Here is an 89,818-nt window from a genome sequence, read left to right on the forward strand (position 1 = left end):
TGAGCGCCGAGAGCCGGACGTCGGCGTCGTGCCAGGAGTCGAACCAGGCGGTGTCGTCGGCGGCCTGGACTCGCGGCACCACGTCGAGCACGCGGGCGACCCTGCCCGGGTCGGTGGCCACGCCGTCGCGGCCTCGCACGGCCAGCACCTCGAGGGCTGGGTCGCTGATGAGGCTCGTGACCGGTCGGGAGAGGGTCGGATGGCCGATGACGACGACGCGCTCGATCCTGCCCCGGAGGTCGGTCGTGAGGAGCAGCCGGCCGGTGCGCAGCGCCTGCCGCCCGATGCGTGCTCCCGACGTCGGCTCGGCGAACATCGGCCAGCCGGCCGCCTCGGCGAGCATCCGGGCTGCGGGCCCTGCGTCGTCACCCGCCACGACGACGGTGCGCGGCCCCAGGGGCAGCACCTCGCCGTCCGTCGAGATCGACACCGACGGCTCGACGTCGACCCCCGACGCCGAAGCAGGGTCCGCCCCCGTTGACGTGCTGCGCGGATCTGACTCCGCTTCGGCCCGCAACTCCGCCCCGGCGGAGTCGTTGCGGTGCTCGAGGTCGTCAGGGCGGTGCCACCAGGTGGTCGGGTCGGGGTCCGGGGGCAGGAGGTCGCCGTCGAGCTGGACGTTCAGCTGCGTCGGACCGCGGCGCGAGCAGGCCCGTGCGACAGCGGCATCCAGCTCGGCGTCCGACACCTCGGGGGTCAGGTCGTCGCACTCGGCGAAGACCCCGAAGAGGCCCGCCTGCTGGGTGGTCTGGTTGGCCCCCGTCCCGCGCAGGCGGTCGGGACGGTCTGCGCTGACGACCACGAGCCGCCGGCCGGTGTGGTGCGCCTCCATGACGGCCGGCAGCAGGTTGCCGACGGCCGTGCCCGACGTCGTGACGACGGCGACGGGTCGGCGCGAACCGGTGGTCAGGCCGAGGGCGAGGAAGGCAGCCGAACGCTCGTCCACGCGTACGTGCAGGCGCACGTCACCGGCGCGGTCGGCCGCGTCGAGCGTCAGGGCCAGGGGAGCGGACCGCGAGCCCGGCGCGAGCACGACGTCACGGACCCCGCAGAGCCACAGGGACTGGACGAGTCGGAGGGCGAGCTCGGAGGCCGTGCGGGCGGCGGACACGGCGGCCGTTCAGTCGCTCGCGAGCGCGTCGCGCATGGGGATGAGCTTGGCGTTGGACTCGGCCACCTCGGACTCGGGGTCGGACCCCGCGACGATGCCGCAGCCGGCATACAGGGTGATCTGCGACGGGTCGCCCGGGGCGAAGGCGCCGCTGCGCAGGGCGATTCCCCAGGCTCCGTCGCCGTGGGCGTCCATCCAGCCGACCGGACCGGCGTAGCGGCCGCGGTCCATGTGCTCGAGCTCTGCGATGAGCTCGACCGCCCGCACGGTCGGGGTGCCGCCGACGGCGGCCGACGGGTGCAGCGACGCGGCGAGCGTGAGCGACGAGGCGTCGTCGGCGCTGACCGCGGCGACGTCGGTCGCGAGGTGCATGACGTTGGGAAGGTGCAGCACGAAGGGGGCCTCGGGCACGTTCATCGACGAGCAGTGCGGGGCCAGGGCCTCGGCGACGGAGCGGACGGCGTACTCGTGCTCCTCGAGGTCCTTGGACGAGCGGGCGAGCGAGCCGGCGAGGGCGGTGTCCTTGTCGTCGTCGCCGGTGCGGCGGATCGTCCCGGCCAGCACGCGTGAGGTGATGAGCCCCTGGTCGCGGCGGACGAGCAGCTCCGGCGTCGCGCCGACGAGCCCGGCCACGGCGAAGACCCAGGTGTTCTCGTAGCGCTCGGCGAGGCGGCGCAGCAGCCATCGCGGGTCGATAGGTCCCGACGCAGTGGCGACGAGGTCACGGGCGAGGACCACCTTGTCGACCTCGCCCGCCCCGATGCGCTCCACGGCCTCGGCCACGGCGTGCGCGTAGTCGGCGGGGGACACCGAGCCGTCGGCGAAGGCGACCCCACGGGGCGGCTCGGGATCGTCTGCGAGAGAGGGTTTCTCGAGGAGGGTCAGCTGCGGGTCGAGGGAGACGGTGGTGAGCCAGGTCTGCCCGTCACGGCGCCCGACGATGGTCGAGGGAACGACGAGCCGGGCCGCTTCGGCCGAGTCGTCGGCGAAGGGGAACGACCCGAAGCAGACGAGGCCCGTGCCCGGGCGCCCGACCTCGTCGCGCACCACGGCGTGGTGGCTGACGTCGCGCCACCACGCCTCGGCCTCGCGGAAGCGGCCCTCGCCGTGGGCCTCGAACGTCAGCGCGGTGCCCCAGCCGACGAGCCCGTCGCCACGGCGCACCCACGAGACGAGGTCGTCGTGGGCGTGGTCGGCCGGCAGGTAGGCGAGCAGGGGGTCCGCGGCCTCGATCGGGACGGTGCGGACGACGACCGTCGGCCCCGCGGTGGGGGACGGCGCTTCGGGAGCGGGAAGCGTGGACATCGGTTGCAACTCTACGGCCGAACGACCCCTGCCCCCGCCGCGTGGCAGCCCCGTGCGACCGAACGCACACGCGCCGGTGCGAGGATGAGCGCATGAGTCGTGCGCAGCTGGACAAGAAGCCGGTCGACGTCGCGTCGATGTTCGACACCGTCGCCGAGAAGTACGACGTGACCAACGACGTGCTCTCCCTCGGGCAGGACCGGCTGTGGCGCCGCGCCGTCGTCAAGGCCGTCGCCGCGCGCCGGGGCGAGCGGATCCTCGACATCGCCGCCGGCACGGGCACCTCGAGCGAGCCGTGGGCCGACGAGGAGATCGAGGTCGTGCCGGCGGACTTCTCGCTCGGCATGCTGCGGGTGGGCCGCCGCCGTCGTCCCGACATGGCGTTCACCGCCGCCGACGCGATGAGCCTGCCGTTCGCCGACGAGAGCTTCGACGTCGTCACGATGAGCTTCGGGCTGCGCAACGTCGCCGACCCCGAGGTGGCCCTGCGCGAGTTCCTCCGGGTGACCAAGCCTGGTGGGCGCCTGCTCGTCTGCGAGTTCAGCCAGCCGGTCAACAAGGTCTTCCGCACCGTCTACACGAACTACCTGATGCGCGCGCTGCCGCCGGTCGCCCGCCGCATGTCGAGCAACCCCGACTCGTACGTCTACCTCGCCGAGTCGATCCGCGCGTGGCCCCCGCAGGGCGAGCTCGCCGGCATCATCGAGGGCGCCGGCTGGCAGCAGGTCGGCTGGACCAACCTCACGGGCGGCATCGTCGCGCTGCACCACGGCACGAAGCGCTGACGGCGTCTCCCGACCGGGCCGAGGGGCGTATGCCGTCCTCTCCGTCCGCTGCCGGAGGTGGCCTCCCGAGGGGGAGCGGAGGGGCTTGTTAGGCATGCCTTATCTGACAAGGGCGAAATTGCGGGAATAGACTCCCTCGAGAGTTCGTGAAGATCTTCACAAGCGGTTCGGAAGCGTGCAGGAGACATGACCAGTTCGAGCGAGGCGCCCAGCCCCGGTGAGGGCGGCGGTGCACCCGTCGAGCGGGCCGACGTCGTCGTCGTCGGTGCCGGCCCGGGTGGCAGCGCCACCGCCGCGTACCTCGCCGACCACGGTCTCGACGTCGTCCTCCTCGAGAAGTCCGCGTTCCCCCGCGACAAGATCTGCGGCGACGGCCTGACCCCGCGCGCCACCAAGGAGCTCATCTCCCTCGGTGTCGACACCACCGGCTGGCAGCGCACCAAGGGCCTGCGCATCAAGGGCGGTGGCCACACGCTGCAGCTCGACTGGCCCGAGTCCGACGCCTTCCCCGGCTACGGCATGGTGCGCACCCGCGCCCAGCTCGACGAGGCCCTGGCGCGGCACGCCGAGAAGCGCGGTGCCCGCCTGCACGAGCGCACGAGCGTCACCGCCCCGGTGCGCGACGCCGCCGGCCGCGTCACCGGTGTCATCGCCAAGCGCCTCGACGACTCCGGGCGAGCCACCGGTGAGACCGTCACCTACCGGGCGCCCGTCGTCGTCGCCAGCGACGGCGTCTCCAGCCGCCTCGCCACCGCCGTCGGCCGACCCAAGCGCGAGGACCGCGTCATGGGCGTTGCCGTGCGCGCCTACTACACGACGCCGAAGCGCGACGACTACCTCGAGAGCCACCTCGAGCTGTGGACCCGCGACGACAACGGCAACCGCATCCTCATGCCCGGCTACGGCTGGCTCTTCCCGCTCGAGGACGGCCGCACCAACGTCGGCCTCGGCACGCTCGACACCACGGCCGCCTTCCAGAAGACGGACTACAAGGACGTCATGCGCCGCTGGGTCGAGGACATCAACCCCGAGTGGCAGCTCGAGCACGACGAGTCCGCCGGCCCGATCCGCGGTGCGGCCCTGCCGATGGGCTTCAACCGCACGCCGCTCTACGCCGACGGCCTGCTGCTCGTCGGCGACTCCGGCGGCATGGTCAACCCCTTCAACGGCGAGGGCATCGACTACGCCCTCGAGGCGGCCCGCGTCGGTGCCGAGCTCGTCGCCCAGGCCATGGCGCGGCCCAGCGACGCCGAGCGCGAGCGGGTGCTCGCGGCATACCCGAAGGTCATGAAGGACGAGCTCGGCGGCTACTTCACCCTCGGCCGCTGGTTCGCACACGCGATCGGCAACCCCGAGGTCATGCGCCTCGCGACGAAGTACGGCCTGCCGCGCACCAGGCTCATGCCGTTCCTGCTCAAGATCATGGCCAACCTGGCCGACCCGGCAGGCAAGGGTGCGAGCGACCGCATCATCCACGCCCTCTCGAGGCTGGCGCCGAGCGCATGAACCACCTCGCCACCGACACCACCGGCACCCCCGTGGCCACCCCCATTGTGACGCCGAGCACAATCGTCACAGACGCCCCTAGGATGGGTGCGCCGCGCATGTTCGCCCCTGCTCTGCACGTCTCGCACGACCGAAAGGCACGTGACCTCGGATGAACTCCTACGTCCCGATCCTGTTCATGCTGGGGCTCGGCTTCGCGTTCGCCGCGCTGTCGGTCTTCACCTCGCTCGTCGTCGGCCCGAAGCGCTACAACCGCGCCAAGCTCGAGGCCTACGAGTGCGGCATCCAGCCGACGCCCCACGCGGCGGGCGGTGGGCGCGTGCCGATCAAGTACTACCTGACGGCGATGCTCTTCATCATCTTCGACATCGAGTCGATCTTCCTCTATCCGTTCGCGGTGGCCTTCAACAAGCTGGGCCTCTTCGCGCTGGTGGAGATGGTCCTGTTCATCCTCACGGTCTTCATCGCGTACGCCTACGTCTGGCGCCGCGGCGGCCTCGAGTGGGACTGACGCCCGTTGCCGCACGTGAGCGCCCGCACCAGCGGGCACGCGTCCACCGGGTCCGTCAGGAAAGGTAAGGAGTAAGCAATGGGTCTCGAAGAGAAGCTCCCAGCCGGGTTCCTGCTCTCGACCGTCGAGGGCCTCGCCGGCTACATGCGCAAGGCCTCGATCTGGCCGGCCACCTTCGGCCTCGCGTGCTGCGCCATCGAGATGATGGCCGTCGGCACCCCCGACTACGACATCGCCCGCTTCGGCATGGAGCGCTTCTCGGCGACGCCGCGCCAGGCCGACCTGATGATCGTCGCCGGCCGCGTCAGCCAGAAGATGGCCCCCGTCGTGCGCCAGGTCTACGACCAGATGCCCAACCCCAAGTGGGTCATCTCGATGGGTGTCTGCGCCAGCTCGGGCGGCATGTTCAACAACTACGCGATCGTCCAGGGCGTCGACCACATCATCCCGGTCGACATCTACCTGCCCGGCTGTCCGCCGCGGCCGCAGATGCTGCTCAACGCGATCATCGAGCTGCACCACCAGATCGAGACCTCGCCGCTCGGTGTCAACCGCGAGGAGGCGGCCCGCGCCGCCGAGACCGCGGCGCTCTCCGCGACCCCGACCCACCAGATGAAGGGCCTGCTCGCATGAGCGACGGGGAGAAGAAGGACACGACGCCGGCGGTCAACGCCGACACCACGAAGGACCAGACGTCCGGCATCACGCCCGGTGAGGTCGAGCTGGCCCAGTCCGGCACCGGCAGCCAGGCGCGCGTCGTCGGCATGCGTCGCGGCATGTTCGGGGCCACCCGCGGCGCCGACACCACCGGCTACTCCGGGCTGCTGCGGCCGATCATCGTCGCCGGCGCCGCCGAGCGGCCCTACGGCGGCTACTTCGACGAGATCGCCGACAACCTCGAGCGCGGCCTCGTCGGTGGCACCGCCTCGTACGCCGAAGCCATCGCGAGCGTCGTCGTCGACCGCGGCGAGATGACGCTTCACGTGCGCCGCGAGCACCTGCCGGCCGTCGCCCGCGTGCTGCGCGACGACGCGTCGCTCCGCTTCGAGATCTGCACCGGGGTCTCCGGCGTGCACTACCCCGACCGCGCCGGCGAGGAGCTCCACGCGGTCTACCACTTCCTGTCGATCACCCACGGCGGGCGGCGGGTCCGCGTCGAGGTCAGCTGCCCCGACGACGACCGCCACATCCCCTCGATCGTCTCGATCTACCCGGCCAACGACTGGCACGAGCGCGAGACGTGGGACATGTTCGGCATCGAGTTCGACGGCCACCCGGCCCTGACCCGCATCCTCATGCCCGACGACTGGCCGGGCCACCCGCAGCGCAAGGACTACCCCCTCGGCGGCGTCCCCGTCGAGTACAAGGGCGCCACCGTCCCGCCGCCCGACCAGCGGAGGTCGTACAACTGATGAGCACGCACACCGAGTTCACCCAGACCGAGGTGCCCGAGCCGGGCGCCAACGACGTCTACGCCACGTCGGCGGCCGACGAGTCCGCCAGCGAGGGCGCGCACGTCTTCAACGCCGCCGGCGGCGACTGGAACGACCTCGTCGACGAGGCCACCTCGCTCAACGAGGAGCGCATCGTCGTCAACATGGGGCCGCAGCACCCGTCGACGCACGGCGTGCTCCGCCTCATCCTCGAGATCGACGGCGAGACGGTGACCGAGGCCCGCGCGGGCATCGGCTACCTCCACACCGGCATCGAGAAGAACATGGAGTACCGCAGCTGGGTGCAGGGCGTCACGTTCTGCACGCGCATGGACTACCTGACCCCGATGTTCCAGGAGGCGGCCTACTGCCTCGCCATCGAGAAGCTGCTCGGCATCACCGACCAGATCCCGCAGCGCGCCAACGACATCCGCGTCCTCATGATGGAGATGACGCGCATCAGCAGCCACCTCATCTGCCTCGGCACGGGTGGCATGGAGATGGGCGCGACGACCGTCATGACCGTCGCGTTCCGCGAGCGCGAGCGACTGCTGCGGGTCATCGAGATGGTGACCGGCCTGCGCATGAACAACGCCTACATCCGCCCCGGTGGCGTGGCCGTCGACCTGCCCCCGGGCTCGATCGACGCGCTGCGCGAGATGGTGCCCGAGGTCCGTCGCGGCCTGGGCGAGCTCGAGGCGCTGCTCAACGAGAACCCGATCCTCAAGGGCCGCACCGTCGATGTCGGCGTCCTCAGCCTCGCCGGCTGCATGGCGCTCGGCATCACCGGTCCGGTGCTCCGCTCGACCGGCCTGCCGCACGACCTGCGCAAGCTCGACCCGTACTGCGGCTACGAGACGTACGACTTCGACGTCGTCACCCGCACGAGCCAGGACGCCTACGGCCGTCTGCGCATCCGCATCGACGAGATGTACCAGTCGCTGCGCATCATCGAGCAGGCCACCGACCGTCTCCAGGCGAACGAGGGCGGCAACAACGCGGTCATGGTCGAGGACAAGAAGATCGCCTGGCCGGCGCAGCTCGCGCTCGGCAGCGACGGCCTCGGCAACAGCCTCGACCACATCCGCGAGATCATGGGCACCTCGATGGAGTCGCTGATCCACCACTTCAAGCTCGTCACCGAGGGTTTCCGGGTCCCGCCGGGCCAGGCGTACGTCGCGGTGGAGTCGCCCAAGGGCGAGCTCGGCTGCCACCTCGTCTCCGACGGCGGCACGCGCCCCTACCGCGCGCACTTCCGCGACCCCAGCTTCAACAACCTGCAGGCCGTGGCCGCCATGTGCGAGGGCAGCCAGATCGCCGACGTCATCGTCGCCGTGGCCTCGATCGACCCCGTCATGGGAGGTGTGGACCGATGAGCGCGGTAGTGCGCGAGGATCGCAGCGAGCGCCAGCGAGCGAGGACCGGAACGCACGTCGGCGCGCGAAAGGACAAGCACGTATGAGCGGTCACGACGCTTCAGGCCACCTGCACGTCAGCCCCGAGTCCAAGGCGCCGTATGCCGCCGACGTCCTCGAGAAGCTCTACGCCGACGCCGCCGAGGTGGTCGCGCGCTACCCGCAGAAGCGCTCGGCGCTGCTGCCGCTGCTGCACCTCGTGCAGTCGGTCGACGGCTACGTCACCGGCCGCGGCGTGAGCTTCTGCGCCGAGGTGCTCGACCTCACCGAGGCCGAGGTCAGCGGCGTCGCGACGTTCTACACCCAGTACAAGCGCCACCCCAACGGTGAGTACACCGTCGGGGTCTGCACCAACACGCTCTGCGCGATCATGGGCGGCGACCTGATCTTCGACCGGGTCTCCGAGCACCTCGGCATCGGTCACGACGAGACGACCGAGGACGGCAAGATCACCCTCGAGCGCGTCGAGTGCAACGCCGCGTGCGACTACGCGCCGGTCGTCATGGCCAACTGGGAGTTCTTCGACAACCAGACGCCCGAGAGCACGATCGGCCTCGTCGAGGACCTGCGTGCCGGCAAGGACGTCGCCCCGACGCGCGGCGCCGCGAAGGTCTGCACGTTCAAGGAGGTCTCGCGGGTGCTCGCAGGCTTCCACGACGGACGCGGCGACGAGGGCGTGGGCGCCGGGCCGGCCTCGCTGCTCGGCCTCAAGATCGCCAACGAGAACGGCTGGGTCGCCCCGAGCTCCAACGGTTCCGGCCGTTCCGACGGCTCCGGCGCCACCTCAGACGGGAAGGGCTCGAAGTGACCGACACGCTGACCCCGATCCTCACCAAGTTCTGGGACGACCCCCAGTCCTGGACCCTCGCGACCTACGAGCGCCACGACGGCTACAAGGCCCTCGAGAAGGCGCTGGACATGGAGCCGCAGGCGATCATCGACGCCGTCAAGGACTCGAGCATCCGCGGCCGCGGCGGTGCGGGCTTCCCGACCGGCATGAAGTGGTCGTTCATGAGCCCCCCCGACGGCGGCCCGCGCTACCTCGTCGTCAACGCCGACGAGTCCGAGCCGGGCACGTGCAAGGACGTGCCGCTCATGATGGCCAACCCGCACTCGCTCATCGAGGGGGTGGCCATCTCCTCGTACGCCATCGGCTGCGAGCACGCCTTCATCTACCTCCGCGGTGAGGTCGTCCACGTCTACCGCCGCCTGCTGCGCGCCGTCGAGGAGGCCCGTGCCGCGGGCTACCTCGGCGACAACGTCGGCGGCAAGGGCGTCAAGGTCGACATCACGGTGCACGCCGGCGCCGGCGCGTACATCTGCGGCGAGGAGACCGCGCTGCTCGACTCGCTCGAGGGCCGTCGCGGCCAGCCGCGCCTCAAGCCCCCGTTCCCCGGCGCGGCCGGTCTCTACGCCCGGCCCACGTCGGTCAACAACGTCGAGTCCATCGCCTCGGTGCCCGGGATCATCCTCGAGGGCGCCGACTGGTTCAAGGGCATGGGCACCGAGAAGTCCACGGGCTTCGGCATCTTCAGCCTCTCGGGCCACGTCACCAACCCCGGCCAGTTCGAGGCGCCGCTCGGTATCACGATGCGCGAGCTCATCGAGCTCGCGGGCGGCATGCGCGGCGGCAAGAAGCTGAAGTTCTGGACGCCGGGTGGCTCCTCGACGCCGATCTTCACCGACGAGCACCTCGACGTGCCGCTCGACTTCGACTCGGTCGCCGCGGCCGGCTCGATGCTCGGCACGCGTGCCCTGCAGGTCTTCGACGAGACCGTCTCGGTCGTGCGCGCCGTCGCCCGCTGGACCGACTTCTACGCCCACGAGTCCTGCGGCAAGTGCACCCCGTGCCGTGAGGGCACGTGGTGGCTGCGCCAGATCATGGACCGCATCGAGAACGGCCAGGGCACGCAGGACGACATCGACAAGCTCGTCGACATCTGCGACAACATCCTCGGCCGCAGCTTCTGCGCCCTCGGCGACGCGGCCACGAGCCCGATCACGTCGGCCGTCAAGTACTTCCGCGAGGAGTTCGAGGCCGGCATGCACACGCCGGCCCACGAGCTGTTCCCGCCGGAAAACTCGGTCCTCTTCCCCGTCCAGACCAAGGAGTCCAGCGGGATGGTGTCCGCATGACGACGACCGCCTCCACCCCCACGGAGACCAAGCCCGACCAGGTGAGCCTGACGATCGACGGCGTGCCCGTCAGCGTCCCCAAGGGCACGCTGGTCATCCGGGCCGCCGAGCAGGTCGGCATCGAGATCCCGCGCTTCTGCGACCACCCGCTGCTCGACCCCGTCGGGGCGTGCCGCCAGTGCCTCGTCGACGTCGCGATGCCCGACCGCGAGGGCAACGTCCGCCCGATGCCCAAGCCGCAGGCTTCGTGCACGATGACGGTGTCCGAGGGCATGGTCGTCAACACGCAGAACACCTCACCGGTGGCCGACAAGGCGCAGCAGGGTGTCATGGAGCTGCTGCTCATCAACCACCCGCTCGACTGCCCGGTCTGCGACAAGGGCGGCGAGTGCCCCCTGCAGAACCAGGCGATGAGCGCCGGTCGTCCGGTGTCGCGCTTCGAGGACGTCAAGCGCACCTACCCGAAGCCGGTCAACATCTCCTCGCAGGTCCTGCTCGACCGCGAGCGCTGCGTGCTCTGCGCGCGGTGCACCCGCTTCTCCGACCAGGTCGCCGGTGACCCGTTCATCGCCCTCGTCGAGCGCGGCGCGCTCCAGCAGATCGGCATCTACGAGGAGAAGCCCTTCGAGAGCTACTTCTCCGGCAACACCGTGCAGATCTGCCCGGTCGGTGCCCTCACCGGTGCGGCCTACCGCTTCCGCAGCCGCCCCTTCGACCTCGTGTCGACGCCGTCGGTCTGCGAGCACTGCGCGAGCGGCTGCGCCATGCGCACCGACCACCGCCGCGGTGTGGTGCTGCGCCGCATGGCCGCCGAGGACCAGCTGGTCAACGAGGAGTGGAACTGCGACAAGGGCCGCTGGGCGTTCACGTACGCCACGCTGCCCGACCGCATCGAGCTGCCGATGGTGCGCGACACCGACGGCCGGCTCAAGGTCGTCGGCTGGCCCGAGGCCCTCGCCGCCGCCGCGGCGGGTCTCGCCGGCAAGAAGGCGGGCGTGCTCGTCGGCGGTCGTGTGACCACGGAGGACGCGTACGCGTACGGCAAGTTCGCCCGTGTCGTGCTGGGCACGAACGACGTCGACTTCCGCTCACGGCCGCACTCGGCCGAGGAGGTCGCCTTCCTCGCCGAGCACGTCGCCGCGACGGGCCCCGAGGGTGGCGCCGTCACGTACGCCGACCTCGAGGCGGCGGGCGCCGTCCTGCTCGTCGGCTTCGAGCCCGAGGACGAGAGCCCGATCGTCTTCCTGCGGCTGCGCAAGGCGTTCCGTCGTCGCAAGACGCAGGTGTATGCCGTCTCGTCGCACCCGACGCGCGGACTGACCAAGCTGGGCGGCACGCTCATCCCGACGGTGCCTGGCAACGAGGCGGCCGTGCTCGGCGACCTCGGCTCGACCGAGGTCGGCGCCAAGGCACGTGAAGCGCTCGGCACCGGCGGCATCGTGCTCGTCGGTGAGCGTCTCGCGACGTCGCCCGGCGCGCTCCGTGCCGCAGCCGACCTCGCCGCCGCCACCGGGGCCCGCCTCGCGTGGGTGCCGCGACGGGCGGGGGAGCGCGGCGCGCTCGAGGCCGGTGCGCTCGGTGCCCTGCTGCCCGGCGGGCGCCCGGTCTCCGACGCCACTGCCGTGGCCGACGTCGCCCGCGTGTGGGACGTCGACCACCTGCCGCAGGCCGCGGCCCGCGACACGGCCGGCATCCTCGCCGCGGCCGCAACGGGTGACCTCGACGCGCTCGTCGTCGGTGGCGTCGACCCCGCCGACATCGGCGAGCCGGCTGCCGCTGCCGCCCTCGAGAAGGCGTTCGTCGTCTCGCTCGAGCTGCGCGAGTCGGCCGTCACCGCCGTCGCCGACGTCGTGTTCCCGGTCGCCGCCCAGGCGGAGAAGGCCGGCAGCTACGTCGACTGGGAGGGCCGCGTCCGCGCCTTCGAGGAGGCGCTCGAGAGTGGCGCCGTGAGTGACCACCGCGCCCTCGACATGCTCGCGAGCGAGATGGGCTTCTTCCTCGAGACCCGCACCCAGCGCGAGATCCGCGACCAGTTCGTGGCCCTCGGGCCGTGGACCGGTGCGCGAGCCACGACGGCACCCGCCGGCCAGCGCGCCGCCGGGGCGCCCTACGGCGAGGGCGATTTCGTCCTGTCGACGTGGGCGACGCTCCTCGACGCCGGCCGCATGCAGGACGGCGAGCCGTTCCTCGCCGGCACCGCGCCGCTGGCCGTCGCCCGACTGTCCGAGGCCTCCGCGGCCGGGCTCGGCGTCGCCGACGGCGACCTCGTCACGGTCACCGGTCCGGCCGGTAGCGTCACGCTGCCCGCCGCCGTCACCGTCGGCATGGTCGACGGCGTCGTGTGGCTGCCGACCAACTCCCGTGGGGCCGACCAGATCTGTTCCGTGCGCGCGGGCCTCGGCAGCGATGCCGGTGGACGCGTCACCGTCACGAAGGGTGGTGCCGCATGAGCTTCGTGACGGCATACGGGGTGGCCGCCGCGCTGCCCATGGAGAACCCCACGGCCGACTTCAGCGACACCCCCTGGTGGGTGGCCCTGATCAAGGCCGTCGGCGTCTTCGTCTACCTGCTGCTCTCGACGCTGCTCGTCATCTGGTTCGAGCGTCGCGTCATCGGCCGCATGCAGCAGCGCCCCGGCCCCAACCGCAACGGGCCCTTCGGCCTGCTGCAGACCCTCGCCGACGGCATGAAGTCGATGCTCAAGGAAGACATCACCCCGGCCAACGCCGAGAAGTTCATCTACACGCTGGCGCCGCTCATCGCCGCGACGATGGCCTTCGTGTCGTTCGCGATCATCCCGCTCGGCGGCACCGTGTCGATGTTCGGCCACGAGACGCCGCTGCAGGTCACCGACGTGCCGATCGCCGTGCTGCTCGTGCTCGCGGTCGCCTCCGTCGGCGTCTACGGCATCATCCTCGCCGGCTGGAGCTCCGGCTCCACCTACCCGCTGCTCGGTGGCCTGCGCTCGACCGCCCAGGTCATCAGCTACGAGATCGCCATGGGCCTCTCGCTCGTCGCGATCTTCCTCTACAGCGGCTCGATGTCGACCTCGGCGATCGTCTCCGCGCAGAGCTCGCTCTGGTACATCCTTCCGGCGTTCTTCTCCTTCGCCGTCTACGTCATCACGATGGTCGGCGAGACCAACCGTCTCCCGTTCGACCTCGCCGAGGGTGAGGGCGAGCTCACCGGTGGCTTCCACACCGAGTACTCCTCGATGCGCTTCGCCATGTTCTTCCTCGGCGAGTACGTCAACATGTTCACCGTCTCGGCCCTGGCCACCACGCTGTTCCTCGGTGGCCCGCAGGCCCCGCCGCTCATCTCGGCGATCAACGACAACATGTTCGGCGGCGGCTGGTGGGGCCTGCTGTGGTTCACCCTCAAGCTCTGGGTCTTCATGTTCATCTTCGTCTGGCTGCGCGGCTCGCTGCCGCGCGTGCGCTACGACCAGTTCATGCGCTTCGGCTGGAAGTTCCTCATCCCGATCACGCTCGCGTGGGTCGTCGCCGTCGCCTTCATCCGCGGCGCGCAGCTCGGCTTCCTCGGTGACAGCAAGCTGACGTTCGCCGGGCGGGAGCTGTCCGTGGCCACCGTCGTCATCGTGAGCATCGTGGCCGTCATCGCGCTCGCCGCGGCCTGGATCTGGGACGACAAGCGCGCCGCCAAGGCCGCCGCCGAGGACGAGGCCCCGCCGGAGGAGATCGACCCCTTCGAGGGTGGCTACCCGGTGCCGCCGCTGCCCGGCCAGCGCCTTGCCGAGCCCGGGCCGCGCATCAGCGCGACGCGCGAGCCGGTCCTCTCGACCGCCAGCACGACTTCCGCCACCTCGACTTTCGCCAAGGAGGAGGACCATGGCTGACGACACCGTCGGCAAGGACGTCACCCCAGCGGGGCCCAAGGGCTCCGAGGTCGGTGCGCCGCGCGCGCAGCGATCCGGCTCCGACGACCGTGAGAAGGGCTTCCTGTCCGAGCTCTTCGCCCCCGTCGCCGGCTTCGGCGTGTCCTTCGGCACGATGTTCCGCAAGGTCGCGACCGAGGAGTACCCCGAGAAGCCGCGCCCGACCGCGCCGCGCTTCCACGGCCGCCACCAGCTGAACCGTCACCCGGACGGCCTCGAGAAGTGCGTCGGCTGCGAGCTGTGCGCATGGGCCTGCCCGGCCGACGCGATCCTCGTCGAGGGCGCCGACAACGACGACACCCCCGGTGGCGCCGGTCGGTTCAGCCCCGGTGAGCGCTACGGCCGCGTCTACCAGATCAACTACCTGCGCTGCATCTTCTGCGGCCTGTGCATCGAGGCGTGCCCCACCCGTGCGCTGACGATGACGAACTTCTACGAGCTCGCCGACAACGACCGCGGCAAGCTGATCTTCACCAAGGACCAGCTGCTCGCCCCGCTGCAGACCGGCATGCTCACGCCGCCGTTCCCGATGGCCGACGGCCTCGAGGAGCGCGACTACTACCAGGGCAAGGTCAGTGGTCCCACGGACGCGCAGAAGGCGTACGTCCACGACCGCGACGCCGCCGCCTCCGACGGTGACGGCCTCGACGACGACGGCAGCACCGCGCCGTCGATCACGGGCGCCGCCGGCCGTCCGGGCAACGCCGCTGCCGCGGTGCCCGGCGCCCACGACCTCGTGCACTCGTCGAACCCGACCGCGCCGCAGACCCGGGAAGGGGCCAACCCGTGACCTCCACCGCCGAAGCCGTCGGCTTCTGGGTGCTCGCGCCGATCGCGGTCATCGCCGCGCTGGGCTTGCTCTTCGCCAAGAAGGCGGTCCACGCCGCCCTCGGCATGGCGCTCGTCATGTGCATCCTCGGCATCTTCTACATCATGCAGAAGGCCGACTTCCTCGGCGTCATCCAGGTGTTCGTCTACACCGGCGCCGTGATGATGCTCTTCCTCTTCGTGCTGATGCTCGTCGGCGTCGACTCGTCCGACTCGGTCGTCGAGACGATCAAGGGACAGCGCTGGGCCTCGTTCCTGCTCGTGATCGGCCTCGCCGGCGTGCTGTTCTTCGCCATCGGTGCCGCGGTCATCGACGAGACGACCGTGCAGTCCGGCATGGACAAGCTCGTGGCCACCAACAAGGAGACCGGCAACGTCACCGGCCTCGCCGAGCTGATCTTCGGCCAGTACGTCTGGATCTTCGAGGTCACCTCCGCGCTGCTCATCACCGCAGCCCTCGGCGCGATGGTGCTCGCCCACCGCGAGCGGCTCAGCCCGCGCATCACGCAGGCCGAGTGGGCCGCCAAGCGCGTGCGCGACAACAAGAACGTCGCCGGCCTGCCCGCCCCGGGCGTCTACGCCCGCCACAACGCGGTCGACACCCCGGCGCTGCTGCCCGACGGCACGCCGAGCGACCTGTCCGTCTCGCGCGTCCTCGTCGCGCGCGACCAGGTCGCGACCACCGACGCCCTGCGGGACGTCGAGCGCCACATGGCGCGCGAGATCGAGGAGGGTGGGTCCAAGTGAGCCCCATGCACTACGTCTACCTGGCGGTGCTGCTCTTCGCGATCGGCGCGGCCGCGGTGCTGACGCGTCGCAACGCGATCATCGTCTTCATGGGCGTCGAGCTCATGCTCAACGCGACGAACCTCGCCCTCGTCACCTTCTCCCGGATGCACGGCGCCCTCGACGGGCAGGTCATGGCCCTGTTCGTCATGGTCGTCGCCGCCGCGGAGGTCGTCGTGGGCCTCGCCATCATCATGGCGATCTTCCGCGCCCGCCGGTCGGCCTCGGTCGACGACGCCAACCTGCTGAAGCTGTAAGGAGCGCCGGCCAGAATGGGAACTCTCGTCCAGACGCTTGCGAGCTCACCGAGCGCGCTGAGCACGTATGCCGCGGGCTTCGCCACGCACGAAGGTGAGGCGCACGCCGCGACCGGGGTGACGGCATACGCGTGGCTGCTCGTCGCGCTGCCGCTGCTCGGTGCCGCCGTGCTCCTCGTCGGCGGCCGCCGCACCGACAAGTTCGGGCCCGTGCTCGCGACCGCCCTCTCCTGGGGTGCGTTCGTCGTCGGCGCGCTCGTCTTCCTCGCGATGCTGGGGCGTGGCCCCGAGGACCGCGCCGTCGGCATCGACATGTTCGACTGGGTCGCCGCCGGCGCCTTCAAGGTGAGCGCGGGCCTGCTCGTCGACCAGCTGTCGATGACCTTCGTGCTGCTCATCACCTTCGTCGGCTCGCTCATCCACGTGTACTCCCTCGGGTACATGGAGCACGACCCCGACAAGCGGCGCTTCTTCGCCTACCTCAACCTCTTCGTCGCGGCGATGCTGCTGCTCGTCCTCGCCAACTCCTACCTGCTCCTCTACGTCGGCTGGGAGGGCGTCGGTCTCGCGTCGTACCTGCTCATCGGCTTCTGGAACTGGAACCCGGCGTACGCGACGGCCGCCAACAAGGCCTTCGTCGCCAACCGTGTCGGTGACTTCGGCCTGTCCATCGCCATCATGGTGATGTTCTTCCACTTCGGCGCCGTCGACTTCGCGACGGTGCTGGGGGAGGCGGGCACGAACGCCAACCAGGGCTTCATGACCGCCATCGGCCTCATGCTCCTGCTCGGTGCCTGCGGCAAGTCGGCGCAGTTCCCGCTGCAGAGCTGGCTCGGCGACGCCATGGCCGGCCCGACCCCGGTCTCGGCGCTCATCCACGCGGCGACCATGGTCACCGCCGGTGTCTACCTCGTCGTGCGCTCGGCGCCCATCTTCGAGGCCGCCCCCACCGCGCAGCTCGTCGTCGTCATCGTCGGCGCCATCACGCTGCTCTTCGGGGCGATCGTCGGCTGCGCCAAGGACGACATCAAGAAGGCCCTCGCCGCCTCGACGATGAGCCAGATCGGCTACATGATGCTGGCCGCGGGCCTCGGCCCCGTCGGCTACGCCTTCGCGATCTTCCACCTGCTGACGCACGGCTTCTTCAAGGCCGGCATGTTCCTCGGCGCCGGCTCGGTCATGCACGGCATGAACGACCAGGTCGACATGCGCCGCTTCGGTGGCCTCTCGGGCGCCATGAAGATCACGTGGGCCACCTTCGCCCTCGGCTGGCTCGCCATCCTCGGCGTGCCCCCGTTCTCGGGCTTCTGGTCCAAGGACAAGATCATCGAGGCCGCGTTCATCGGCGAGGGCTGGCGTCCGTGGGTCTTCGGCCTCGCCACCCTCATCGGCGCCGGCATCACGGCCTTCTACATGTCGCGCCTCTTCTTCATGACCTTCCACGGCAAGAAGCGCTGGACCGACGACGTCCACCCGCACGAGTCGGGCAAGCTCATGACCGTCCCGATGATGGTGCTCGCCCTCGGCTCCGCCTTCCTCGGCCTCATCATCGGCCCGACCGGCCTGTTCACCTCGTGGCTCGAGCCGGTCACCGGCGCCGAGCCCGAGGGCGCGCACCCGGTCATCCCGGTGCCGGTGCTCATGGCGCTGACGCTGGTCCTCGTCGCCGGCGGTGCCGCGTTCGCGTGGCTGCGCTACTGGCGCGACGACGTCGCGGTCACGGCCCCCGCCGGCAACCTGCTCACGCAGGCCGCCCGCAAGGACCTCTACCAGGACCAGGTCAACGAGGCCCTCCTCATGCGACCCGGCATCCACCTCACGCGCTCGCTCGTCTTCGCCGACGGCAAGGGCGTCGACGGTGCGGCCGGCGGGCTCGCTGCCCTCGTGGGCGGCACGAGCTCACGCCTGCGCAAGCTGCAGAACGGCTTCGCGCGTTCCTATGCCCTGACGATGCTCGCCGGTGTCGTCGCCATCCTCGGTGCACTGTGGGTGATCTCCTGATGACGACCATGTCCAGCGTCCCGTGGCTGACGATCGTGGGCCTGGTCCCGCTCGTCGGCGCGCTCCTCGTCGCCTTCGTGCCGGGCAGCGCCGAGAACGCCAAGCGGATGGCGCTCGGGTTCTCCCTCGTCACGCTCGTCGTGGGCATCGTGGCCGCGACGCAGTTCGACCGCGGTGCGAGCACCCAGTTCCAGCTCGGTGAGCAGCACTCGTGGATCCCGCAGTTCGGCGTCAGCTACTCGCTCGGCGTCGACGGCATCGCCCTCGTGCTCATCCTCATGGCGCTCGTCCTCACGCCGATCTGCCTGCTGGCGGCCTGGCGCGACGTGCCCGAGGAGGCCGGCCCCGGTGGTGCCCGGCGCACCAAGACGTACTTCGCGCTGCTCCTCGTGCTGGAGACGTTCATGGTGGGGGTCTTCGCGGCCACCGACGTGTTCCTCTTCTACGTCTTCTTCGAGGCCATGCTCATCCCGGTCTACTTCCTCATCGGCCGCTTCGGCGGTGCGCGCAGGCAGTACGCCGCGATGAAGTTCCTGCTCTTCTCGCTGGCCGGCGGCCTCATCATGCTCGTCGCCGTCATCGCCCTCTACCTGCAGGGCCCCGGCGGCAGCGACGGCTTCCTCATCGAGCGCCTCACCGGTCTCTCGCTCGACCCGACCACCGAGCGTCTGCTCTTCGTCGGCTTCTTCTTCGCCTTCGCGGTGAAGGCGCCGATGGTGCCGTTCCACACGTGGCTGCCCGACGCCGCCACCGAGTCCTCGCCGGCGACGGCGACCCTGCTCGTCGGCGTGCTCGACAAGGTCGGCACGTTCGGGATGATCCGCTTCTGCCTGCAGCTCTTCCCGCAGGCGAGCGAGTGGGCCACCCCGGTCGTCGTCGCGCTGGCCGTCCTCTCGGTCATCTACGGCGCGCTGCTCGCCATCGGCCAGACCGACATGATGCGCCTGGTGTCCTACACGTCGGTGAGCCACTTCGGCTTCATCGTCCTCGGCATCTTCGCCTTCACGAACGTCGGCCACGCGGGCGCCAACCTCTACATGGTCAACCACGGCTTCTCGACGGCGGCGCTGTTCCTCTTCGCCGCGATGCTCGTGCGCCGTCGGGGGAGCAAGCGCATCCCCGACTTCGGCGGCTGGCAGCGGGTCACGCCCGCTCTCGCCGGCATCTTCCTCGTGGCCGGCCTCTCGGGCCTCGCCCTGCCGGGCCTCTCGAGCTTCGTCTCGGAGTTCCTGGTGCTCGTGGGCAGCTTCCCGACCCAGCCGGTGGCGGCCGTCATCGCGACGTCCGGCATCATCCTCGCGGCGCTCTACATCCTGCTCATGTACAAGAAGGTCATGACGGGTCCGAAGCCCGAGGGTCTCGTGGGCGTCCGCGAGCACGACCGCCTCGACGAGCCCGGCCGCCGTGGCCTCACCGCGGTGCGTGACCTCACGACGCGCGAGAAGATCGTCGCCGCGCCCCTGATCGCCGCGTTCCTGGTGCTCGGCTTCCTGCCGAACCTCGCGCTCGACGTGATCAACCCGGCCGTCGACCAGACCCTGTCGCACGTCCAGAAAGCCATCCCGAACCTCAACCCGGCCGGCACCCTGGCCGAAGGGAGCTCGAAGTGACCGCCGTCGCTCCGCTGGCGCTGCCCGCAGCGTTCCAGCCGTCGAACGTCGACTACCTCGCGATCCTGCCGCTGCTCATCGTCTTCGGTGCCGCGCTCGTCGGCGTCCTCGTCGAGGCGTTCGCCCCGCGCGAGCGACGCCACGTGATCCAGGTCGGCCTCGCGGTCGTCGGGCTGCTCGGTGCCGCCATGGCGATCATCCCCGCGGCCGGGCACCAGGGCGTCACCATGGGTCTCGCCGACGGCTCGACCAACCGCCAGATGTTCGCCCTCGCCGTCGACGGACCGGCCCTGTTCATGCAGGGCACGATCGTGCTCATGGGCGTGCTCGGCATCCTGACGATGGCCGAGCGCTTCGGCGGCACCGGGCCTGACGCGTTCACGCCCAGCGGCGCCTCGACCCCCGGCTCGGCGAACGAGACGGCGGCCGCCCGCGCGGGCGCGCTGACCTCCGAGGTCTTCCCGCTGACGATGTTCGCGATCTTCGGCATGATGCTCTTCCCGACGACGAACGACCTCATCGGCATGTTCGTCGCGCTCGAGGTGCTCTCGCTGCCGCTCTACATCCTCTCCGGACTCGCCCGCCGTCGTCGCCTGCTCTCGCAGGAGGCATCGCTCAAGTACTTCCTGCTCGGCGCGTTCAGCTCGGCCTTCTTCCTCTTCGGAACGGCCCTGCTCTACGGCTACGCCGGCTCGGTCTACTTCGGTGATCTCAGCCGTGCCATCGCGAGCGGCCCGCTCGCGATGAACGGCCTGCTGCTGCCCGGCGCGTTCCTCGTCTTCGTCGGCCTGCTCTTCAAGGTCGGTGCGGTGCCGTTCCACGCGTGGACGCCCGACGTCTACCAGGGCGCTCCCACCCCGGTCACCGGCTTCATGGCGGCTTGCACGAAGGCCGCGGCGTTCGGCGCGATCCTGCGACTCGCGTACGTCGGCCTCGACACCGGCCGCTGGGAGTGGACCAACGCGCTCGTGCTCGTCGCCCTGCTGACGATGGTCGTCGGCGCGGTGCTCTCGGTCACCCAGACCGACATGAAGCGCCTGCTGGCCTACTCCTCGATCGCCCACGCGGGCTTCATCCTCGTCGGCGTGCTCGCCTTCGACCGCAAGGCGATCGGCGCCGTGCTCTTCTACCTCGTCGCCTACGGCTTCGCGACGATCGCCGCGTTCGCCATCGTCTCGCTGGTGCGCCAGAACGGCGCCGAGGCGACGCACCTGTCGCAGTGGGCCGGGCTCGGCAAGCGCTACCCGGTCGTGGCCGGCGCGTTCGCCTTCCTCATGCTCGCCTTCGCCGGCATCCCGCTGACCTCGGGCTTCGTGTCGAAGTTCGCGGTGTTCTCGGCGGCCGTCGGCACGGGCGGCGCCACCGGCACGGTCCTGGCCGTCGTCGGTGTCGTCTGCAGCGCGATCACGGTGTTCGTCTACGCCCGGGTCATCGTCCTGATGTTCTTCAGCGACGCCCCCGACGACGCGGTCGAGGTGGTGACGCCGTCGGTGTCGACGACGTTCTCCATCGCCATCGGCACGCTCGTCACGCTCGCCCTCGGCGTGCTGCCGTCCGCCCTGCTCGACCTGGCCGACCGGGCCTCGCAGTTCGTGCGGTGATCGGGAGCCGATGACGACGCACGCCACCCCGCCGGTCCTGGGGATCCCCGGGGCCACCGCGGAGCTCTCGGCGCGCCTGCGGGACGGGCTCGCCCGGGTCGACGCGCTGTTGACCGAGGTCGTCGACCACGACGACCCGTTCATCGCTCGTGCCTCGGCGCACCTCGTCGAGGCGGGCGGCAAGCGGTTCCGGCCGCTGCTGACGCTGCTCGCCGCGGAGCTCGGCGACGGCATCACCGACGAGGTCGTGGCGGCCGCTGCCGGTGTCGAGCTCACGCACCTCGCCTCGCTCTACCACGACGATGTCATGGACGAGGCGACCGTGCGCCGCGGGGTGCCATCGGTCAACGCCGCCTACGACAACTCGACCGCGATCCTCGTGGGCGACCTGCTCTTCGGCAAGGCGTCCGAGCTCGTCGCCGGGCTCGGCGCCGAGGCGGTGCTCATCCAGGCACAGACGTTCGTGCGGCTCTGCTCCGGCCAGATCCGCGACGACCGCGCGTGCCCAGAGGGCGTGGACCCCGTCGACTACTACCTCGGCGTGCTGGCCGACAAGACCGGCGTGCTCATCGCGACCGCCGGGCGCTACGGCGTCATGTTCAGCGGCGGCTCGCCCGAGTCGGTCGAGATCATGCGCTCGTACGGCGAGAAGGTCGGCATCGCCTTCCAGCTCGCCGACGACCTCATCGACATCGCGTCCGACTCCGACGCGAGCGGCAAGGTGCCCGGCACCGACCTGCGTGAAGGCGTCGACACCCTCGCGGTGCTGCGCTTCCGCGCCATGGCCGACCCCGCCGACGCCACCGACGCGCGGCTGCTGGCGCTGCTCGACAGCGACCTGGCTGCCGACGACGCCGCCGTGGCCGAGGCGCTCGAGCTGCTGCGGGCGCACCCGGCGCTCGAGCGTGCCCGCGAGGAGACGTATGCCGTCGCCCGCGAGGCGCAGGCCCTGCTCGACCCGCTGCCCGACAGCGACGCCAAGGCGGCCCTGCAGGCCCTCGCCCTCAGCGTCGTCGACCGCGTCGGCTGAGCGCACCCACCCTCCCTCTTTGATCGAGAGAACGCTCCGTCACGCCCGAGGTGACGGAGCGTTCTCTCGATCGGACCTGCGCGGGGGTGCCGGTGTCGGAAAGTGGGCACTCGACTAGCTGACTCGGTCGAGTGCTCAGTTCCCGACGCGCCCGTCCCGTCGAGTGCTCAGTTTCTTGACGCCGTCCTCGCGTCGAGTGCCCAGTTCCCGACGGCGGCGAGGTCGAGGTCCACGTGAGACGGGGCATGCCAAGGGGCCGGTCGGGAGGTGACGCTCGGTAGGGTGCGGGAATGCCACGTCGCACCCCTCCGACGCGGACGGCCGCCAGCCTGTCCGCGGCGACCGCGGAGCTCTCGGCCCCCCTCGCCGTCGTCGACCTCGATGCGTTCGACGCCAACGCGCGCACGCTCGTGTCGCTGGCAGGGGGCCTGCCCATTCGCATCGCGACCAAGTCGCTGCGCTCACGTCCGCTCATCGAGCGAGCCCTCGGTCACGACGGCTTCGCCGGACTCATGTGCTACGCCGTGCGCGAGGCCCTGTGGTGGGCTCGTGACGGCCACACCGACCTCCTCGTCGCCTATCCCAGCGTCGACGTCCCGGCCCTGACCGAGCTCGCCGCCGATCCGGCTCTGAAGCGCGCCGTTCTCCTCATGATCGACAGCGTGGAGCACGTGGACTTCCTGGCTCGGGAGGTGGTCGGCCACGAGCGTCTGCGCGTGGCCGTCGACGTCGACGCGTCGCTGCGGGTCGGCTCGGCGCACATGGGTGTGCGTCGCTCGCCGACACGAAACGCCGACGAGGTCGAAGCCGTGATCCGCCGAGCGCAGGAACGCGGTCTCGAGGTCGCCGGCCTGATGTTCTACGACGCGCAGATCGCCGGGCTGCCCGACTCCTCGACGGTCGTCCGGCGGATGAAGAAGGTCTCGGCCAAGGAGCTCCTGGCGCGGCGCAGCGAGGTCGTGGCCGCAGCGAAGGCCCTGGCCGACCTCGAGGTCGTCAACGGCGGCGGCACCGGCAGCCTGCACGTCACCCACCACGACCCGTCGCTGACCGAGCTGGCCGCTGGCTCGGGCCTGTTCGCGCCGACCCTCTTCGACGGCTACGACGACCTCGACCTGCGCCCGGCGGCCTACTTCGCGGCACCGGTGGTGAGGCGTCCCGGCGAAGGGATCGTGACGGCATACGGCGGCGGCTACATCGCCTCGGGCCAGCCCGGCTGGTCCCGCGTGCCGAGCCCGTTGGCCGACCAGGACCTCTCCCTGGTGCGCCGGGAGGGCGCCGGAGAGGTGCAGACGCCGCTGACCGGGCCGGGTGCAGACCGGCTCTCACTGGGAGATCGGATATGGTTCCGGCACGCCAAGGCAGGGGAGCTGGCCGAGCGGTTCACGGAGTTCGCGCTCGTCAGCAGCGACGGAGGCGACCGGGTCGTCGGGCGAGCGGCGACCTACCGTGGTGAAGGGCAGTGTTTTGGCTGAGAGCATGAGCGTGGTGAAGAGCAGCGTCGTCCGCAGCATCGAGTGGACCAACTGGGCCGGCACCGAGACGTCGAGGCTCGCGCGGGTCGCGACGCCGCGCAGCGAGGCAGAGGTCGTCGACGAGGTGTCGCGGGCCCGGGCGAACGGCCTGCGGGTCAAGGCGATCGGCGCCGGGCACTCCTTCACCGGCGTCGGCGTCACCGATGGTGTGCAGCTGCGCCTCGGTGCCCTCACGGGTGTCACGTCCATCGACTCGACCCGCGGCGAGGCCACGGTCCGGGCCGGCACGCCCCTGCACGTGCTCAACGAGGAGCTCGCGGCCTTCGGCTATGCCCTGCCCAACCTGGGTGACATCGACCGGCAGAGCCTCGCCGGTGCGACCGCCACCGGCACGCACGGCACCGGCCTGCGCCTCACGGGGCTGTCGGCCGGCATCCGCGCGCTGAGGCTCGTGCTCGCCGACGGGTCGGTCGTCGACTGCTCGCCGACCCGTGAGCCCGAGCTCTTCCAGGCGGCGCGGCTCGGGCTGGGTGCCCTCGGCATCGTCACCGAGATCACCCTGGCCGTCGTGCCGGCGTTCCTGCTGCATGCGGTCGAGCGACCCGAGCCTCTCCTCGATGTCCTCGAGCACGCCGACGTCTCGGCGGAGGCCAACGACCACTTCGAGTTCTACTGGTTCCCGCACACCGACCGCACCCTGACGAAGCGCAACAACCGCGTGCCCGAGGGCACGCAGAAGCGGCCGCTGCCGGCCTGGCGCGAGAAGCTCGACGACGACCTGCTCAGCAACCGGTTCTTCGAGATGACCAACCGCGTCGCGACTCGCCTGCCGCGCTCGACGCGCGGCATCAACGGGATCGCGTCCCGAGTGCTCAGCGAGCGCCAGTTCACCGACAGCTCGCACAAGGTGTTCGTGACGGCCCGCGAGGTTCGCTTCATGGAGTCCGAGTGGGCGTTCCCGCGCGAGGCGCTGCGTGACGTGCTGCTCGAGCTGCGACGGTGGGTGGACGGGCACGACGAACAGATCTCGTTCCCCGTCGAGTGCCGGTTCGCCGCCGCCGACGACGTGTGGCTCTCGACGGCGCACGAGCGGCAGAGCTGCTACATCGCGATCCACAAGTACCACCGGCAGGCCAAGGGGGCCTACTTCGACGCGTTCGAGGCGATCGCGACCGAGCACGGCGGGCGGCCGCACTGGGGCAAGCTGCACACCCGCGACGCCGACTACCTGCGCTCGGTCTACCCGCGCTTCGACGACTTCGTCGCCGTGCGCGACCGCGTCGACCCCGGCCGGCTCTTCGGCAACCCCTACCTGGAGCGCGCGCTCGGCTCCTGACCCGCTCGCCGGAACGCCGGTGAGTCGCCGGCTCGGCCCTTGGCTCGGATCGCCGGCCGGGTCACGCGCGCGCCGAGCGCTGTCCCTCCCAGGCCCGGTGGAGTGCCGCACGGACGGCGTCGGGGTCGCCTGAGAGGTCGGCCTGCACCTTGGTGTGCGCCTCCCAACGGGGCGGGACCCCGAACGTCTCGGGGTGCGCCGTCACGACGCGTTCGCGCTCGGCGCCGCCGAGGCGGACGAGCAGGGTGCCCGGGGCATCCTCGCGTGCCACGAGCAGACCGTCGACGTACCAGGCCCGTCGCCCCTCGACCCTCCGCGCCCGGCAGCCGTCGAGGGCACCGAGGTACGCGTCGACGTCGTCCAAGGTCATCGCCCGAGCGTAGCCCGGGACCCCCAAGGCCTGGAGATCCGGCTCTGGGAGGCGAAGCGTCGCTTGGGGGCGCAGGTCACCAATGGGCCCGGCGCCTGGAACTTCAGCGACCTGCACACGGAGGAGCCCGCCGCCGCGCAGCCGTTCTATGCCGGCGTCTTCGGTTGGGAGTTCGCCGACAGCGGCTTCGCGACGATGATCCGTGTTCCGGGCTACGGCGACCACCTGGCCGCGACCGTCGATCCCGGCATCCACGCGCGACAGTCAGGCGTGGGCGTGCCGCCGGGCTTCGCCGACGCGATCGGTTGGCTGGTGCCGGTCGCGCCGGGCGATGACCCCGGCTGGAAGGTGACCTTCACCGTCGCCGACCGCGACGCCACCGCAGCGCGCGCGGTCGAGCTCGGTGCGACGCTGGTGCGCACCGACGAGAACGACTGGACCCGGACGGCGCTCGTCCGCGATCCGCAGGGCGCCCTTTTCACGGCGAGCCAGTTCTTGGGCTGAGCGGCCGTCACCGGGCCGGCCGCACGGCATCCGTGATCGGACCCTGGGTCAGGCGCCCTGCTCGGGGCGCGTCATCGAGAGCACGTCGAGGGCTTCGTCGAGCTGCTGCTCGGTGAGCCGGCCCGCCGCGACGTGGCCCTGGTCGATGACGACCTCACGGATGGTGCGGCGCTCCCTGACAGCCTGCTTCACCACGGCGGCGGCCGCCTCGTAGCCGATGTAGCGGTTGAGGGGGGTGACGATCGACGGGGATCCCTCGGCCAGGGCGCGCGCGTGGTCGACCTCGGCGGTGATGCCGTCGATGCAGCGGTCGGCGAGCAGCCGTGACGTCGCAGCGAGCAGCCCGATCGACTCGAGCACGTTCTTGGCCATGACCGGCAGCATGACGTTGAGCTCGAAGTTGCCGGCGGCGCCGGCGGTCGTGATGGTGACGTCGTTGCCGATGACCTGCGCGCATGCCATGAGGGTTGCCTCGGGCACGACGGGGTTGACCTTGCCCGGCATGATGCTCGAGCCGGGCTGAAGGTCGGGCAGGTGGATCTCGCCGAGACCGGTGCGCGGGCCGGAGCTCATCCAGCGCAGGTCGTTGCAGATCTTCGTGAGACTGACGGCGACGACCTTCAGCGCCCCGGACAGCTCGACGACGGCGTCCTGGGCAGACTGCGCCTCGAAGTGGTCCACGGCCTCGCGGAAGGGGAGGCCGGTGACCCCGGCGACGCGCTCGATCACCTTGCGGGCGAAGCCCGGTGCCGCGTTGAGCCCGGTGCCGGCGGCCGTGCCCCCGAGCGGGAGCTCGCTCGTGGCGTCGGCCGCTGTGCGCACCCGGCTCGCGCCGAGCTCGACCTGCCGCACGTAGCCGCCGAACTCCTGGCCGAGCGTCACCGGCACCGCGTCCATGAGGTGGGTGCGCCCCGCCTTGACCACGTCGGCGAACTCGCCGGCCTTGCGCCCGAGCGCCGTGGCGAGGTGCTCGAGGGCGGGCACGAGGTCGGAGACCGCCGCGGTCGTGGCCGCGATGCGCAGGGCGCTCGGGAAGGTGTCGTTGCTCGACTGACCGGCGTTGACGTGGTCGTTCGGATGGATCTCGAGGCCGCTCGAGAGGTGGGCGAGGCGGGCGACGACCTCGTTGACGTTCATGTTCGTCGACGTTCCCGAACCGGTCTGGAAGACGTCGACCGGGAACTCGTCGTCGTGGAGGCCCTCCGCGACCTCGCCCGCGGCGGAGGCGATGGCGTCGGCGCGGTCGCGGTCGAGCACGCCGAGCTCGGCGTTCACCTCCGCTGCCGCCGCCTTGAGCTGGGCGAGGGCGTGGACGACGCCGGGCGGCACCGGTTGTCCGCTGATCGGGAAGTTCTCGACGGCCCGTGCCGTCTGGGCGCCCCAGAGCGCCTGGGCGGGCACCTGCACCTCGCCCATCGAGTCGTGCTCGGTCCGGAAGCCTGTCGCTGCGGCGTCGCTCATGCCCCCATCATGCGCGTCACTGTTGCCCGGGATGCAACAGTGACGCAGTGTTCCCCGGCGAGTGGGGCGAGCCTCGGGTCAGCGCGCTCCGGACGTCGAGGCGAGGTCGTCGTCCTCGCGGTGGCTCGTGCCGGGGCAGCCCTCGGATCCCGCGCAGGACCAGCCCGCCTGCACCGATCGCGTATGCCGTCGGGCGGGCACGGCGCCCCGAGCCACCTCCGGTGCCAGTGCCGGAATGCCGTCATGAGTCCTGTCGAGGGCGCCCTCGAGGCCGCCCTCGTGAGCCCCGACAGCCGCCTCCTCCGCGGGCACGGGCTCAGCGGGCACGGGCTCGGACGGCTCAGCCTCCGGGTTGCGGATGAGCAGCCACGAGACGGCGCCGCCCGCGACGAGCAGCACCGCACAGAGCAGCATGGCCGCGCGATAGGCCGACGAGAAGGCCTCAGGGTCGGCGTAGTCGGTGCCACTCAGCCCGACCGCCGCGGGCAGCGCGGCCACGGCCAGCAGGCTCCCGGCTCGCGCGACGGCGTTGTTGACGCCACTGGCGACCCCGGCATACCGGTCGGGGGCGGCAGCGAGCACGGTGGCCGTGAGGGGCGCGACGAGGAGCACCAGGCCCAGGCCGAAGACGGTGATGCCGGGCAGCACGCCCAGCCAGTACGTCGACCCGGGACCGACGCCGGCCAGCAGGACCGTGCCGACGCCGCACACGACCGGTCCGAGGGTCATCGGCAGCCGCGGCCCGATGCGAGAGGCGAGTTCGCCGCCCTTCGAGGCGAGGAAGAGCATGAGCACGGTGACGGGAAACGACGCCATCCCGGCCAGCATCGGCCCGTAGCCGAGCACCGTCTGGAGCTGGAGGGTGAGGAAGAAGAAGACTGCCCCCAGGGCGGCATACACCAGCAGGGTCATCGCGTTGGCGGCGCTGAACTGGCGCGAGGCGAAGAGCGCGGGCTGCACCATCGGGTGGGGCGTGCGCCGCTCGACGACGACGAAGGCGACCCCGATCGCGAGCCCGAGCGCGAGCACCCCCACGGTCGGCCCGGCCCCGAGGGCCTCGTGCTGGATGAGCGCGAAGGTCGTGACACCGAGCGCGAGGGTGGCGAGGGTCGCGCCGGGCACGTCGAAGTGGTGGTCGGCCCGCTCGTCGCGGCTCTCTGGCACGTGCAGCTGGGCGATCCAGATCGTCGCCGCGCCGAGGGGCACGTTGACGAGGAAGGCCCACCGCCAGCTCGCGTACTGCACCAGCCAGCCGCCGACGAACGGCCCTGCGGCTGAGGCGATCCCGCCGAGGCCGGACCACGCGCCGATCGCCTTGCCGCGGTCGCCGGGCCGGAACGACGACTGGATGAGCGAGAGGCTGCCCGGCGTGAGCAGGGCACCGCCCACGCCCTGGAGCACGCGCGCGACGACGAGCTGCCCCGGTGACTGCGCCAGGCCGCACGCCGCCGAGGCGAGGGTGAACCAGGCGACGCCGATGACGAAGACGCGCCGGCGGCCGAAGCGGTCGCCGAGCGCGCCCCCGAGCAGGATGAGCGAGGCGAGGGCCAACAGGTAGCCGTTGGTGATCCACTGCAGGTCGCTCATGCCGGCACGGAGCTCCTCGCCGATGCGCACGAGTGCCACGTTGACGACCGTGCCGTCGAGCAGGGCCATCCCCGACCCGAGCACCGCGGCCGCGATGACGGACCGTCCGGCGCGGGAGTCGAGGGCGAGGTCGCTCACCCCAGCAGTGTGTCACCCGCGCGGGGCGCCGCGCCCGCTGCGGCTCCGCTCAGCGCGGGCAGTCGTCGACCGGCAGGTCGCGACGGGCGGCCCGGGCTCCCCGCAGGCTCACCATCGAGTCGACCGTGAGCACCAGGAGGGCGAGCCAGACGATGCCGAAGCCGATCCAGCGCTCCCGCGGCATGTGCTCGTCGAGCAGCAGCACCGCGCACAGCAGCTGCATGACCGGGGTGAAGAACTGGATGAGGCCGATGGTGACGAGCGGGATGCGTCGGGCGGCCGCGGCGAAGCACAGCAGCGGCACGGCGGTGACGACACCCGAGAGCACGAGCAAGGCGGTGTGGGTCGCGCCGTGGTGACCGAACTCGAGGCCGCGCTGCGCCGACACCACGAAGAGCAGCACGACGGCCACCGGTGCCAGCACGACCGTCTCGACGGTGAGCCCGTGCACGGCGTCGAGGCTGACCCCCACCTTCTTCTTCGTGAGGCTGTAGAGGGCGAAGGAGCAGGCGAGCGTGAGCGCGACCCACGGCACGCGTCCGCCGACGATGCCGAGGAAGGCGGCCGCGACGCAGCCGATGCCGACGGCGACCCACTGCAGCCACCGAAGCCGCTCGCCGAGGACGACCACCCCGAGCGCGACGGTGACGAGCGGGTTGAGGAAGTAGCCGAGCGCCGCCTCCGACGTGTTGCCCGACGTCACCGCCCCGACGTAGACCACCCAGTTCACGGCGATGAGGACGGCCGCGACCGCGGTGCCCGCGAGCAGCCGCGGTCGGCGCAGCAGCGGTCGCACCCAGCCGAGGTCGCGCCCGACGAGCAGCACGGCGACGCAGAAGAGCAGCGTCCAGAGGATCCGGTGGGCGAGGATCTCCCAGGCGCCCGCAGGCTTGAGCGCGTCGAAGTAGAGCGGGAAGAGCCCCCACATGCCGTATGCCGCGAAGCCGAGCAGGGTGCCGCGCCTCACCTCGGCGTGGGGCGCGGACGAGACCGCCGCCGTGTCGCTGACCGTGTCGCCGACCGTGTCGCCGACCGTGTCGGTGCGCGCGGAGGCGAGCCCGGTGCCGCGAGTCGTGTCGCGTCCGGCGGGGGTCACGAACCCGCCGGCGTGCCGACCGTCCAGGTGTCGCGTCCGGCGAGCAGGGCGTCGATGTCGGCGTCGGTGATCTCGTTGGTGCGGGCGGAGGAGATCTGCTCGCGCAGCGCGTCGTCGTAGGTCGGGCGCTGGACGTTGCGGAAGACGCCCATCGGCACGTGGCCGAGGTCTGGGCTGTCGAGACGGGAGAGCGCGAACGCCGCCGACGGGTCCTGCGCCGACGCGTCGTGCCGCACGATGCGAGCAGGGTCGGCGTCGGCACGTGGCACGACGGCCAGTGACCCGCTGTCGTCACGCACCACGACGTTGTCGCCCGCCGAGACCTCCTCGCCGTCGGTGAGGTGCAGGATGCGGGCGGCTGCCTCGGTGCGGTCCTTGAGGACGTCGAAGACGCCGTCGTTGAAGATCGGGCAGTTCTGGTAGATCTCCACGAGCGCCGAACCACGGTGCTCGGCCGCGGCGCGCAGCACCGACGTGAGGTGCTGCCGGTCGGAGTCCATGGTGCGGGCGACGAAGCTGGCCTCGGCCCCGAGCGCGAGCGACACCGGGTTGAACGGCGTGTCGAGCGAGCCGAGCGGGGTCGACTTCGTGACCTGGCCGACGTGCGAGGTCGGGGAGTACTGGCCCTTGGTCAGACCGTAGATCTCGTTGTTGAAGAGCAGGATCTTGAGGTTGACGTTGCGGCGCAGCGCGTGGATGAGGTGGTTGCCGCCGATCGACAGCGCGTCGCCGTCACCGGTGACGACCCACACGGAGAGGTCCTCACGCGTCGCGGCGAGGCCGGTCGCGATGGCCGGGGCCCGACCGTGGATCGAGTGCATGCCGTACGTGTCGAGGTAGTACGGGAAGCGCGAGCTGCACCCGATGCCCGAGACGAAGACGATGTTCTCGCGCTTGAGGCCGAGCTCGGGCAGGAAGCCCTGCACGGCGGCGAGGATCGCGTAGTCGCCGCAGCCCGGGCACCAGCGCACCTCCTGGTCGGACGTGAAGTCCTTCTTCGTCAGGGCGGTGCCGTCGGCAAGGCGCGGGACACCGGTCGTGCCGGTGGCACCGGGCGAGCTGAGCGGCATACCGAGGTCGACGGGCAGGTCGGTGGTCACTGGGCGGTCTCCTTCAGGTGCGCGTCGCCGAGCGAGGCGACGGCGGTCGCGATGACGTCGGCGAGCTCGCCCGCCTGGAAGGGCAGGCCGCGGACCGACGTGTGCGACTCGATGTCGACGAGGTACCTCGCGCGGAGCAGCAGGGCGAGCTGGCCGAGGTTCATCTCGGGCACGATGACGCGCTCGTAGCGGCGCAGCACCTCGCCGGTGTTGGCGGGGAACGGGTTGAGGTGGCGCAGGTGCGCCTGTGCGACCCGGGCGCCGGCGTTGCGGGCGAGTCGCACCGCGGCCGAGATCGGCCCGAAGGTCGAGCCCCACCCGAGCACGAGCACGTCGGCGTCGCCGGCGGGGTCGTCGACCTCGAGCGGCGCGATCGTGTCGGCGATGCCGTCGATCTTGGCCTGGCGCAGCCGCGTCATGTGGTCGTGGTTGTCGGGGTCGTAGGAGATGTTGCCGGTGATGTCGGCCTTCTCGATGCCCCCGACGCGGTGCTCGAGGCCGGGCGTGCCGGGGATGGCCCAGGGCCTCGCCAGCGTCTCGGGGTCGCGCAGGTAGGGGTGGAAGACGGGCTCACCCTTGTCGTCGGTCGCGTTCGGCTCGGTCGCGAACTCGACCGAGATGTCAGGCAGCTCGGCCGTGCGCGGCAGCCGCCACGGCTCGGAGCCGTTGGCGAGGTAGCCGTCGGAGAGCACGATGACGGGCGTGCGGTAGGTCGTCGCGATGCGGACCGCCTCGACGGCGATGTCGAAGCAGTCGGCCGGCGTCGACGGTGCGACGACGGCGACCGGCGACTCGCCGTTGCGGCCGAAGAGCGCCTGGAGCAGGTCGGCCTGCTCGGTCTTCGTCGGCAGGCCCGTCGAGGGTCCGCCCCGCTGGATGTCGCACACGATGAGCGGCAGCTCGAGTGAGACTGCGAGGCCGATCGTCTCTGCCTTGAGGGCGAGGCCGGGGCCGGACGTCGTCGTGACGCCGAGCGCGCCGCCGAAGCTCGCGCCGAGGGCCGCGCCGACACCGGCGATCTCGTCCTCGGCCTGCATCGTCGCCACGCCGTAGCGCTTGAGCCCCGCGAGCGTGTGCAGGATGTCGGAGGCGGGCGTGATCGGGTAGCTGCCGAGGAAGAGCGGCAGGTGCGCGCGGTGCGCCGCGGCCACGAGGCCGAGCGACAGCGCGACGTTGCCCGTGACGTTGCGGTAGGTGCCCGCCGCCATCGAGGCCGGTGCCACCTCGTAGGAGACGGCGAAGTCCTCGGTGGTCTCGCCGTAGTTGAAGCCGGCCCGCAGCGCCGCGAGGTTGGCCTCGAGGATGACGGGCTTGTCGGCGAACTTCGCCTTGAGGAAGGCCTCCGTGCCGTCCATGGGCCGCGTGTAGAGCCACGACAGCAGGCCCAGCGCGAACATGTTCTTCGCGCGCTCCTTCTCCTTGCGGGTCAGGTCGGTGAACGACGCGAGCGCCTCGACGGCGATCGACGTCAGCGCCACCGGGTGCACGTGGTAGCTCTCGAGCGAGCCGTCGTCGACGGGGCTCTCGGCGTAGCCGACCTTGGAGAGGTTGCGCTTGGTGAACTCGTCGGTGTTGACGATGATCGTCGCGCCGCGCGGCAGGTCGCGCAGGTTCGCCTTGAGAGCGGCCGGGTTCATCGCGACGAGCACGTCGGGGGCATCGCCCGGTGTCAGGACGTTGTGGTCGGCGAAGTGCAGCTGGAAGCTCGACACGCCCGGCAGGGTGCCCTGGGGCGCCCGGATCTCGGCGGGGAAGTTCGGCAGCGTCGACAGGTCGTTGCCCAGCAGGGCGGTCTGCGACGTGAAGCGGTCGCCGGTCAGCTGCATGCCGTCGCCGGAGTCGCCGGCGAATCGGATGACCACGCGATCGAGCTTCTGGACCAGTTTGGTGCTCATGCTCTGAGACGTCCTCGAACTTCCGTACGATTTGCGGGCCCGTTGCCCTTTGCGGCGGGCAATTTCCATGCTAGTTCGTGCCTTGTTCAACTTTGCGCAGTTGCCATCACGTGGACATCACGTGGACATCACGGAGTCTCGACACGCGGCCGGCTCCTCACTGGCCGGGGGAGCGTGCCGCGACCACACGGCATACCGGGACCGCGCATGGATAGGCTGGCCGACATGTCCGGGTACCTTGCCGTCGCAGCGGTGCTGGGCGCAGGCGTCCTGCTCGTCACGGCCGCGATGGTCGCCCGGCGCCTGCTGGCACCGCGCGCGCCGCACGCGGCCAAGCTGACGACCTACGAGTCGGGCGTCGACCCGGTCGGCGAGGGCTGGGCCCAGACGAAGGTCCGCTACTTCGTCTTCTCCTTCCTCTACGTCGTCTTCGCCGTCGACGCCGTCTACCTCTTCCCGTGGGCGACGGTGATCCGCGACGCCGACCTCGGCCGCGCCAGCCTCGTCGAGATGGCGATCTTCATCGGGGTCATCGTGCTCGGGCTGGCCCACGCCGCCCGCCGCGGACTGCTGAGGTGGGTGTGATGGCGAGCGAGCCCAACGCGAACGAGTCGGGCCAGCCCGGCCAGCCCGGCCGTCCGGTCGACCTGCCGATGCCGACCGTCGGTCCGGCGTCGATGGGCGTGCTCGGCGGCCACGCCCCGAAGCCGGTCAAGGTCGTGCTCAACTGGGGCCGGCGCTACTCCCTCTGGGTCTTCAACTTCGGGCTCGCCTGCTGCGCCATCGAGTTCATCGCCGCCTCGATGGGGCGCCACGACTTCATCCGCCTCGGCGTCATCCCCTTCGCGCCCGGTCCGCGGCAGGCCGACCTGATGGTCGTGTCGGGCACCGTCACCGACAAGATGGCGCCCGCGATCCGGCGCCTCTACGACCAGATGCCCGAGCCGAAGTACGTCATCTCGTTCGGCGCCTGCTCCAACTCCGGCGGCCCCTACTGGGACTCCTACTCGGTGACGAAGGGCGTCGACCAGATCGTTCCCGTCGACGTCTACGTGCCCGGCTGCCCGCCGCGCCCCGAGGCGCTGCTGCACGGCATCATCCGCCTCCAGGAGCAGATCGCGAACGAGCGCCTGTCGGCGCAGAAGCTCAAGGGCAGGTATGCCGGCACGCGGGTCGGGAGCGCCGGCGACGTGCGCCGGCCCCTGCTGCAGCGCGGTGCCGTGTCCGGCGGCGGTGACCGATGAGGGTGACCGACGTGCGTGACGTGCCGTTCGGGGAGTGGTCGAGCACGGTGCTCGCGCTCCGCGAGGAGGGCTACGCGTACTTCGACTGGCTGACCGCCGTCGACGAGACCGACCGCGAGGGTGGGGGCGGCGACTCGGCCGACGAGCGCGACGCGGCGGGCTTCGACGTCGTCTGCCACCTGGTCGACACGCGCGAGCCGGGCCGGGTCCCGTCGGTGCTCGTGCGCACCCGCGCGCCCGAGGGCGTACCGGTGCCGTCGCTGACGCCGATCTTCCGCGGCGCTGCGTGGCACGAGCGCGAGACCCACGAGATGTTCGGCATCGACTTCGATGGCTTCGACGACGGCACCGGCCTCGGCCTGCGACCGCTCCTGCTGCCCGAGGGTTTCGAGGGCACGCCGCTGCGCAAGTCGTTCGTGCTCGCCGCCCGCGCATCCAAGGCCTGGCCCGGCGCGAAGGAGCCGGGCGAGGGCCACGAGTCCGCCCGGGCTCCGGGCCGGCGCCGCGTGCAGGCCCCGGGCGTGCCCGGCCCCGAGTGGGGTCCGCGATGAACCTCGTCCTCGCCCCGTGGTTCGAGGTGGTGCTGCGGGCGCTCGCCGTGCTCGTCGCCTTCCTCGTGCTGCCCCTGCTCGTCGGCCAGACCGAGCACAAGGTGATGGCGCACATGCAGGGCCGCCTCGGGCCGATGTATGCCGGCGGCTTCCACGGCTGGGCCCAGCTCGTCGCCGACGGGGTGAAGTTCGTCCAGAAGGAGGACATCACCCCGGCCCGAGCCGACCGCCAGGTCTTCCGGCTCGCGCCCTTCGTGGCCCTCATCCCGTACCTCGTCGCGCTCGCCGTCATCCCGCTGTCGCCGAAGGTCGTCGGGGCCACGGTCGACGCGAGCGTCGTGCTCGTGCTGGCGGTCATCGGTGTCGGCATCATCGGCACGCTCATGGCGGGGTGGGCCTCGGCCAACAAGTACTCCCTCCTCGGCGCGATGCGCGCGGCCGCCCAGCTCGTGTCGTACGAGCTGCCGATGGTCCTGGCCGTTGCGTCGGTGGCGCTCGCGGCCGGCACCCTCTCGCTCGTCGGCATCGGCAACGCGTGGAACCCGTGGTGGCTGCTGTGGCAGCTCCCGGGGGCCGTGGTCTTCCTCGTCTCGGCGCTCGCCGAGCTGCAGCGGCCGCCGTTCGACATGCCGCTCGCCGACTCCGAGATCGTCTTCGGCGCCTTCACCGAGTACACCGGGCTGCGGTTCGCCTTCTTCCTGCTCGCCGAGTACGCCGGCATCGTCGTCATGTCGCTGCTCTTCGCCGTGCTCTTCCTCGGTGGGTGGCACGGCCCGTTCGAGCCGTGGGTCGGCTGGGTGTGGACCCTGCTCAAGGGCTTCCTCGTGGCGGTCGTCGTCATCTGGCTGCGCGTCTCGTGGCCGCGCATGCGCGAGGACCAGCTCCAGCGTCTCGCCTGGGTGTGGCTCGTCCCGATGGCGCTGTTCCAGCTCGCCATCACCGCCGTCGGCGTGGTGGTGTTCCCCCGATGAGCACGAGGACGGTGAACCGACGTGGGTGACGGCATCCTGCCCGGACTGGTCAAGGGACTGGGCACGACGGCTCGGTCGCTGACCCGGCGCACGCACACGGCGGAGTACCCCGACGTCGCGCCCGCGCTGCCGCCTCGGTCGCGTGGCGTCATCGCGCTCACCGAGGAGAACTGCACCTCGTGCATGCTCTGTGCCCGTGAGTGCCCCGACTGGTGCATCTACATCGACTCGCACAAGGAGGAGCTGCCGCCGACGACCCCGGGTGGCCGTGCCCGTCAGCGCAACGTGCTCGACCGCTTCGCCATCGACTTCTCGCTGTGCATGTACTGCGGCATCTGCATCGAGGCCTGCCCGTTCGACGCCCTGCACTGGAGCCCCGAGTTCGAGTACGCCGAGACCGACATCCGCGACCTGCTGCACGAGAAGGACCGGCTCGGCGCGTGGATGGCCACCGTGCCCCCGCCGCCGGCCCTCGACCCCGGCAGCGTCGACCCGGCCGAGGTGACCGCCGCAGCCAAGCCACCTCGCGGAGCCGCCGGTGCGGGTCCGCGCGCCGGCAGCGCCCCGCGTGCGGGAGCGGGTGCCCCCGGCCGTACGCGTGGCGACGGTCCCGCTGCCCGCCCGACCCGGGTGCGCCCCGAGAGTCCCGCCGGCTCCGACCGGGCCGCCGGCTCCGACCGGGCCGCCGGCTCGGACCAGGCTGCCGGGTCCGGCCAAGGCGCCTCCGCTGCCGCACCCGAACGTCCGGCCGCAGACAGGGCCGTCGACGCGACGAAGCCCATGCCCGCGCTCGGCGACACGGGAAGCCCTGCAGCAGAGGGCGACTCGACGCAGGTGCTCCCCGCGGTGACGCCCGACGAGGAGGGCCGCGAGTGACGACCCGCGACATCGTCTTCGTCGCCGTCGGCGTCGTGACCGCTCTCTCGGCGCTGCTCTCGGTGACGACGAAGCACGTGGTGCACGCGGCGCTGTGGCTGCTCGTCTCCCTCGGCTCGCTGGCGGGTGCCTACCTGGTTCTCGGCCAGGAGCTCGTCGGCCTCGTCCAGCTGCTCGTCTACGTCGGCGCGATCGTCGTGCTCGTGCTCTTCGCGCTGATGCTCACCCGGGCGCCCATCGGACCGCACGCAGAGATCGACACGCCGTGGTGGCAGCGAGCGGCGGGTGCCGTGCTCGGTGCGGCGACCACGGCGCTGCTCGCCTCCTTGCTGCTGCCGCTGCTCTCGGGTGCCACCGTCGACCTCGACGCCCCGGTGGCGACGACGCCGCGCATCGCCCAGGCGGTCTTCGGCACGTGGGTCTGGCCGTTCGAGCTGCTGTCGGTGCTGCTGCTCGTCGCGCTGGTCGGCGCCTTCGCCGTGTCGCGGCTCGTCCTGCACCGGGAGGACCCGGCCGCCGACGGTGCCGTCCGCCGGGCCGAAGGTGTGCGCCCGGTCGATGGTGTGCGCCGGTGATCCACCTCGCGCTCCCGGGTGCCCTCGTGGCCCTGCTCGCGGGCATCGGCGTCTACGGCGTGCTCGCCCGCCGCAATGCCGTGCTCGTGCTCATCGGCGTCGAGCTGATCCTCAACGCCGCGAACCTGCTCCTGGTGACGGCCGGTTCACGGCCGGGGGCGCCGTTCTCCGCCGGACCGGTGCTGACGCTCTTCGTCATCACCATCGCGGCCGCCGAGATCACCGTCGCTCTGGCAATCATCCTCGTGCTGTTCCGCCGGGCGGGTCACATCGACCTGACGGCCGTGCCGGACCTCACCGACGACCCCGGCGACCTCGACGACCTCGACGACGAGGTCGAGAGCTGGGGGACCCCGGACGGCGCCGACGACGGCACCGACGAGGCCGACGACGCAGACGGCACGGCGGAGCCGACGGCCGCCCGGTCGGGGGAGGGGGCCGCGTGAGCTGGATCGTGCGGATGATCGTCGTGCTGCCGGCGCTCGCCGGCCTGCTCGGGCTGGTGATGCACCGCCGGCGCCTGGTGGCGGCCGCGGTCGCGGTCTCGGTGTCGGCGTACGTCATGGTGCTCGGGCTGATCCAGTGGGTCGCGCCGGCGCGTGCCGCCGACATCGACAGCCTCGGCAGCCTGCCCCTCGGCGGTGGCCTCGCGGTGCCGCTGCACCTGCTGTCCGACCGGGTCTCGGGCCTGGTCTCCTTCGTCGTGGCCCTCGTCGTGCTCGCGATCCAGGTCTTCACCGTCTGGTACCTGCGCGACGACCCGCGCTACGGCCGGTTCGCCGCGACCGTCTCGCTCTTCGCCGCCGGCATGCTGCTCCTCGTCCAGGCGGGCGACCTCGTGCTCATGCTCGTCGGTTGGGAGATCATGGGCTGGTGCTCGTGGCTGCTCATCGGCCACGACAGCGAGCGGCCCGCGGCACGACGTGCCGCCTACAAGGCCTTCCTCGTCACGCGTGTCGCCGACATCGGCATGGTGGTCGGGCTCGTCGCGCTCGCAGTTCGGGCGGGCAGCACCGACCTCATGGCGGTGCTCACCGCGTCCGGGCACGACACGGCGCTGACCGTCGGCCTCGTCGGCGTGCTGGTCGGGGTGGCCGGCAAGTCGGGTCTCGTCCCGTTCCACGACTGGCTGCCCGACGCCATGGAGGGCCCCACCCCCGCGTCGGCGCTGATCCACGCCGCCACGATGGTCGCGGCCGGCACCTACATCGTCGCCAGGCTCTTCACCCTCTACGCCGAGCACGACGGCGCTCGCCTGCTGCTGGCGGTGCTCGCGGCCCTGACGATGGTGTATGCCGCTGTGCTCGCCCTCGTGCAGACCGACCTCAAGCGGATGCTGGCCTACTCGACGCTGAGCCAGATCGCGATCATGCTGTCGGCGCTGGCTGCTGCCCCGGCCGAGCTCGGTCCCGGCGCCGGGCTCTCGCACCTCCTCGGCCACGCCTTCTTCAAGGCCCTCCTCTTCCTCGCCGCCGGGTGGTTGTCGGTGCTCGGTGGCGCCACGGCGCTCGCGGCACTGCGTGGCCGGCTGCGGCCGACGGGTGCGCTCCGGTGGGCGACCGGCATCGGTCTGGCGTCGCTGGCAGGCGTCCCTCCGCTCGTCGGGTTCTTCTCCAAGGACACCGTCATCGACGCCGCACTCGAAGGCACTGGCGCGGGGTCGGTGGTCGTGACGATCGCCCTCCTCCTCACGGTGGCCCTCACCGCGGCGTACTGCACGCGGGCCTGGCTGCTCCTCGACACCCCGCTCGCGGTCGACCCGCCGACCGGCACGGCAGCCGGCCCGGCAGCCGGTGCAGCCGACCCGGCACCCGGCTCGGCCGCCGCTTCGCCCGCCGCTTCGCCCGTCGCGCAGCCCGACCCCGTCGTCCCCGCGGAGCAGGTCGCGGTCGTCACGGTCGCCGACAGCGCCGATGACGCCGAGGTCGAGCGCGTCCACGCGCACGGCCACGCGCCGATCACCCTCTCGGCCGCCCTCGTCGTCTCGGTGCTGGCCGTCCTCACGGTCGTCGCGACCCTGTTCCTCGCGAGCCTGCGCGGCGGCGTGCACGTCGGCGTGCTCACGGCCCTGGTCTCGTTGCTGCTCGTCGCGGGAGCCGCCGCAGCGGTGTGGGTCGCCGGCGACCGCGGCCGCTCCGATGTCGCCGACCGCGTGCCCGGGCCCCTGCGCGACCGGGCCGTGCGCGGCTTCGGTGCCGACACGGCATACGTCGGCATCGGGCGGGCCGTGACCGCGCTCGCCCGGCTCGTCGTGACGCTCGACCGCGACGTCGTCGACGCCTACCCGCGAGCCACCGCCGTCGTCGCGCGCGCCGCCGGCCGCGTGGGGGAGCGCAGCCACCGGGCCGTTCCGTCGCTCTCGCTGCTGGGGCTTCTCGGCGGCGTCGTCGTCATCGCGATCCTGGGGGTGACCGCATGGCGCTGACGCTCATGCTCCTGCTGCCGCTGCTCGGGGCGATCGCCCTCATCGCCATCCCCGGTGAGACGCGGGTCGAGCGCGCCATCGCGCTCGGCGCCACGGTCGTGACCGCCGTCCTCGCCGTCGTCGTCGTGTGGGGACGCCACGAGGTCGACGTGCCGTGGATCCGCGCCCTCGGCGTGCGCTGGCACTTCGGCGTCGACGGCATCTCCGCAGCGCTCGTGCTGATGACCGCGCTGCTCACCGTGGCGGTCGTCGCTCACGCACTGTCGGGACCGATCCCGAAGGGCGGCACCGGCTCGACGTTCCTCGGTTGCATCCTGCTCGTCGAGACCGGCGCTCTCGCAACGTTCCTGGCCCGCGACGCGATCCTCTTCTTCGTCGCCTTCGAGGTCGTCCTCGTGCCGATGTGGGTGCTCGTGCGACGGTTCGGCGACGACCACGTGCGCGACGAGACGCGCGCCGACGCGGCCGGCCGCTTCGTGCTCTTCACCGTGCTCGGCTCGACGCTCATGCTCGTCGGCATCCTGCTGCTCGTGCACCACCAGGGCACGAGCGACCTCACCGTGCTCGCCGACCGGCACGGCGCCGGGTTGTCGCGGTCGCTGCAGGTCGCCATCGCGAGCGTGCTGCTGCTCGGTCTCGGCATCAAGGTGCCGCTGTGGCCGCTGCACACCTGGCTGCCGTCCGCGCACACCATCGCCCCGACGGCGGGCTCGGTGCTGCTCGCCGCCGTGCTGCTCAAGATGGGCACCTACGGCATCGTGCGGCTCGCGGTCGCCACCGTGCCCGTCGGCGTCGCCGAGCTGAGCCCCCTGCTGGCGCTGCTCGGCGTCGTCGGCATCCTCTGGGGAGGGCTCGCGTGCCTCGTCGAGCGCGACCTCAAGCGCCTCATCGCCTACAGCTCGGTCGCACACATGGGGTTCGTCGCGCTGGCCATCGCCTCGGGCAGCGAGACCGGCCTGCAGGCCGCCCTCTTCGGCAACATCGCCCACGGCGTCGTCGCGGCGCTGCTCTTCTTCGTCGTCGGTGACCTCAAGGAGCAGTGGGGCTCCGCCGACCTCCGGGTGGCGCGGGCGGCCCTGCGCGACAAGGCGCCTCGTTTCGGGCTGGCGCTCGTCGTCGGACTGGCAGCGGCCCTCGGCCTTCCGGGGCTGGTCAGCTTCTGGGGTGAGTTCCTCGCCCTGTATGCCGCCTGGTCGCCCGCGCCCGGGCGTCCTGTGGCGCTGATGCGGGTCTGTGTCGTGCTGGGCGCCGTCGGGCTCGCGCTCGCGGCGGCCTACTCCCTGCGCGTGGCGCGCATCGTCTGGGCCGGCGAGGGGAGCGACCGTGCCGACGGGGCTGCCGGCGAGCCGGTCGGTGACGCGCACGGCGCCCGGTGGGCCGTCGTGCTGACGCTCGTCGTCGTCATCGTCGGGCTCGGGGTGCTGCCGCACCTGCTGCTGGGCCTCTCCGACAGTGCCACCTCGGGTCTGCTCGCCGGGCTGGGGGTGGCGCCGTGAAGGGCCTGACCATCGACTACGCCACCCTGCTGCCCGCGCTGCTCCCCGTCGCGGGTCTGGTGCTGGTGCTCGTGGCCGACCTGTTCTCCCCGCGAGGACGCCGGCTGCCTTGGGGCATCGCGGCGCTCGCGACGGCCGGCTCGGCCGTCGCCACGGTGCCCGGGCTGGCTATGGGTGGCGGGTCGACCCGCGAGACGTTCTGCCTGACGCCCGTCGCAGCGGCCGGCGGCAGGGGCACGCTTCCGACCGTCGAGGGACTGCCGCAGGTGTGCCTCTGGCAGGCCGACGCCCTCGGCTCGACCCTGCAGCTCGCGGCCGCGGTCTCGGCGCTCGTGTGCATCGCCCTCGCCTGGCCGCGTGCCCGGCGCCGGCGCCCCGACGGTGGCACGCGCGAGCCGGTCGAGGCGGTGCTGCTCCTCGCGGCCCTCGCCGGCACGGTCGTCGTCGCGGCCAGCCGCGACGTCGGCACCTGGCTCGTCGCGCTCGAGCTGGCCACCCTGCCGGTCATCGCCCTCGTCGCCCTGTCCGGACGGAGGTCGGCCGCCGCCGGGGCGACCCAGCTGCTCGTGACCTCGCTCGTCTCCTTTGCGCTGCTCGTGCTCGGTGTCGCGCTGTGGTTCGCCGCCACCGGAAGCCCGTTCCTCACCCCCGACGCCGCCCTGTCGTCCGCGGGGGCCTTCTCCGCAGCCGGTGCGCCGACGAACGTCGTCCTCCCGTCGGTGTCCTCGGGTCTCGTGGCCCTCGCGACGGTGCTCGTCATGGCCGGCGTCGGCTTCAAGCTCTCGCTGGTGCCGTTCCACGCGTGGACGCCGACGGCATACGCCGGCTCGTCGGTGCCGGTCGCGACGTTCCTCGCGACGGTCTCGAAGGTGGCCGCGCTCGCGGCGCTCCTCGTCGTGCTCCGCGCCGTCGCGGTCCTCGGCACACCGGCGCTGCTCGCGATCGCCGTCCTCGCCGCCCTGAGCATGACGCTCGGCAACGTCATGGCGCTGCGGCAGGACGACGTCGTGCGCCTGCTCGCCTGGTCCACCGTCGCGCAGGCCGGCTGGGTCGTGCTCCCGCTCGTGAGCATCTCGGCGCTGGGAGTCGGGGCCAGCGCGACCTACCTGCTCACCTACGTCGTCGCCACCCTCGTCGCCTTCGCGGTCGTCGCGGTGACGCTGCGCGACCGGGGCACCGACGGTCGCACGCTCGCCGCCTACGAGGGGCTCTGGCAGCGCAGCCCGTGGCGGGGCGGTGCGCTCGTGCTCGCGCTGACCTCGCTCGCCGGCCTGCCACCGGGCGTCATCGGCCTCGTCGGCAAGGTCACCGCGCTGCGGCCGGTGCTCGCCGAGGGCTGGGTGTGGCTCGCCGTCATCGCGGCCGTCAACGCCGTCATCGGGGTCGCCGTCTACCTGCGCTGGCTGCGGGCCGTCATCACCGAGCGTGAGGCGTCCGCGGCAGGGGAGGCCGACGGCGCGAGTCACCGGGCCGGACGCACGGTCGCAGCCGCGCGCCGTCCGGTCGTCGTGGCCGGACTCGCCCTGTCCGCAACGGTCCTCGTCGTCGTCAGCGTCCAGCCCGACCTGCTCCTGCGCCTGCTGGGTTGAGCGTCTCGGCTGAGCGCTCGGCTGAGCGCTCGGGCAGGCTGACCGGGTGCGGGCACGGCGAAGGGGCCGCCCGCTTCTGGACGGCCCCTTCGTTCTCCCCCAGGAGACTCAGACGGTCGCGGGAGCCCGCTGCGCCACGGCCGGGAAGTCGGACGCCGTCCTCGCGTGCCGCAGGCCGAGCAGGCCCAGCACCAGGAAGATCGCTGCTGCGATGAAGGCGCCGATGCCGGCGTAGAGGGCGATCGTGCCCATGGTGCCGAAGGCGTAGGCGTTGAGGAGCAGGCCACGCAGGGTGTTGCCCATGAACAGGCTCTGGCGGAGCTCACCGAGGGCCTTGACCTGCGCCTGGTCGGCGTTCGGGTCCTTGGAGAGCTTGATGAACTCGCCCGAGACCTCGGAGTAGGTCCGGTTGTTCGACTGGGTGTTCATGTGCACGAGGATGTAGTGGTCCGCGAAGGCCTTGGCCTGCGCGCCGTTCTCCATCTTCTGACCCGCGAACTGGAGGAGCGCGTCCTTCTGCTCCTGCGTCTCGAGAGCCGCCGCGGCGGGCATCGTGATGTTCTGCTGGCTCAGCTGCTGCTTGACGTTGTCGGCGACGAAGCTGCTGGCGTACGTCAGCAGACCACCCGCCACGACGAGGACGGCCGCGAGGATGAGGCCGGTCCAGGAGATCAGCTTGTCGAGGGTCTTACGCATCGCTCTCTTCTTTCTTCGGTGGGGAGTGTCGGCCTCCCCGTTGGCTCAAAACTACTACTACACGTAGTAGTTGAAAAACGTAATGAGAGAGATCCGCGTCACAGCCGCCTCTCAGGCGGCCCACGGCCGGCTCCTGTCTGGGTGTCGGCTGGGAACAGTTGCCCCGGACCGCTCGTTCAACCGGCATGCACAACCACTTCAACGGGCTCAAGACCGCCGCGCTCTTCGGCGGCATCTGGGCCCTCCTGCTCGGCATCGGCGCGCTGGTCGGCGGCGGGCGGTTCATCTGGCTCTTCGCGCTGATCGGCGTCGCGACGACCTTCTACGGCTACTGGAACAGCGACAAGCTCGCCATCCGGGCCATGCACGCCTACCCCGTGAGCGAGGCGCAGGCGCCGGTGATGTACCGCATCGTGCGCGAGCTCTCCACTGCCGCAGGCAAGCCCATGCCGCGGCTCTACATCAGCCCCACCCAGGCCCCGAACGCCTTCGCGACCGGCCGCAACCCGCAGAACGCCGCCGTCTGCTGCACCGAGGGCATCCTCGGCCTGCTCGACGAGCGTGAGCTCCGAGGCGTGCTCGGGCATGAGCTGATGCACGTCTACAACCGCGACATCCTCACCAGCTCGGTCGCGGCCGCCATCGCCGGTGTCATCACCTCGATCGGCCAGATGCTCATGTTCACGAGCATGTTCGGCGGCGGCAGCTCCGACGACGACCGACCCAACCCCATCGCCCTGCTCGCGATGAGCCTGCTCGCGCCGATGGCCGCGATGATGATCCAGATGGCGATCAGCCGCACCCGCGAGTACGACGCCGACGAGGACGGTGCCAAGCTCACCGGCGACCCGCTGGCCCTCGCGTCCGCCCTGCGCAAGCTCGAGTCCGGGGTGGCGCGGGCCCCGCTGGCACCCCAGCAGGACATCGTCAACGCCAGCCACATGATGATCGCCAGCCCCTTCCGTGCCCAGGACGTCACGCGCTTCCTGTCGACGCACCCGCCGATGGAGCAGCGGATCGCGCGCCTCGAGAACATGGCGGGCGGCCCCTTCCAGCGCTGACCCGACCTGGTGCGGCGCGTCCGAGAGGGCGCTGCGCAACCTGTGCGACGGCGGGCCCGCCGATCTGGCAGGCTCGCCCCTATGCGCAGTCTCACCCTGGCCGAAGCCCGCGAGCGATCCTCGCTGATCACCGTCACGTCGTATGCCGTCGAGCTCGACCTCGACCAGGGTGCCGAGGTCTTCGGCTCGCACACGACGGTGCGGTTCACGTGCGAGCAGCCCGGCGCCGCGACGTGGGTCGACCTCAAGGCGCACTCGGTCGAGACGGTCACGCTCAACGGCGAGCCGATCGAGCCCGACCAGCTGTCCGACGGGCGCCTGCCCCTGGCTCACCTCGCGAGCGAGAACGAGCTCGTCGTCGCCGCGACGATGGCCTACAGCCACGACGGACAGGGGCTGCACCGGGCCACCGACCCCGCCGACGACCTCGACTACGTCTACGGCCACCTCTTCCTCGACGCGGCGCCGAGCGTCTTCGCGTGCTTCGACCAGCCCGACCTCAAGGCCCCCTACGACGTCACGGTGCGTGCGCCCCTCGACTGGACCGTCCTGGGCAACGGCGCCGCCACGCGTACGGCCCCGGGCACGTGGACCCTCGGGAAGACCAAGCCGCTCGCGACGTACTTCGTGACCGTCTGCGCAGGACCGTACGTCTCCGTGCGCGACGAGCACGACGGCATACCGCTCGGCATCCACTCCCGCGCCTCGCTGCGCGAGCCCCTCGAGCGTCACGCGGCCGAGCTCTTCGACGTGACGAAGCGGTCGTTCGACTACTTCCACGGGCTCTTCGGCATCCGCTACCCGTTCGGGGAGTACCACCAGGTGTTCGTCCCCGAGTTCAACGCCGGCGCGATGGAGAACCCGGGCTGCGTCACCTTCCGAGACCAGTACCTCTACCGCGGCGCCGCCACCCGCGACGAGCTGCTGACGCGCGCCAACACGGTGAGCCACGAGATGTCGCACATGTGGTTCGGCGACATCGTCACGATGCGCTGGTGGGACGACCTGTGGCTCAACGAGTCGTTCGCCGAGTACATGTCGCACCGCGCGCTCGTCGACGCGACCGAGTACACCGACGCGTGGGTCGACTCCTCGATCGTGCGCAAGGTGTGGGGCTACGGCGCCGAGCGCTCGCCGTCGACCCACCCCGTCGCCGGTGTCGAGGCGCTCGACGCGCAGAGCGCGCTGCAGAACTTCGACGGCATCTCGTACGCCAAGGGCGCGGCCACGCTGCGCCAGCTCATCGCGTACGTCGGTGACGAGCAGTTCATCGCCGGGGTGCGCGCCTACCTGACCGACAAGTCCTACGGCAACGGCACGCTCGCCGACTTCCTCGGCGCCATCGAGACGGCGAGCGGCAAGGACCTCGACGCCTGGTCGCGCGCCTGGCTGCTCACCGCCGACCGCGACACGATCTCGGTCGACCTCGAGGAGCAGGGCGGCGTCGTCGAGTCCGCCGTCGTGCGGCGCGAGTCGCCCGCCGAGCGCCCGGCCGACCGGCCGCACGCCTTCGACGTGGCGGGCTGGACCGACGGGCGCGAGCTCGCCCGGGCCTCGGTGACGGTCACCGGACCCGAGACGACCCTCGCCGAGCTGGAGGGCACACCGGAGCCGGCCATCGTGGTGGCCAACGCCTCCGACCTGACGTGGGCGCGGGTGCGCCTCTCCGACCAGACGGTGGCGGCGCTGCCGGTGCAGCTGGCGCAGGTGCCCGACGCCCAGGCACGGGCCGTCGTGTGGTCGGCGCTCATCGACGGCGTGCACGGCGCGACCGTCTCTCCCGACGCGTTCCTCGACGTCTTCGACGCGGCGTGGCCGCACGAGTCGAACTCCTCCATCCTGACCCGGGTCGCGGCGTACGCCGAGCACCGCATCGTGCCGTGGTTCGTTCCCCGGGCCTCACAGGACGACGCCCTCGACCGGCTCAACCGCGACGGCACCGGACTGCTCGAGCGCTCCGGGCCGGGCACCACCGAGTCCCTGGCGGCAGCACGTCTCGTCGCCGGCACCAGCGACGACGAGGTGCTGCTGCGGGCCTGGGCCGACGGACACGGTCTGCCCGCCGGCCTCGAGGAGGACGGCGACTTCCGCTGGATCGTCGTGCGCAACCTCGCCTCGCGCGGTCTGGTCGAGGCCCGCGACATCGAGGCCTTCCGCGCGAAGGACGACACCCTCCAGGGCGGCCTCAACGCGCTCATGTGCCGGGCGAGCCTGCCCGAGCCCGACGCCAAGGCCTGGGCCTGGCAGCAGCTCACGGGCCGCGAGGGCCGCTCGAACTACGAGATGATCCACCTCGCGCGGGGCTTCTGGACCGCGCCCGACGACGACCTGGTCGCCGACTACGTGCCGCGGTTCTTCACCGACGTCCCGGCCATGTCGGGGTGGGTCGGCGAGGACGCCCTCTCGCGGGTCGTGCTCGTCGCGTTCCCGAGGGTCTTCACCGAGGAGACGGCGCAGCTGAGCGCCGAGGCCATGTCGCGCGACGACCTGACGCCGGCGGTGCGCCGCTCGCTCGTCGACGCCGATGCCGAGCTGCGCGAGGCCCTGGCCTCGAGGGCCACGTTCGGCGCGGCGGTCTGACCGTCGTGGCGGTGCCCACGCGCGCCGACCTGCCCGAGGCCGTGCTCGCGGTGTGCGACGCCCACGTGCGGCTGCTCGACGAACGGCTGCCGGGCCTGCTCGACGCCCTCCACCTCCACGGGTCGCTCGGCTTCGGTGGCGAGTTCCACGGTGGCAGCGACGTCGACTTCGTCGCGGTGGTGGCCAGGCGCCCCACCGAGGCGGACTGCGAGGTGCTCCGCAGGGTGCACGCCGACATCGACAAGCAGTGGCCGCAGCCGGCATACGACGGGTTCTACTGCGTGGCCGAGGACCTGGCCGGCAGCCCCGACGTCGTGCCCGACGTGCCGGGCGTGCTGCACGGCTGGTTCCACGTCGGCGCCCACGCCGACGTCACCCACATCACGTGGCGCGAGCTGCGCGACCACGGGATCACGGTGCACGGCGACGGTCTCGGCGAGGGTCTCGGCGAGGGTCTCGGCGAGGGTCTCGGTGACGGTCTCGGTGAGACGACGGTCTGGAGCGACGACGAGGCACTGCACCGGTCGACGCGCGACAACCTCGACACCTACTGGCGTGCGCAGCTCGAGGCGATGGAGCACCACCCCCGTGAGGCGTCCCTCCCGCAGGCTGCGGAGTGGGGAGGGCTGGGCGCTCCGCGTCTCGTGCACCTGCTCGCCACGGGTGTGCCGACCTCCAAGTCGGGCGCGGGTCGCTGGGCTCTCGACGCCTACCCCCACCACCGCGAGATCCTCGAGGAGGCGCTGCGGGTGAGGGAGCGCCCCGAGGGCCCCTCGACGTATGCCGCAGAGCCCGACCGCAGGCGCCGTGACCTCGTCGCGCTGATGCGCGAGGTGATCGCCGACGGCGTCGCCCTCCCGTGGCCGCCGCTCGGGCGAGTGCCGACGCCATGACCGGTGCCGCGGCCGGGCCGTGGGTCGTCGAGCTGGCCGACGTCGGCTCGGCGGGGTGCGAGCAGCTGCTGCGCGACTACTACGTCGAGGTGAGCGACCGGTGGCACCGGCTGCACCACGGCCGCGACTCCACCCCGGACGAGATCGAGTCGGGCTTCCCACGGATGCGCAGCGATGACCTCGCGCCACCGACGGGCGAGTTCGTCGTGGCGCGGTCGGCGGACGACCCGTCGCTGCTCGCGGGCTGCGTGGGGCTGCGCCGACTCCGGGACGACCGTGGGCGCCGCGTGGCCGACCTGCGCCGCCTGTACGTGCGGCCCGAGCACCGCGGGACAGGGCTCGGCTCGGCGTTGGTGCTGTGCGCCGAGGAGATCGCCCGGGTGTGGGGCGTGGAGGCGGTGCGGCTCGACACCCGCCGCGACCTCGTCGAGGCCCGGGCGCTCTACGTGCGCCACGGGTGGGCGGAGGTGCCGGCCTTCAACGACGGGCCCTACGCCGAGGTCTGGTACGCCAAGGAGCTGGCCCGGCAGGACGACGCCTGACGGTCGTGGAGGTTCTGCGGCACCTGCCGCCGCAGAACCCCCACGACCTGGGCAGTCGGTGATCCACGAGGACGGGCGCCGAGCCGCTTTTTGACCCGACGCCCTGCGATGCCTGTACCCAGCGGGTCCCGCTCTGTCCCGGAACGAGCCGAGGAAAGGCGTGCCACTTCTTCGGGGCGAGGAGGGAACGTCGAGCGCAGCGAGCCGCTGCGGCCGCGGTCAGCGAGGTCGGCCGGCCACGAGCCCGACAGGGTCACCACGGGCTGGGCGCGTAGTCCTTGACGAAGCAGCCGTAGAGGTCCTCGCCGGCCTCGCCGCGCACGATCGGGTCGTAGACGCGCGCGGCACCGTCGACGAGGTCGAGCGGCGCGTGCCAGCCCTCCGCCGCGATGCGCAGCTTCTCGTCGTGGGGCCGCTCGTCGGTGATCCAGCCGGTGTCGACCGCGGTCATGAGGATGCGGTCGGACTCGAACATCTCACCGGCGCTCGTGCGGGTCAGCATGTTGAGGGCGGCCTTGGCCATGTTGGTGTGCGGGTGCCCGGGACCCTTGTAGCGGCGCGAGAACTGCCCCTCCATCGCCGAGACGTTGACGACGTACGCGCGTCGTGCGCCTCCCGCGATCGCGGCGCGCATCGCCGGGCGCAGCCGTGACACGAGGATGAACGGCGCTGTGGAGTTGCACAGCTGGACCTCGAGCAGCTCGAGCGGGTCGACCTCCTCGACCTTCTGCGTCCACGAGTTGTTGCGCTGCAGGTCGGGCAGCAGGCCGCCGGCGTCGACCGCAGTGCCGGCGAGGTGCGCCTCGAGACTCGCGTGACCGGCCTGGAGGGCCAGCGCCGTCATCGACGCCGCGGTCTGCGCCGCGACGGCGTGCTCGACGCTCTCGCCGTCGTGGTGGGCGACCGCGTGGTTCTCCAGCGCGCCGGCGATCGAGGCAGGGTGGGCCTCGCTGATGCGGTCGAACGTCACCATCTCGGGAAGCACCACGCCGTCGGGCAGCGGCGCCGACTCGAGCTCGACGAGGTTGCTGTAGGCGCCGGGGGAGCGGCGCACCGTCTGGGCGGCGTTGTTGATGAGGATGTCGAGCGGTCCGGCGGCGGACACCTCGTCGGCCAGGGCGACGACCTGCGTGGGGTCGCGCAGGTCGATGCCGACGATCTTGAGCCGGTGGATCCAGTCGGCCGAGTCGTCCATCGAGGCGAACCGGCGCATCGCGTCCTTGGGGAAGCGCGTCGTGATCGTCGTGTGGGCGCCGTCGCGCAGCAGCCGCAGCGCGATGTACATGCCGATCTTCGCGCGGCCGCCGGTGAGCAGGGCGCGCTTGCCCGTGAGGTCGGTGCGCTGGTCGCGCTTGGCGTGGCTCGCGGCCGCGCAGTCGGGGCAGAGCCAGTGGTAGAAGGCGTCGACGAGCGTGTAGTCCTTCTTGCAGATGTAGCAGCCGCGCGGGTTGACCAGTTCACCCGCGAAGGCGCCGGAAGCGTTGGACACCAAGGGAATTCCCTTGGTCTCGTCGTCGATGCGCATCGGCGACCCGGTGGCCGTCGACTCGATGACCTGCCGGTCGGCCTTGCGCTCGGCCCACGTCTTGGCGTTGCGCCGGTCCTTCTTCAGCCGCTTGTACATCAGCGACGCCGCGCGCTTCAGGGTCTCGAAGTCGGGGTCGTCGAGCTCCAGCGACGGGGCGAGGGCGAGCACCCGCACAGCGGTCGCGACGTCCTCGGGGTCGAGGCGCACGACGGCGGCGGGGTCCAGCTCGTCGAGCCCGCTGGGCTCGGTCTCGGTCTCACTCACCGCGCAAGGGTACGCGTGTGGCCGGGTGCGCCCCGAATCGTCGCGCCCCACGCCTGCGTATGCCGCTGGGCAGCGTCGTCGCCAGCCACCGGGAGCGTGGTGGCCGGCGACGGAGGCGACCCGACGGCATACGTGCTCAGGGGCGTCGGGGTGGTTGGCCTCGCCCGGGGTCACGTGGGGGCGGTGCACACCCTCTCGCGTCCCCGGCGCGGGGATCGGGGGGCGTCAGCTGGTGCTGTCGGGCCGGACGGCCAGGGTGACCTCGACGTCCTGGCGGGAGCCGCCGCGGATGATCGTCAGCTTCGTCTTCTCGCCCGCCGTCATCTCGCGGATCTGCGCGACGAGGGCCGTCGCGGAGTCGACGTGCTGACCGTCGACGGCGATGATGACGTCGCCGGTCTTGATGCCGGCGTTGGCGGCCGGGGTGCCGCCGGTGACCGCCACCACCTGGGCGCCGGCGCGCTTGGCAGCCCCGTCGGTCACGGTCGTGTCGCGGGTGCTGACGCCGAGGAACGCGTGCTGCGCCTTGCCGCTCTTGATCAGCTGGTCGGCGATCGACTTGGCCTCCTTGACGGGGATCGCGAAGCCGATGCCGATGTTGCCGCTCTGGCTGCCCTGGCTCTGGCCCAGCGAGGCGATCGAGGAGTTGATCCCGATGAGCTCGCCCTTGGCGTTGACGAGGGCGCCGCCGGAGTTGCCGGGGTTGATCGCCGCCGAGGTCTGGATGGCGTTCGTGACGACCTCGTTGCCCGACGACTGCTGCCCGAACGGCGACTCGTTCGAGCTGCCGGTGCTCACAGGACGGTTGAGCGCCGAGACGATGCCGGTCGTCACGGTGCCCGACAGGCCGAGCGGGTTGCCGACGGCCATGGTCGGGTCGCCGACCTTGAGCGACTCGGAGTCTCCGAGGGTGATCGGCGTCAGGTCGCTCGGCGCGCTCGTCAGCTTGATGACGGCGAGGTCGGTCGACGGGTCGGTGCCGACGACCGTGGCGTCGTAGGTGCGGCCGTCGCTGAGCGTCACGGTGATCGAACCGTTGCCGCCCGCACCCTCCACGACGTGGTTGTTGGTGAGGATGTGGCCGCTCTTGTCGAAGACGACGCCCGAGCCGGCGCCGGAGCTCTGCTGAGTCGTCACGTCGATGCTGACGACGCTCGGCGCGACGGCTGCCGCCACGGCCCCCCAGTCGGGTGCCGTCGCGTTGCCCTGCACCACGGTGGGCGAGGAGTTCTGGTTCGTGCTGGTCGTCGCCGTGGCGGACGGCATCGTGGTGGTCGACGTCCCCTGGCCGTCGAGCTGGGTGACGGCGTAGGTGCCGCCGCTCGCGAGCACGGCCGCCAGGAGGGCGACGCTGACCGTCTGGCCGAGCCGCCGGTCCCGCTTCGGGGCGGGGCGGCTGCCCTCGCCGAGAGGCGGCGTGGGCGGTGAGGGCGGCGCCGGCGGAGACGTGGGCGCGGCCTGGCCGTAGTAGTCGGCCTGCGGAATCTGCTGCGTGCGGTCCTCGGGTGCCAGGGTCATGGCTCCTCCTCGATCTGGGCTGTTGCCTCCCATGACATCCACCCAGCTTGGGTCCGCGTTGTGCCGTTCCTAAGAATCCGCTGTGCCTTGGCGCCGGGTGCCCGACGACACGGTCGCGCCCTGCTCTGCGGCGGCCCGGCGTGGCAGCTCCACGACGATGGTCGCGCCCCCGCCGGGGGTCTCCTGGACGCGCACGCGCCCGCCGTGCGCCGCGACGATGGCCTGCACGATGGCGAGCCCCAGCCCGTTGCCGCCGCCCTTGCCGCGGCTGCGCGACCAGTCGGCGCGGTAGAAGCGCTCGAAGACGTTCTGGCGGTCCTGCACCGGTATGCCGGCACCGTGGTCGCGGACGTGGAGCGCGACGTGGTCGACGTCGACCCGGCCGACGAGGATCTCGATCGGTGTGCCGTCGGGCGTGTGCACCCGGGCGTTGGTCACGAGGTTCGTCACGACCTGGCGCAGCTGCTGCTCGTCGGCCCGCAGCTCGGTCGGCTCGATCGGGCCGTTGATGCCGGTCGCGACGATGTGGCGTCCGGGTGCGATGGTGCGGGCGTCCTGCGCGGCGTCTGCCGCGAGCACCGCGAGGTCGACCGGCTGCAGCTCGAGCGGGCGCTCGCCGTCGAGGCGGGCCAGCGTGAGCAGGTCCTCGACGAGGCCACTCATCCGGGTCGCCTCGGACTCGATGCGGCCCATCGCACCGGTGACGGCGTCGGCGGTGGGCAAGGCGCCCTGGCGGTAGAGCTCGGCGTAGCCGCCGACGGCTGCCAGAGGGGTGCGCAGCTCGTGCGAGGCGTCGGCGATGAAGCGGCGCATCTTGGCCTCGTTCGCCTCGCGCACGGCGAAGCTCTGCTCGATGCGGGCGAGCATGGCGTTGAGCGACCGGGAGAGCGAGGCGACCTCGTCGTCGGTGTCGGGCACGTCGATGCGCTGGGTGAGGTCGCCCACAGCGATCTTGGCGGCGGTGTCCTCGATGCGGGTGAGCGGCCGGAAGGTGCGGCGCACGAGGTACCAGCCGAGCAGGGCCGTGAGCAGCAGCGCGATCGCCCCGATGCCCGCGGCATACAGGAGGAACTGGGTGACGGTGGCGTCGAGCGGGCGCACCGGGAGCGCGACGACGACGACGGCAGTGCCCTCGTCGTTCAACCTCGCCACCGCGATCCAGGTGCCCTCACCGTCTCGCGAGCCGACGCGGAACGGCAACTTGCTGATGACGTTCTGGTCGTCAGGCGTGACGGCCGGGACGGCGGGCGGTGCGGGCTCGAGGGTGGCCTGGCCCAGCTCGATCTGCTCTTTCGTCGAGATGACCGACGCGATGGCCGTGAAGTTCGAGGGCAGCCCCGAGCTGGTGCGCTGCAGCTCGGCGAGGTCGACGGACGCCAGGCTCGTCGCGTAGACGTCCAGCTCCTGCTCGGTCTGGTTGACGAGGTAGGCACGGAGCAGGGCGCTGACGACGATCGAGGTGACGGCGAGCGCCACGGCGATGAGCCCGAGGGTGACGCCGAGCAGGCGCCAGCGCAGCGACACCGCGCCGAGCCGACGCGACAGGGACCGCCGGCCGGTCGCGGGCGAGGAGGCCGTCCGTGACGTCACGTCGGGCCCGGGTCAGGCGGTGGTGGGCTCTGGGGGCACTCGCAGAACGTAACCCACGCCGCGCTTGGTGTGGATGAGTGACGGCCCGTCGGCGTCGATCTTGCGGCGCAGGTAGGAGATGTACGACTCGACGATGCCGGACTCGCCGCGGAAGTCGTAGTCCCACACGTGGTCGAGGATCTGCAGCTTCGACAGCACCCGGTTCGGGTTGAGCAGCAGGTAGCGCAGCAGCTTGAACTCGGTGGGGGACAGGTCGATGACCCGGCCGGCGCGCCGCACCTCGTGGGAGTCCTCGTTGAGCTCGAGGTCGTGGAACTTGAGGGTCGCGCCGTCGTCGACCTGACCGCGCGTGCGGCGCAGCACCGCGCGGATGCGGGCGATGACCTCCTCGAGGCTGAACGGCTTGGTGACGTAGTCGTCGCCGCCCACGGTGAGGCCCTGGATCTTGTCGCCGGTGGCGTCGCGTGCCGTGACGAAGACGATGGGCTGCTGGCGGCCGCGGTCGCGCAGCCGTCGGGTCACCTCGAAGCCGTCGACGTCGGGGAGCATGACGTCGAGGACGACGAGGTCGGGCTCGGACTCCGCGGCGATGGCGAGGGCGGTGGTGCCGTCGCCGGCGGTCTCGACCTCGAAGCCGGCGAAGCGCAGCGAGGTCGCGAGCAGCTCACGGATGTTCGGCTCGTCCTCGACGACGAGCAGGCGCGCCTCGGGCGCGGGTGCGGTCTGGGTGTCCACGGTCCCAGTGTCAGGGTGTTTGCTGGGAGTTCGCTGGGAGAGTTGCGCAGGCCGATCACCCGTCCGCGGGGTGGGAGATCGCGGTGGCCTAGCGTGGGCGCCGATGACAGTCCTGCTGCTGGCACCGCTGCTCGGCCTCCTCGTCGGGCTCGTGATGGGCGCACTCGGCGGGGGCGGCGCCGTCGTCGCGGTGCCGGTGCTCGTCTACCTGCTCCACCAGCCGGTGCGTGAGGCGACGACGATCTCGCTCGTCGTCGTCCTCTTCGGCGCCGTGGTCGGGCTGGTCGGCCTGCGCGGCAGCGGCCGGGTCGACTGGAGGACCGGCCTCGTCTTCGGCGGCCTCGGCCTGGGCGGATCGGTGCTCGGGTCGCGGGCGTCGGTGCTCGTCGACCCGCGCGTGCTCCTGGCCGGCTTCGCCGTGCTGCTCGCCGTCGTCGGGGTGCTCACCTGGCTGCACGCGCGGCGACCGGAGGCGTCCGCGGAGGGCGCCGGTGAGGTCTCACTGACCCAGCTCGTGCCGACGGCCTTCGGCGTGGGCGCCCTGACCGGGTTCTTCGGCGTGGGCGGCGGTTTCGTCGCCGTGCCCGCTCTCACCCTCGTCATGCGGCTGCCCGTCGTCGTCGCCACGTCGACGAGCCTCGTCGTCATCGCGGTCAACGCGACGGCCGCGCTGGCGACCCGGGTCCTCGGGGGCGGCGTCGGCGACGTGCCGTGGGACCTCGTCGTCACGTTCGCGCTCGGCACCGGCCTCGGCACCTGGCTCGGCAGCCGGGTGTCCGGGCGTGCCGCCGGGCCGGTGCTGCTGCGTGCCTTCGCGGTCTTCCTCGCCGTGCTCGCCGTCGTCGTCGGCGCCGAGGCGCTACGCGCCTGACAGCCTCCCGGGTCCCGGCGGGCTCAGAGGTCGTCCGCGTCGACGATCCGGTACGCGTACCCCTGCTCCGCGAGGAAGCGCTGGCGGTGCGCGGCGAAGTCGGCGTCGACGGTGTCGCGGCTCACGATCGTGTAGAAGTGCGCGGTGCGTCCGTCGCCCTTGGGGCGCAGCACCCGTCCGAGACGCTGCGCCTCCTCCTGCCGCGAGCCGAAGGTGCCGCTGATCTGGATCGCGACGCTCGCCTCGGGCAGGTCGATCGAGAAGTTCGCGACCTTGCTGACGACGAGCGTGCTGATCTCGCCGGTGCGGAACGCGTCGTAGAGCCGCTGGCGCTCCTTGACGGAGGTCTCGCCGGTGATGACGTCGGCGCCGAGCCGCTCGGCCACTTCGTGCAGCTGGTCGAGGTACTGCCCGATCACCAGCGTCGGCTCGCCGACGTGCTTGGCGGCGAGCTTCTCGATGACCCCGAGCTTCGCGTCGGTGCACGACGCGAGGCGGTAGCGCTCGTCGGGCTCGCTGACGGCGTACGCCATCCGCTGACCCTCGGGGAGGGTCACCCGCACCTCGACGCAGTCCGCGGGAGCGATGTAGCCCTGCGCCTCGATGTCCTTCCACGGCGCGTCGAAGCGCTTCGGGCCGATGAGGCTGAAGACGTCGGCCTCGCGGCCGTCCTCGCGCACGAGCGTGGCCGTGAGCCCGAGCCGGCGGCGCGCCTGCAGGTCGGCCGTCATGCGGAAGATCGGCGCGGGCAGCAGGTGCACCTCGTCGTAGACCACCAGGCCCCAGTCGCGCGCGTCGAGCAGGTCGAGGTGGGCGTACGCGCCCTTCCGCTTCGTCGTCAGCACCTGGTAGGTCGCGATGGTGACGGGGCGGATCTCCTTGCGGGCTCCGGAGTACTCGCCGATCTCGTCCTCCGTCAGGGTGGTGCGGCGCAGCAGCTCGTCCTTCCACTGCCGCGCGCTGACCGTGTTGGTGACGAGGATGAGGGTCGTCGCCTTCGCGGCGGCCATCGCGCCCGCACCCACGAGCGTCTTGCCGGCGCCGCAGGGGAGCACGACGACGCCCGAGCCGCCGTGCCAGAAGCCGTCGACGGCGTGCTGCTGGTAGGGCCGCAGGTGCCACCCGTCCTGCTGGAGGTCGATGGGGTGCGCCTCGCCGTCGACGTAGCCGGCGAGGTCCTCGGCCGGCCAGCCCACCTTGAGCAGCTCCTGCTTGAGAGTGCCGCGCTCGCTCGGGTGCACGGTGACGGCGAGGTCGTCGATGCGCTCGCCGGTGAGCGGCTTGATCTTCTTGTGCCGCAGCACCTCCTCGAGCACCGGGCGGTCGGTCGTGCGCAGCACGAGCCGCGTGCCCCCCTCGGAGTCCGCGAAGCCCTCCTTCTCGAGGGTGAGGCGCCCGTATCGGTCCATCGTGTCGGCCACGTCGACGAGCAGGGCGTGCGGGACGGCATACCTGCTGAAGGACATGAGGGCGTCGACGACCTGCTCGGCGTCGTGCCCGGCGGCGCGGGCGTTCCACAGGCCGAGCGGGGTGATGCGGTAGGTGTGCACGTGCTCGGGGGCGCGCTCGAGCTCGGCGAACGGCGCGATGGCGCGGCGGGCCTCCTCGGCGCGCGGGTGCTCGACCTCGAGGAGGAGGGTCTTGTCGCTCTGGACGATCAGGGGTCCGTCATTCATCGTCAAGCTCAACCCAGCTCTCGGTTCGATGTATTCCGCGGTGACCGGTGACCCCCGAACACATCGAACGGGGGTCGAGGGGCGCCGGATGCCGTGGTGACAGTATGGGCGAATGCGATCCCCACAGGTCGAGGCGGCGACGGGGCTGCCGACGAAGGTGACGATCTACGAGGTCGGTCCGCGCGACGGCCTCCAGAACGAGAAGACCGTCGTGCCGGCCGCGACGAAGGTCGAGTTCATCCGGCGGCTCGAGGCGGCCGGGCTCGGCACCATCGAGACGACCTCGTTCGTGCCGGCGAAGTGGGTGCCGCAGATGGGCGACGCCGAGGAGGTGCTCGGGGCGCTCGGCGAAGACGGCCGCGGCCGCCGCCGGCCCGCTCTCGTGCCGAACGAGCGCGGCCTCGACCGCGCCGAGGAGCTGGGCCTCACGGCCATCGCGATCTTCGGCTCCGCCACCGAGACCTTCGCGCAGAAGAACCTCAACCGGTCCGTCGCCGAGCAGTACGCGATGTTCGAGCCGGTCGTCAAGCGCGCGCTCGCCGACGACATGTGGGTGCGCGCCTACGTCTCGATGTGCTTCGGGGACCCGTGGGAGGGACCGGTGCCGGTCGAGCAGGTCGTCGACACCGCCGAGCGGCTCATGGACCTCGGCTGCCACGAGCTGAGCCTCGGCGACACCATCGGCGTCGGCACCACCGGTCACGTGCACCGGCTGCTCGAGGCGCTCGACGCCCGGGGCATCGGCACCGACCGGGTCGCGGTGCACTTCCACGACACCTACGGCCAGGCCCTCGCCAACACCATGGCCGCGCTGCGCGACGGCGTCTCGGTCGTCGACGCGGCAGCAGGCGGCCTGGGCGGCTGCCCGTACGCGAAGTCGGCCACCGGCAACCTCGCCACCGAGGACCTCGTCTGGGCGCTGCACGGCGCCGGCGTCGAGACCGGCGTCGACCTCGACGCCCTCGTCGAGACATCGGTGTGGATGGCCGGTCAGCTCGGTCGGCCGTCACCGAGCAACGTCGTGCGGGCGCTCGCCGGCGCCTGAGCCCGAGCGAGTCACCCGCTCAGCGGGGTGGCTGGTCCTTCACGAGGTGGAGCAGCCAGTCACGGTCGGTGCGGATCAGGGCGTAGCGACGCGCCCCCGAGCCGCCGTGGAGCACGAAGACGATGCGGTGGTCGTCGCGTGACTCCTCCTCCCACCAGCCCGTCTCGGCGACCGTCTTGTGCTCGTCGGCGTAGGTGAGGTGGTCGAGGTCGTGGTCGTCGACCGCGACGGCCAGCCGGTCGTGCCGGCTCGACGTGGGCAGCCCCTTGGGCACCGCCCACGAGCGCAGCACGCCGCCCTCCTCGAGCCGCAGGTCGAAGTGCGGCCGCGGCTTCCGGTGGTCGTGGAGCACGTATGCCGGCCGGTGACCTCCGCCTGTTTCCTTGCCTGCCAAGGCGGCTCAGCTCTCGAGCGTCGCGCCGACGATGCGGTGCACCGAGAAGGACTTCTCGTGGCCGGACTCGTCCGTGGCGCGCACCCGGCCGCCCTCCACCCGCTGCGGGTGGATCAGGTGGCGGCTCGTCGCGCCGTGCCCGTCGGAGTAGCCGATCCACACGCCGTGCCGGTCTGCGACCGCGTCGCGCAGCAGCGAGAGCGTGACGACCGGGTCCATCGCCTGGATGCGGGGACCGGGCCGCGACTCGTCCTCGGCCCGTCTCTGGTCCGCGGTGGCCTCGGCGGCCCGCAGCCCGTCGACGAGGGTCTGCGTGTAGGCGCGATCGACGGGAGAGACCGCGGGGCCCGGGCCCCGGCGGCGTGCGCCGGCGCGGCGCCGCGGTGCCTCGGCGTGCACGACCGTGCCGTCCTGGCCCTCGTGCACCGGCGCGAAACCGCTGTCGCGGAGCAGGTCGACGAGCACCCGCGGGTCGGCCGACGACACGAGCACCGTCGGCGCGAGGCGCCGCAGCCGCAAGGGCGCGAGCTCGCGCGAGGCCAGCATCGTGTCGAGCACCGACTCGTCGTCCGAGCGGACGTATGCCGCCGCGCCGCCGATGCGGGTCTGCCCGTGCCGTCGTGCGACGTCCGACACGAGGTACTCGAGGGGCTGGGGCAGCGGCGTGCGGCTCGAGCGGCGCACGGTCTCGATGAAGTCGGCGGCCGTCCAGCCCGCGTCGAGTGCGCGCCGCACGGACTCTGGGGTGAAGCGGTAGACGGTCGCGCCGCCGCGCGACTCGACGTCGGCGGCGAGCCGCATGAACGACCCGAGGCCACCCACGAGCGGACCGGGTGCGACGGCGGTGAGGTCGGCCTGGACGAGGATGTGGTCGACGGGCGACGGCAGGTGCGGTGACATCGCGGCCGCCGCGCGGTCGAGCAGGGACGGGGCGTCGGGCTCGGTGTCGGCCCCGGCCGGCGCCGCCCCCGTGCCCGGGACGGGTGCCGGGACGAGGACGCGTCCGGCCTGCGAGAGCGCACCGCGACCCGTGACCCCCAGCCACTCGGCCTCGCGGAGCACGGCGTCGACGGCCTCGTCGAGCACGCCGGCGGACCGGTTCGGGCGCCGCCAGGCGAGGCGCTCGCGAAGCGAGTCCGGTGCCGGTGCACGGCCGAGCTCGAGCGAGGCGAGCTCGCGCAGCACCTCGCGGCGGATGCCGCGGATGGCGGGCCACTGCACGTCGGGGCCGAGCGCGTTGGCCGGTCCGGTGCCCGTGCTGCGCCGCCCCACGAGGTGCGGCGCGCGCGTCGACGCGAGCCACGCCAGGGCGAGCGTGGCCCACCGGTGGCCGGCCTCGCTCGAGCTCCAGTCGTCGATCTCCGACGTGGGAGCCCACACCGGCACGACCTCGCCGTCGTCGGCGACGAGCCCGGCGGCATACGCGAGCTCGACGACGAAGGCCGTGTGCTCGGGGTCGAGGTCGAGCGCTGTCTGGGCCAGGCGGAGGTCGCGGACCGACAGCCCGCCAGCCCGCAGCACCCGTGGGGGCTCGGCACCCCACGCGGCCGTGAGCTCGTCGAGGTGGGTGAGGCACTCGCTCGCCGCCCCGCCGGCCGCCGCGTCGACGAGCGAGACCGTGCGCGCCTCGACCACCGGTGGGGTGAGCTCCGGGGCGCGGTGCAGCCGGCCGTCGCGCAGCACGAGACCGACCTCGCGCGGCAGGGCGACCCGGTCGGCGGAGACGGGCACGAGCAGGTGGTGCTCGAGCAGCCAGCGGGCGGTGGTGCGGCCGGGTGTCGCGGTGGGCAGCACCCCGAACGCCGGGCCCCACGTCATGCGCTCGAGCATCGCCCGGGCGTCGTCGGGTGCCTCGGCGATGACGGCCGCGACGTGCTCCGGGGACGAGTGCTCGGCCGGCGCCGACGGGCGCAGCTCGCGCATCGGCGCCCCGAGGCCGGCGACGGACGTGCCGAGCACCTCGGGCACCGTGCGCACCACGTGGTGGCCGTCGGCGCCGCGCCAGACGAGCGCCGACCTCCAGAGGTCCTCCACGAGCGAGTCGACCGTCGACGCGTCGTCGGAGCCCAGCAGGCGCAGCAGGTCGGCGCGGTCGGCGGCGTCACCTGCCACGACCAGGGCCTCGAGCACCTGCAGGTGCCCTCGGTCGAGGGCCTCGACGGCTCGCTGGATGCTCGCGCGCGTGCCGGCCCGCGCCGCGAGCGAGGTGAGGTCGGCCGGTGCGGGGCGCGCGAGATCGGGGCGCGCGAGCACGAGGTCGATGAGCTGGGCGTCGCTGCGACCGCGGATGTCGTCGGCGAGGCTGCGGCTCGGGGTGGCCATCCTCCCAACCTAGTGCCCGTTTCGTCGGGCCTCCGCGTCACCGACCCGGGTCGGCCGCTAGCGTTGGGCGCATGAGCGCGCTCTCGCCCGCGTCCGCCGCCGGTGCCGCATCGGCCCAGCCCACCGGGCAGCAGTGGACCATCGGGCACGGTCCGTTCGAGGCGACCGTCGTCGAGGTCGGGGGCGGGCTGCGCACGATGACCCGTGACGGTGTCGACGTCGTGGCCGGGTACGCCGCCGACGAGGCCTGCGCGTCGGGCCGCGGCCAGCAGCTGATGCCCTGGCCGAACCGGATCCGCGACGGCAAGTACACCTTCGGCGGCACCGAGCACCAGCTCTCCATCACCGAGGTGCCGCGCGGCAACGCGAGCCACGGCCTCGTGCGCTGGGCGCTCTGGGAGCTCGTCGAGATCGAGGACGACATGGTCACCGTCGGCTACCGGCTGCACCCGCAGCCGGGCTGGGACCACTTCCTCGACCTGCGCACCACGTACCTGCTCGACGACTCCGGCCTCGTCGTCACGACGGCGGCGCGCAACGTCGGCCCGTCGCCCGCGCCCTTCGGCTACGGCGCCCACCCCTACCTGGCGATCGGCGAGACCCTCCTGCCCGAGGTCGAGCTGACGATCCCGGCCCGCAGCTGGGTGCAGGTCGACGACCGGCTGCTGCCGAGCGCGACCCTCCCGGTCGAGGGGCAGCCGCTCGACTTCCTCCGCCCGCACGCGGTCGGTGACGTGCGCCTCGACACCGCCTACACCGACGTGGTGCGCGACGACGACGGCATGTGGCGGTGCACGGTGGCCGCCGCCGACCGCGCCGCCACCCTGTGGGCCGACGCGGCCTTCCCCTGGCTGCAGGTCTTCACGGCCATCGCCGAGGACCGCAAGGGCGAGGTCGGCATCGCCGTCGAGCCGATGAGCTGCCCCGCCGACGCCTTCAACTCCGGCGCCGGGCTCGTCGTGCTCGAGCCCGGCGAGGAGTGGACCGGCACGTGGGGCATCAGCCCCGCCTGACGGCAGACGGAAGTCCGGCTTGCCCGGAGCCGTTAGGCTTGAAGCGAGCGCAAGGAGCGCCATCGAGTCGTGCCGTCATCCGCGCGACCGACGACATGCAACGAGGTGGACTGTGCCGACTGGCAAGGTCAGGTTCTACAACGCCGACAAGGGCTTCGGGTTCATCACCGACGAGTCCGGTGCCGACGTCTTCCTGCACGCGAACGCCCTACCGGCGGGCGTCACGGTCAAGCCTGGCGTCCGGGTCGAGTTCGGCGTCGTCGACGGCCGCAAGGGTCCGCAGGCGCTCTCCGTGAAGGTGCTCGACCCGGTGCAGTCCGTCGTCGCCAACAAGACGGCGCAGACCCGCAAGACGCCCGAGGAGCTCGTCGTCATCATCGAGGACGTCGTCCAGCTGCTCGACGGCGCGAGCGCCGGCTACCGCGCCGGCCGTCGCCCCGAGCGCAAGCTGGCCTCGAACCTCGCGCGCGCCCTCCGCGGGCTCGCGGACGAGCTGGAGAAGTGACCCCATGACCGTGACCGCCACCGCCTCGACGAAGAAGGACGCCGTGCTGCTCGCGGCGGCCGACCTGGCCCGTGCCGCCCTCGAGGAGGTCGCCGAACCGGGCACCGTCGGCGCCCACCTCGGCATGGACCTGCTCGAGGAGCGCCTCGGCATGCACTGGTTCGAGTGCACGTCGCCGGGCTACCGCGGGTGGCGGTGGGGCGTCAGCGTCGCGCGCGTGCCGCGCGGCAAGGTCGCGACGGTCTGCGAGACGAACCTGCTGCCCGGTCCCGAGGCCGTGCTCGCCCCCGAGTGGCTCCCGTATGCCGACCGGCTGGCTCCCGGCGACCTCGGCGCGGGCGACGTGCTGCCCTTCCGGCCCGACGACCCGAACCTCGAGGCCGGCTTCGAGGCGACCGGCGACGAGGACGTCGACCAGATGGCCTTCTTCGAGCTCGGTCTCGGCCGGCCCCGCGTGCTGTCCGCCGAGGGCCGCGAGGCCGCGGCCACGCGGTGGTACGCCGGCGACAACGGCCCGACGTCCGAGGTCGCGGCCAAGGCCACCGAGCGCTGCACGACCTGCGGCTACTTCCTGCCGATGGCCGGTGCGCTGCGCGGCACGTTCGGCGTGTGCGCCAACGAGTGGAGCCCGTCCGACGGCCGGGTCGTCTCGCTCGACCACGGCTGCGGCGCGCACTCCGAGACCGACGTCGAGCACCCGGAGCCGACGTCGGTCGGCGACCCGATCGTCGATGAGTTCGCTGTCGACCTCGAGCCTGCCGAGGCGGCCGAGCCGGCCGAGACCTCGGACGAGCAGCCCGCCGACAAGGCCCAGAGCGACGAGACCCCGAGCGACGAGACCCCGAGCGACGAGACCCCGAGCGACGAGACCCCGAGCGACGAGACCCCGAGCGACGCCGAGCCGGCCGCCGAGGCGGTCCAGGTCGACGAGCCGGGCCAGCACGGCTCCGACGACCCGGTCACCGACTGACCGGGCGGGCCCAGCGGAACCGGTCGCGGCAGCTCAGGCGGCGTCGCGCGCGTTGCCGCGCCCCCGGCGTACGTAGGCCCAGCCGATGCCGCCGAGCACGAAGCCGGCGACGCATGCCCACGGCCACCAGTCGCGGTCTCCCTCGTGCAGGGCGGGCACGACGAGCGTCACGACGAGGGCGACGACCCACGCGGCCAGTCCGACCTCGATGATGCGCAGCATCGGCACGTGCAGGGGCTCGATCTGCTCGGGTGCTGCCGAGGGGGCCGGGGACGGGTCGGTCACGCCCGCCAGCCTACGGTCTGGGAACGCAGCCGAAACACGGCACCACTAAGGTGTGCGGCATGTCAGCCGATACCACCACTCGTCCGGACACGGCATCCGGGCTCGACCGCTACTTCAAGATCACCGAGCGCGGCTCCACCGTGGCGCGCGAGGTGCGGGGCGGCATCGTCACCTTCTTCACGATGGTCTACATCGTCGTGCTCAACCCGATCATCCTCTCGGGTGTCGTCGACGGCTCCGGGCACATGATCGGCGGCGTCGACAACCTCGTCGAGAGCAAGCTGCTCGTCGCGGTGGGCACCGCGGTCGTGGCCGGCGTCATGTCGATCGCGATGGGGCTCTTCGCGAACTTCCCGATCGCGCTCGCGGCCGGCCTCGGCATCAACGGCCTCATCACCGGAATGGTGATCACCCACGCGTCGCAGAAGATCACGTACGCCGACCTCATGGGCCTCGTGGTCATCGAGGGCGTCATCATCCTCGTGCTCGTGCTGACCGGCTTCCGCAAGGCCGTCTTCAAGGCGATCCCGCCGCCGCTCAAGGTCGCCATCTCGGTCGGCATCGGCCTGTTCATCGCGTTCATCGGCGTCATCGACGCGGGCTTCGCGCGCCGGCCCACGACCCCCGGGTCGGTGCCGAGCGAGCTCGGTATCGGCGGCAGCCTCACCGGCTGGCCGACGCTCGTCTTCGTCGTGGGCGTCTTCCTCATCGCGATCCTGCTCATCCGCAAGGTCAAGGGCGCGATCCTCATCGGCATCGTCTCGGCGACGGTGCTGGCCATGGTGCTCGAGGCGATCTTCAAGCTCGGTCCGCGCGTCTACGACGACAAGGGTGCGCTCACCAACCCCGACACGTGGGTGCTCACGGTGCCCGCGCTGCCGAGCTCGATCACGAACACGCCCGACCTCGGCATCCTCGGGCAGTTCAGCCTGCTCGGCTCGTTCGAGAAGCTCGGCATCATCACGGCCTCGCTCTTCGTCTTCTCGCTGCTGCTCGCCGACTTCTTCGACACGATGGGCACGGTCGTGGCCATCGGCACCGAGGCCGAGCTGCTCGACGACGAGGGCAACCCGCCGCACACCGACCGCATCCTCGTCGTCGACTCGGTCGCGGCGATCGCGGGTGGCGCGGGCGGCGTCAGCAGCAACACCTCGTACATCGAGTCGGCGTCCGGCGTCGAGGAGGGTGCACGCACCGGCCTCGCGTCGATCGTCACCGGTGTGCTCTTCCTGCTCGCGACGTTCCTCGCGCCGCTCTTCGCCGTCGTGCCGTCGGAGGCCGCGGCCCCGGCGCTCGTCATCGTCGGCTTCCTGATGATGACCCAGGTGACGAACATCGACTGGCACGACATGGAGGTCGCCCTGCCGGCGTTCCTCACGATCGTGCTCATGCCGTTCACCTACAACATCACGGTGGGCATCGGCGCCGGCTTCATCGCGTGGGTGCTGGTCAAGATCGCGAAGGGGCACGCCCGCCGCATCCACCCGCTGCTGTGGGTGGTCTCGGGTCTCTTCGTGCTCTACTTCGCGAAGACCCCGCTCGAGGCGCTCTTCACCTGAGTCGTCCTGCCACTGCTCGACCCGAGCACGTATGCCGTGAAGGCCCCCTCCCGCTCGGGAGGGGGCCTTCGTGCGTCTCACGCCCCACAACCCTGGACACGCGGGAATGGTTAGCCGAGGTAATGAGTTAGGCTAAGCACCACCAGACAGCACTTCCGAGGACCCGCCCCTTGCGTACCAAGACTCCGATCACCCACCTTTCCAGGGCCGAGCTCGTCTCGCTCTCCAACGACATCCGACTGGCCTGCATGCGCATCTCGCGCCGGGTCCGGTTCGAGTCCGACCGCGAGCTGCCGCCGCACCAGTTCTCGGTGCTCGCGCGCCTCGAGGACACCCCTCGCACCAACAGCGAGCTCGCCGAGATCGAGCAGGTGTCGGCCCCGAGCATGAAGCGCACCACGAGCGCGCTCGTCGAGGCCGGCTACGTCGCGCGCGCCGACGACCCCACCGACGGGCGGCAGGTGATCCTGTCGCTGACCGGCGAGGGCCGCAAGGCGCTGCGCCGCATCCGCCGCCACCGCGACGAGTGGCTGCTCGCGCGCTTCGAGACGCTCACCGACGAAGAGAGGGAGCTGCTCCAGCAAGCCGCGGCCGTCCTAGCGAAGGTGGCCACGAAGTGAGCCCCACCTTCCACTCGCTGTCCATCCCCAACTACCGGGTGTACGCCTCGGGCGCGATCGTCTCCAACGTCGGCACCTGGATGGGCCGGGTCGCCCAGGACTGGCTCGTGCTCACGGTCCTCACCGACCACTCGGCCACGGCGCTGGGTGTCGTCACCGGCCTGCAGTTCCTGCCGTTCCTGCTCCTCGCGCCCTTCGCCGGGATGATCGTCGACCGCTTCCCGAAGCGGCGCGTCCTCTTCCTGACCCAGACCGCGCTGCTCGTCACGGCGCTGCTCCTCGCGGTGCTGACGGCGACCGGAGTCGTCGAGCTCTGGCACGTCTACGCCCTCGCGTTCCTGCAGGGCGTCGCGACGGCGGTCGACAACCCGGCGCGCCAGACGTTCGTGTCCGAGATGGTCGACACCGAGCACCTGCCCAACGCGGTGGCCCTCAACAGCGCCTCGTTCAACCTGGGCCGGCTCATCGGTCCAGCCGCTGCGGGCCTGGTCATCGCCGGGTTCGGCATCGCGCCGGCGCTCTACGCCAACGCCGCGACCTTCGTCTTCGTGCTCGTCGCGCTGCTGCGGCTCGACACGAAGCTGCTCACCCCGTCGCCGAGGGCACGGGGCAAGGGCCAGATCCGTGCGGGGCTGCGCTACGTCAAGGGGCGCCCCGACCTCGTGCTCATCATGGCGCTGGTCTTCGTGCTGGGCACCTTCGGGATGAACTTCCAGGTCACCATGGCGCTGATGGCCACCAAGGTCTTCGACAAGGGGCCGGGGGAGTACGGCCTGCTCGGGTCGATCATGGCGGTCGGCTCGCTCACCGCCGCGCTGCTCTCCGCCCGTCGGGCCCGCCCCCGCCTGCGTGTCCTGCTCGCCGCTCTGGTCGGCTTCACCATCTCGACCGCGCTGCTGTCGACGGCCGCCAACTACGTCCTGTTCGCGGTCTTCCTCGTGCCGACCGGCCTGTCGGCCCTCACCGCTCTGACCACGGCCAACGCCATGGTGCAGGTGAGCGTCGACCCGGTGATGCGCGGTCGCGTCATGGCGCTCTACATGGCGATCTTCATGGGTGGCACGCCCTTCGGTGCGCCGATGATCGGCTGGATCGGCGACGCCTGGGGCCCGCGCTGGACCATCGCGATCGGCACCATCGCCGTCGGCCTCAGCCTGGTGGCGGTGGCCCTGTGGTTCGCGCGTCGGCAGAATGTCGCGGTGACCATCCAGACCCAGCGGCACCCGCGCCTGCGCATCCAGCTCGCCTCGGCGGTGCCGACGTCCCCCGAGGTGACGAAGTGAACTTCAAGTTCCGCCACCGCGCCACGCTCGCGGCGCTCGTCCTCTTCATCGCGATCGCGGTCGTCGCCGCCTTCGTCAAGCGCTGACCACCGCGGCCGGACGCATCGACCGCGTACGTCCGCCGCGCGTCTCCACCCCGACGCCACAGGAGCGGCCGCCCGTCATGGGCGACCGCTCCTGCCTCGTGGCGCGAACCCGGCCGGGGGGTGGGGGAGTCAGCCGAGCAGGCCACCGGAGGGGCAGGTGACGACCTTGTTGTCGAGCACGCACACGAGCGTGCCGTTGGTGCCCTTGAGCGGGTCGAGCACCCGGACGAGGTCCTTCGGATCGCCGGGCAGCAGTGGCAGGTGGGGCAGCGCCAGCAGCCGCACGATCTCGGCGGGCAGCGTCGCGCTGGGCAGCTTCACCGTCGGCTTGGGCACGGTCACCGAGGGCAGCGGCACACCGGGCACCGTCGGCAGGGGGAGAGGCACACCGGGCGCCGGCTTGTTCGGCACGGGTGCCGGCTTGGGCGCAGGCTTCGGGGCCGGCTTGGGGGCCGGCTTCGTCGTCGACGGCTTGCCCGACGGTGACGGCTTCGCCGAGGCGCTCGGTGTGGGGCGGGCGCTCGGCGAAGCCGTCGAACGGGGAGCCGGCGAACCGGCATACGCGAAGCCCGAGCCCTCGGGGGTGGCCGACCCGGTGCCGGAGGCGGGGCGGGCGGCGGGCAGGGCGTTCATGGGCACGACGGTGACGCCGCGGCGGTAGGCGTCGGCGATCGACAGCACCGTGCGGACGTACGAGTCGGAGTGGTTGTAGCGCATCACGGCCTGGTAGGCGGCGCCGGGCGTGCGCAGGTCGGTGCCGCCGGAGCACAGCAGCACCCCGGCGCCGGTGACGGCATCGGTGAGGCTCTGCGGGTTGGCGACCCCGTCGCCGTCACCGTCGCGGCCGGCCATCTGCCACGACGTGGGGATGAACTGCATGGGGCCGACGGCGCGGTCGAAGGTCGTGTCGCGGTCGAGGGCGCCGCCGTCGGTGTCGGTGATGCGGGCGGTGCCGCGCGAGCCGTCGAGCGGGATGCCGATGATGCCGGGGCGAGCGATGCCGCTCGCGTCGAGCACGTTGCCGCCGAAGCGGGCGTGGTTGCTCTCGACGCGGCCGATGGCGCCGAGCAGCGCCCAGTCGATGCCACAGCCGGGCTTGATGCCGCTGAGCACGCCGGCGGCGCGCTGGTAGGCGGCGACGGCCACGGACGGGATGCCGTTCGCGTCGAGCCGCACCGGGGCGAAGGAGCCGATCGCGGTGATCGCGGCGCGGGCCTCGGAGGGCACGTCGACGCGGGCGTAGTCCTGGGTGAAGGTCTGGTAGATCGGGGGCAGCTGCATCGGCGCGGGGGCGGGGCCCGCCTGCGGGTAGGTCGGGCTGCCCTGGGTGATGGCCGTGTCGGGCACGGTGATCGACGTGGGCGCAGTGGTCTGGTCGGAGCCGCGGGTGGCGGCGAAGGCGATGCCGGCCGTGGCCAGGGCGATGACCGGCACGGCGGCAGCGACCCTGCGCGCGGTGGTGCCGGCGCGGACGATGCGGACCATGGTGACTCCTCGTTGACTGCCGCCCCCATTGGCGGTCTGGGCTGGTCAACGAGCCATACCCGCGAAAGTCACGCGAGGTGAGCAAGCCGCCTGTCGCCTGCGACGGTCGAGAAAGCGATCCGTCCCCGGGGCTCGAAGACGGCCTTCGCGCGAGGGGGGACGGATCGCTGTGTCGATCGGGTGGGGGCTCCTTGGTCAGCCGAGGCGGGCCACCACGTGGTCGATGGCCCTCGTCAGCTGCGTGACGTCCTCGGGGTCGACGGCCGGGAACATCGCGACGCGCAGCTGGTTGCGGCCGAGCTTGCGGTAGGGCTCGACGTCGACGATGCCGTTGGCCCGCAGCGTGCTGGCCACTGCCGCTGCGTCGATCGCGTCGTCCAGGTCGACCGTGCCGACGACGTGCGAGCGGGCGGCGGGATCGGCGACGTACGGCGTCGTGTAGTCGGTCTGCTCGGCCCACGTGTAGAGGCGTGTGGACGAGTCCTTGGTGCGGCCGGTCGTGAAGGCGAGCCCGCCGTTGCCGTTCATCCAGTCGAGCTGGCTCTTCATCAGCGCGAGCGTCGAGAGGGCCGGGGTGTTGTACGTCTGGTTCTTCAGCGAGTTGTCGATCGCCGTCGGCAGGCTGAAGAAGTCGGGCACCCAGCGGCCGCTCGCGGCGATCTCGTCCACCCGGGCGAGCGCCGCCGGGGAGAAGGCGGCGAACCACAGGCCGCCGTCGGAGGCGAAGCACTTCTGCGGGGCGAAGTAGTAGACGTCGGCCTGCGTGATGTCGACGGGCAGGCCGCCGGCGCCCGACGTCGCGTCGATGAGCACGATCGCGTCCTCGTCGGCGCCCTCGACCCGCTCGACCGGGGCCATGACGCCGGTGGAGGTCTCGTTGTGCGGCCAGGCGTAGACGTCGACGCCGGCCTCGGCGTGCGGGGCGGCGAGGGTGCCGGGGTCGGCCTTGACGATCGTCGGCTCGCCGAGGAAGGGCGCGGCCGTCGTCACTGCCCCGAACTTGCTGGAGAACTCACCGAACGCGAGGTGCTGGGCGCGGTCGCGGACGAGGCCGAAGGCGGCGATGTCCCAGAACGCCGTGGAGCCGCCGTTGCCGAGCACGATCTCGTAGCCGTCGGGCAGCGAGAAGAGGTCGCGCAGACCCTGGCGCACCTCGCCGACCAGGTTCTTGACCGGTGCCTGGCGGTGCGAGGTGCCGAGGACCGTGCGTCCGAGAGAGGCGAGGTAGTCGACCTGCTCGGGGCGGACCTTGCTGGGTCCGGAGCCGAACCGTCCGTCTGCCGGCAGCAGCTCGGCCGGGATGGTGATGGGCTGGGTCACGGCTGGTGCTTCGGTCACGAGTCCCTATTCAACCCCACCTGCCCACTTCGTGGACACCGTCTCTCGCTGCGTGGACGCGCGTACGGTGTCGTTCGAGTGCACCCGCGCGCCGACGGTGCGGGCTCGCGCCACAGGTGGTCGGTGCACCAGCCACCTCTGGCGCAGGCGTCCACCGCTGACGTGGTCACGCACCGTTGTCCACAGGGTGTCTGCGGGCGCGGGCGTCGACGGGCCACGATGGGCCGGTGGATCTCGAGCAGCTCGCCCGTGGCGACGTCGTCAGCACCGCCCAGCTGGGCGCCGCTGGCCATCCCGACAAGGCGATCGCAGCCGCCGTGCGTGCGGGCGCGCTCGTCCCGCTACTCCGAGGTTGGTATGCCGTCCGGCCAGCACGCGACGCCCGTGACCTCCACTGGCTGCGCACGGTCGCGGCCCGGCGACGCTTCGGGGGCCGCGCCCTCATCAGCCACCAGTCGCTGCTCGTCGCGCAGGGCCTTCCCGACTACCGCCTCGACCTCGCGACGGTGCACCTCACCCGCCGGGGTCCGGGCCAGACCCGCAACAGCCCTGGCGTGAAGGTCCACCGGCCGTTTCGCGACCTGCCGCCCGAGCTCGTCCTGACCTCCCCCGATCGGGTGCCGACGGCGATCGGGGTCGTCCAGGCCGGACTCGAAGGAGTGCCTCTCAGTGCGCTCGTCGCCGCCGACGCGGCGCTCCACCGCGAGCTGGTGACACCTGCCGAGCTGGAGGCAGCGTGCCTGCTGCACGCCCGCTGTCGGGGCATCGGCCCGGTGCGCTCGATCCTGCGCGAGGCCGATGCCCGCATCGAGTCGCCGGGCGAGAGCGTCGTCGGGCACCGCCTGCGAGCGCTCGGCCACTCCCTCGAGCCGCAGTTCGAGGTCGACACCGACGTCGGCACGAGGTACGCCGACTTCCGTGTCAGGGGCGCCCGTGTCCTCGTGGAGTTCGACGGCGCCCGGAAGTACGACGACGGCAGGTCGCCGACCGGGAGGAGCAGCGCTTCGTTCCTCAAGAAGCGGCGCGAGGACGCGATGCGCCGCAAGGGCTGGTTCTTCGCCCGCTTCGTGTGGAGCGAGCTCGACGACCTCCCGCTGATCCGCGCACGCGTCGACCAGGCGATCCGCGACTCGCGACGGTGGGCCGCCTGAGCCGGGCCCTCACGAGTGGCCGCTCGCTCCAGAGGTGGACGCTCACTCCAGGTGTGGGCGGTGCACCAACCACTCCTGGCGGAAGAGCGCATCCCTGCCGGGAAAGCGCACCTGCGCTGGGACGAGGGGGCTCGCGCTCAGTGGGCGATGTCGGCCGTCCACCCCGCGACGTCCTCGGGCTTGCGCGGACCCTCGCCGATGTAGCGCGACGACGGCCGGATGAGCCGGCCGGTCTGCTTCTGCTCGAGGATGTGCGCCGACCACCCGGCGGTGCGCGCGCAGGTGAACATCGGCGTGAACATCGACGCCGGCACCTGTGCGAAGTCGAGGATGACGGCGGCCCAGAACTCGACGTTGGTGGCGAGCACCCGGTCGGGTCGGCGGGCGTGCAGCTCGTCGAGCGCTGCCTTCTCGAGGGCGGCGGCGGCCTCGTAGCGCGGGGCGCCGAGGCGCTCGCAGGCGGCCCGGAGCACGCGCGCGCGGGGGTCCTCGGCGCGGTAGACGCGGTGGCCGAAGCCCATCAGGCGCTCGCCCTTGTCGAGGACTCCCTTGACGTAGGCGGTGGCATCGCCCTGCTGCTCGACGCCGTCGAGCATGTGCAGCACGCGAGAGGGCGCCCCGCCGTGGAGGGGTCCGCTCATCGCGCCGACGGCGCCCGAGAGCGCGGCCGCGACGTCGGCACCGGTCGAGGCGATGACGCGGGCAGTGAACGTCGAGGCGTTCATGCCGTGCTCGGCGGCGGAGACCCAGTACGCGTCGACGGCCTCGACGTGCTTGGGGTCGGGCTCGCCGCGCCACCGGATCATGAAGCGCTCGGTGATGGTGGAGGCCTTGTCGACCTCGCGCTGCGGCACCATCGGCTTGTCGAGGCCGCGGGCCGACTGACCGACGAACGACAGGGCCATGACGGCGGCCCGGGCGAGGTTGTCGCGCACCTCCTCGGCGTCGATGTCGAGGGTCGGCTTGAAGCCCCACACCGGCGCGAGCATCGCGAGGGCCGACTGGACGTCGACGCGTACGTCGCCGGTGTGCAGGGGGAGCGGGTAGGGCTCGGCGGGAGGGAGTCCGGGGTCGAACTCGTTGTCGACGAGCAGCCCCCAGACGTGGCCGAAGTCGACGTGGCCGACGAGGTCGTTGATGTCGACGCCGCGGTAGCGCAGCGCCCCACCCTCCTTGTCCGGCTCGGCGATCGTCGACTCGAAGGCGATGACGCCCTCGAGTCCTGGCTTGAAGTCGGGGTCGGGCGTGCTGTCTGCCATGTGCGTCCTTGCTGTGCAGGCGGTACCACCGCGGTGTGGAGGCCAGCAGCTGTCGACCATCGGGCTGGGAGTGGGTCGTGGCTGCGAGACTCACCGTATGCCGTCAGCCGCCGACCAGACCGTGTTTCGTGACGCCGTGTTCGCCACGCGAGACCCCCACCAGGACGCCGTCCGCTTCGAGGGCACCGACTTCACGGGCGCACACGCCGAGGGCGCGTCGTTCCTCGAGTGCTCGCTCGTGGGCGCGACCCTCGACGGGGCCCACCTCTCCGGTTCGCGCTGGTCGGAGTGCGAGTGGCAGCGCGTCCAGGGGGTCGGCGTGACACTCGTCGAGGCGAGCCTGGTGGAGACGACGATCGAGGGCTGTCGGCTCGCGGCCGTCTCGGCATGGGGCTCGACGTGGCGCGACGTCACGGTGGTCGGCGGCAAGGTCGACTTCCTCAACCTGCGCGGCGCGCGGCTCAAGGACGTCGCCTTCGTCGACTGCGTCGTCGTCGAGCTCGACCTGCAGGAGGCCGTGGTCGACGGGCTGACGTTCGAGGGCTGCACCCTCCAGCAGCCGTCGTTCGGCCGCGGCACGTATGCCGGACTCGACCTCTCGGGGGCGACGCTGAGGTCGCCGGTGGGGCTGGCCGGTCTCAAGGGGGCGACGTTGAGCCGGCCGCAGGTCATCGATCTCGCCGACGCCCTCGCTGCCGAGCTCGGGATCGTCGTCACCGACTGAGGCCCGCACTGCCCGTTCGGCCCCCGTTCGATGAAGCTCGCGGTCACCGGTGACCCGCACCTCCATCGAACGGAAGAAGGTCAGTTGATCTGGTTGGGCTTGCCGCGACGCAGGGCGGTGGCGGCGGCGTCCTTCGCGCGCGCGGTGGGCCTGACCTTGTCCTGAGGCCGGATGCGCTTGGTGAGGTCGGCGCGCTCGACGAGGGTCGCGAGCAGCAGGTCGGTCGCGGGGTGGACCGCGACGGGCTCGTCGCCGCTGAAGACGACCCAGTGCGCGGCGTCGCCCTTGTAGACCTTCAGGATGCTGCCGTCGGTGAGCGACCGCGCGTGGTCCATCGCCTGGCGGCGGGCCCGCTCGCTCGAGATGGCCTTGTTGGCGGCCTCCTTCGCAGGCTCGCGAAGCGCCTGGCTGGCCACCCAGATCTGCGGGCCGTACTTGATCCCGAGCTTCACGGTCTGCGTGACGAGCTTTCCCTTGCCTGCCATCGTGTGACTCCTCACCCGCCCGGCCGCGCCGGGGCTGTCGCTGGGTCCGCACGCGCCGTGGGCCTGACGCTCGTGCGGGCCTTCGTGCCGCCAACCCTAGTCTGGGCTCATGGACACCCACCCCGTGGCGTCGGCCGACGAGCCGGATCGCAAGCCCACGAGCGTCGCCCACGCCGTGCGCCGCCTCGACTACACCGGTGACGGGCTCGTCGAGACCGACGTGGCCGAGTCGCCCTACCTCCAGGCCCGCGCGTGGGTCGACGCCGCCTTGGCCGCCGCCGAGGAGCGCGCGGACGTGCCGGAGCCGTCGGCGCTGTCGGTGGCAACGGTCGACGCGTCCGGGGCCCCCGACGTGCGCACCGTGCTCATGCGCTTCTTCGACGAGCGCGGACCCGGCTTCGTCACCAACCTCGGCTCGACGAAGAGCCAGCAGCTGCAAGGCGACCCGCGGGTCGCTGCCAGCCTGACGTGGCCCTCCCTCTACCGGGCGATCCGGTTCCGTGGCACGGCCGAGCCGCTCGATCGCGACGAGGTCGAGCGGTACTTCGAGTCGCGCCCCTACGGCTCGCGGCTCTCGGCGTGGGCCTCGGACCAGTCCCGCCCGGCCGCCGACCGGGCCGAGCTCGAGCGCCGTTGGCAGGAGGTGCTGGAGCGGTTCCCCGACACCGGCAGCGACGACGACGTGCCGGTGCCCGACTTCTGGGGCGGCTGGCGCATCGTCTGCGACGAGGTGGAGTTCTGGGCGGGCCGGAGCAACCGCCTGCACGACCGCATCGTCTTCCGACGCACCGGCGCCGGGGACCTCGCGGACCCGGCGGCGTGGACGCGCCTGCGCCTTCAGCCCTGACCCCCACCTCACGTGCCGGAAGAAGCGGGGGTGGTGCGGACACGGAACAGGGCAGCCCGACGAGTCGGACTGCCCTGCTTCATCCCTGGGTGTGGGTGGGGACGCGGCTATCGCGTGGCCACCTCACACGTTCCGGAAGAAATCACTTCTCGGATCACCTCCCTTCGGTTCGACTCCTCGAACCTACGTCGGGATGAATCGGGCGGCAAGACCTTTTACACAGGGTCGGTGGGCAGCTCGTCGTCGCTCGCCGTCGCCTCGGGCGACGAGCCGGTGCCGGCCCCGGACGCGCCGTCGCGACGCCCGCCGTCCCCCGGTCCGGGGTGCCCCTCATGCGGCGACGTGCGGTCGGCGCGCCGTGCCCGGGTGATCCGGCCGAAGCCGACGACCATGGCGACGACGGCCACGACGACCAGCGCGACCACGAGCATGGGCCCCCACGCGTCCTCGGGGGGCGCTGCCGCGTCGAACGGGCCGACCAGCGTCACGTGCCGACCTCGGGCTCTGGCGCCACGGCGACCGCGGCCGTCTCGGGGGTCGGGCCGAGCGACCCCGTGCCACCCGGCGACAGGACGGGAACCGGTCGGGGGCCCGGCGCACCCGGCTCGGCATCGGCCGGTGGGGTAGTCGGCAGCGCTGACAGGCTGCGTGCCCCGACGAGCATCGCCAGCAGCACCGGCAGCTCGAGGTACGCGTGGTAGCTCGCCAAGGCGGCATACAGCGCCTTGCCCTGCGCGAAGTCGATGCCGAAGAGCACGGCAAACACCGCCGCCGCGAGGAACCCCACGGCCCACAGCCGGGGGCCGGTCACCCACGGGACCCGCGCCTCGAAGGACGCCGAGGCGTCGGGTGCGACGCGCGGCATGAGGGCGACCCACACGACGTAGTGCATCGTCTGCATGAAGGCGAAGACGGTGAGGAAGCGCGTCCCGAGCAGGGTCGCTGCGGCGCCGGGCGGCGCGCTCGCGGCGAGCACCGTCTGGCCGTCGCCGACGACGCTGCGCACGATGCCCGGGTCGGTCGTGAGCGTGCCGTCGAGGAGCCCGAGCAGGACGACGGCGGGGATGGCGACCACCCAGAGCAGCTGCGCGGCGCGGAAGGCGCGACGGCCGCGCGGCGAGGCGATGCGGCGCGACCACTCCCAGAGGAAGAAGAGCGGCACGACGTTGTGGAGGTGCGTGAGCACGACGAAGTGGTACGCCGGGAAGGTCGAGGACACCACGGCCGCGGCGGCGACGACCGCCCAGGCGACGCGGCGGCGGCGACCCTCGAGGCCGTAGCGCGCGGCCACGGCGATGACTGCGTAGCCGAGGAGGATCTCGGCCAGCTGCGCCGGCCGACCCACGACGCCGGCGAGGAGGCGGCAGACGACGATCGCCGTGACGAGGGCGACGAGCAGATCGAGGAACGGGCGCCCGAACAGGCCCGAGAAGCGGCCGGCCACGTAGCGGATCTCGAGCAGGTTGTGCAGGATGCCGAAGAGGATCAGGCCGATGACGGCCGTCGCGACCGGCGCCCCGAGCGCCAGCGCCAGCGCTGCGGCGACGGCCCCGAGCACGAGGAGCGTCACGGTGCGCCAACCCTGCGTCCCCGGTGCCGCGTCGGTCGCGCTGGTCACGCTGGTCACGCCGTGACCGCCCGCGCGTGGGTGGCGTTCGCCCTGACCGTCGTGGTCGAGGCGCCCGTGCTGGTCGCGTTCGCGCGCCTGGCTGGGTGGTCGTCCTGGCGCCGCGCCGTCGCCGCGGCCGTCGGGGTCAACGTGCTGACGCAGCCGCTCCTGTATGCCGTCTCGACCCGGTTCACCTCGCCGCTGCAGCTCGTCGCCGCCGAGGTCGTCGTGGTCGTCGTGGAGGCCGCGGTGCTCGTGTGGTGGTGGCGGGTGCGGGGCCGGGAGGGCGTCACGACGCTGGCACTCGCGGTCGTCGCCGCCAACGCCCTGTCCACCGCCGCGGGACTGCTGGTCCCCTGACTCCCGGTCACGCGCCAATCGTTCCGTCGCCCGGACGAGCGGGCCACCCGAGTAACCCGATCGTTAGGGTCCTGTGGCGTGACCGAGATTCGGGGCCGCGGCGGCGAGGGTGCCGGCGGGCGGAAGCGGGAGCGCGAGGGCGAGGGCGAGCCGGTCGTCAGCCTCCGCGCGATCGCGCTGTCGGCGTACGGCCCCACCCTGCTCGGCTCGACCGGGGCCGGCGCGGTCTCGCCGATCGTGGCGGTGTCGGCCCGCGAGCTCGGCGCCTCGATCGGCGTCGCGGCCCTGCTCGTCGCGATGCTGGGCGTCGGGCAGCTGCTCGGCGACCTGCCGTCCGGGGCCCTCGCCGCCCGCATCGGGGAACGCCGGGCCCTGCTGGCCGCGGCGGTCGTCGAGGCCGTCGGCATGCTGGTCTCGGCGCTCGCGGGCGGGCTGGTCATGCTCTTCGCAGGGGTGGTCGTCATCGGCCTCGCCGGGTCGCTCTTCGGGCTCGCCCGGCAGGCCTACCTCACCGAGGCAGTGCCGGTCGCGATGCGCGCCCGGGCGCTCTCGACGCTGGGAGGCGTCCACCGCATCGGCTACTTCGTCGGCCCGTTCCTCGGCTCCGTCGTGATCTCGCGCTGGGGCATCGAGTCCGCGTACGCCGTCGGCGGGGTCGCGAGCCTCGCGGCCTTCGTGCTCGTGCTCGTGGCGCCGGACATCACCGGGTCGGCGCACCGGGTGGCCACGGCCGGCGTCCCGCGGAGCGTCATGTCGGTGCTGGCCCAGCACCGCCACGTGCTGCTGACGCTCGGCACGGGGGCGATGTGTGTGGCCGGTGCGCGGGCCATCCGCGAGGCGCTCGTGCCGCTGTGGGCCGAGTCGGTCGGCTTCTCACCGGCGCAGACCTCGCTCGTCTTCGGCGTCGCCGGCGCCATCGACATGGCGCTCTTCTACCCGTCCGGCTGGCTCATGGACCGCTACGGCCGGGTCGCGGCGGCCGTGCCGAGCATGCTCGTGCTCGGGCTGGGGATGGCCCTGCTGCCGCTCGCCACGAGCCTCGTCGCGGTGACCGCCGCCGCCACGGTGCTCGGGGTCGGCAACGGGCTCGGGGCGGGCCTCATCATGACGTTGGGCGCGGACGCGTCCCCGGCCGACGGGCGGGCGCAGTTCCTCGGGGGCTGGCGACTCTGCGCCGACCTGGGAAGGGCTGCGGGGCCCCTGGCGTTGTCAGGGCTGAGCGCCGTCATGTCACTCGGCGCCTCGGCCGTCGTGCTCGGCGTGGGCGCGGTGGTCGGCGCGGGATGGCTGCGCATCTGGGTGCCCCGGCACGACCCCACCAGGGCCTCCAGGGCAGGGGCGGGGACGGGCGCCGCGACGGGTGGTCACTGACCGTCCGAGAACTCTGAGAGGGTATGACCGTGACGGACCTGATCGACACCACCGAGATGTACCTCCGGACGATCTACGAGCTCGAGGAAGAGGGCATCGTGCCCCTGCGCGCTCGTATCGCCGAGCGTCTCGGCCACTCGGGCCCGACGGTGTCGCAGACCGTGGCCCGGATGGAGCGTGACGGGCTCGTCGCCGTCTCCGGTGACCGTCACCTCGAGCTGTCCGACCACGGCCGCCTGCTCGCGACCCGCGTCATGCGCAAGCACCGCCTGGCCGAGCGCCTCCTCGTCGACGTCATCGGCCTCGAGTGGGAGTACGCACACGACGAGGCGTGCCGCTGGGAGCACGTCATGTCCGAGAAGGTCGAGCGCAAGATCCTCGGCCTCATCGGCGGTGGCCTCGAGTCGCCCTACGGCAACCCCATCCCCGGCCTCGACGAGCTCGGCATGCACCAGGACGAGGACTTCCTCACCGGCCTCATCCCGCTCACGACGGCCGTGCGCGACAGCGCCGCGAGCGTGACGATCCGCCGCATCGGCGAGCCGGTCCAGGTCGACCCCGAGGCCCTCGGCCTGCTGACCAGCGCCGGCGTCGTGCCCGGAGCGCGCGTCGACGTCACGCGCGACGGGTCCCGGGTCGTCGTCGTCCGCGACGGCGGCGAGCCCTCGACGGGCGTCTCCCTGCCCGACGACGTCGCCGTCCACGTCTACTGCCAGACGGCCTGAACTCCGGCCTCGCCCGCCTCACCTCAAGGCGTCACCACACGGCCCGACCGCCGGCCTACGTCAAGGTCTGCCCCGATCGGCCGGGGCGTTTTGGCACACCCTGCCACGGGTTGTCCGCGTCGTGTCCGAGTCGCGGGACGCTTCCGAAATTGGTGCTGACCCGGAGGTGACAACTCGGGGCGGGTTGGGTAGTTTGGCCGCACTTGCTCTCCCCGTCGAGCAGGTGCCCCGGGTCGGACCGCCTAGTCCTGCCATCGACCTGTGGCCAGTGACGAACCGCATGGCAGGAGCGGGGGAACCACTTTCTCCGGGCGTCGAGAGACGTCCTTGGGGTGAAGCCCTCCGTGGACCGCAACGGTCCGAGTGAAGGCCGGGCGAGTACCTCCAGCCCGAACCCGACAGCTCACCTCGTAGGCGTCGAGAGGTCAAACGTGGCTCAGAACGTTCCCGGGCGCCACCGCGCCCCCGGTCGATTCAACGCGATCTCGGAGCTCAAGACGATCGCGAAGGAGTCGGCCCAGCCGGCCGTCAAGGGCGCCGCGATCGTTGCCGCCTCGGGTGGCCTCGTCGCCTCGTTCGCCGGCACGGCGAACGCCGCTGACGGTGTCAGCGCCGCTGCCGGCCCGGCGGTCGTCGGGCCCCAGGTGGGCTCGCTCAAGGCCGCGAACGCCCTGTCGGCCATCGGCTACGGCAAGCCGGCGCTCAAGACCAAGCCCCTCGTCATCGAGGACATCAAGGTCAAGCGCGAGCGCGCCGAGGCTGCCGCCGACAAGGCCGCCGCCGAGCGTCGTGCCGCCGCGGCCGAGCGCGCCTCGCGCTCCACCGCCCGCGTCGCGCTCAACGACGCGAAGATCCCCAGCGCCTCCGGCATCGTCGGCATCGCGCAGTCCTTCTTCGGCGTCCCCTACGTCTACGGCGGCTCGTCGCCCTCGGGCTTCGACTGCTCGGGCCTGACCTCCTACGTCTACCGCCAGGCCGGCATCTCGATCCCGCGCACGGCCTCCGCACAGCAGGCCGCCGCGACCCGCGTCAGCGACCCCCAGCCGGGCGACCTCGTCTTCTTCGGCTCGCCGGCGTACCACGTGGGCATCTACGTCAGCCCGGGCCGCATGATCGACGCCCAGCGCCCCGGCACCGTGATCGGCAACCACTCGATCTGGACGCGGCCCTCGGGCTACGGCCGCTTCTGAGCCTCGCACGACCTCTCGTGCCGTTGTGCCCTCGCCGACTCCGGCGGGGGCACAACGCGTTCCGGGCCCGTCAGCGGCTCCGTGGTTGACTGAGTCGATGACCGACCAGTCTGCTGCCGAGTCCACGACCCTCATCGAGCTCGACCTCTGGAGCGACCTGGTCTGCCCTTGGTCGTGGGTGGCCAAGCGACGGGTCGAGGCGGCCGTCGCGGCCTTCGAGCGACCGCACGACGTCACCGTGCGGCTGCGCTCCTTCGAGCTCGACCCGGACGTCCCGCGGGGCGGCGGTGTTCCCGTGAGCGAGCACGTGGCGCTGCGGCACGGTGGCGACGCGGAGGCAGGGCGGCTCATGAACGCCCGGGCCAGCGAGGTCGCCGAGGCCGACGACCTCTACTTCGACTGGGACCGCGCCGTGCGGGCCAACAGCTTCGACGCGCACCGGCTGTGCGCGCTGGCCGGCGAGATGGGCGGCCCGGCCCTGCGGTCCGCCGCCGTCGAGCGCTTCCAGTCCGCGCACTTCAGCGAGGGCCTGCCGATCGACGACCACGAGGTGCTCCAGCGGCTGTCGGCCGAGTGCGGCCTCGACGAGCGGCGCGTCTCGGCCGTCCTCGCGTCCGACGCGTACGCCGACCAGGTGCGGGCCGACGAGGAGCAGGCACGCTCGATGGGCGTGACGGCGACGCCCTTCGTCGTCGCCAACGCGTATGCCGCCGTGTCGGGTGCGCGTCCCGTCGACGACTACCTCGCCCTCCTCCGTGGAGTGGCGACCCAGAGCGTCTGAGCCGCGGTCAAAAGCCGCGGATCGCCCATAGCGCAACGCGATTCGTCCACCTGCTGGCATGTCGCGCCCTGACCGGCGACAGCGCAGGTGGTCGGGGTGGAGGATGCCCACAGGTGCGTGGCCGTGACGACGGCTCGGTGAGTCCGGGCTCGGGACGGGAGAGCGTGGAGCGCGTGGGCGACGAGCACGACGAGGCGGACGAGGCGGTGCTCGCCGCCTGGCGGTCGCTGCCGAGCGAGCACCGTTTGGTGCTCTGGCAGCTCGTGGTGCACGACGAGGGCCTCGGCCGGCCCGCTCCGCCGCGCCGGCCGTCGCGCCGGGGCGTCGCCGCGCCGGCCGAGCGTGCCCGCGACCGGTTGCGGCTCGGGTTGCTCTCCGAGCTCGTCGCGAGGGCGGAAGGCCCCGAGTGCGCTGCCGCCCGTCGCGCCCTCGCTGGTCACCTGCGTCACCTGCCGTCCGGGCCGGGTACGCCGGAGGCGGAGCAGCACCTCGAGGTGTGCGAGCGGTGTCGCACCGCAGTGGCGCTCCTGGACGACGTGGACGGTGCGATCAGGTCGCGCGTTGCACCGGCGCTGCTGCCCGGCGCCTTCACCACGGCCGTGGTCGAGGACGGGGCTCCTCCGGCCTCGGCCGCCACCGTCGACTCGGCGCCGTCGACGGCTCCGGCGGCGCGGGTGCTCTCCATGCCGGGCCGACCGGCCGCGTTGCTCACCGCTGCCGGGGCACTCGTCCTGGCTGCCGTGATGCTCCGGCTCGCGTGGGCCCCCGGCGGCGGACTCACGGCGGAGGCGCCCTCGCCGCGGCCGCCGTCCGTCGCGACCCTCTCGGTGGACGCGTCGCCCGACTCGGACCGCGCGGCCGCCGGGGCGTCCGGGCCCCGGCCGGTCATCGGTGTGGCCGTGGCGGAGTCGGCCTCTGGTCGCCGTGGGACGGTCTCCCTTCCCGCAGGTGGTTCGCGGCCCGACGGGCCGGCCGGCCTCCGCGCAGCTTTCGCCCAGCGCCGTGGGGCGTCCGGCGTCGGCGGGGCGACAGTCGGGCTGCGTACGCGTCCCTCAGGGGTCACCTCGCCGCCCTTTGCCGCGCCACCCGTGGCCCCGGCACCGGTTGCCTCAGCTCCTGGAGCGTCGGCCACCGCGCCTGCGACGGCGTCGACCACCCCACCCGCAGCGACAACGACGGCGCCGCCTCCCGGGCCGGTCGTGCCGCCAGAGGGCACCGTCACCACCCTGGTCTTCGTGCCCGCGGACCAGGGGACGTTCGTCGCGACGCTGGCGGTGAGCCAGGGCTGGCTGCTCACCTCGGTGGTGGACGTGCGCGGCGCCCAGGCGGTCGAGCACGTGGCGACCCCGTCCACCGAGGTCGTCGACCGGATGCACGCGGGCCGGGTCGTCGTCGAGGTCACGAAGGCGGCCGGCTCGGCCGGGGCAGGGCTGCTGTCGGTGTCGTTCGTGGGCCCGTCGGGCTCGGTGCTGCCCGGTTCGGGCACCTACGCGTTGCGTTGACGCGGGGCGTCGTCCTCATCGTCGGCGTCTTCCTCGGCGTTCACCTCGGCGTCCACCTCGGCGTCCTCAAAACCTCGCGCCCCGTCGACCTCGCCCGCCCCTGACGGCGCGGCGGCGTCGGAGGAGGGGACGGCGGCATACGGCCGGGGAGAGCGGGGGGTCCCCGGCGCACCCGCTGGGGCGACCTCGTCGACGGGGATCACCTGGCTGAGGCGCGTCAGCTCGACGACGGCGCGGATGGGGGAGGCCTGCGGCACGACGAGGCGCAGGTCCTGGCGGCGGTCGCGCAGACGCTCGGAGAGGCGGAAGAGCGTGGCGATGGCAGCACTGTCGATGTACGTCGTGTCGGTGAGGTCGAGGACGATGAGGGTGACGTCGTCCGGCACACCGTGGGCGACGGCTTCGATGACGTCGCGTGCGTTGGACAGGTCGACCTCGCCCGAGATGCGCACGAGCTGGGTTGCCCCGTCACGCTGCGTGAGCACCCGGGCGAGCTCGCTCACGCGAGGCTCCCCAGGCGTACGCGCCGGGTGAGCCGCACCTCGGTGCCCGACGGGGTGTGCCCGACATCGACGTCGTCCATGAGGGAGTGCATGAGCTGCAGTCCCCACCCGCCGCCGCGGTCGGCGGCCGGGCGCCACTGGCCGTGGTCGCGCACCCGGAGCTCGAGGTCGTCGCCGACGAGGCGCGCGGAGAGCTCGAGGGGTCCCGCGGCGTCCGCGCCGCTGTAGGCGTGCTGGACGACGTTGGCGCAGGCCTCGCCGCAGGCGACGAGCACCTCGTTGGCCTCGTTCTCGGGGACGCCGGACTCGTGCAGCCACCGCCGCAGGGCGCCCCGCAGCTTGACGAGGTTGCGCGCCTCTGCGGGCAGGCTGAGGGTGAGCTCACCCTCGACGGAGACGGCTGGGCGCATCGCGAGCAGGGCCACGTCGTCGGGGATGTGGTCGTCGTCGAGGAAGGTCGCGAGGAGCCGGTCGCACAGCCGCTCGAGCGCGTCGGCGGGGGCGCTGTCCGTCGCGTCCGTCGCGTCCGGTGCGGCTGTCGCGTCCGGTGCGGCTGTCGCTTCTCGGCTGAGGCGGTCGAGCCCGGCGGAGAGCGAGACTCCCCGTCGCTCGACGAGGCCGTCGGTGTAGAGCAGCAGCGTCGAGCCCGGCTGGAGCACGTGCGTGCTCTCGGCGAAGGACCCGTCGAGGGTGACGCCGACGGGTGGGGCGAGAGCGCCCGTGAGGTAGGTGGCGCTCCCGTCGGTGACGACCAGGGCCGGCGGATGGCCGGCGTTGGTCCAGCGCAGCTCGCGGGTGGAGGGGTCGTAGACGAGGTAGATGAGCGTGACCATCTCGGGGACGGGCAGCTGGGCGACGAGCTGGTGGACGCCGTGCATCACGGCCGGCGGCGAGGGGTCCTGCAGGGCGTACGCGCGCAGCGCCATCCGCACCTGCACCATCGTCGCGGCGGCCTGCAGGCCGTGGCCGGCCACATCGCCGATGGCCAGGGCGAGGAGCCCCTTGGGCAGCTGGACCACGTCGTACCAGTCGCCGCCGACCTGCACGTCCGCCGTGGCGGGGACGTAGCGGGCGGCCAGGCCCACCCCGGGCACGTCGGGGAGCCGGTCGGGCAGGAGGCTGCGCTGCAGGGTCTCGGCGATCTGGTGCTCGCGCTGCGCCCTGGCCTCCTCGTGGCTCAGCAGCTCCTGGGCCTCGGAGCGCTCGTGGATCTCCTGGACGAGGCGCACGTTGGCGGCCGAGAGCTGCGCGGTGCGCTTCTCGACACGCTGCTCCAGCTCGGCGGCCGCGAGGGCGAGGTCGCTCGCGGCCTGGGCGCGTTCGCTGACGAGGGCGGCCAGGAAGAACGAGGTGAGGGCGACCGTGGCGTTGAAGGCCTGCAGCGTGACCATCTGTTCAAGGCGCGTCGTGCCCTCGAAGGGGCCGATCTGCTTCGTGGCCGCCCACGTGGCGGCGAGCGTCGCGATGAGGGCGGCGGGTGCCGCGCCGCGCAGCTGCAGACGCCACGCCGCCCAGCCGAGGAACGGCAGGGCGATGAAGAGGACACGCATCTGCAGGACGATCCACGTGAGGGTCAGCGCGACGGCGACGAGGATCACGGCGCCCTCGAGCCACTGACGCAGGGGCCAGCGTCGCTGCTCCCAGAAGAGCGGCAGGCACAGCAGGAACGGCGTGAAGGCCAGCACGCCCATGGCGTCGCCGGTCCACCAGACGGCGAACGCGGTGGGCAGCTGACCCGCCTGGATCGAGCCGGAGGCGACCAGGACGAGGGAGCCGATGGTGGCACTGACGAGCATGCTGGCGAGCGCTCCGACGAAGACGAACGCGAGCGCGTCGTGCTGGCGGTCGAGCTCGCGCCGGAAGCCGACCTTGTGCAGGAGCGTCACGGCGACGACCGGTGCGAGCGTGTTGCCGACCGCCGTCGCGAGGGCGGCCAGGAAGGTGGCGCTGATGGGGAGGTTGATCGCGAGGGCGGCCACCGCGACGGCGGGCCAGTACGACCGGCCGAAGACGAGCAGGGCCGCCACGGCGATGCCGGTTGGGGGCCACAGCGGTGTGACGTCGTCGCCGACCAGTGACAGCTCGAGCCCGAGCTTGCCGCCGTAGTAGTAGGTGACTCCGATGGCGGCGAGGAGTGCCGCGCGCCGAATGCCCACCCGCTCGGCGAGCATGCCGACGGGCCGCGAGGACCCAACCGTCCCCACGCGCACCGTCATGGTCGGACGCCTCCCACGCGCCCGCGCGTCCCCATGGCTGCGAGCCTAGGGATCAGCGGCTCGGATGACGAGGGTTTCGCACACACTGTCCGGGTCCGGTGGGGTCTGCTTCCTCGCCGACCGGGGCGGGGCAGGTGCGATGGGTCACGTCCGACGGTGTTCGCCGTCGTGCCCCACCCTTGGCTCCTACCGTGTGTAGTAGAGGAGGGACCATGGCCGGTGAGTCGCTGGTGACGGCGCGGAGGCTGTCCGTGGTCACGGCAGCGGTGGGGGCCGCTGCCGGGGGCTGGACGCTGGCAGACCCGGGCCTGCTCCACGGGCCCGAGGCGATGCAGGGGTCGGCGCGCGGCACGGCGCTGGTGCTGCTCGTCGTGGCCCTGCCGGTGCTGCTCGGGTCGTGGTGGAAAGCCGGACGAGGGTCTGGGGCGGCCCTGCTGGCAGCCCTCGGAGCGCTGCTCTACGTGCTCTACAACGCCGTGCTCTTCCTCTTCCTCACCCCGTTCAACGCCGCCTTCCTCGTCTACGTCGCGCTCCTCGGCTCGGCGCTCTGGGCGGTCGGGCACCTGGTCGTCGCGCGCGAGCTGCGAGTGGCCGGGGAGGGCGTCACCGAGCGTGCGCCGGTGCGCGGCGTCGCGGCATACGTCTGGGTGGTCGCGGCGCTCAACGCGCTGGCGTGGCTGGCGCGGGTCGTGCCGTCGATGGGGGAGTACCCCACGCCGATGCTGGAGGGGACCGGTGTGCAGACCAACGCCATCTTCGTCCAGGACCTCGGCGTGTGGCTGCCCCTCGCCGCGGTCTCTGCGCTCTGGCTGTGGCGGCGCGAGGCTCGCGGCGGTGTCGTCGTGACGGCGCTGCTCGGCATGTGGGTCATCGAGAGCCTCAGCATCGCGGTCGACCAGTGGTTCGGGGCGACCGCCGACCCGGCCTCAGACGTGGTGTCGACGTCGCTGGTGGTTCCCTTCCTGGTTCTCGCTGCGGTCGGGCTCGTCCCGTGGTGGCTGCTCGCGCGGTGGGCGTCACCCCTCCTGACCCGCTCGGGCGGCCCGGTCTGACGCAGGGGGCAGGGCCGCCCGGGTGTCGCGCACGTGTCAGGCGGGGTGTCGCGCGGGGCTGTCGCGCAGGGCGTCGCGCAGGGTGTCGCGCAGGGGTGTCGCGCCCACTGTGGCGGGGAAGGTCGTGCGAAAGTGGGCGCACGAGTTTTCCGAAGTGGTCCGCACGCGTGCCGGACCGCGCCTAGCGTTGCCTCGTGTCGTCGCCGCACCAACGTCCGGAGTTCCAGCCACGGCTGGTGCCTGCCCCGGATGCCGACGCTGAGGCCGAGGCGCTCGACTTCGGGGCGCTGTTCCACGCGGTGCCGAGTCCCTGTGTCGTGCTCGACGCGGACCTGATCATCCAGGCCTGCAACGACGCGTACCTCAAGGCCGCGAGCCGGCGTCGGAGCGAGCTCGTCGGCATGAGCATCGCCGACCTGCTGCCGAGCCGGCCGGCCGGGCCCGACACGATCCCCGGTTCGGAGCCGGTCGTCGAGACGGTTCGGCGAGCCGTGCGGACCGCCCTGGACACCGGCCGCTCCGTCGTGGTCGGCCTGCAGCGCTACGACGTCGACGCCGGCCGAACGACTGCCCAGCTCGAGGCCAAGGTGGAGGCCAAGGTGGAGGCCCGGGTGGAGGCGGAGGTGGACGCCGCGGGGCGGCACTACTGGATCGGAACCGCTGTGCCAGTGCCGAACTCGTGGGGTGCGCCCCGGCACGTGCTCTACAACGTGCACGACGTGACGGCCCTCGTGCCGCACCTCGCCACCGCGTTGAGCGAGCCACTCGAGCCCGCTGGACGGCAGGCGCGAGCCGCCGTCGTGGCCGCGACGGCCGTGGCCGAGCAGAGCCAGCTGTTCGACCTCGCGCTCGAGACCCAGCGACAGCTCGGCATCGCGGTCCAGGAGGTCATGCTCCCCGCCGAGGTGCCGCTCAGCGTGCGCGAGGCCGTCCAGATCGCGGTGCGCTACCAGCCGGCGTCGGATGCGCTGCGGGTCGGCGGCGACTGGTACGACGTCGCCGACCTCGGCCAGGGGCGCCTCGCCGTCGCCGTGGGTGACGTCGTCGGCCACGGACTGCGCGCCGCTGCCGTCATGGGTCAGCTGCGCAGTGCCCTGAGTGCGCTCACCGTCGCGGACGTCGGCCCCGCCGCCGCCATGACGGCCCTGGACCGGGTGGCGCGGCACAGCCCCGACGCGACGGCGTCGACAGCTGTGAAGGTCGTCGTCGACCCGGCGCTTGACCTCGCCATCTACAGCAGCGCGGGCCACCTGCCGCCGCTCATCCTTCGGGTCGACGGCACGATCCACACGATGAACCAGGCGCTCGGCCCGCCGTTGGCCGTGACCCAGAAGGTGGTGAGCCGGCCTCTCGGCACGGCGATGCTGCGCGCCGGCGACACCCTCGTGCTCTACACCGACGGCCTCGTCGAGCGACGCGGCGAGGCCCTCGACGTCGGGATCGCCCGACTCTCGGACGCGCTGGTCAGGTTGCGGGAGCTGGACGTCGACTCGATCGCCGACCGGCTGCTGTCGGAGCTGCCACCGATGTCGTCGCTGCGTGACGACATCGCACTCATCGTCCTGCGCGTCTGAGCCCCTCGCGTACGCGTTGGGCCCGCGGAGCGTTCGTCGGTGGCCCGGCGCTCTCCTCGGGACCGAATCGAGGTCAGGGACTCGAGGTGGAGGGTCCACGTCCACCACCCGCGTCGTGCGGTCGAGTGGCTGCCTGCGCTGCAGTCCAGGCGGTGCGATGCTCGTGGAGTGAAGACGCAGGAGGTCTCGACGTCACTCGGTCCTGTGGAAGTGTCCTGGGCCGGTCCCGCCGGCGGGGGCGTCGTCCTCGTCTTTCCTGGGGGACACTGCTCTGCGGCCACGCCGCTCGGTGCAGACCTCTACACCGACATGGGGTTCCGGGTGTTGACCTTCTCCCGCCCCGGGTACGGCCGCACGCGCGTAGGTCCGCTCACGGCGGCCGAGTTCGTCCCGGCCGTGGCGGAGGTCTGCGACGGGCTTGGGATCGGCGCAGCCACCGCAACCGTGGGAATCAGCTTCGGCGGCCTCCAGGCAGTGCACGTCGCTGTCGCGCTCGCGCACCTGGCGCCTCGTCTGGTTCTGCACAGCTGCGCTCCGTCGACGTTGCCCTATCCCGACACCAGGCTCGAGGCGGCAGCCGGTCCCCTGAGCTTCTCTCCGTTGACTCAAGGCCTGACCTGGCGGGCCATCCGCTCCCTGACGTCCTCGGACAGGGGCCTGCGCCTGATGATGTCCACGCTGTCGAAGCTCCCGGTCGACTCGTGGTGGGAGAAGTGGACGCCTGCGGACCGCGCATCGGCTCGGGCGACCTTCGCGGGCATGGGCTCGGGATCGGGCTTTGTCACGGACTTGCGCCAAGGCGCAGCAGACAGGGCGGACTACCGCCAGACGGTTCTGCGCTCGGTTCCCTGCCCAACCCTCGTGACGGCGTCGCGACATGACGGTGGCGTGTCTTTCGCACACGCAGAGGACTTCGTGCGCACGGTGCCGAGGGCCCAGCTGATCGACACCGACGCGCCATGCCACTTCTACTGGCTGGGACCCGACCGTCCAGCGGTGTCCCGAGCTATCCACGCCTTCGTCGTTGACTAGCCAAGGGACGGTTGCGGCCAAGACGCCCGGGTCTTGCGCCGTTGCGAACAGCGGCCTCGGGATGCTCGATGATCAGCTGATCTGCGGGTGATGCCCTCGAACACGGGGCACGCGTTGAGTTACAGACCGAACCCGTGCCACTCGCCCTCAGAAACAACCTCGACAGAGTCGCCGACGACCCGGATGGCGGTCTGCTCGTCGATGACATACGCCGGTCCGTCGATGTCAGCAGCCCAGCGCTCCGCGTCCGCAAGGGTGTTCGTCGGGAACGCGTTCAAGTGAGGGAAGATCGCGAAGTCCACGAGCCCCAAAGTCCGATCGTCCACGGCGGCCGGCCATTTGACGAAGTCGGAACCGATTCGGGGTGCCATGACCATGCTGCCGGCGCTCACGCCGACCCAGGTCGTATCGGTCAGAGAGGGAAGGTGGTCCGCCATGCCTGATTGCCGCAACCAGTGACAGAGGTAGGTGGCCTCGCCGCCGTCGACGAGCAGCACGTCGGCCCCACGGATCCATGGGACCCATCGCTCCGGGTCAATGGTGGGTAAGGCGGTGAGCTCTAGCACGCCCACGGACTTCCACCCCAGTGCCGTCATGGCGTCACCTGGGCGCCCGCCACTGACGAAGCTGCGCACCGATTGCGGACCGCAACTGGGATGCCCCCATTGCGCAGTCGGGATGCACAATGCGGCAGCTTCCGAGATGGGCTTGCCCAACATGCCCGCGAGCGCATCGCGAATGCTGGGGTTCGTGACGCCGCCCGAGGTGAGAAGCAGCTTCATCGCTGGGGCTCCTTGGCGTTGCTCGGATCTTGGGGAACGGCAAGGCCGGAGGACGCGGCCAGTCCGCTGACGGGTGATGACACCGTACAGACAGCCGATCCCACGTGCAGGGCCAACGTTCGGCTCGGCTCGGCTATACGTCTTGAGCACGACCAGAGCCGCTGGTCCGCCCTTCATGGTGCAGGGACTGTGCGGTCGCCTCTGCGTCAGGCATTCCTCAACCTCTTGCCCGTCGTTCTCCACACATGACGAATGAAAGGTCTGGAGCACGCCGGCTGGCGGCGCATAGAACCGCCTCTTCCCTGCGGCGCGCCTCACGCTACGGAGTCACGCGCGCGGACGTCCGACGTCCTCGGACACGCGACATCCACCCGTTCCGTTCGCCGACAACCTGTGTGCCGGGTGTTTCTGGCTGCTTCGAACCGTCCGGGACCTCTGAGGTACCCGTCCTGGGGCCCATCAGACTGCAAGCCTCAGGACGGGGGCAGTCCCGCGGCACGGAACCTCGTCAGTTCGCTCAGCGACGGCGCAGCTTTGACCATCCCAGTCGTCCGAGGTCGTGGACTAGCGCGAGGGCCGCGAGGCTGGCAACTACCACCGGGACAGCGTTGACGGGCTCGCCGCGAAGTAGCGGCCACGTTAGGAAGAGGACGACGCAAACCGCGAACACGGTCGCTCGCCACAAGGGAGGCTCGGGCGTCTTACGCCACTCGTCGCGCCAAGTCTCGAACATGGATCCTCGTCAGTGCATCAAGTGGCTATGTGGTGGTGCTCGGGCACACTATCGCCCGTCTACCAACTCGAGATGGCGCATCCCTCAAGAAGGCTGGAGCTTGTCGGCAACGCTCGAATCTGGGGCCGATCGGATGTTCGAAATCGAGGCCACTGGTTCGTGGC

Annotated in this window: 80 protein-coding genes and 1 riboswitch (1 of these 81 running past the window's edge); of the genes, 54 read left to right on the forward strand and 26 right to left on the reverse strand. The window is 71.9% G+C overall.

Annotated features, from left to right (window positions below):
• Both menD and ACYVNR_RS15975 read right to left on the reverse strand, forming a co-directional pair.
• Nucleotides 1-1,111 carry the 5' portion of a 2-succinyl-5-enolpyruvyl-6-hydroxy-3-cyclohexene-1-carboxylic-acid synthase gene (gene menD, locus ACYVNR_RS15970; protein WP_461049276.1) on the reverse strand. It extends 692 nt beyond the left edge of the window, so 1,111 of the gene's 1,803 nt are visible here — the first part of the coding sequence; the start codon lies at nucleotides 1,109-1,111; its stop codon lies off the left edge, out of view.
• Between the two features lie 9 nt (nucleotides 1,112-1,120).
• Nucleotides 1,121-2,416 (reverse strand): isochorismate synthase, encoded by a 1,296-nt coding sequence (locus tag ACYVNR_RS15975; RefSeq protein WP_045187006.1) that lies wholly within the window; start codon nucleotides 2,414-2,416, stop codon nucleotides 1,121-1,123.
• A 92-nt stretch (nucleotides 2,417-2,508) separates the two neighbouring features.
• Between ACYVNR_RS15975 and ACYVNR_RS15980 the strand changes: the two genes are divergently transcribed.
• The 19 genes from ACYVNR_RS15980 (at nucleotide 2,509) to ACYVNR_RS16070 (ending at nucleotide 25,021) form a co-directional block, all read left to right on the forward strand.
• A complete protein-coding gene (locus ACYVNR_RS15980; RefSeq protein WP_461049278.1) occupies nucleotides 2,509-3,201 on the forward strand; it encodes a demethylmenaquinone methyltransferase in 693 nt (230 codons plus the stop codon).
• Between the two features lie 186 nt (nucleotides 3,202-3,387).
• Complete coding sequence (locus ACYVNR_RS15985; protein ID WP_461049280.1) at nucleotides 3,388-4,707, forward strand: geranylgeranyl reductase family protein; 1,320 nt, start codon at nucleotides 3,388-3,390, stop codon at nucleotides 4,705-4,707.
• Between the two features lie 151 nt (nucleotides 4,708-4,858).
• Complete coding sequence (locus tag ACYVNR_RS15990; RefSeq protein WP_045187001.1) at nucleotides 4,859-5,218, forward strand: NADH-quinone oxidoreductase subunit A; 360 nt, start codon at nucleotides 4,859-4,861, stop codon at nucleotides 5,216-5,218.
• Between the two features lie 78 nt (nucleotides 5,219-5,296).
• The gene (locus tag ACYVNR_RS15995; protein ID WP_045187000.1) at nucleotides 5,297-5,851 is read left to right on the forward strand and encodes a NuoB/complex I 20 kDa subunit family protein; all 555 of its coding nucleotides are present in this window, start codon (nucleotides 5,297-5,299) and stop codon (nucleotides 5,849-5,851) included.
• Nucleotides 5,848-6,630, forward strand: a complete 783-nt coding sequence (locus ACYVNR_RS16000; protein WP_461049283.1) for an NADH-quinone oxidoreductase subunit C — start codon at nucleotides 5,848-5,850, stop codon at nucleotides 6,628-6,630. Before ACYVNR_RS15995 ends, ACYVNR_RS16000 begins: the two co-directional genes overlap by 4 nt.
• Nucleotides 6,630-8,027: an NADH-quinone oxidoreductase subunit D gene (locus ACYVNR_RS16005; RefSeq protein WP_458801417.1), complete on the forward strand. Its 1,398-nt coding sequence runs from the start codon at nucleotides 6,630-6,632 to the stop codon at nucleotides 8,025-8,027. Before ACYVNR_RS16000 ends, ACYVNR_RS16005 begins: the two co-directional genes overlap by 1 nt.
• An 82-nt stretch (nucleotides 8,028-8,109) precedes the next feature.
• Nucleotides 8,110-8,874: an NADH-quinone oxidoreductase subunit NuoE gene (gene nuoE / locus ACYVNR_RS16010; RefSeq protein ID WP_045186995.1), complete on the forward strand. Its 765-nt coding sequence runs from the start codon at nucleotides 8,110-8,112 to the stop codon at nucleotides 8,872-8,874.
• Nucleotides 8,871-10,202, forward strand: coding sequence for an NADH-quinone oxidoreductase subunit NuoF (nuoF, locus tag ACYVNR_RS16015; RefSeq protein WP_461049286.1), 1,332 nt, complete (start codon nucleotides 8,871-8,873; stop codon nucleotides 10,200-10,202). Before nuoE ends, nuoF begins: the two co-directional genes overlap by 4 nt.
• The gene (locus ACYVNR_RS16020) at nucleotides 10,199-12,652 is read left to right on the forward strand and encodes an NADH-quinone oxidoreductase subunit G (protein ID WP_461049288.1); all 2,454 of its coding nucleotides are present in this window, start codon (nucleotides 10,199-10,201) and stop codon (nucleotides 12,650-12,652) included. The genes nuoF and ACYVNR_RS16020 overlap by 4 nt, the downstream gene beginning before the upstream one ends.
• The gene (gene nuoH, locus ACYVNR_RS16025; protein WP_461049290.1) at nucleotides 12,649-14,058 is read left to right on the forward strand and encodes an NADH-quinone oxidoreductase subunit NuoH; all 1,410 of its coding nucleotides are present in this window, start codon (nucleotides 12,649-12,651) and stop codon (nucleotides 14,056-14,058) included. The genes ACYVNR_RS16020 and nuoH (ACYVNR_RS16025) overlap by 4 nt, the downstream gene beginning before the upstream one ends.
• Nucleotides 14,051-14,887, forward strand: coding sequence for an NADH-quinone oxidoreductase subunit NuoI (gene nuoI / locus ACYVNR_RS16030; protein WP_458801423.1), 837 nt, complete (start codon nucleotides 14,051-14,053; stop codon nucleotides 14,885-14,887). The genes nuoH (ACYVNR_RS16025) and nuoI overlap by 8 nt, the downstream gene beginning before the upstream one ends.
• Nucleotides 14,884-15,672, forward strand: coding sequence for an NADH-quinone oxidoreductase subunit J (locus ACYVNR_RS16035; RefSeq protein WP_045186988.1), 789 nt, complete (start codon nucleotides 14,884-14,886; stop codon nucleotides 15,670-15,672). The genes nuoI and ACYVNR_RS16035 overlap by 4 nt, the downstream gene beginning before the upstream one ends.
• 5 nt (nucleotides 15,673-15,677) lie before the next feature.
• Nucleotides 15,678-15,968, forward strand: coding sequence for an NADH-quinone oxidoreductase subunit NuoK (nuoK, locus tag ACYVNR_RS16040; RefSeq protein ID WP_371860843.1), 291 nt, complete (start codon nucleotides 15,678-15,680; stop codon nucleotides 15,966-15,968).
• Nucleotides 15,969-15,983: 15 nt separating this feature from the next.
• The gene (nuoL, locus tag ACYVNR_RS16045; RefSeq protein WP_461049293.1) at nucleotides 15,984-17,969 is read left to right on the forward strand and encodes an NADH-quinone oxidoreductase subunit L; all 1,986 of its coding nucleotides are present in this window, start codon (nucleotides 15,984-15,986) and stop codon (nucleotides 17,967-17,969) included.
• Nucleotides 17,970-17,977: 8 nt separating this feature from the next.
• Nucleotides 17,978-19,579: an NADH-quinone oxidoreductase subunit M gene (locus ACYVNR_RS16050; protein WP_461049398.1), complete on the forward strand. Its 1,602-nt coding sequence runs from the start codon at nucleotides 17,978-17,980 to the stop codon at nucleotides 19,577-19,579.
• Entirely contained in the window at nucleotides 19,576-21,180 is a 1,605-nt protein-coding gene (gene nuoN / locus ACYVNR_RS16055) for an NADH-quinone oxidoreductase subunit NuoN (protein WP_461049295.1), read from the forward strand. Before ACYVNR_RS16050 ends, nuoN begins: the two co-directional genes overlap by 4 nt.
• Before the next feature lie 10 nt (nucleotides 21,181-21,190).
• On the forward strand, nucleotides 21,191-22,210 hold the full coding sequence (locus ACYVNR_RS16060) for a polyprenyl synthetase family protein (RefSeq protein ID WP_045186979.1): 1,020 nt from the start codon (nucleotides 21,191-21,193) through the stop codon (nucleotides 22,208-22,210).
• A gap of 290 nt (nucleotides 22,211-22,500) precedes the next feature.
• A complete protein-coding gene (locus ACYVNR_RS16065; RefSeq protein WP_461049297.1) occupies nucleotides 22,501-23,685 on the forward strand; it encodes an alanine racemase in 1,185 nt (394 codons plus the stop codon).
• Nucleotides 23,686-23,689: 4 nt separating this feature from the next.
• Nucleotides 23,690-25,021, forward strand: a complete 1,332-nt coding sequence (locus ACYVNR_RS16070; protein ID WP_461049299.1) for a D-arabinono-1,4-lactone oxidase — start codon at nucleotides 23,690-23,692, stop codon at nucleotides 25,019-25,021.
• A 61-nt stretch (nucleotides 25,022-25,082) separates the two neighbouring features.
• On the opposite strand, the gene ACYVNR_RS16075 is transcribed toward ACYVNR_RS16070, so the two are convergent.
• Nucleotides 25,083-25,391: a hypothetical protein gene (locus tag ACYVNR_RS16075; RefSeq protein ID WP_461049301.1), complete on the reverse strand. Its 309-nt coding sequence runs from the start codon at nucleotides 25,389-25,391 to the stop codon at nucleotides 25,083-25,085.
• 63 nt (nucleotides 25,392-25,454) lie between these two features.
• On the opposite strand from ACYVNR_RS16075, the gene ACYVNR_RS16080 reads away from it, so the two are divergent.
• Nucleotides 25,455-25,895, forward strand: a complete 441-nt coding sequence (locus ACYVNR_RS16080) for a VOC family protein (RefSeq protein ID WP_461049303.1) — start codon at nucleotides 25,455-25,457, stop codon at nucleotides 25,893-25,895.
• A 48-nt stretch (nucleotides 25,896-25,943) separates the two neighbouring features.
• Here the strand turns inward: ACYVNR_RS16080 and ACYVNR_RS16085 are convergent, their stop codons facing one another.
• The 5 genes from ACYVNR_RS16085 to ACYVNR_RS16105 form a co-directional block, all read right to left on the reverse strand.
• Nucleotides 25,944-27,356 carry a class II fumarate hydratase gene (locus tag ACYVNR_RS16085; protein ID WP_461049305.1) on the reverse strand — a complete coding sequence of 471 codons (1,413 nt, stop codon included), beginning with the start codon at nucleotides 27,354-27,356 and terminating at the stop codon, nucleotides 25,944-25,946.
• Nucleotides 27,357-27,434: 78 nt separating this feature from the next.
• Entirely contained in the window at nucleotides 27,435-29,081 is a 1,647-nt protein-coding gene (locus ACYVNR_RS16090; RefSeq protein ID WP_461049307.1) for an MFS transporter, read from the reverse strand.
• Nucleotides 29,082-29,130: 49 nt separating this feature from the next.
• Nucleotides 29,131-30,048, reverse strand: coding sequence for an EamA family transporter RarD (gene rarD / locus ACYVNR_RS16095; RefSeq protein ID WP_461049400.1), 918 nt, complete (start codon nucleotides 30,046-30,048; stop codon nucleotides 29,131-29,133).
• 125 nt (nucleotides 30,049-30,173) lie between these two features.
• The gene (locus ACYVNR_RS16100) at nucleotides 30,174-31,265 is read right to left on the reverse strand and encodes a 2-oxoacid:ferredoxin oxidoreductase subunit beta (protein ID WP_461049402.1); all 1,092 of its coding nucleotides are present in this window, start codon (nucleotides 31,263-31,265) and stop codon (nucleotides 30,174-30,176) included.
• Nucleotides 31,266-31,273: 8 nt separating this feature from the next.
• Nucleotides 31,274-33,172, reverse strand: coding sequence for a 2-oxoacid:acceptor oxidoreductase subunit alpha (locus tag ACYVNR_RS16105; protein ID WP_045186960.1), 1,899 nt, complete (start codon nucleotides 33,170-33,172; stop codon nucleotides 31,274-31,276).
• A gap of 225 nt (nucleotides 33,173-33,397) precedes the next feature.
• On the opposite strand from ACYVNR_RS16105, the gene ACYVNR_RS16110 reads away from it, so the two are divergent.
• Genes ACYVNR_RS16110 through ACYVNR_RS16155 form a run of 10 tightly spaced genes read left to right on the forward strand, consistent with a single transcriptional unit; the run spans nucleotide 33,398 to nucleotide 42,899 of the window.
• Nucleotides 33,398-33,757 (forward strand): NADH-quinone oxidoreductase subunit A, encoded by a 360-nt coding sequence (locus ACYVNR_RS16110; RefSeq protein ID WP_045186959.1) that lies wholly within the window; start codon nucleotides 33,398-33,400, stop codon nucleotides 33,755-33,757.
• The gene (locus tag ACYVNR_RS16115) at nucleotides 33,757-34,416 is read left to right on the forward strand and encodes an NADH-quinone oxidoreductase subunit B (protein ID WP_045186958.1); all 660 of its coding nucleotides are present in this window, start codon (nucleotides 33,757-33,759) and stop codon (nucleotides 34,414-34,416) included. Before ACYVNR_RS16110 ends, ACYVNR_RS16115 begins: the two co-directional genes overlap by 1 nt.
• Entirely contained in the window at nucleotides 34,413-34,967 is a 555-nt protein-coding gene (locus ACYVNR_RS16120; protein WP_461049310.1) for an NADH-quinone oxidoreductase subunit C, read from the forward strand. The genes ACYVNR_RS16115 and ACYVNR_RS16120 overlap by 4 nt, the downstream gene beginning before the upstream one ends.
• Nucleotides 34,964-35,938 carry an NADH-quinone oxidoreductase subunit NuoH gene (nuoH, locus tag ACYVNR_RS16125; protein ID WP_461049312.1) on the forward strand — a complete coding sequence of 325 codons (975 nt, stop codon included), beginning with the start codon at nucleotides 34,964-34,966 and terminating at the stop codon, nucleotides 35,936-35,938. Before ACYVNR_RS16120 ends, nuoH (ACYVNR_RS16125) begins: the two co-directional genes overlap by 4 nt.
• Nucleotides 35,939-35,959: 21 nt before the next feature.
• Nucleotides 35,960-36,814 carry a NuoI/complex I 23 kDa subunit family protein gene (locus ACYVNR_RS16130; RefSeq protein ID WP_461049314.1) on the forward strand — a complete coding sequence of 285 codons (855 nt, stop codon included), beginning with the start codon at nucleotides 35,960-35,962 and terminating at the stop codon, nucleotides 36,812-36,814.
• Entirely contained in the window at nucleotides 36,811-37,389 is a 579-nt protein-coding gene (locus ACYVNR_RS16135) for an NADH-quinone oxidoreductase subunit J family protein (RefSeq protein ID WP_461049316.1), read from the forward strand. The genes ACYVNR_RS16130 and ACYVNR_RS16135 overlap by 4 nt, the downstream gene beginning before the upstream one ends.
• Nucleotides 37,386-37,835 carry an NADH-quinone oxidoreductase subunit NuoK gene (gene nuoK / locus ACYVNR_RS16140; RefSeq protein ID WP_461049318.1) on the forward strand — a complete coding sequence of 150 codons (450 nt, stop codon included), beginning with the start codon at nucleotides 37,386-37,388 and terminating at the stop codon, nucleotides 37,833-37,835. The genes ACYVNR_RS16135 and nuoK (ACYVNR_RS16140) overlap by 4 nt, the downstream gene beginning before the upstream one ends.
• On the forward strand, nucleotides 37,832-39,814 hold the full coding sequence (locus ACYVNR_RS16145) for an NADH-quinone oxidoreductase subunit 5 family protein (RefSeq protein ID WP_461049321.1): 1,983 nt from the start codon (nucleotides 37,832-37,834) through the stop codon (nucleotides 39,812-39,814). Before nuoK (ACYVNR_RS16140) ends, ACYVNR_RS16145 begins: the two co-directional genes overlap by 4 nt.
• A complete protein-coding gene (locus tag ACYVNR_RS16150) occupies nucleotides 39,805-41,310 on the forward strand; it encodes a complex I subunit 4 family protein (protein ID WP_458801452.1) in 1,506 nt (501 codons plus the stop codon). The genes ACYVNR_RS16145 and ACYVNR_RS16150 overlap by 10 nt, the downstream gene beginning before the upstream one ends.
• The gene (locus tag ACYVNR_RS16155; RefSeq protein WP_461049323.1) at nucleotides 41,307-42,899 is read left to right on the forward strand and encodes an NADH-quinone oxidoreductase subunit N; all 1,593 of its coding nucleotides are present in this window, start codon (nucleotides 41,307-41,309) and stop codon (nucleotides 42,897-42,899) included. Before ACYVNR_RS16150 ends, ACYVNR_RS16155 begins: the two co-directional genes overlap by 4 nt.
• A 108-nt stretch (nucleotides 42,900-43,007) precedes the next feature.
• Here the strand turns inward: ACYVNR_RS16155 and ACYVNR_RS16160 are convergent, their stop codons facing one another.
• Nucleotides 43,008-43,595, reverse strand: coding sequence for a hypothetical protein (locus ACYVNR_RS16160; RefSeq protein WP_045186939.1), 588 nt, complete (start codon nucleotides 43,593-43,595; stop codon nucleotides 43,008-43,010).
• A gap of 185 nt (nucleotides 43,596-43,780) precedes the next feature.
• Between ACYVNR_RS16160 and htpX the strand changes: the two genes are divergently transcribed.
• The 4 genes from htpX (at nucleotide 43,781) to ACYVNR_RS16180 (ending at nucleotide 48,671) form a co-directional block, all read left to right on the forward strand.
• On the forward strand, nucleotides 43,781-44,656 hold the full coding sequence (gene htpX, locus ACYVNR_RS16165; RefSeq protein WP_045186936.1) for a zinc metalloprotease HtpX: 876 nt from the start codon (nucleotides 43,781-43,783) through the stop codon (nucleotides 44,654-44,656).
• 81 nt (nucleotides 44,657-44,737) lie between these two features.
• On the forward strand, nucleotides 44,738-47,236 hold the full coding sequence (gene pepN / locus ACYVNR_RS16170) for an aminopeptidase N (protein ID WP_461049325.1): 2,499 nt from the start codon (nucleotides 44,738-44,740) through the stop codon (nucleotides 47,234-47,236).
• Nucleotides 47,237-47,247: 11 nt separating this feature from the next.
• Nucleotides 47,248-48,129 carry a hypothetical protein gene (locus tag ACYVNR_RS16175; RefSeq protein WP_461049327.1) on the forward strand — a complete coding sequence of 294 codons (882 nt, stop codon included), beginning with the start codon at nucleotides 47,248-47,250 and terminating at the stop codon, nucleotides 48,127-48,129.
• Nucleotides 48,126-48,671, forward strand: coding sequence for a GNAT family N-acetyltransferase (locus tag ACYVNR_RS16180; protein WP_461049329.1), 546 nt, complete (start codon nucleotides 48,126-48,128; stop codon nucleotides 48,669-48,671). The genes ACYVNR_RS16175 and ACYVNR_RS16180 overlap by 4 nt, the downstream gene beginning before the upstream one ends.
• Before the next feature lie 253 nt (nucleotides 48,672-48,924).
• On the opposite strand, the gene ACYVNR_RS16185 is transcribed toward ACYVNR_RS16180, so the two are convergent.
• The 4 genes from ACYVNR_RS16185 to ACYVNR_RS16200 form a co-directional block, all read right to left on the reverse strand.
• On the reverse strand, nucleotides 48,925-50,463 hold the full coding sequence (locus ACYVNR_RS16185) for an SDR family NAD(P)-dependent oxidoreductase (protein WP_082080630.1): 1,539 nt from the start codon (nucleotides 50,461-50,463) through the stop codon (nucleotides 48,925-48,927).
• A gap of 225 nt (nucleotides 50,464-50,688) precedes the next feature.
• Nucleotides 50,689-51,981, reverse strand: coding sequence for a S1C family serine protease (locus tag ACYVNR_RS16190; RefSeq protein ID WP_461049331.1), 1,293 nt, complete (start codon nucleotides 51,979-51,981; stop codon nucleotides 50,689-50,691).
• Between the two features lie 69 nt (nucleotides 51,982-52,050).
• Entirely contained in the window at nucleotides 52,051-53,571 is a 1,521-nt protein-coding gene (locus ACYVNR_RS16195; protein ID WP_461049333.1) for a sensor histidine kinase, read from the reverse strand.
• Nucleotides 53,572-53,583: 12 nt separating this feature from the next.
• Nucleotides 53,584-54,306, reverse strand: coding sequence for a response regulator transcription factor (locus ACYVNR_RS16200; protein WP_458801464.1), 723 nt, complete (start codon nucleotides 54,304-54,306; stop codon nucleotides 53,584-53,586).
• A gap of 103 nt (nucleotides 54,307-54,409) precedes the next feature.
• On the opposite strand from ACYVNR_RS16200, the gene ACYVNR_RS16205 reads away from it, so the two are divergent.
• Entirely contained in the window at nucleotides 54,410-55,177 is a 768-nt protein-coding gene (locus ACYVNR_RS16205) for a sulfite exporter TauE/SafE family protein (RefSeq protein ID WP_458801466.1), read from the forward strand.
• 23 nt (nucleotides 55,178-55,200) lie between these two features.
• On the opposite strand, the gene ACYVNR_RS16210 is transcribed toward ACYVNR_RS16205, so the two are convergent.
• Nucleotides 55,201-56,853, reverse strand: coding sequence for a DNA repair helicase XPB (locus ACYVNR_RS16210; protein ID WP_461049336.1), 1,653 nt, complete (start codon nucleotides 56,851-56,853; stop codon nucleotides 55,201-55,203).
• A 112-nt stretch (nucleotides 56,854-56,965) separates the two neighbouring features.
• Here ACYVNR_RS16210 and ACYVNR_RS16215 point away from each other — a divergent pair, with 112 nt between their 5' ends.
• Entirely contained in the window at nucleotides 56,966-57,898 is a 933-nt protein-coding gene (locus ACYVNR_RS16215) for a hydroxymethylglutaryl-CoA lyase (protein WP_045186921.1), read from the forward strand.
• Between the two features lie 19 nt (nucleotides 57,899-57,917).
• On the opposite strand, the gene ACYVNR_RS16220 is transcribed toward ACYVNR_RS16215, so the two are convergent.
• Together ACYVNR_RS16220 and ACYVNR_RS16225 are read right to left on the reverse strand one after the other, a co-directional pair.
• Nucleotides 57,918-58,292 carry a DNA polymerase ligase N-terminal domain-containing protein gene (locus tag ACYVNR_RS16220; protein WP_461049338.1) on the reverse strand — a complete coding sequence of 125 codons (375 nt, stop codon included), beginning with the start codon at nucleotides 58,290-58,292 and terminating at the stop codon, nucleotides 57,918-57,920.
• A gap of 6 nt (nucleotides 58,293-58,298) precedes the next feature.
• A complete protein-coding gene (locus tag ACYVNR_RS16225) occupies nucleotides 58,299-60,614 on the reverse strand; it encodes a helicase-associated domain-containing protein (protein WP_461049340.1) in 2,316 nt (771 codons plus the stop codon).
• A gap of 71 nt (nucleotides 60,615-60,685) precedes the next feature.
• Between ACYVNR_RS16225 and ACYVNR_RS16230 the strand changes: the two genes are divergently transcribed.
• From ACYVNR_RS16230 to ACYVNR_RS16240, 3 genes are all read left to right on the forward strand, one after another.
• Nucleotides 60,686-61,627: an aldose 1-epimerase family protein gene (locus ACYVNR_RS16230; protein ID WP_458801469.1), complete on the forward strand. Its 942-nt coding sequence runs from the start codon at nucleotides 60,686-60,688 to the stop codon at nucleotides 61,625-61,627.
• A gap of 112 nt (nucleotides 61,628-61,739) precedes the next feature.
• The gene (locus ACYVNR_RS16235) at nucleotides 61,740-62,132 is read left to right on the forward strand and encodes a cold-shock protein (RefSeq protein ID WP_045186909.1); all 393 of its coding nucleotides are present in this window, start codon (nucleotides 61,740-61,742) and stop codon (nucleotides 62,130-62,132) included.
• A gap of 4 nt (nucleotides 62,133-62,136) precedes the next feature.
• Nucleotides 62,137-63,102 (forward strand): DUF3027 domain-containing protein, encoded by a 966-nt coding sequence (locus ACYVNR_RS16240; protein ID WP_461049343.1) that lies wholly within the window; start codon nucleotides 62,137-62,139, stop codon nucleotides 63,100-63,102.
• A gap of 33 nt (nucleotides 63,103-63,135) precedes the next feature.
• Here the strand turns inward: ACYVNR_RS16240 and ACYVNR_RS16245 are convergent, their stop codons facing one another.
• Nucleotides 63,136-63,387, reverse strand: coding sequence for a DUF2530 domain-containing protein (locus ACYVNR_RS16245; protein ID WP_052677025.1), 252 nt, complete (start codon nucleotides 63,385-63,387; stop codon nucleotides 63,136-63,138).
• 59 nt (nucleotides 63,388-63,446) lie between these two features.
• On the opposite strand from ACYVNR_RS16245, the gene ACYVNR_RS16250 reads away from it, so the two are divergent.
• The 3 genes from ACYVNR_RS16250 to ACYVNR_RS16260 all read left to right on the forward strand — a co-directional run bounded on the left by ACYVNR_RS16250 (nucleotide 63,447) and on the right by ACYVNR_RS16260 (nucleotide 66,849).
• Nucleotides 63,447-64,946: an NCS2 family permease gene (locus ACYVNR_RS16250; RefSeq protein ID WP_461049345.1), complete on the forward strand. Its 1,500-nt coding sequence runs from the start codon at nucleotides 63,447-63,449 to the stop codon at nucleotides 64,944-64,946.
• Nucleotides 64,947-65,116: 170 nt separating this feature from the next.
• Nucleotides 65,117-65,566 (forward strand): MarR family winged helix-turn-helix transcriptional regulator, encoded by a 450-nt coding sequence (locus ACYVNR_RS16255; protein ID WP_045186900.1) that lies wholly within the window; start codon nucleotides 65,117-65,119, stop codon nucleotides 65,564-65,566.
• The gene (locus tag ACYVNR_RS16260) at nucleotides 65,563-66,849 is read left to right on the forward strand and encodes an MFS transporter (RefSeq protein WP_045186898.1); all 1,287 of its coding nucleotides are present in this window, start codon (nucleotides 65,563-65,565) and stop codon (nucleotides 66,847-66,849) included. The genes ACYVNR_RS16255 and ACYVNR_RS16260 overlap by 4 nt, the downstream gene beginning before the upstream one ends.
• Nucleotides 66,850-67,064: 215 nt before the next feature.
• On the opposite strand, the gene ACYVNR_RS16265 is transcribed toward ACYVNR_RS16260, so the two are convergent.
• Nucleotides 67,065-68,420: a lytic transglycosylase domain-containing protein gene (locus tag ACYVNR_RS16265; RefSeq protein ID WP_461049348.1), complete on the reverse strand. Its 1,356-nt coding sequence runs from the start codon at nucleotides 68,418-68,420 to the stop codon at nucleotides 67,065-67,067.
• Nucleotides 68,421-68,615: 195 nt separating this feature from the next.
• Nucleotides 68,616-69,740 carry a phosphoserine transaminase gene (serC, locus tag ACYVNR_RS16270; RefSeq protein ID WP_461049404.1) on the reverse strand — a complete coding sequence of 375 codons (1,125 nt, stop codon included), beginning with the start codon at nucleotides 69,738-69,740 and terminating at the stop codon, nucleotides 68,616-68,618.
• 245 nt (nucleotides 69,741-69,985) lie between these two features.
• Between serC and ACYVNR_RS16275 the strand changes: the two genes are divergently transcribed.
• The gene (locus ACYVNR_RS16275) at nucleotides 69,986-70,909 is read left to right on the forward strand and encodes a hypothetical protein (protein WP_461049350.1); all 924 of its coding nucleotides are present in this window, start codon (nucleotides 69,986-69,988) and stop codon (nucleotides 70,907-70,909) included.
• A gap of 137 nt (nucleotides 70,910-71,046) precedes the next feature.
• Here the strand turns inward: ACYVNR_RS16275 and ACYVNR_RS16280 are convergent, their stop codons facing one another.
• The gene (locus tag ACYVNR_RS16280) at nucleotides 71,047-72,168 is read right to left on the reverse strand and encodes a citrate synthase 2 (RefSeq protein WP_461049352.1); all 1,122 of its coding nucleotides are present in this window, start codon (nucleotides 72,166-72,168) and stop codon (nucleotides 71,047-71,049) included.
• A 97-nt stretch (nucleotides 72,169-72,265) separates the two neighbouring features.
• Between ACYVNR_RS16280 and ACYVNR_RS16285 the strand changes: the two genes are divergently transcribed.
• Nucleotides 72,266-72,892, forward strand: coding sequence for a pentapeptide repeat-containing protein (locus ACYVNR_RS16285; RefSeq protein ID WP_045186890.1), 627 nt, complete (start codon nucleotides 72,266-72,268; stop codon nucleotides 72,890-72,892).
• Between the two features lie 80 nt (nucleotides 72,893-72,972).
• Here ACYVNR_RS16285 and ACYVNR_RS16290 read toward each other — a convergent pair whose 3' ends face one another.
• Complete coding sequence (locus ACYVNR_RS16290; RefSeq protein ID WP_045186888.1) at nucleotides 72,973-73,377, reverse strand: hypothetical protein; 405 nt, start codon at nucleotides 73,375-73,377, stop codon at nucleotides 72,973-72,975.
• Nucleotides 73,378-73,486: 109 nt separating this feature from the next.
• Between ACYVNR_RS16290 and pdxH the strand changes: the two genes are divergently transcribed.
• The gene (gene pdxH / locus ACYVNR_RS16295; RefSeq protein ID WP_082080628.1) at nucleotides 73,487-74,224 is read left to right on the forward strand and encodes a pyridoxamine 5'-phosphate oxidase; all 738 of its coding nucleotides are present in this window, start codon (nucleotides 73,487-73,489) and stop codon (nucleotides 74,222-74,224) included.
• 215 nt (nucleotides 74,225-74,439) lie between these two features.
• On the opposite strand, the gene ACYVNR_RS16300 is transcribed toward pdxH, so the two are convergent.
• Together ACYVNR_RS16300 and ACYVNR_RS16305 are read right to left on the reverse strand one after the other, a co-directional pair.
• On the reverse strand, nucleotides 74,440-74,712 hold the full coding sequence (locus ACYVNR_RS16300) for a hypothetical protein (RefSeq protein WP_461049355.1): 273 nt from the start codon (nucleotides 74,710-74,712) through the stop codon (nucleotides 74,440-74,442).
• Nucleotides 74,709-75,851 (reverse strand): hypothetical protein, encoded by a 1,143-nt coding sequence (locus ACYVNR_RS16305; protein WP_461049357.1) that lies wholly within the window; start codon nucleotides 75,849-75,851, stop codon nucleotides 74,709-74,711. The genes ACYVNR_RS16300 and ACYVNR_RS16305 overlap by 4 nt, the downstream gene beginning before the upstream one ends.
• A gap of 3 nt (nucleotides 75,852-75,854) precedes the next feature.
• Between ACYVNR_RS16305 and ACYVNR_RS16310 the strand changes: the two genes are divergently transcribed.
• The 6 genes from ACYVNR_RS16310 to ACYVNR_RS16335 all read left to right on the forward strand — a co-directional run bounded on the left by ACYVNR_RS16310 (nucleotide 75,855) and on the right by ACYVNR_RS16335 (nucleotide 81,762).
• A complete protein-coding gene (locus ACYVNR_RS16310; RefSeq protein ID WP_461049359.1) occupies nucleotides 75,855-76,193 on the forward strand; it encodes a hypothetical protein in 339 nt (112 codons plus the stop codon).
• A gap of 78 nt (nucleotides 76,194-76,271) precedes the next feature.
• The gene (locus ACYVNR_RS16315) at nucleotides 76,272-77,564 is read left to right on the forward strand and encodes an MFS transporter (protein ID WP_458801490.1); all 1,293 of its coding nucleotides are present in this window, start codon (nucleotides 76,272-76,274) and stop codon (nucleotides 77,562-77,564) included.
• Between the two features lie 29 nt (nucleotides 77,565-77,593).
• Nucleotides 77,594-78,289, forward strand: a complete 696-nt coding sequence (locus ACYVNR_RS16320; RefSeq protein WP_045187296.1) for a metal-dependent transcriptional regulator — start codon at nucleotides 77,594-77,596, stop codon at nucleotides 78,287-78,289.
• Nucleotides 78,290-78,548: 259 nt separating this feature from the next.
• Nucleotides 78,549-78,718, forward strand: a riboswitch (cyclic di-AMP (ydaO/yuaA leader).
• A gap of 2 nt (nucleotides 78,719-78,720) precedes the next feature.
• Nucleotides 78,721-79,479, forward strand: a complete 759-nt coding sequence (locus ACYVNR_RS16325; protein WP_045186879.1) for a C40 family peptidase — start codon at nucleotides 78,721-78,723, stop codon at nucleotides 79,477-79,479.
• A gap of 97 nt (nucleotides 79,480-79,576) precedes the next feature.
• Nucleotides 79,577-80,260 carry a DsbA family oxidoreductase gene (locus ACYVNR_RS16330; protein WP_461049362.1) on the forward strand — a complete coding sequence of 228 codons (684 nt, stop codon included), beginning with the start codon at nucleotides 79,577-79,579 and terminating at the stop codon, nucleotides 80,258-80,260.
• Nucleotides 80,261-80,433: 173 nt separating this feature from the next.
• A complete protein-coding gene (locus ACYVNR_RS16335) occupies nucleotides 80,434-81,762 on the forward strand; it encodes a hypothetical protein (protein WP_461049364.1) in 1,329 nt (442 codons plus the stop codon).
• Here the strand turns inward: ACYVNR_RS16335 and ACYVNR_RS16340 are convergent.
• The gene (locus tag ACYVNR_RS16340; RefSeq protein WP_461049366.1) at nucleotides 81,747-82,265 is read right to left on the reverse strand and encodes an STAS domain-containing protein; all 519 of its coding nucleotides are present in this window, start codon (nucleotides 82,263-82,265) and stop codon (nucleotides 81,747-81,749) included. The two genes, ACYVNR_RS16335 and ACYVNR_RS16340, sit on opposite strands and share 16 nt — an antisense overlap.
• Nucleotides 82,262-84,481, reverse strand: a complete 2,220-nt coding sequence (locus ACYVNR_RS16345; RefSeq protein ID WP_461049368.1) for an ATP-binding SpoIIE family protein phosphatase — start codon at nucleotides 84,479-84,481, stop codon at nucleotides 82,262-82,264. The genes ACYVNR_RS16340 and ACYVNR_RS16345 overlap by 4 nt, the downstream gene beginning before the upstream one ends.
• 212 nt (nucleotides 84,482-84,693) lie before the next feature.
• Between ACYVNR_RS16345 and ACYVNR_RS16350 the strand changes: the two genes are divergently transcribed.
• The 3 genes from ACYVNR_RS16350 (at nucleotide 84,694) to ACYVNR_RS16360 (ending at nucleotide 88,139) form a co-directional block, all read left to right on the forward strand.
• Nucleotides 84,694-85,533: a hypothetical protein gene (locus tag ACYVNR_RS16350; protein ID WP_461049370.1), complete on the forward strand. Its 840-nt coding sequence runs from the start codon at nucleotides 84,694-84,696 to the stop codon at nucleotides 85,531-85,533.
• Between the two features lie 194 nt (nucleotides 85,534-85,727).
• Nucleotides 85,728-87,107, forward strand: a complete 1,380-nt coding sequence (locus tag ACYVNR_RS16355) for a SpoIIE family protein phosphatase (RefSeq protein ID WP_461049372.1) — start codon at nucleotides 85,728-85,730, stop codon at nucleotides 87,105-87,107.
• A 168-nt stretch (nucleotides 87,108-87,275) separates the two neighbouring features.
• Nucleotides 87,276-88,139 carry an alpha/beta fold hydrolase gene (locus tag ACYVNR_RS16360; protein WP_461049374.1) on the forward strand — a complete coding sequence of 288 codons (864 nt, stop codon included), beginning with the start codon at nucleotides 87,276-87,278 and terminating at the stop codon, nucleotides 88,137-88,139.
• A 119-nt stretch (nucleotides 88,140-88,258) separates the two neighbouring features.
• On the opposite strand, the gene ACYVNR_RS16365 is transcribed toward ACYVNR_RS16360, so the two are convergent.
• The gene (locus ACYVNR_RS16365) at nucleotides 88,259-88,921 is read right to left on the reverse strand and encodes a Type 1 glutamine amidotransferase-like domain-containing protein (protein WP_461049376.1); all 663 of its coding nucleotides are present in this window, start codon (nucleotides 88,919-88,921) and stop codon (nucleotides 88,259-88,261) included.
• Nucleotides 88,922-89,818 lie beyond the last annotated feature (897 nt).

The sequence above is a fragment of the Terrabacter koreensis genome, assembly GCF_054783315.1.

Coding starts and splice junctions, on each gene's coding strand:
- ACYVNR_RS15975 (WP_045187006.1), bottom strand. CDS start 2,416: ATGTCCACGCTTCCCGCTCCCGAAGCGCCGTCCCCCACCGCGGGGCCG.
- ACYVNR_RS15980 (WP_461049278.1), top strand. CDS start 2,509: ATGAGTCGTGCGCAGCTGGACAAGAAGCCGGTCGACGTCGCGTCGATG.
- ACYVNR_RS15985 (WP_461049280.1), top strand. CDS start 3,388: ATGACCAGTTCGAGCGAGGCGCCCAGCCCCGGTGAGGGCGGCGGTGCA.
- ACYVNR_RS15990 (WP_045187001.1), top strand. CDS start 4,859: ATGAACTCCTACGTCCCGATCCTGTTCATGCTGGGGCTCGGCTTCGCG.
- ACYVNR_RS15995 (WP_045187000.1), top strand. CDS start 5,297: ATGGGTCTCGAAGAGAAGCTCCCAGCCGGGTTCCTGCTCTCGACCGTC.
- ACYVNR_RS16000 (WP_461049283.1), top strand. CDS start 5,848: ATGAGCGACGGGGAGAAGAAGGACACGACGCCGGCGGTCAACGCCGAC.
- ACYVNR_RS16005 (WP_458801417.1), top strand. CDS start 6,630: ATGAGCACGCACACCGAGTTCACCCAGACCGAGGTGCCCGAGCCGGGC.
- nuoE (WP_045186995.1), top strand. CDS start 8,110: ATGAGCGGTCACGACGCTTCAGGCCACCTGCACGTCAGCCCCGAGTCC.
- ACYVNR_RS16020 (WP_461049288.1), top strand. CDS start 10,199: ATGACGACGACCGCCTCCACCCCCACGGAGACCAAGCCCGACCAGGTG.
- nuoH (WP_461049290.1), top strand. CDS start 12,649: ATGAGCTTCGTGACGGCATACGGGGTGGCCGCCGCGCTGCCCATGGAG.
- nuoI (WP_458801423.1), top strand. CDS start 14,051: ATGGCTGACGACACCGTCGGCAAGGACGTCACCCCAGCGGGGCCCAAG.
- nuoK (WP_371860843.1), top strand. CDS start 15,678: ATGCACTACGTCTACCTGGCGGTGCTGCTCTTCGCGATCGGCGCGGCC.
- nuoL (WP_461049293.1), top strand. CDS start 15,984: ATGGGAACTCTCGTCCAGACGCTTGCGAGCTCACCGAGCGCGCTGAGC.
- ACYVNR_RS16050 (WP_461049398.1), top strand. CDS start 17,978: ATGTCCAGCGTCCCGTGGCTGACGATCGTGGGCCTGGTCCCGCTCGTC.
- ACYVNR_RS16060 (WP_045186979.1), top strand. CDS start 21,191: ATGACGACGCACGCCACCCCGCCGGTCCTGGGGATCCCCGGGGCCACC.
- ACYVNR_RS16065 (WP_461049297.1), top strand. CDS start 22,501: ATGCCACGTCGCACCCCTCCGACGCGGACGGCCGCCAGCCTGTCCGCG.
- ACYVNR_RS16070 (WP_461049299.1), top strand. CDS start 23,690: ATGAGCGTGGTGAAGAGCAGCGTCGTCCGCAGCATCGAGTGGACCAAC.
- ACYVNR_RS16075 (WP_461049301.1), bottom strand. CDS start 25,391: ATGACCTTGGACGACGTCGACGCGTACCTCGGTGCCCTCGACGGCTGC.
- ACYVNR_RS16085 (WP_461049305.1), bottom strand. CDS start 27,356: ATGAGCGACGCCGCAGCGACAGGCTTCCGGACCGAGCACGACTCGATG.
- ACYVNR_RS16105 (WP_045186960.1), bottom strand. CDS start 33,172: ATGAGCACCAAACTGGTCCAGAAGCTCGATCGCGTGGTCATCCGATTC.
- ACYVNR_RS16110 (WP_045186959.1), top strand. CDS start 33,398: ATGTCCGGGTACCTTGCCGTCGCAGCGGTGCTGGGCGCAGGCGTCCTG.
- ACYVNR_RS16115 (WP_045186958.1), top strand. CDS start 33,757: ATGGCGAGCGAGCCCAACGCGAACGAGTCGGGCCAGCCCGGCCAGCCC.
- ACYVNR_RS16120 (WP_461049310.1), top strand. CDS start 34,413: ATGAGGGTGACCGACGTGCGTGACGTGCCGTTCGGGGAGTGGTCGAGC.
- nuoH (WP_461049312.1), top strand. CDS start 34,964: ATGAACCTCGTCCTCGCCCCGTGGTTCGAGGTGGTGCTGCGGGCGCTC.
- ACYVNR_RS16150 (WP_458801452.1), top strand. CDS start 39,805: ATGGCGCTGACGCTCATGCTCCTGCTGCCGCTGCTCGGGGCGATCGCC.
- ACYVNR_RS16160 (WP_045186939.1), bottom strand. CDS start 43,595: ATGCGTAAGACCCTCGACAAGCTGATCTCCTGGACCGGCCTCATCCTC.
- htpX (WP_045186936.1), top strand. CDS start 43,781: ATGCACAACCACTTCAACGGGCTCAAGACCGCCGCGCTCTTCGGCGGC.
- pepN (WP_461049325.1), top strand. CDS start 44,738: ATGCGCAGTCTCACCCTGGCCGAAGCCCGCGAGCGATCCTCGCTGATC.
- ACYVNR_RS16180 (WP_461049329.1), top strand. CDS start 48,126: ATGACCGGTGCCGCGGCCGGGCCGTGGGTCGTCGAGCTGGCCGACGTC.
- ACYVNR_RS16190 (WP_461049331.1), bottom strand. CDS start 51,981: ATGACCCTGGCACCCGAGGACCGCACGCAGCAGATTCCGCAGGCCGAC.
- ACYVNR_RS16205 (WP_458801466.1), top strand. CDS start 54,410: ATGACAGTCCTGCTGCTGGCACCGCTGCTCGGCCTCCTCGTCGGGCTC.
- ACYVNR_RS16210 (WP_461049336.1), bottom strand. CDS start 56,853: ATGAATGACGGACCCCTGATCGTCCAGAGCGACAAGACCCTCCTCCTC.
- ACYVNR_RS16215 (WP_045186921.1), top strand. CDS start 56,966: ATGCGATCCCCACAGGTCGAGGCGGCGACGGGGCTGCCGACGAAGGTG.
- ACYVNR_RS16225 (WP_461049340.1), bottom strand. CDS start 60,614: ATGGCCACCCCGAGCCGCAGCCTCGCCGACGACATCCGCGGTCGCAGC.
- ACYVNR_RS16230 (WP_458801469.1), top strand. CDS start 60,686: ATGAGCGCGCTCTCGCCCGCGTCCGCCGCCGGTGCCGCATCGGCCCAG.
- ACYVNR_RS16240 (WP_461049343.1), top strand. CDS start 62,137: ATGACCGTGACCGCCACCGCCTCGACGAAGAAGGACGCCGTGCTGCTC.
- ACYVNR_RS16250 (WP_461049345.1), top strand. CDS start 63,447: ATGTCAGCCGATACCACCACTCGTCCGGACACGGCATCCGGGCTCGAC.
- ACYVNR_RS16265 (WP_461049348.1), bottom strand. CDS start 68,420: ATGGTCCGCATCGTCCGCGCCGGCACCACCGCGCGCAGGGTCGCTGCC.
- ACYVNR_RS16280 (WP_461049352.1), bottom strand. CDS start 72,168: ATGGCAGACAGCACGCCCGACCCCGACTTCAAGCCAGGACTCGAGGGC.
- ACYVNR_RS16285 (WP_045186890.1), top strand. CDS start 72,266: ATGCCGTCAGCCGCCGACCAGACCGTGTTTCGTGACGCCGTGTTCGCC.
- ACYVNR_RS16290 (WP_045186888.1), bottom strand. CDS start 73,377: ATGGCAGGCAAGGGAAAGCTCGTCACGCAGACCGTGAAGCTCGGGATC.
- pdxH (WP_082080628.1), top strand. CDS start 73,487: ATGGACACCCACCCCGTGGCGTCGGCCGACGAGCCGGATCGCAAGCCC.
- ACYVNR_RS16330 (WP_461049362.1), top strand. CDS start 79,577: ATGACCGACCAGTCTGCTGCCGAGTCCACGACCCTCATCGAGCTCGAC.
- ACYVNR_RS16345 (WP_461049368.1), bottom strand. CDS start 84,481: ATGACGGTGCGCGTGGGGACGGTTGGGTCCTCGCGGCCCGTCGGCATG.
- ACYVNR_RS16350 (WP_461049370.1), top strand. CDS start 84,694: ATGGCCGGTGAGTCGCTGGTGACGGCGCGGAGGCTGTCCGTGGTCACG.
- ACYVNR_RS16365 (WP_461049376.1), bottom strand. CDS start 88,921: ATGAAGCTGCTTCTCACCTCGGGCGGCGTCACGAACCCCAGCATTCGC.